Source organism: Streptomyces sp. YGL11-2 (genome assembly GCF_050054615.1).
Classification (GTDB): Bacteria; Actinomycetota; Actinomycetes; order Streptomycetales; family Streptomycetaceae; genus Streptomyces.
The window spans coordinates 154349-237740 of record NZ_JBNHIN010000011.1 but is presented as its reverse complement, the minus strand read 5'-3'; the positions used below and the strand labels follow the sequence as shown (position 1 = coordinate 237740).

Annotated in this window: 68 protein-coding genes, 3 pseudogenes and 2 riboswitches; of the genes and pseudogenes, 37 read left to right on the top strand and 34 right to left on the bottom strand. The window is 70.9% G+C overall.

The features are described from left to right. Positions 1–206 precede the first annotated feature (206 nt). From ACO1BR_RS15845 to ACO1BR_RS15835, 3 genes are all read right to left on the bottom strand, one after another. Positions 207–554 carry a hypothetical protein gene (locus ACO1BR_RS15845; protein WP_426795687.1) on the bottom strand — a complete coding sequence of 116 codons (348 nt, stop codon included), beginning with the start codon at positions 552–554 and terminating at the stop codon, positions 207–209. A gap of 305 nt (positions 555–859) precedes the next feature. Beyond that, positions 860–1027: a hypothetical protein gene (locus ACO1BR_RS15840; RefSeq protein ID WP_426795686.1), complete on the bottom strand. Its 168-nt coding sequence runs from the start codon at positions 1025–1027 to the stop codon at positions 860–862. 157 nt (positions 1028–1184) lie between these two features. Continuing rightward, positions 1185–1535: an ArsR/SmtB family transcription factor gene (locus tag ACO1BR_RS15835; RefSeq protein WP_426795685.1), complete on the bottom strand. Its 351-nt coding sequence runs from the start codon at positions 1533–1535 to the stop codon at positions 1185–1187. 287 nt (positions 1536–1822) lie between these two features. Between ACO1BR_RS15835 and ACO1BR_RS15830 the strand changes: the two genes are divergently transcribed. Together ACO1BR_RS15830 and ACO1BR_RS15825 are read left to right on the top strand one after the other, a co-directional pair. Further along, positions 1823–2164, top strand: coding sequence for a DUF6542 domain-containing protein (locus ACO1BR_RS15830; RefSeq protein WP_426795684.1), 342 nt, complete (start codon positions 1823–1825; stop codon positions 2162–2164). 3 nt (positions 2165–2167) lie between these two features. Next, positions 2168–3778 carry an LCP family protein gene (locus ACO1BR_RS15825; protein WP_426795683.1) on the top strand — a complete coding sequence of 537 codons (1611 nt, stop codon included), beginning with the start codon at positions 2168–2170 and terminating at the stop codon, positions 3776–3778. 520 nt (positions 3779–4298) lie between these two features. Here the strand turns inward: ACO1BR_RS15825 and ACO1BR_RS15820 are convergent. Together ACO1BR_RS15820 and ACO1BR_RS15815 are read right to left on the bottom strand one after the other, a co-directional pair. Continuing rightward, positions 4299–4811, bottom strand: coding sequence for an NUDIX domain-containing protein (locus tag ACO1BR_RS15820; RefSeq protein ID WP_426795682.1), 513 nt, complete (start codon positions 4809–4811; stop codon positions 4299–4301). Then, positions 4808–6070 carry an XRE family transcriptional regulator gene (locus ACO1BR_RS15815; RefSeq protein WP_426795681.1) on the bottom strand — a complete coding sequence of 421 codons (1263 nt, stop codon included), beginning with the start codon at positions 6068–6070 and terminating at the stop codon, positions 4808–4810. The genes ACO1BR_RS15820 and ACO1BR_RS15815 overlap by 4 nt, the downstream gene beginning before the upstream one ends. A 252-nt stretch (positions 6071–6322) precedes the next feature. On the opposite strand from ACO1BR_RS15815, the gene ACO1BR_RS15810 reads away from it, so the two are divergent. From ACO1BR_RS15810 to ACO1BR_RS15780, 7 genes and pseudogenes are all read left to right on the top strand, one after another. Further along, on the top strand, positions 6323–6547 hold the full coding sequence (locus tag ACO1BR_RS15810; protein WP_426795680.1) for a hypothetical protein: 225 nt from the start codon (positions 6323–6325) through the stop codon (positions 6545–6547). 129 nt (positions 6548–6676) lie between these two features. Next, positions 6677–7834 carry a cyclophane-forming radical SAM peptide maturase AmcB gene (amcB, locus tag ACO1BR_RS15805; protein WP_426795679.1) on the top strand — a complete coding sequence of 386 codons (1158 nt, stop codon included), beginning with the start codon at positions 6677–6679 and terminating at the stop codon, positions 7832–7834. Continuing rightward, positions 7831–8016 carry a multiple cyclophane-containing RiPP AmcA gene (gene amcA, locus ACO1BR_RS15800; protein WP_426795678.1) on the top strand — a complete coding sequence of 62 codons (186 nt, stop codon included), beginning with the start codon at positions 7831–7833 and terminating at the stop codon, positions 8014–8016. The genes amcB and amcA overlap by 4 nt, the downstream gene beginning before the upstream one ends. Positions 8017–8091: 75 nt before the next feature. Further along, positions 8092–8781, top strand: coding sequence for a pentapeptide repeat-containing protein (locus ACO1BR_RS15795; protein WP_426795677.1), 690 nt, complete (start codon positions 8092–8094; stop codon positions 8779–8781). A gap of 23 nt (positions 8782–8804) precedes the next feature. Further along, positions 8805–9539 (top strand): hypothetical protein, encoded by a 735-nt coding sequence (locus ACO1BR_RS15790; RefSeq protein ID WP_426795676.1) that lies wholly within the window; start codon positions 8805–8807, stop codon positions 9537–9539. A 90-nt stretch (positions 9540–9629) separates the two neighbouring features. Further along, a pseudogene (locus ACO1BR_RS15785) lies at positions 9630–9959 on the top strand (TetR-like C-terminal domain-containing protein); the annotation flags it as partial. Between the two features lie 61 nt (positions 9960–10020). Then, positions 10021–10821: an MgtC/SapB family protein gene (locus ACO1BR_RS15780; protein ID WP_426795703.1), complete on the top strand. Its 801-nt coding sequence runs from the start codon at positions 10021–10023 to the stop codon at positions 10819–10821. Positions 10822–10977: 156 nt separating this feature from the next. On the opposite strand, the gene ACO1BR_RS15775 is transcribed toward ACO1BR_RS15780, so the two are convergent. Next, on the bottom strand, positions 10978–12108 hold the full coding sequence (locus ACO1BR_RS15775; RefSeq protein WP_426795675.1) for a cation diffusion facilitator family transporter: 1131 nt from the start codon (positions 12106–12108) through the stop codon (positions 10978–10980). Positions 12109–12170: 62 nt separating this feature from the next. Here ACO1BR_RS15775 and ACO1BR_RS15770 point away from each other — a divergent pair, with 62 nt between their 5' ends. The 3 genes from ACO1BR_RS15770 (at position 12171) to ACO1BR_RS15760 (ending at position 15987) form a co-directional block, all read left to right on the top strand. Next, a complete protein-coding gene (locus tag ACO1BR_RS15770; protein ID WP_426795674.1) occupies positions 12171–12527 on the top strand; it encodes a metalloregulator ArsR/SmtB family transcription factor in 357 nt (118 codons plus the stop codon). Positions 12528–12964: 437 nt separating this feature from the next. Then, positions 12965–13741, top strand: coding sequence for a hypothetical protein (locus ACO1BR_RS15765; RefSeq protein ID WP_426795673.1), 777 nt, complete (start codon positions 12965–12967; stop codon positions 13739–13741). Positions 13742–13873: 132 nt separating this feature from the next. Continuing rightward, a riboswitch (M-box (ykoK) riboswitch) is annotated at positions 13874–14047 on the top strand. Positions 14048–14343: 296 nt separating this feature from the next. Beyond that, complete coding sequence (locus ACO1BR_RS15760) at positions 14344–15987, top strand: NRAMP family divalent metal transporter (protein ID WP_426795672.1); 1644 nt, start codon at positions 14344–14346, stop codon at positions 15985–15987. 186 nt (positions 15988–16173) lie between these two features. Here the strand turns inward: ACO1BR_RS15760 and ACO1BR_RS15755 are convergent, their stop codons facing one another. After that, complete coding sequence (locus ACO1BR_RS15755) at positions 16174–17001, bottom strand: class I SAM-dependent methyltransferase (protein WP_426795671.1); 828 nt, start codon at positions 16999–17001, stop codon at positions 16174–16176. Between the two features lie 73 nt (positions 17002–17074). Between ACO1BR_RS15755 and ACO1BR_RS15750 the strand changes: the two genes are divergently transcribed. Both ACO1BR_RS15750 and ACO1BR_RS15745 read left to right on the top strand, forming a co-directional pair. Then, positions 17075–17677, top strand: a complete 603-nt coding sequence (locus ACO1BR_RS15750; RefSeq protein WP_426795670.1) for a TetR/AcrR family transcriptional regulator — start codon at positions 17075–17077, stop codon at positions 17675–17677. Positions 17678–17731: 54 nt separating this feature from the next. Next, positions 17732–18612 (top strand): IS5 family transposase gene (locus ACO1BR_RS15745; protein ID WP_426795702.1). Its coding sequence is split into 2 segments (ribosomal slippage): positions 17732–18092 and positions 18092–18612, totalling 882 coding nucleotides; the frame shifts between segments, so codons are not numbered across the junction. 48 nt (positions 18613–18660) lie between these two features. Here ACO1BR_RS15745 and ACO1BR_RS15740 read toward each other — a convergent pair. Beyond that, positions 18661–19263: a DUF2867 domain-containing protein gene (locus ACO1BR_RS15740; protein ID WP_426795669.1), complete on the bottom strand. Its 603-nt coding sequence runs from the start codon at positions 19261–19263 to the stop codon at positions 18661–18663. 95 nt (positions 19264–19358) lie between these two features. Between ACO1BR_RS15740 and ACO1BR_RS15735 the strand changes: the two genes are divergently transcribed. Further along, positions 19359–19919, top strand: a complete 561-nt coding sequence (locus ACO1BR_RS15735; protein WP_426795668.1) for a TetR/AcrR family transcriptional regulator — start codon at positions 19359–19361, stop codon at positions 19917–19919. Positions 19920–20242: 323 nt separating this feature from the next. Here ACO1BR_RS15735 and ACO1BR_RS15730 read toward each other — a convergent pair whose 3' ends face one another. The 7 genes from ACO1BR_RS15730 to ACO1BR_RS15700 all read right to left on the bottom strand — a co-directional run bounded on the left by ACO1BR_RS15730 (position 20243) and on the right by ACO1BR_RS15700 (position 26804). Next, positions 20243–21871 carry an ISL3 family transposase gene (locus ACO1BR_RS15730; RefSeq protein ID WP_426795667.1) on the bottom strand — a complete coding sequence of 543 codons (1629 nt, stop codon included), beginning with the start codon at positions 21869–21871 and terminating at the stop codon, positions 20243–20245. Between the two features lie 206 nt (positions 21872–22077). Further along, positions 22078–22479: an ArsR/SmtB family transcription factor gene (locus ACO1BR_RS15725; protein WP_426795666.1), complete on the bottom strand. Its 402-nt coding sequence runs from the start codon at positions 22477–22479 to the stop codon at positions 22078–22080. Continuing rightward, on the bottom strand, positions 22463–22846 hold the full coding sequence (locus tag ACO1BR_RS15720; RefSeq protein WP_426795665.1) for a hypothetical protein: 384 nt from the start codon (positions 22844–22846) through the stop codon (positions 22463–22465). Before ACO1BR_RS15720 ends, ACO1BR_RS15725 begins: the two co-directional genes overlap by 17 nt. Positions 22847–22910: 64 nt before the next feature. Beyond that, on the bottom strand, positions 22911–23351 hold the full coding sequence (locus ACO1BR_RS15715) for a winged helix-turn-helix domain-containing protein (protein ID WP_426795664.1): 441 nt from the start codon (positions 23349–23351) through the stop codon (positions 22911–22913). A gap of 345 nt (positions 23352–23696) precedes the next feature. Next, positions 23697–23870: riboswitch (M-box (ykoK) riboswitch) on the bottom strand. 165 nt (positions 23871–24035) lie between these two features. Further along, complete coding sequence (locus ACO1BR_RS15710; RefSeq protein WP_426795663.1) at positions 24036–24536, bottom strand: hypothetical protein; 501 nt, start codon at positions 24534–24536, stop codon at positions 24036–24038. Between the two features lie 55 nt (positions 24537–24591). Further along, the gene (locus ACO1BR_RS15705; protein WP_426795662.1) at positions 24592–24882 is read right to left on the bottom strand and encodes a hypothetical protein; all 291 of its coding nucleotides are present in this window, start codon (positions 24880–24882) and stop codon (positions 24592–24594) included. Positions 24883–25559: 677 nt separating this feature from the next. After that, positions 25560–26804: a serine hydrolase domain-containing protein gene (locus ACO1BR_RS15700; RefSeq protein WP_426795661.1), complete on the bottom strand. Its 1245-nt coding sequence runs from the start codon at positions 26802–26804 to the stop codon at positions 25560–25562. A 578-nt stretch (positions 26805–27382) separates the two neighbouring features. Between ACO1BR_RS15700 and ACO1BR_RS15695 the strand changes: the two genes are divergently transcribed. Continuing rightward, complete coding sequence (locus ACO1BR_RS15695) at positions 27383–27541, top strand: hypothetical protein (RefSeq protein WP_426795660.1); 159 nt, start codon at positions 27383–27385, stop codon at positions 27539–27541. 284 nt (positions 27542–27825) lie between these two features. Continuing rightward, entirely contained in the window at positions 27826–29793 is a 1968-nt protein-coding gene (gene recQ / locus ACO1BR_RS15690; RefSeq protein ID WP_426795701.1) for a DNA helicase RecQ, read from the top strand. Between the two features lie 25 nt (positions 29794–29818). Here the strand turns inward: recQ and ACO1BR_RS15685 are convergent, their stop codons facing one another. Together ACO1BR_RS15685 and ACO1BR_RS15680 are read right to left on the bottom strand one after the other, a co-directional pair. Next, a complete protein-coding gene (locus tag ACO1BR_RS15685) occupies positions 29819–31111 on the bottom strand; it encodes a HAMP domain-containing sensor histidine kinase (RefSeq protein ID WP_426795659.1) in 1293 nt (430 codons plus the stop codon). Then, positions 31108–31854, bottom strand: a complete 747-nt coding sequence (locus tag ACO1BR_RS15680; RefSeq protein WP_426795658.1) for a hypothetical protein — start codon at positions 31852–31854, stop codon at positions 31108–31110. Before ACO1BR_RS15680 ends, ACO1BR_RS15685 begins: the two co-directional genes overlap by 4 nt. 345 nt (positions 31855–32199) lie before the next feature. Here ACO1BR_RS15680 and ACO1BR_RS15675 point away from each other — a divergent pair, with 345 nt between their 5' ends. Together ACO1BR_RS15675 and ACO1BR_RS15670 are read left to right on the top strand one after the other, a co-directional pair. Then, the gene (locus ACO1BR_RS15675) at positions 32200–32514 is read left to right on the top strand and encodes a hypothetical protein (protein WP_426795657.1); all 315 of its coding nucleotides are present in this window, start codon (positions 32200–32202) and stop codon (positions 32512–32514) included. Between the two features lie 181 nt (positions 32515–32695). After that, a complete protein-coding gene (locus tag ACO1BR_RS15670) occupies positions 32696–33433 on the top strand; it encodes an ArsR/SmtB family transcription factor (protein ID WP_426795656.1) in 738 nt (245 codons plus the stop codon). A gap of 218 nt (positions 33434–33651) precedes the next feature. Here the strand turns inward: ACO1BR_RS15670 and ACO1BR_RS15665 are convergent, their stop codons facing one another. Both ACO1BR_RS15665 and ACO1BR_RS15660 read right to left on the bottom strand, forming a co-directional pair. Next, positions 33652–35130 carry a glycosyltransferase family 39 protein gene (locus ACO1BR_RS15665; protein ID WP_426795655.1) on the bottom strand — a complete coding sequence of 493 codons (1479 nt, stop codon included), beginning with the start codon at positions 35128–35130 and terminating at the stop codon, positions 33652–33654. 293 nt (positions 35131–35423) lie between these two features. Then, positions 35424–38519, bottom strand: a complete 3096-nt coding sequence (locus ACO1BR_RS15660; RefSeq protein ID WP_426795654.1) for a D-alanyl-D-alanine carboxypeptidase — start codon at positions 38517–38519, stop codon at positions 35424–35426. A gap of 262 nt (positions 38520–38781) precedes the next feature. Here ACO1BR_RS15660 and ACO1BR_RS15655 point away from each other — a divergent pair, with 262 nt between their 5' ends. The 3 genes from ACO1BR_RS15655 (at position 38782) to ACO1BR_RS15645 (ending at position 41293) form a co-directional block, all read left to right on the top strand. After that, the gene (locus tag ACO1BR_RS15655) at positions 38782–39555 is read left to right on the top strand and encodes a GOLPH3/VPS74 family protein (protein WP_426795653.1); all 774 of its coding nucleotides are present in this window, start codon (positions 38782–38784) and stop codon (positions 39553–39555) included. Between the two features lie 452 nt (positions 39556–40007). Further along, positions 40008–40874, top strand: coding sequence for a helix-turn-helix domain-containing protein (locus ACO1BR_RS15650; protein WP_426795652.1), 867 nt, complete (start codon positions 40008–40010; stop codon positions 40872–40874). Between the two features lie 209 nt (positions 40875–41083). Continuing rightward, positions 41084–41293, top strand: coding sequence for a DUF397 domain-containing protein (locus tag ACO1BR_RS15645; RefSeq protein WP_426795651.1), 210 nt, complete (start codon positions 41084–41086; stop codon positions 41291–41293). A 125-nt stretch (positions 41294–41418) separates the two neighbouring features. On the opposite strand, the gene ACO1BR_RS15640 is transcribed toward ACO1BR_RS15645, so the two are convergent. Continuing rightward, positions 41419–42255 (bottom strand): hypothetical protein, encoded by an 837-nt coding sequence (locus ACO1BR_RS15640; protein ID WP_426795650.1) that lies wholly within the window; start codon positions 42253–42255, stop codon positions 41419–41421. Between the two features lie 251 nt (positions 42256–42506). On the opposite strand from ACO1BR_RS15640, the gene ACO1BR_RS15635 reads away from it, so the two are divergent. The 3 genes from ACO1BR_RS15635 (at position 42507) to ACO1BR_RS15625 (ending at position 46703) form a co-directional block, all read left to right on the top strand. After that, positions 42507–43727, top strand: a complete 1221-nt coding sequence (locus ACO1BR_RS15635; RefSeq protein WP_426795649.1) for a PLP-dependent aminotransferase family protein — start codon at positions 42507–42509, stop codon at positions 43725–43727. A 324-nt stretch (positions 43728–44051) separates the two neighbouring features. After that, positions 44052–44837, top strand: a complete 786-nt coding sequence (locus tag ACO1BR_RS15630) for an SDR family oxidoreductase (RefSeq protein ID WP_426795648.1) — start codon at positions 44052–44054, stop codon at positions 44835–44837. Between the two features lie 375 nt (positions 44838–45212). Then, positions 45213–46703, top strand: coding sequence for a sodium:solute symporter family protein (locus tag ACO1BR_RS15625; protein ID WP_426795647.1), 1491 nt, complete (start codon positions 45213–45215; stop codon positions 46701–46703). Between the two features lie 192 nt (positions 46704–46895). On the opposite strand, the gene ACO1BR_RS15620 is transcribed toward ACO1BR_RS15625, so the two are convergent. Both ACO1BR_RS15620 and ACO1BR_RS15615 read right to left on the bottom strand, forming a co-directional pair. Further along, positions 46896–48017 carry an ADP-ribosylglycohydrolase family protein gene (locus tag ACO1BR_RS15620; RefSeq protein WP_426795646.1) on the bottom strand — a complete coding sequence of 374 codons (1122 nt, stop codon included), beginning with the start codon at positions 48015–48017 and terminating at the stop codon, positions 46896–46898. 1205 nt (positions 48018–49222) lie between these two features. Beyond that, positions 49223–49577, bottom strand: a pseudogene (locus ACO1BR_RS15615) (VOC family protein). A gap of 359 nt (positions 49578–49936) precedes the next feature. On the opposite strand from ACO1BR_RS15615, the gene ACO1BR_RS15610 reads away from it, so the two are divergent. Continuing rightward, complete coding sequence (locus tag ACO1BR_RS15610; RefSeq protein WP_043264818.1) at positions 49937–50191, top strand: hypothetical protein; 255 nt, start codon at positions 49937–49939, stop codon at positions 50189–50191. Positions 50192–50668: 477 nt separating this feature from the next. Here ACO1BR_RS15610 and ACO1BR_RS15605 read toward each other — a convergent pair whose 3' ends face one another. From ACO1BR_RS15605 to ACO1BR_RS15590, 4 genes are all read right to left on the bottom strand, one after another. Further along, entirely contained in the window at positions 50669–54259 is a 3591-nt protein-coding gene (locus ACO1BR_RS15605) for a tetratricopeptide repeat protein (RefSeq protein WP_426795645.1), read from the bottom strand. A 335-nt stretch (positions 54260–54594) separates the two neighbouring features. Further along, the gene (locus ACO1BR_RS15600; protein WP_426795700.1) at positions 54595–57135 is read right to left on the bottom strand and encodes a bifunctional FO biosynthesis protein CofGH; all 2541 of its coding nucleotides are present in this window, start codon (positions 57133–57135) and stop codon (positions 54595–54597) included. A gap of 390 nt (positions 57136–57525) precedes the next feature. Continuing rightward, on the bottom strand, positions 57526–57927 hold the full coding sequence (locus ACO1BR_RS15595) for a VOC family protein (protein ID WP_426795644.1): 402 nt from the start codon (positions 57925–57927) through the stop codon (positions 57526–57528). Between the two features lie 288 nt (positions 57928–58215). After that, positions 58216–59040, bottom strand: a complete 825-nt coding sequence (locus ACO1BR_RS15590) for a TIGR03619 family F420-dependent LLM class oxidoreductase (RefSeq protein WP_426795643.1) — start codon at positions 59038–59040, stop codon at positions 58216–58218. A gap of 169 nt (positions 59041–59209) precedes the next feature. Here ACO1BR_RS15590 and ACO1BR_RS15585 point away from each other — a divergent pair, with 169 nt between their 5' ends. Together ACO1BR_RS15585 and ACO1BR_RS15580 are read left to right on the top strand one after the other, a co-directional pair. Next, a complete protein-coding gene (locus ACO1BR_RS15585; protein WP_426795642.1) occupies positions 59210–60745 on the top strand; it encodes a CehA/McbA family metallohydrolase in 1536 nt (511 codons plus the stop codon). Between the two features lie 344 nt (positions 60746–61089). Continuing rightward, a complete protein-coding gene (locus ACO1BR_RS15580) occupies positions 61090–61995 on the top strand; it encodes a zinc-binding dehydrogenase (RefSeq protein WP_426795641.1) in 906 nt (301 codons plus the stop codon). 148 nt (positions 61996–62143) lie between these two features. Here the strand turns inward: ACO1BR_RS15580 and ACO1BR_RS15575 are convergent, their stop codons facing one another. The 6 genes from ACO1BR_RS15575 to ACO1BR_RS15550 form a co-directional block, all read right to left on the bottom strand. After that, the gene (locus ACO1BR_RS15575) at positions 62144–63604 is read right to left on the bottom strand and encodes an aldehyde dehydrogenase family protein (RefSeq protein ID WP_426795699.1); all 1461 of its coding nucleotides are present in this window, start codon (positions 63602–63604) and stop codon (positions 62144–62146) included. An 86-nt stretch (positions 63605–63690) separates the two neighbouring features. Continuing rightward, complete coding sequence (locus ACO1BR_RS15570; RefSeq protein WP_426795640.1) at positions 63691–65430, bottom strand: N-acyl-D-amino-acid deacylase family protein; 1740 nt, start codon at positions 65428–65430, stop codon at positions 63691–63693. Positions 65431–65727: 297 nt separating this feature from the next. Beyond that, the gene (locus ACO1BR_RS15565) at positions 65728–66855 is read right to left on the bottom strand and encodes an LLM class flavin-dependent oxidoreductase (RefSeq protein ID WP_426795639.1); all 1128 of its coding nucleotides are present in this window, start codon (positions 66853–66855) and stop codon (positions 65728–65730) included. A gap of 217 nt (positions 66856–67072) precedes the next feature. Further along, entirely contained in the window at positions 67073–67909 is an 837-nt protein-coding gene (locus ACO1BR_RS15560; protein WP_426795638.1) for an SDR family NAD(P)-dependent oxidoreductase, read from the bottom strand. Positions 67910–67959: 50 nt separating this feature from the next. Then, positions 67960–68910, bottom strand: coding sequence for a TIGR03619 family F420-dependent LLM class oxidoreductase (locus ACO1BR_RS15555; RefSeq protein ID WP_426795637.1), 951 nt, complete (start codon positions 68908–68910; stop codon positions 67960–67962). 115 nt (positions 68911–69025) lie between these two features. Further along, entirely contained in the window at positions 69026–70312 is a 1287-nt protein-coding gene (locus ACO1BR_RS15550; protein WP_426795636.1) for an amidohydrolase family protein, read from the bottom strand. 626 nt (positions 70313–70938) lie between these two features. Here ACO1BR_RS15550 and ACO1BR_RS15545 point away from each other — a divergent pair. The 5 genes from ACO1BR_RS15545 to ACO1BR_RS15525 all read left to right on the top strand — a co-directional run bounded on the left by ACO1BR_RS15545 (position 70939) and on the right by ACO1BR_RS15525 (position 77799). Continuing rightward, on the top strand, positions 70939–73878 hold the full coding sequence (locus ACO1BR_RS15545) for a BTAD domain-containing putative transcriptional regulator (protein ID WP_426795635.1): 2940 nt from the start codon (positions 70939–70941) through the stop codon (positions 73876–73878). Between the two features lie 215 nt (positions 73879–74093). Further along, on the top strand, positions 74094–74261 hold the full coding sequence (locus tag ACO1BR_RS15540; protein WP_426795634.1) for a hypothetical protein: 168 nt from the start codon (positions 74094–74096) through the stop codon (positions 74259–74261). 253 nt (positions 74262–74514) lie between these two features. Further along, on the top strand, positions 74515–74736 hold the full coding sequence (locus ACO1BR_RS15535; RefSeq protein WP_426795633.1) for a hypothetical protein: 222 nt from the start codon (positions 74515–74517) through the stop codon (positions 74734–74736). A gap of 188 nt (positions 74737–74924) precedes the next feature. After that, positions 74925–76514 carry a class I adenylate-forming enzyme family protein gene (locus ACO1BR_RS15530; protein WP_426795632.1) on the top strand — a complete coding sequence of 530 codons (1590 nt, stop codon included), beginning with the start codon at positions 74925–74927 and terminating at the stop codon, positions 76512–76514. Between the two features lie 322 nt (positions 76515–76836). Then, a complete protein-coding gene (locus ACO1BR_RS15525) occupies positions 76837–77799 on the top strand; it encodes a TIGR03619 family F420-dependent LLM class oxidoreductase (protein ID WP_426795631.1) in 963 nt (320 codons plus the stop codon). Between the two features lie 123 nt (positions 77800–77922). Here the strand turns inward: ACO1BR_RS15525 and ACO1BR_RS15520 are convergent, their stop codons facing one another. Further along, positions 77923–79542, bottom strand: coding sequence for a FadD3 family acyl-CoA ligase (locus ACO1BR_RS15520; protein WP_426795630.1), 1620 nt, complete (start codon positions 79540–79542; stop codon positions 77923–77925). Positions 79543–79661: 119 nt separating this feature from the next. Between ACO1BR_RS15520 and ACO1BR_RS15515 the strand changes: the two genes are divergently transcribed. The 3 genes from ACO1BR_RS15515 (at position 79662) to ACO1BR_RS15505 (ending at position 82159) form a co-directional block, all read left to right on the top strand. Further along, the gene (locus tag ACO1BR_RS15515) at positions 79662–80813 is read left to right on the top strand and encodes a lipid-transfer protein (protein WP_426795629.1); all 1152 of its coding nucleotides are present in this window, start codon (positions 79662–79664) and stop codon (positions 80811–80813) included. Between the two features lie 84 nt (positions 80814–80897). Then, on the top strand, positions 80898–81380 hold the full coding sequence (locus ACO1BR_RS15510) for a Zn-ribbon domain-containing OB-fold protein (RefSeq protein WP_426795698.1): 483 nt from the start codon (positions 80898–80900) through the stop codon (positions 81378–81380). Beyond that, complete coding sequence (locus tag ACO1BR_RS15505) at positions 81377–82159, top strand: enoyl-CoA hydratase/isomerase family protein (RefSeq protein ID WP_426795628.1); 783 nt, start codon at positions 81377–81379, stop codon at positions 82157–82159. The genes ACO1BR_RS15510 and ACO1BR_RS15505 overlap by 4 nt, the downstream gene beginning before the upstream one ends. 32 nt (positions 82160–82191) lie before the next feature. Here ACO1BR_RS15505 and ACO1BR_RS15500 read toward each other — a convergent pair whose 3' ends face one another. Then, positions 82192–82770: a hypothetical protein gene (locus ACO1BR_RS15500; protein WP_426795627.1), complete on the bottom strand. Its 579-nt coding sequence runs from the start codon at positions 82768–82770 to the stop codon at positions 82192–82194. A gap of 213 nt (positions 82771–82983) precedes the next feature. Between ACO1BR_RS15500 and ACO1BR_RS15495 the strand changes: the two are divergent. Continuing rightward, positions 82984–83392 (top strand): annotated as a pseudogene (locus ACO1BR_RS15495) (hypothetical protein); the annotation flags it as partial.

The window sequence follows — 83392 nt, the reverse complement described above, 5'->3', positions numbered from 1 at the left end:
GTCGCCGGTCGACCGGCGACGGGCCGGGCAGCAAACACCAACGAGCTACACCCAAGGAAAAAAGCGGTGTTGACCTGCCTCACGACCAACTGCGCGGATCGCCTGGCCGGTCTGGGTGGGGCGTGGCGCCAGCTTCTCCGATGGGGCCGCGTCCTGGCCGTCTGGCTCTGGAAGCCTGCCGCCGCCGCTGCCTTGCCTCCTGCTCGCTACTTGCTGCACCGCGCGTAGACGGTGCCGGTCACGTGCGGGATTGGCGCTCCGTTGCCCAATCCGGCGTCGGTGATCGTCACCTTCCAGGAGTTGGACGTGTCCGGGTACGACTCGGTGATGCTGCCGTTGGCGTCCTGGTCCCGGGAGGTGAAGCCGCCGCCGGCCACCGTCATCCCCTTCGGGCACGTCGCCGTTGCTGTGAAACTGCCCTTCCCCTTGGCCACCAGCGGCGTGGTCGCCGTGGCCGGGTCCGAACGCTCCTGCGCACACGCTGTCACCGCGACCGCTGTCACCAACGCCGTCGCCGCGAGGCCCAGCGCCCTCTTGACCACTGCTGCACGCATCAGTCCAACCCCCACCCTTGATCGGGAACCGGGCACCCGCCTTTCAGGATGCCCCTCCCATCTCTGCGCAGCGCGACCCCCCCTTATGCCAATGATCCTGAAAAGCAGATAAAAGCTATTATCTGACCCGGTTGTTCCGGTGAATGCTGGCAATGGCGGTAGCTGCGGGCCCTTTCGTCGGCAAGCGACGACCACACTCGGCCCGCGAGGAACGCCCCAGTGCTGTCCAAACTGAGGAACATTCCGCAGCCCAGAGTTCGCGGACAGCTGTCCGAACTGGGCAACAAACTCTGCTGGTTCTCACGTCAAAGCCAAACGCCCGTCGAGAGCTTGGCCTCGGTGTCGCTGTGCAGCTCCTCGGCCATCTCCGAGTCACTGCCGCCCGCATAGGTGAAGGGCGCCTTCGCCTTGCACGGGAAGTCGAGGCCGCCGCCGGCCGCGGCGTCGCCCCAAGCTTGTCCAGGGCCTGGCAACCGGTCACGGTGACCTCGTCATGCCGCTCGGAGCGCTCCGGCTTGCAGGTATGCCCTCGCCTAGGTCGCTCTCGTCAAGCAGCCGCTTGCGCAACGCGCCGAGGACAGTTGGTCGTCCTTGCCCTCACGGTGTGCGGGTGCGGACGCGGAGGATGTCCTAGGCGAGGTCGGCGGACTCCGGCTCCGTGTTCTCGTCCGCGACCGTCATCGCCATCATCGTCCCGAGCGCGGCCTTCACCCGTGGGTCGGTGACCGCGTAGATCTGGCGCTGGCCCTCGCTGCGGGCCCGGACCGCGCCGGCGAGCTTGAGGCGGGCCAGGTGCTGGCTGACGGCCTGGGGCCGGGCGCCGACCCGGAGGGCGAGCCGTGTGACATCGCTCTCGTTCTGGGCGAGCGTCCACACGATGCGCAGCCGCAGCGGGGAGGCGAGCAGCCCGAACATCAGGGCCGCCGAATGGAACGCCTGCTCCGGGGGATCCTCGGCTCTGCCCTCTTCGGGTACCCCCATCGACGTGGCCCCTCCCTTCGTGGATCATGGTCGCCTCATACTGTTCGGCGTGCGGCTGTCCCGTCGCACGCCTGTGCAGACTATCCACTTGCTGCGTTGCGCAACTATGCACCCCCGGAGTGTCCATGGCAGGCCAGGACCCGGCCATATCCCCACCCCGTGCACGTGATGCACGCCGAATACCGGCTCAGCGGGGCCGGGGCGCGGCGGGTGCGCGGAGCCGCAGAGGCGGCGGTACGCGGAAGCATTCGCCGCGGCAGGCTCGTAAGGCGGCTCTGGTCGGGCTGGTGTTGCCGGTGCTCGGCGCGCTCGTGGACGAGCTGATCGGCTCCTCGTTGGGGACGGTCTTCGTGCTCACCGCGGCCGTCGGTGCAGCTGTGGCGGCTTGGTGGTGCACGCGGGCGGGGGCTTGGTGGGTTGTGTATGCGCCGCCCGTGGTTGCGGAGTTGATCACGGTGGTTGCGGAGGAGATGGCGGGGAAGACCGGCGCCACCGGCGACCAGGGGCTCACCTCCGGGGTGGTGCACTGGGCGATCGACGCCTTCCCGGCGATGGCGGTGGCCGAGGCCGCGGTGATCGTGGTGCTCGCGGTGCGATGGTTTCGACTCAGGGGAAGCAGGAGGAAGTAAGCGGTGGGTGACAAGCATGCGGGCGCCGCAGGGCGCGGTCAGGGCCGAGCGGCGAACCGCCAGGGCGGCCGGCGCACCAAGGGCGGCACGCGCACGCCCCGCGGGACGGTCGTGGCGCGGACGCTGGCCGGCGTCGTCTCCGTTGCGGTGCTGGCGACCAGCGGCGTCTCCTGGGCCGCCTACCACTGGCTCTCCGGCAGTCTCAACATCTCTCACGCGCTCGACCCGCTGCTCGGACGCGGGCCGAAACACCTCGACGGCTCCGTCAACTTGCTGCTGATCGGCCTCGATTCGCGCAAGGACATGAACGGCAAGGACCTGCCGGACTGGGTGGTGAAGGACGAACTCCACGCCGGAAGCGCCGAGAAGAACGGCTTTTACAACACCAACACCCTGATCCTGATGCACATACCCGCCGACGGCGGCAAGGTGCAGGCGTTCTCCATCCCCCGCGACTCCTACGTCGAGACCCACAACGCCGATGACTCGGTCCAGGGCCACTACAAGATCAAGGAGGCGTACGGCAACGCCTATGAGGGGCGCCGGGAAAAGCTGGTTGCCCAGGGCGAGAAGGGCGCCAAGCTGGAGGCGGACAGTCGGGAGGCGGGGCGTGCGGCGACCCTCGCCACCCTCCAGAACCTCCTCGGTGTGCCGATCGACCACTTCGCCGAGGTCAACCTGATCGGCTTCTACGACATCGCCGACCAGCTCAAGCCGATCGAGGTCTGTCTCAAGCACCCGGTGAAGGACAAGAACTCGGGTGCCGACTTCCCCGCCGGACGGCAGGAACTCAACGCCAAGCAGGCACTGGCTTTCGTCCGCCAGCGGCACGGTCTTCCCAACGAGGACATCGACCGCACCCACCGTCAGCAGGCGTACCTCTCCTCGATCACCCACAAGCTCAAGACCCAGGGCGTTTTCGAGGACCTGGGCAAGATGCAGGGCCTGTTCGGCGTGATGAAGAAGGACCTGGTCATCGACAGCCAGCTCAATCCGATCGACTTCAGCCAGCAGGCCACCAACCTCACCGGTGGGAACGTCGTCTTCCACACCCTGCCCGTCGGCCCTCCCGCCACGCGCAACCACGAGGACGTGATGCTGGCGGACCCGGAGAAGATGCGGCGGCTGGTCCAGGACGCGTTCCACGAAGGCCCGGCGGCCTCGCCCGGCGCGGGCGGCGGCACGTCGGATTCCAAGTCCTCGGGCTCCGCGAAGGCCGCACCCGGCACCGTCGACGTCCTCAACGGCTCCGGCAAGACAGGTGCCGCCGCCGAGGAGCTCAAGGCCCTCAAGGAGCTGGGCTACACGGCGGGCACCTCGTCCAACACCGTGCCGCAGCCGCACGCCACGGTCACCTACGGGCAGGGCGGTCAGGCCGCCGCCCAGCAGATCGCCGTCAAGCTCGGGGCGACCGCGGCGCCGGCGGCCAGCTCCAACGTCCCGGCCGGACACGTCCGGGTCACGCTCGGCCAGGACTTCACCAGCCCGACGTCCCCCTCCCCCGCCCAGAGCCCGAGTACCAGCAGCCCGGAGTCGAGTCCGTCGTCGGACGCATCGGACGGCGACTACGAGAGCAGCGCGGTGAAGGCGGGCGGCGTCCCCTGCGTCAACTGACAACGGACGGGGCGATGCCGAGACAGACGGGGCGATGTCGAGCTCGATGGCGTTCTCGGCGTAGTCCACCGCGTCACAGGCGGGCGGGTCGGCCAGGTCCCGCAGCGCGAGCGCCTGGTTGAGTCCGAAGAAACGGCGCAGGCGCGACTCGTTCTCGGCGAAGGCGGCGTGGGGCCCGTCCCCCGCCGCCCGGCCGAGGGCGTCCGCGAGCACGTCGCGCCGACGAGAGCGAGGCTGGTGTCTGCCCTGTGCGCGGCAAACCGCAGCAGCCGACGTCGCCGAGGAGCGTCACCTGTGCTCCCTGTGCCCGGGTCTGCGCCGCCCAAGCCCGTTCACCGTGGTCACACAGGCGGCGCGTCCGACTCCGGTCGATCCGGGTACCCCGCGTCCGCCTCGGCCCAGCGGCTGAGCCCGGACAACGACGCTGAGCTGCAGCCGCCTGCTCCCAGCGCCTCGACAGGCGCACGAAGTGGGCGGCGACTGCTCGGCTCACCCCCACACGGGCACGAGGGTCAGGCGGCTACCAGATTGGCTTGGTGTCGTGCAGGTACCTTGGACGTCCGTTCGCCAGAGCCTGCAGCGCGGCCTGGAATCGGTTGCGCAGCCGTGACCGTAGGAGTTCACCGGCCCGTTCCGGGGCGAGGAATGCCACTTCGGAGAGCTCGTCGTCATGCGGTCGTATGCCGGCCGCTTGGTCCTCGCTGAGGGTGCCGGCATCGAAGATGAAGGAGATCTGGTCGTCCCAAGGCCCGTGGGGGGCGACCCAGTCGATGACCAGTACCTCGTGGAGTGTCACGGCGAGGCCGAGTTCTTCCTTCAGCTCGCGTGTGGCAGCCTCGTGCGGCGGTTCGTTGGCCTCGACCATCCCGCCCGGCAGGTCCCACCCGGGCTTGTATGTCGGTTTGACCAGCAACACGCGGCCTGTTGGATCACGCAGGAGGACATCGGCGGCGACGCGCTTACGCGGCTGCGTCGCGTTGCCCTCGGCGAGGTAGGCGTGCCAAGCAGCCGGATCGGCGGGTGTGGGCCTCATGTCGGCGTACCTCCTCGGGACGACGTGATGATGTCGGCGAGCAGCAGCATTCTGGACCTGATGGCGTCGTCGAAGCGTTCCAGGTAGTCCCGCACCGGCGCGTACGCGCGGTGGGGCTCCAGCAGCGTGCGGAGGTCGTGGAGCTGATGGATCACACGTACTGATCCGAGCGTTGGGCTGGTAGTGAGGAGTTCGTGGCCGACTTGGACGGCGGCGTCGAGGTCACTGCGCTGTGCATGGATGCCGACGAGGGTGATCCGGCTGAAGGCCAGCGAGCGGGCCCGGCCGTCCTCGCGTAGCGCGATGGCGCGTTCAGCATGGTGTAGGGCCGCCTCGTGCTGCTGGAGATCCCGCATGGTCAGGGCCGACTCGCTCGCAAGCGATGCCGAGTCGAAGGGGCTGAGCCAGGGATGGAGGGCATCCGAGGCGGTTTCGAGGTCGTCGTGTGCCGCGTCGAGAGCACGGCGAGCTGGTGCTTGATGACCGCTCGCTGCCAGGGCCCGGGCCTGCATGGCGTGGAGCCGGGCGGTGAGCGAGGCGATCCGAGGTCCCTTCTCCACGAGGGACAAACCCAGTTGTGCCCAATGTGCTGCGGCCGTCGGGTCGCCGGTGTGGAGGGCGAGGTGGCTTCTGCTCGCGGCGATGTTGGCGGCCAGGGGTAAGTCGCCCGAGGTGCGCGCCAGGGGAAGGGCTCGGGCGAGGTGTTGGACTCCCAGATCGTCTCGGCCGGAGTCGTGGGCCATCCATCCCGCCATCTCCGTCAGAACTGCCGCGGTCGCGAAGACCTGAAGTCCGCTGGTTGTGTCGACCAAGCGTGGCGCTACCTTGTCGCCAAGGTGCCGCACGACTGCTCCGTACAGCCAGCCTCCTCCGGTTTGGCGGTCGGCGCTACGGAAGGCATACATGGCCGCCAGATCGTCGCCGTCGATGTGAAGTGGCCCGCCCTGGCTCGGCGGTTGGGTGGACTGCGGTTCCCAAGATCGGCGGGCGAGCCCCAAGAGGTGACCGGGGATGTGGAATGCGTCGGCGATCTGCTCGAACAGCACGAGCTTTTCCACGCGCGTCCGGCCGTTCATGTAGTCGTAGAGACGCCCTTGGCTGATCTCTGCCGCGGCGGCGATGCGGCGTGTGCTGACTCCTCGGTGATTGAGCAGCCGGAAAAGGGCTCCCATGTCCCGTTCCTGGCAGGCCGCGAGGAACCGCTCGTCGCTGAGCAGTCCAGCGGTGATCTGACGCGGGTCCTGCGACTGGCGGCCCATCGATGGCTCCCCCCGGCGACGTGACTCGATGTTACGACCATCGATCAACGGGTGACTCCAACTTGGGGTCACCTTCTGGGGTCTCTTCCGTACCCCGCAAGGCAGTTGACTGCCATCAGCCGCCCGGAGCCCGCAGGCCACGGCCGAAAGGGCTCCCCCCTGCACGCGGGCTCCGGGCAGCCAATCCCAGGTCAGCGGCACCGCCCTCTTCCACCCTGGGGCGATGCCGCCTCTGAGCCGAAGGAGATTCCGATGAATCGAGCGCGCCACCCGACCCACCGCAAGGACAACACGGCGACGTTCCATCTGCCCCGGCTGAACTCCGATCACGTCGGGACGTTTCTCGGCGCCGTGTGGGTGCTCGGCAACATCGTCACCGTCGGACTGCTCGGAGCCAGCGCAGTGGAGCAGCCTGAGCATGCCGCGAGACCGAACGTGCCTGTCACGGCCGCGGACGCCGACCAATCGGTGGAGTAGGGCACTGGCCGCCCCACAGCAGGCATCGTCCGGCCTCGCGAGCGGGTGGTTCCGCCCCTTCGCGAAGCGCGGACCGCTCCCAGTGCCCCGGCATCGCAACCCGTCCAGAGACGACAAGGAGTCACTGAGATGTTGCACCAGCTCCACCGGCCGGCTCGATACGCGGCACGCATCGCAGCACGACCCTCGACACTCGTTCTCCAGCCCACCAAGTTCTGCAACCTCGACTGCGCCTACTGCTACCTCCCCCACCGTGCCCGGCAGAACCACATGTCGGTCGAGGTCGCCGACGCAGTGGCGCACTCTGCCGCCGAACTGGTCGAGCAGGATGACAGTCAGCCCTTGGGCATCGTCTGGCACGCCGGCGAGCCCATGGCACTCGGAGTGCGCCGCTTCACCAGCCTGCTTGCCCCCTTCGAGCCGCTGCGCGAGGCAGGACGGCTCCGCCACTACATGCAGACCAACGCGACACTCGTCACCGACGACTGGTGCGACCTGCTGACCGAGAAAGACATCCGGATCGGAGTGAGCATCGACGGTCCGGCCGCACTGAACACCCAGCGCAACGACCGCCGAGGCCGACCTGCCTTCGATCGGATCATGAAGGGCATCGACCGGTTACGCGCCCGGAGCATCCCCTTCTCCACCATCGCGGTCGTCAGCCGGGACAGCATCGCCCAGCCCGAAGTACTCCTCGACTTCCTGGCCGGCCTCGGCTGCGAATCCATCGGCCTCAACATCGAGGAAGTCGAGGGCGTCAACACGAAGCGGCAGCCGCCCACCCGCGAGCAGGCCACCGAATTCTGGCAGCGCACCATTGCCTGGAGCCGCCGCCACCCCGATGGCTCGGCGATCCGGGAGCTGGACCGCCTTGGCGACTACCTGCACCTGGTACGCACCGGCCAGCGCGACCGCTGGGAGAAACGCCGTATCGACCCCATCCCGACGATCTCGGTGAGCGGGGAGGTCGTCCTGCTCTCACCCGAGCTGGCCGACATCACCGCCCCGGCATACAACGACTTCCGGGCCGGAAACGTGCTGGAGCAGTCCATCCCCGCCATGCTGGACCGGGCGCACCGTCTTCGGTACGTAAGGGAGTTCCTGGTCGGCCTGGACAAGTGCGAGGCCAGCTGCGCGTTCTTCGACTTCTGCCGAGGAGCGCAGGCAGGCAATCGCTACTTCGAAAACGGCAGCCTGGCCACGGCCGAGACGAACTACTGCCGCGTCTCCCAGCAAGCCCTGGTCATGGCACTGTCCGACACCGCGAGGAAGGAACACGCCGCATGACACTCCTGGAACAGCTCGCCTCCACCGACGCCCCCGTCGTCGCCGACCTCATAGCCCCCCGCGTGCAGGGTGAGCCGGCCCGCGCTGACTGGAACAACAAGCCGACTTGGGACAACTGGAGCAATACCACCGGCAATCCGTGGAACAACCAGCCCACCTGGGACAACTGGAACAAGAAGTAACCGCAGATGCCGCACCGGGGCGCGTCGCCAACGGACGCGCCCCGGCCAGCGCCCTCCCGAGCAGAACGGAGAACCATGGAAACCCGCACCTTCGGCCGCATCGCCGTCACGCTCCCTGGCCTCAATGAGCCGGGCCTCTACCTGTCCAACGTCACCTCACTCGAAGGCGGCAGGGGCACCGTCCAGGACTTCCACTACGCCGACGCAGACCTGCGCGAACTCGACCTGTCCAACGCCCAGCTGCTCTCCGGCCGGATCTCGGGCCTGCGCGCCCAGCGGACTCGCCTTCACGACGTACGCGTCGCCTCCGTCGAATTCGACAGCAGCGACTTCGGCCCGATGCAGTGGGCCGACGGCAAACTGTCCCGCGCGGTCTTCCGCAACTGCAAGCTCATGGGTGCAGCCCTCAGTGGCCTGGTTCTGGACAACGTCCTGTTCGACAACTGCAAGCTCGACTACGCGACCTTCAACGACATTCGGGCAGCCGGCCCCCTGGTCTTCTCCCAGTGCGTGCTGTCAGAAGCCACCTTCACCAACTGCGACCTGAGCCGCGCCGTCTTCGCCGACTGCCCCCTCCGGCTCACCGAGTTCGCACGCGGCAAGTACCAGGACTGCGACCTGCGCGGCAACGACCTCTCCGCAATCCGAGGCGTCGCAGAGCTACGCAAGGTCATCATCGACCGGGCCCAGCAGACCCAACTCGCGGAAGCCCTCACCGCCGAGCTCGGCGTCACCTACGGCGAAGACCTGGATGACCGCCGGTAAGACAGGACCGAGGAGGAGCCGTCGTGAACCTGCACATCGCCTTCTGGGAGTACCTGGACCTCCACGAACGCTGCGAGGTCGGCAGCACGCGCATAGCCACACGAGAAGCGCCGTACGAAAACGGGGCGGTCGTCCCTGCCGGCGACTGGCGGCCACTCACTCCCGGCCTAGCGCAGCGCCTGAAGCCAACCGCATCGACACCGGACAGCAGCCTGGTCGAGCTGGTAACCCTCCCTACCGACGCGCTGCCGCAAGCCGCCAGCGACGCCGCCATATCAGCCGCAGCAGTCCGCCCTGGCTACTCTCCGGGCCGCAGTGACAGCCAGTACCTGGGCCATTTGACCTGCCCACCCGAGACGCTCACCACCACGGTCAATCCGTCGAACCGACGGCGCATCGGCCTGCACATCGACAACTGGGACCGCCTGCCGCGCGGGACCAGACACCAGTCCCGCCGCCGCCTCTGCCTCAACCTCGGGCCCGGCCACCGCTACCTGCTGCTTGCGGACCGCGACGCACAAGGCATCAGCCAGGCAATCCATCCAGACGACGAGCACCATTACCCCCATACCGACGACGTACGACGCTACGTCGCCGAAGGCCGCCCCCTGCGATGCATCCGCATCCACCTGGCCCCTGGCCAGGGCTACATCGCACCCACTGAGCTCATACCCCACGACGGATCAACCGAAGGCCAGCCCCTGCCCTCGAAGGCCGCCTTCTGGCTCGGGCACTGGCCTCGCGCCACCTACACCTGAACCGAGTGCGCACCTGGGCCGTGACCGATCAATTGCACCCAATCATGAGCGGTAGCCCCCGCCTGTCCCGCCGCACGCCCCCTACGAGAACGACTCCTGGCTGTGGCTGAGGACGCCGCACGCCCCACCCGCGATCCACGGGCCCGGCGTCTGGTCCGGCTCCTCGCCGTCGAACAGGGCCACTTCCCCGCCCTGGCCGCACGCTACGAAAGCGATCTCGCCCCGCGCCGCGCCTGCGCAGTCGACCTCAGCAGCCGGGCGCAACATACCGGCGAGATTCGCCCCGATGTCGACCCACAGTGCTCCTCCCCGCGACGCCAACGCCACCCCCCTGCGCAACCACGACGCCGTGGACGGACACCCCTGCGGTCTGCGGAAACGAGCCCGGGGTGCATCCGCCGGTTCAGCACTCGGCTGTGAGTCGCCGATACAGGAGCCGACACGGGAAAGGGATCAAGGACAAGGGGAACGGATCATGGCCATCGTCAACGAGTGGCAGATGGTGGACAACATCGCCGCCGGGCTCGGCTTCGGCGCCGCCATCGGCCTGGAGCGGCAGTGGCGGGCCCGGATGGCCGGGCTGCGGACGAACGCGCTGGTGGCCGCCGGGTCCGCGCTCTTCGTCCTGCTGTCCAACTACGGCTTTACGCAGGCCACCAGCACCATCGGATACGACGGCTCGCGCGTCGCGGCCCAGATCGTCTCCGGCATCGGCTTCCTCGGCGCCGGTGTCATCATCCGCGACGGGCTGAGCGTGCGCGGACTCAACACCGCGGCCACGCTGTGGTGTTCGGCTGCTGTCGGCGCTCTGGCCGGTACGGGGCTGTACGTCCTGGCGGGGCTCGGCACGGCCGCGGTGGTGGGCGCCAACCTGCTGCTGCGGCCGCTGGGCCGGCGCCTGGACCGGGAGCCGCGCGGCGGCGCCGAGGTCGCCACCGACTACTACTTCGAGGCGGTGTGCACCGAAGCGGAGGAGGCACACATCAGGGCCCTGATCGTCCAGGCCGTCGCCCAGCCTGGCTTCCGGCTGCGCTCGGTGTTCAGCCGCGACGCGGAGGAAGGGAAGGTCACCGTCGCCGCGGAACTCACCACCGAGCGTCGTGACGACTCCCTTCTCGAAGCGGCCGTCAGCCGACTGTCGTTGGAGCCCGCGGTCTCCGCAGTGAGCTGGACGGTGATCGGCCACCCGGACGAGGGCGATTACCCTGCGGACGAGGCGTCCCACCGCCGGTTCCGGGACTTCTTCACCGGGTGGGGGCACGGGAGAGCACCACGGCGGTAGCCGGGTATTGCCGAGGGGGCTCGTTTCCGCAGGTCGCTCGTCGTGAACGGCGGCATCACGTTCGGTTCCGACCACACGGGCCAGGAGGCTGGCGGTCACGTGGCGGCTGCCCCGTCAGCCGTCGCAGCCGACTTCGCCACCGCCGTGACCTCCCTTTCAGTGGCCGGCGTGGTGGCTGAGGGTGGCGTGTGGGTCGGTGCCGTTCGGCGGGTGGTCGGTGTGGACGGTGGCGGCGGTCAGGCGTGGGACGGCGTGGATGAGGGCGTGCTCGGCGGCGACGGCGACTTCATGGGCCTGGACGACGGTCAGGTGGGGATCGACGACGATGTCGGCCTCGGCGCGCAGGGCATGGCCGATCCACCGCATGCGGACCTGCCCGGTGCCCAGGACGCCGTTGATGTCGCGGAGCGTGGTCTCGGCGGTGTCGACGAGGTTGGGGTCGACGGAGTCCATCAGGCGACGGTAGACCTCGCGGGCGGCGCCTTTGAGCACCATGAGGATCGCGACGGTGATCAGGAGGCCGACCGCAGGGTCCGCCCAGCGCCAACCGAGGGCGACACCGCCGGCTCCCAGGAGCACGGCCAGGGAGGTGAAGCCGTCGGTGCGGGCGTGCAGGCCGTCGGCGACCAGCGCGGCGGAGCCGATCTTGCGGCCCGTGCGGATGCGGTAGCCGGCCACCCACTCGTTGCCGATGAAGCCGGCCAGGGCGGCGAGGGCCACCGCCCATAGATGGGTGACGTCCTGCGGGTGGAGCAGCCGGTTTATGGCCTCGTAGGCGGCGAGTGCGGAGGATGCGGCGATGGTCAGGACGATGGCGATGCCGGCCAGGTCCTCGGCTCGGCCGTAGCCGTAGGTGTAGCGGCGGTTCGCCGCCCGGCGGCCCACGACGAACGCGATGCCGAGCGGGACGGCGGTCAGTGCGTCGGCGGCGTTGTGGATGGTGTCGCCCAGCAGTGCCACCGACCCGGATATCGCCACGATCATCGCTTGGATGACCGTGGTCAGCCCGAGGATGCCCAAGGAGAGCCACAGGGTGCGCATGCCCTCGCGGGAGGTCTCCATGGCCGAGTCGACCTTGTCCATCGCCTCGTGGCTGTGCGGCGTGACTACGTGCGCAAGCTGGTGTCGGAGACTGGCCCACCGGCCGTCTCCGTGCGCGTGGTCGTGGTCGTGGTCGTGCCGGTGGTCACCGTGATCGTGGCGGACGGCGGCGGGGTGCGGGTGGTCGTGCACACCGTGGCCGTGGTGGTGACCAGGCGACTCGTGGGTGTGGGGGTGCTCGCTCACGCTTACGCCTTTCGCCGGTGGCGGACTGGACGGCGGGACTGCTGTCACACCATTATGTGCACATGAACGCACGCATGCATCTATCAGGTGCGCACGCCTCGCAACAGCCAGACGACGGCGAGCGCCTGGCGGTGGCCGTGGACGTGCTCGGCCTGCTCGCCGACCGCACCCGCCTGGCCCTGCTGCGACGGCTCGGCGAAGGTGAAGCCGACGTCACGACGCTGACCGCGGCGACCGCGGCGGCGCGGACCTCGGTCAGCCAGCACCTGGCACGGCTGCGACTGGCCGGGCTGGTAGCCACCCGCAAGGAGGGGCGCCGCGTGGTGTACGCCCTGCGACACGGGCACCTGCGCCGCTTGGTCGACGAGGCGCTGAACGTCGCGGACCACCAGATCGGCCACCTGCCGCCCCACGACTGAGCTCCTGTCGCAACGGCGCCCGCAGCCATGATTCACGGGCCCACGACACCCCGACGCCGCCAGGACTCGTGAACGTTTCCACGTCCGTGGATCGCTGCCTGCTGTCCGAACGGCGTCATGAACGAAGTCAGCCGTCGCAAGGTCGCCGACGCGTCAACGACTACTGAAGGGGCAGCGCCGAGCGAGAGGGGCTTCACTTATGGCCGCCTCCGTTCAGTGATGCGGTTCCTTGGAACCGGTCCCTGCGCAGGGGTTCTTCGGCGCCGGCTTTGACTTGCGCGGAGGACGCAGCCCGGCGTTATGCCCCTTGCCTGTTCACGCAAGGGGGACGTGCGTTCGATAGGCTTTTTGCTGTGGGGAATTCCCTTCGCGCGTGACCGCCGACACGTCCGGTTCCCGAACCGAGCGGTCACAGGCACGGACAGGAGGCGTGCGGTATGAACCGTCGGCTGCACGGCCCCGTCGCTGAAGCGGTGACCGTTACCTTCGCTGTTCTGGTCCTGCTGGAGACCTTGGCGCTGACCCTCGGCCCCTCCGGCGTCCGGCCGGTGCTCCTGGGCGTCCTGGCCGGCACCGCCATCACCGTCCTGCTCTTGATACGGCTCCGCCGTGCGGATGCCCGGTCCCGGCCGCCGCAGCCGCCCAGCGCGGAGGGCTGGCTCAGCAGCCGCGCACTGGAAAACTTCCCCATGGACGCCGTCCGTCCACTTCTGAACCGGCCGAACGCACCGGACCTCCGCCGCCTCTACGCCGCCTGGACTCTTGCCCTCCTCGGCTACGAGGCCCGTGTCATCGCCCGCCACCTTCACCTGCCCACCGCCATCGTCCGGCTCCTGACCGACGCGACACCCCGGCGAGACCGCACCCATCCGACCTTGGCACCACACGGCGGTATTCCCGCGGATGACCCTCGCCTGCCACCCGTACGCCGCGCCGTACGCCAGGCCGCTCACCGACTCGCCGAAGACGCTCCCGCCCTCACCTCCGCCGGCGCCGAGACGCTGCGCGCCGGGCTCGCGGCCCGCGCGGACGCGCTGCGCCAGGCCGTGCTCGCCGCGCACCGCGCCGGCATGCGGCACCAGGACATCGCCCACGACGCCCATCTGGACTTGGCCACCATCGACACATGGACAGTCTGGACAACCGTCGACCCGAGCACTGCGGCGGTGCACCACAGGAAGCGGCACGGAGCGGGTGGCAGACGTCCCGGGTGAAGCCGGAGGGTGCTCGGCATGAGCGCCGGAACAGCCCCGCGGAAGGTGTCGTACCGGGGAACGGCAAGTCAAGAACGAGTCAAGCAGTTGCGGCGATGCGCAAGTATGAGCCAGACTCGTGGAGGTTTGAAGAAGGCACCTCGTTCGGTGAGGCGTCTGCACGGACATAGGCCACTGACCCGACGACGTCGAGAGACGCCCAGGTTCAGGACAGATCTCCCCGACTTAAGGGGTGATCCCAAGTGGCTTCCCCCGCAAGGGGATTACGCCGTGCAGTGCCAAAGCTCTGACGAGTTGGGGTGAACCAGTCATACGGACTGGTCCGCTCCTTGCCGTGTCCGCTCGGCGCCCGCGTGCGCCACGGCCGCAAGGAGGCGAGAGACATGGATAGCAGTTGCAGTAGTCCGGGCCACAGTAGGCCCCGCATCCGTATGTCTTCTCCGACCTCCGGTACGCGGTAACCACCTCCTCTGCGCGCTCCCCCACCCTGCCTAGGCACCCGTACGGCCACCGGCCGTCCCGGGACGCTGCGCTGCGCGCTCGCAGGGGAGATCGCTGCTGCGTACCCCAACCTCCCCCGCCGGGGGACCCGGGAGGCTTCCATGACCAACCTCACCACCACCCCATCGATTCCCGCGCAGCGCACCGCTGTGCTGGACGACGCGCACGTGGGCGACATCCGTGGTGCGCTGGGCACCATCAAGCAGGACGACACCGGCGAGCGCCGGGGCCTGTCCGCGAAGTTCAAGACGCTGCTGGCGATAGTCGGGCCCGGCCTGATCGTGATGGTCGGCGACAACGACGCCGGCGCCTTCGCCACCTACGGCCAGGCCGGGCAGAACTACAGCACCCAGCTGCTGTGGACCCTGCTGCTGCTGATCCCCGTCCTGTACGTCAACCAGGAGATGGTGCTGCGCCTCGGCGCCGTCACCGGCGTCGGCCACGCCCGCCTCATCCTGGAGCGGTTCGGGAAGTTCTGGGGCGCGTTCTCCGTCATCGACCTGTTCCTGCTCAACGCACTGACCCTGGTCACCGAGTTCATCGGCATCACGATGGCCGCCGACTATCTGGGCCTGCCGAAGGCCGCCTCGGTGATCCTGGCCGCCGCCATCATCATCGCCTCCGCGTTCACCGGCTCCTTCCGCCGCTTCGAGCGGATCGCCGTCGCCCTGTGCGCCGCCTCGCTGCTCCTGGTCCCGCTCTACTTCATGCTCCACCCCAAGACCTCGCAGATGGCACACGACTTCGTGGTCCCGGTCATCCCCGGCGGATCCGGTGAGCTGGCCACGGTCATGCTGCTGATCATCGGCATCGTGGGCACCACCGTCGCCCCGTGGCAGCTGTTCTTCCAGCAGTCCTACGTCATCGACAAGCGCATCACCCCGCGCTTCATGAAGTACGAGAAGGCCGACCTGTGGATCGGTATCGCCATCGTGGTGATCGGCGGGGCCGCGATGATGGGCCTGGTCGCCGCCGCGTTCGCCGGCACCAAGGGCTTCGGGAACTTCACCGACACGGCGGGCCTGATCACCGGCATCGAGGCCAAGGCCGGCAAGGTCGCCGGCGTCCTCTTCGCCATCGCCCTGCTGGACGCCTCGATCATCGGCGCGTTCGCGGTGTCGCTGTCCACCGCGTACGCGATCGGTGACGTGTTCGGGATGAAGCACTCCCTGCACCGCGGGATCAAGGGCGCCAAGGGCTTCTACGCCGTCTACGCCGGCCTGGTCGCCGCCGCGGCAACCATCGTGCTGATCCCCGGCTCCCCGCTCGGCCTGCTCACCCAGGGCGTCCAGACCCTCGCCGGGGTCCTGCTGCCCTCCGCCTCCGTCTTCCTGCTGCTGCTCTGCAACGACAAGCAGGTCCTCGGCCCCTGGGTCAACGGCCCCAAGACCAACGCCTTCACCGCCGCGGTCGTCGGCGTCCTGGTCTCGCTGTCCATCATCCTGACCGCCTCGGTGCTCTTCCCTGACATCAGCTCCAACATGATCCTCGACATCATGGCCGGCTGCGGTGTCGCCGGAGTACTGGCCGCCGGCTACGCCTTCACCCGCCGACGCACCGCCACCAAGGAAGACCCCATCGACCGCACCGGCCGCGACAACTGGCGGATGCTGCCGCTGGAGACGCTGACCCGGCCGGTCATGTCCACCGGCCGCAAGATCGGCATGGGCGCCCTGCGCACCTACCTGCTCATCGCGATGGTCCTGGTCGTCATCAAGATCGTCCAGGTCGCCCTCGGCAACTGACCACTCTCCACCCCGGGTGGCGGCGGGACCTCCCCGCCCGCCGCCACCCCCACCCCATCGACCCCCTCACGGAGAAGGGAGGGCACCATGCGCCTTCTCCCGCACCTGACCAAACTCCGCCGACGCCCGGCAGACCGTCGAACGGCCGCACGGATTCGTGGGTCGGCGGCGACTTGGCCGATGGACTCAGGATGTGCCGACGCGTACGGCGGTCGCTGCCAGGGTGGTGTAGTTCATCGTGAAGCGTCCACCCAGAGAGTCGATGGCGCCCCCAACCGCGTCCAGTATCTCGGCCAGCTGATCGGGACGGAGTTGGGTGAGGCCGCCGGTGGTGGGTAGCAGGTCCAGCCATTGGTCGCGCGTGTAGGACTGCTCCCAGTCGAATCGCCACTGTTCGGGAGCGTTGAACTGTTCGGTCTCGCGGATTTTGTCGGCGCACTTCGCGTATGCCGCCTGGTAGAGGTCGAGCGGACGTCGGGCCGGTTGGCCGTTGAACGGGGAGTCGGGCGCCGCCCGCCGGTAGGCAGCGGCGAACGGTTCGGCCACCTCGGTTGGCGGCTCGTACACGTGCCCGAAGATCGCCAGCCGTCCCCCTGGACGTAGCACACGTGCCGCCTTCACGACGCCGGCGACCGGTTCCACCCAGTGCCACGACTGGGCGGCGATGACCGCGTCGAATGTCCGGCCGGCCGACTGCCAGGCTTCGAAGGTCGCCACCTCGACCTGCAGGCCACGGGCTCGCGCGAAGTCGGCCATCCGCGCATCGGGCTCGATGCCGAGCACGGTGCAGCCGGCGGCCTGGAACTGGCGGGCTGCGATGCCGGTGCCGCAGCCGACGTCGAGCACCTCAGGGCCGGGGCTTCCGGTGACGATCCGCGTCACCAACGTATCGGGGTAGCCGGGCCGAGCCTGGTCGTAGCGTTGCGCGTCCACGCCGAATGACTCGGCCATCCGCCGGGCCTCATGCGGCTCCGCCGGGGATGATTCTGGTTGCTCTCGCGGTAAAATGGGCATGCGCCCACCTTAGTGGGCGCATGCCCACTGGGCAACGGTTGCCGGCGGTGGTGACGCACGAGAGGATCTGTGAATGCCGACTGGGGTGCACCTTCACGACGCGCGGCAGCAGCTGTTCGACGCTGCGGAACGCGTGCTTCTGCGGGACGGGCCGAACGGGCTGACCAGTCGGGCCGTTACCGACGAGGCGGGCTGCGCCAAAGGCGTCCTGCACCGGCACTTCAGCGACTTCGACGCCTTCCTCACCGACCTCGTGCTCGACCGGGCCGCGCAGCTTGAGACGCAGGCGAGTGCGCTGCGCGAGTCCGCCGGCACCGGCACAGTGGCCGACAACCTCACCAGCGCACTGACCACCCTGTTCGGACCGATTCCGGTGGCAATCATCCCGCTCATCACCTTCCGGGATGAGCTGCGCGCACGGCTGCGGCAGGCCAGGCCCGGAGGCGGCATCGCGATCCTCGCCCAGGCCGCGACCGCGATCTCCGCTTATCTGGCCGACGAGCGTGAACTGGGCCGCATCGCGGCCGACGCCGACATCGACTCACTCACCCTCTCTCTGGTCGGTGGCGGGCATCTCCTGTTCGCAGACCGCGACCCCGGCCCGCCGGCCTTGGCAGCCGTCAACAAGCTCGTGACAGCGGTTATTGCCGGTGCCGTGCAACGACGACCGGCCTAGGTCCTGTCCGGCGGATCATGTGACCTGTCTCAGGTTCGAGTGGTTGGCATGTCCATGAGGCGGGGAGATCTCACGAACGAGGAATGGGTGCGACTGAAGCCGCATCTGCCGAAGTCCGGGCAGCGGGGCGGGCGCTGGGAGAGTCATCGCAGGGTGATCAACGGGATTCTCTTCCGGCAGCGCACCGGGGTGCCGTGGCGGGATCTGCCTGCGCGTTTCGGCAAGTGGAAGACCGTGTACGAGCGGCACAGACGCTGGTCTGCGGACGGCACGTGGGACAAGATCTTCGCAGCCGTCCTGGCCGACGCCGACGCGGAAGGCCGCATCGACTGGTCCATGGTGTCCGTGGACTCCACCACCTGCCGGGCCCACCAGCACGCCGCCGGGGCTCGCACGAGACTCCCGCGGGTGCCGGGAAAAGGTGCACGCCCCGGCAGCACCGCCCTGACGAGGGACTCGGACGCTCCCGGGGCGGCCTCACCTGCAAGATCCATCTGGCTGGGGAAGGCGGGCGCCGCCCCTTGGCCCTGCTGATCACTCCGGGCCAGTGGGGCGACGCCCCGCAGCTCATCCCCGTCATGGAACGTATCCGCGTTGGCCGCTTCGGCGGCGGGCGTCCCCGCACTCAGCCGGACCATCTCGGCGGCGACAAGGCGTATTCCTCTCGCCGCAACCGCCGCTACCTGCGGAGACGGCAGATCAAGCACACCATTCCTGAGCCCGGTAATCAGCGGGCCAACCGCAAGCGCCGCGGCAGTCGCGGCGGGCGGCCCACTGGCTTCGACAAGACGATCTACAAGCGCAGGAACGAAGTTGAGCGAACGATCAATGCACTCAAGGGCTTCCGTGCTGTAGCCACCCGCTTCGACAAGAGGGCGTACATCTTCCATGGCGCCGTCACCGTCGCAGGAATCCGGCTCTGGCTGCGTTCGTGAACCAACTGCGGGAGATGCGGCGCGCGTTGTCTGAGGAGACGGAGCCGGTCAGCGCACGCTCCGCCCGGCGGCGTTCGCCTGCCACTCGCGGCCGATGGAGCGCATCAGCGCCGGGTACACCCCGATGTACCGGAAGGGCTTGATGGCGGCCATGTAGAGGGTGCCGAACAGCCCGTTCGGCTTCACCAGGACGGCCATCTGGCCGCGGTAGCCGCCGGACCCGTCCGGGACCCAGCCGATGTGCATCACCGCGTGCACGGTCTTGTTGCCCATCTCGGCGGCCCATTCGTCGCCCCTCTGATAGAGGGAGGTGAACGGGGACAAGCCGAGGTCGGGACCCTGGGGGCCCTCGCGAAGGTCCGCCGGCAACCGGTCGCGCAGGGAAGGCAGCCGGATGCTGATACCGGTACCGGACTTGTCCCAGCCGAGCAGCGCTCCGAGCTTCCAGCGGACGGCGAAGAGCACGCGGGAGATGGGACCTTCTCCGTTCACCCCGCTCCTGATTCCTTCGGCGATCTGGCGCACCAGCCACACAAGGTCGTCGGGTCCGCCAGGGGTGGGCAGTACCCACACGTCCTCGACCGTGAAGTCGTCGGCGATCTCGTGGATCCGCCAGGGGCGGTCGGTGTGGGCGGTTCGGGGAAGTCTCATGAGCAGGCCCCTATCTATACGGTGGCGTATATATCGAGCGTAGAACCATCTATGCGCCCCCGTATACTCGGCGGCGACGTGAGGAGGCACACACCATGGGCGCGACCCGCACGCCACGCGGCAAGTGGATCGAGGAAGGCTTGCGGGCACTGGTCGCAGGCGGCCCCGAAGCCGTCCGGATCGAGGCACTGGCGCAGGCACTCGGCGTCAGCAAGGGTGGCTTCTACGGGTACTTCCGCAACCGGGGCGCGCTGCTCACCGAAATGCTCGACACCTGGGAGTACGAGGTCACCGAGAGCGTGATCGAGCAGGTTGAGAGCGGCGGGGGAGACGCCAGGGCCAGACTGGAGCGGCTGTTCGCCATCGTCGCCGCCGCCACCGATGGGCCGGTGCGGGGCACCACCGCCGATATAGCGATCCGCGACTGGGCCCGCCGCGACGCGGCCGTCGCCGAACGCCTGCGCCGCGTCGACAACCGCCGTATGGACTACCTGCGTTCCCTGTTCTCCTCCTTCTGCCCCGACGAGGACGAGGTCGAGGTCCGCTGCCTGCTCGCCGTCTCGGTGCGCATCGGCAACCACTTCAACGCCGCCGACGACGGCAGGCGCAGCCGCGCAGAAGTGATGGAGCTGATCAGGCAACGGCTGCTGGAGTAGCCGCCCCCGCCATCGTCACCCGCACGTGGCGTCACTCTCACGTGGCCCAACGTGCGCCTGGTCACGGCTAGGGCCTGTCCGGCGCAGGCCGTACGAGGTGGGCATCACTGGAAATCGAAGATGCGCATGCCAGCCCCCGCGACCGCGGCATGACCCGTCGGACACGCCCTAGGGACCCCTGAGTGTCGGCAAAGGCACGTACACCGACCGCGGTCCGGCCACCCACCTTCAGGGCCTGGCCGGCCTCCTGGCCCAAGCCGCCGAGGGCCAAGAGCAGCCATCCCCGCTCTCAGCGCGCGGAACTTCGCTGCAGCCTCCCGCCATCATGTGGCGAGGGCGCTGACGTCATTTCTTGAAGTGAACGAAGCCGCGAGGAGGACCCGCTTGCGGAGCAAGGGGAGTCCGGCCCGGTTGAACATCTGCCGCTTCAGCGTTTTCAGTCTGTTGACGTGTCCCTCGACCACGCCGGAACTGTAGTCCGAGGTCAGCCCAGCCAGCACGGCGTCGAAGTCCTGACGCAGGAATCCGGCGAAGCTCTTCACCGGGGCGGGCGCGGTCTGCTCGGCCTGACGTATCCAGTCGTGCAGGAGGAAGCCGCGGCGGTGACGCAGCAGGTCGGTGAACGTACGGGCAAAGTCGCAGGCTGCCGCGATGTCCGGGCAGGCGAGCCGTACCTCGTCCAGTCCGGCGGCATCGCGAGGTGACAGGCTCTCGCGGGTCTGCATGATCCAGCCGGTGATCCGGCGCGGCCTGGGTAACTCGGCGGGGGCCGGGGGTGCGGTGCCGGCGCGGACGGTGCGGAGGTAGCGGGTGACGGTGGAGTACCCGCCCTGGTGGCCCTGCTCACGCAGCTGCTCGAACAGGGCCGTGCCGCTGGTGTTTCCGCGGGCGAACTCGGCCTGGAGGAAGGGCTTGAAACGGTCGAGCGGAACGCTGCGGCGGTCGCGGGCCGAGGCGAGCAGCGTGTCGAGGTCGGTGTCGCGGTAGTGGCGCACGGTCTTGCGGTCCAGGCTGAGGTGCCGGGCGATCTCACTGACCGGGTAGCCGGTCGCGACCATGCGGTTGATCTCCACGTGCCGGTTCAGGACCCGCTGGACGATCAGGGTCGGCGGCAGGGCATCGAGCAACGGCATCTGGACGGGCCGGTCCTGGCCGCGCTCGGCATGCTTCTTCAGGCAGCTGCGGTGCTGCTGGCAGACCTTCTCGACGGCTCGGGACAGGCCCTGGAGCAGGTGAAAGCGGTCCGCAACTTGCGTGGCGTCCGGGCAGGCGGCGGTGGCGGCTCGGCTGTAACTGCTGTCGCGGTCACGGCAAATGATCTCGGCGCCGGGGTGGTCGGCCAGCCACGCCGTGAGGGTCTCGGACGAGCGATCGGGCAGAAGGTCGATCACTGCGGATGTATCGACATCGACGAGGATGGTGCCGTAGGTACGGCCCTTGCGGAACGCGAAGTCGTCCACGCCCAGCACCCTCGGACTGGACGGGGCTCTGGTGGCCGGCGGATCGGGCAGAGCCATCAGCAGGCTGATCAACGTGACCCGGCTGACCGCCACCGCGAGGACTGCCGCGATCCGGGCCCCGGCCCGGCCAGCCAGGGCCAACGCGAGCGCCAGCAACAGGCGGTGCAGCGACGGGGTACGGCGCTGGTAGCGGATGGTCAGACCGTCGACCTGCTCGACGAACGTGCGGCGCGAGCAGGCGCGTTGGTCGCAGAACAGGCGGCGCACCGTCAGGTCGATGACCACCGGCCGCCCGGCGATGGCGGTATCGGCGAGATGCCGTTGGTATCGGCTGTGCACACGGCGTGCGGAAGTCCCGCAGCCCGGGCAGTCCACCGCTCGGCCTTCCGGAGTACACGCGGTGACATGCACCGTGCCACCCTCCACGAACACCCGCTCCACCCGCACCGACTTCAGGTGCGGGAACACGATGCCCAGAAGCTCGTCACACATACATGACGATGCCAGAAAAATGACACTCCGTCACTCGTCACGAAAATCTTGCCTGAACCAACTTCAAGGAGCCCTATCACCAAGCCCACTGACCACACCCCGGTGCGCCCGGCTACACATCCTGTATCGGAACCGGGGACGATCCAGCGAGGCGGTGGGCGACGCGGGCGCCCCTGCCCGCGTCGCCGACCGCCTCGCTGCTGTGTTTACGTGTGCTGTTGTTCCGCCTTGTGCTCACTCAGGCTGTCCGGCCGTGTCGGCGCCGGGTGGGCCGCCAGGTGCCGGGCGGCGGTGAGCAGGGCCGGGAGGTGGGGGTTGGCGGTGCGGTAGAGCAGGCGGTGGCCGCTGCGGCGTACCGTGACCAGGCCCGCGGCCCGCAGGCGCGCGAGGTGCTGGGTGACGGCCGCGTAAGGGGCGCCGACGTGCTGCGTCAGCTCCCCGACCGAGAGCTCCCGGTCGTCAGCCAGAGCCTGCAGCAGCCGCAGCCGGATGGGGCCGGCCACTGCCTTCAACATCCCTGTGACGGCGGCGATTTCAGCGTCCTTGAACGGCACGGTTGTCGTGCACGGCGGGAAGAGGACGACGTCGGGCTCAGTGAGCGCATGCACCGGGCAGTCCCCCTTCCGCGGCGTAGGCGAGGGCGCGGGGTTCGTCGTGCCGGTGCCAGTGCAGGTCGCGGACGGACGGCACGCCGGCGAGCATGTCGACCAGCCGGTCCAGCAGGCCGGTCTCCGGGCCGTCCAGGGTGACCATCATTTGCACGTTGGTGGTGAACGCGTCGTACGGACCGGTGTGCATGGCCTCAATGCGGGCGCCGGGTCGGCTGAGGGCCAGCACGCACAGCGCACGCACCTTGGTCTCCGCTCCCCGGTCGCAGTGGACGTGGAAGGTGACCAGTTCGCGGGACCGGGACGCCGTCGTCTCGGTGTCGGGGTGCCTGGTCTGCTTGCGGCGGGAACGGGGCAGGAATTTCATGACGGTATCCCTTGGAAGCTCGGCGTCAGGAAGACCAACGAGCCGGTCGTCGATCGTCCCTTCATCAGGGGCGGGGCTTGGTCGTGGCCGATGGCTCGAAGGCGTAGCCGATCTGCCGTACGGTGCGGATCAGTGCACGGTGTCCGGGGCCGAGCTTTTGGCGCAGGCGGGCGATGTGTACGTCGACCGTGCGCATGTCCCCCATGGGGGTCTGCTGCCACACCAGTGCCATCAGCTGCTCGCGGGTGTGGACCCGGCGCTGGTTGGCGACCAGATGGGCGAGCAGCTCGAACTCCATGCATGTGAGATTCAGTTGGCGTCCGGCAACGGATACCCGGCGGGAGTCGCAGTCGACGACAAGGCCGCGGACGCGGTGGACCGGCGCCCGGGGCAGATCCGCTGCCTCATGCGGGGACGACAGTGGATGCGGAACGGCGTGGAGCCAGCGCACGCTGGCAGGCCGGCCCAGTAGGGTGCGGCGGACCGATCGGTGGCGGAGGTTCATGGCTGCTTCCCTCGGATCGGGGTACTGGCGGCGAAGGGCATGGCGAAACCCGCCATATGCCTTGTCTGGGAGAGGTGTTGACGGCGCACGGAAGCCGCCCGCCCTGCGAGCGCGCAGCCCGGCCGCCCGGGTCGGCGGAAGCCGCACGGGTGTCTGGCAAAGAGGGGTCGCGAACGCGTCGGGAGAGGTGGTTACCGCGTACCGGAGGTCGAGAAAGACATACGGATCAGGGGCCTACTGTGGCCCGGACTACTGCAACTGCAATCCATGACTCTCGCCTCCTCCCGGCCGGGGCGCGCGATGGCGCCATACGACTCGGCAAGGAGCGGACCCGCCCCGGGGACAGGCTCACCCCAACTCGTCAGAGCTTTGGCACTGCACGGCGTAATCCCCGTACCGGGGAAGCCACTTGGGATCACCCCTTAAGTCGGGGAGACCTGTCCTGACCCTGGGCGTCTCTCGACGTCGTGGGGTCAGTGGCCTATGTCCGTACAGACGCCTCACCGAACGAGGTGCCTTCTTCAAACCTCCACAAGTGTGCCTGACACTTGCACATCAACGCAACCAACTGACGAAGCCTTGACAGCCCGCCTCGCCGTGGCACATGCCGAAGAGACACTGCCACGGTCGTTGGGGTTTTGGCGAACAGCCAGGGAAACAGCGGGGGGCCGGAGCGGCGCGTGATCAGCCGGCCGAGGTGGGTTCCGCCGTCTCGCTACCCGAGGACGTCTCCTCGACCGGTATCGGTTCCAGACCGATCTTCTCGGCGATCCGGGTCAGCAGAGCGTCCTGTGCGGCGAGATGCGCCTGCACCTGTGCCACCTCGTGCAGGGCAGCGCTCGCGTCGTGGAAGGTCGCCGCGGAACGCCTGTCCGACGCGGCGGCCTGCACGTTCTGGCCGACCATGATGACGGACAACAGCACCAGCTGCAGGAACGTCTGCGCCACCCAGGACACGATGGCCGACGCCCCGCCCTTGATCGCATCCGGGAGACTGATCAGGTCGAACAGCGCAAACGCGTAGGCACACCACATGCTGCCGACCGCCCGCGTGATCACAATCGCAACCCTGGTGTTGAACCGGGTCACCGCATTGCCCTTCGAGAGCTGATCAGTGACTTTCACCGGCCCCTGAGCATGCCGCGAGGCAATGTGCGGGTGAGGCAGGTGCTCGTAGATCGTCATGTCCTGGCTTCCTATAAAGGGGCACTGCCCCGGTCGATGTTCGGCGGCCATGAGATCAGCGGCCGAAGCGGGCCGCAAGGGCAAGAGGTCTAACGACACCCTTCAGCGCCAACTCGGTGTCCCGCCCCAGCACACCGGCGACGCCGAGTATGCCCAGAGCCCGACCGAGGGGCCAGGATGTGACAGCAGCGGGCATCGGTGCCGTCTGCGTGGCTTCGCTGCCGAACCAGGCCCCGACTCCCGCCGAAAACAGCAGCGCCCGACGCACGACGAAACGCACACCGTCGCTCCGGCCGGGTTCAGGCTTCAGCCAGGCGGCGTTGTCCGCTCCATAGAGCTCGGCCACGGCGATATCCCTTCGTCTCGCGCCACACCCGCGCAGCGTCCGCCGCCACCGGAGCCCTCAAGCGGCGGACAATGTCGGGTCGGGTGCCGCTGGGAGCCGTTTGGCAGCCGACCCGCACCCCAAGCCCACCCAGGACCACGCGAGACCCGCCGAGCCCAACGACCTGACCTGCGGAAACATCAAACAGGCAGGTGCCGCTCCTGACCGAACCTCATTCGGGACGAAGAGGTCATGGGTTCAAATCCCGCCGTGTCGAAGGCTTTCCGTGCGTGAGCAATGCGTGAGCGGACGGCGGAACATGAGGCGCCGAAAGCTGGAACCAGCGTCAGGCCGGGCGGCGCTGACCTGCAAGAACAGCACCACCCGGCAGGCGCCAGCACCACCGATCAGGTATTCGACCCCACTCCTAAAGCGGGTGTCGGCAGTTCGAATCTGCCCGGGGGCACCAGCAAAGAGGCCACCTAGGAACGTTCCTGGGTGGCCTTTGACATCCAGGTCTGACGTCAACGGGCGCGGTCGCCAAGGAACACGCCAACAACCTGCTGCTCATCCCGCGGCGCGGTGCGGGCGGTCGGCCGACCCCGGCGCGCCGCGTTCGCGGACGAGAGCGAGAGCAAGTGTCCTTACCGGTGGCGGTACCGGTAAGGCCGCCTGGTGTCGGGCCGGCTCTTGGGGGGTCAGTTCTTGGTCGGGACGATGGTGCCGAAGGAGGCGGCGGCTATCCGCTGTATGTAACGCGCCTCGCCGCCGTTGAGGTTGGTGGGGTTGACCGAGTAGACGATCTTGCGGGAGAGGTCGCGGGTAGCGAACACACCGCTGGTGTAGCCCGGGCGGGAGCCGGTCTTGCCCCAGACCACGACGCCGTTGGTCGCCTTGACCCGCATCAGGCCCATGGTCATGCAGGCCCGGCCGGCGTCGGCCTCGGTGCGGCACTGGCTGCTGTGGAAGCTGGGGACGTCGGGGACCGCGAACAGCTCGGCCTGCTGGGCCCGTGGGAGGAATCGGCCGCGGAGGAGGGCGGTCAGGAAGCGGTCCAGGTCGGCGGGGGTGGAGATCATGCCGCCCTCGGCCCAGGGCCAGGGGCTCTGCTCGGTGACGTCCACCGGGTGCGTGGTGCCGTCGGCGGACGTGACCGTCAGGTAGCCGTGCGAGTGCGGGCCCGGCAGGCGCGGGTCGTCGGCGTCGGGGACGTAGGTGTCGTGCAGACCGAGGAGCCCGGTGATCCGGGACCGCACCTCATGGGCGAAGGTGTGGCCGGTGATCTTCTCGATCAGCACGCCGGCGACGTAGTAGTTCATGCCGTTGTACTGCTGCGCGGTGCCCGGCGCGAACTGCATCGGCTGACCTGCCATCAGGTCGATCACCTGCTGCGGGGTGAAGCTCTTCAGGCGGTTGGCGGCGAACCACTCCGGGCTGCCGTCGCCGAATTCCGGGCCGGCGGCGCCGCGCGGCAGACCGCTGGTGTGGTTGAGCAACTGGCCGACCGTGACAGGCGGGAGGCCCGCGGGCAGGACGCCCGGGAGGTAGTGCTGGACGGGCTCGTCCAGCTTTATCCGGTGCTCGGCGGCGAGTTGGAGGACGATGGTGGCGGTGAAGACCTTGGAGATGCTGCCGATCCGGATGTGCGCCTGGGGTGGGACGCCCTGACCGGTCTCCAGGTCGCCCACGCCCGAGGTGCCCGACCAGTGGCCCGCGCTACCGGTGATCCGTACCAGCGCGCCGGTGACGTCCGCGTTCGGCAGGCCGCTGATGGCCGCCTTCAGCGCGGCCGGGTCCAGCTTGGGCAGCGTTGCGGTGGCGGCGGGGGCCGGGCGCAGGCCGGCGGCGAGGGCGGGCGCGGCCGCACCCGTGACCAGGGCCGTCAGCAGGGTGCCGGAGGCGGCCAGGGTCGTCCAACGGGCGCGGCGGGCAGGGCTGTTCACGATAGGGCTCTCCATGGTGGTGGCGACGGGACCGGCGATCGACCGGCCCGAGCACGAGTCTCTTCCGCGCCGGCAGCCCGGCCCATCAGGGAACGTCCCTGAGAAAACCCTGAGCGAACCCCTATGGCCGAATCCGAGGCGGAATGCCGAGGATCCGCGGACGCCGCACAATCGCCGCACAGTCACCGCACAGTCACCGCAGATGTGGCACACCCGCCGGGGCGAGCGGACGGCGGGGAGAACGCGGGCGGCACGTCCGGGGGGCTCTTCGGGCGGATGCGGGGCGAGCGCGGTCCGGGAAGCGCAGGGGCGGGTCGGAGGCGTTGGCCACGGCGTCGTCCGGGGTGGCGCGGGCGTACGGAGCCGCGGACGGCGGACCGCCCTGGCGAGCCGCTCGTCTCGTCGCCGGGTGGGGCCGGGCACCCCGGGCCGGGAGCCGGGCCACGGAGAGCGGAGGGCGGGTCCGGATCGCGGGACGGTCGGTCGGGGCGGTGTAGCCGGGCGGGCGGCACACGGCAGATGACCCAACTGGCGAAATCCGGCCACGCCCGCGCGAGGCGATCTATACCATTCACCCCATGAACCCCTCTATCGCTCCCGACGAGGCGAACGAGCGGATACGCGCATTCATGGCCGCCCGCCCCGGCGGTGCGCTGTCGCCCGAGGAGCAGGCCGAGTACGAGCAGCTGCTGGCCGTGTGGGCGGAAGCCGTGCACACGCGGTCGGCATCGGCGTGACCCCGTGAGACGCGGCGTGAGACGCGGGAGGCGCGCCACCGGCAGGGGCCACCCGGGAGTGATCCCGGGTGGCCCCTGGTCTCGTCTGCCGTTGTCTGCTGTTGCCTGGTGTCGTCTGCCCTTGTCTGTTGTTGTCTGCTGCTGCTCGGCGATGCCTGGTGGTGTCCGGGCGGCCGCGGTCGGTCCGGCGGGACGGGTGGAGTTATCCACAGGGTGGGCGGCGGGGGTGGCGGGGCTCGTAGGCTTTCGGGGTGGGTTCGGCGGATGCGGGAGTGGTCGTGAGCGTGGACGTGGATGTGGATGTGGACGGTGTCCAGGGGACGGGCGGGGTGGCCGGCGAGGCGGTGCAGGTGCTGCGCCGGGTGTTCGGGTACGACGCCTTCCGCGGGAGTCAGCAGGAGATCATCGAGCACGTCGTAGGGGGCGGCGACGCGGTGGTGCTGATGCCCACCGGGGGCGGGAAGTCGCTGTGCTACCAGATCCCGTCGCTGGTGCGGCCGGGCGTCGGGGTCGTGATCTCGCCATTGATCGCGTTGATGCAGGACCAGGTCGATGCGCTGCGGGCGCTCGGGGTGCGGGCCGGGTTCCTCAACTCGACGCAGGATCTGGAGGAGCGGCGGCTGGTGGAGGCCGAGTTCCTGGCCGGTGAGCTGGATCTGCTGTATCTGGCGCCGGAGCGGCTGCGGGTCGAGCAGACCGTGCAGCTGCTGGACCGCGGGAAGATCTCGCTCTTCGCGATCGACGAGGCGCACTGTGTCGCGCAGTGGGGCCACGACTTCCGGCCGGACTATCTGGCGCTGTCGATGCTGCACGACCGCTGGCCGGACGTGCCGCGGATCGCGCTGACCGCGACGGCCACCGAGGCCACCCACGGCGAGATCACCTCACGGCTGCGGATGGCGGACGCGCGGCACTTCGTGGCCAGCTTCGACCGGCCGAACATCCAGTACCGGATCGCGGCCAAGAGCGAGCCGAAGAAGCAGCTGCTGGAGCTGGTGCGCGGGGAGCACCCCGGGGACGCCGGCATCGTCTACTGCCTCTCGCGGGCCTCGGTGGAGAAGACCGCGCAGTTCCTGGTGGACAACGGGGTCGCCGCGGTGCCGTATCACGCCGGGCTCGACGCCCGTACGCGTGCGGAGAACCAGGCGCGGTTCCTGCGGGAGGACGGGCTGGTCGTGGTCGCCACCGTCGCGTTCGGGATGGGGATCGACAAGCCCGATGTGCGGTTCGTGGCGCATCTGGACCTGCCGAAGTCGGTGGAGGGGTACTACCAGGAGACCGGGCGCGCGGGGCGGGACGGTCAGCCGTCGACGGCCTGGCTGGCTTACGGGCTCCAGGACGTGGTCCAGCAGCGGAAGATGATCGACGGGTCGGAGGGGGACGACGCGCACCGGCGCCGGCTGTCCGCCCATCTGGACGCGATGCTGGCGATGTGCGAGACGGTGGCGTGCCGACGGGTGCGGCTGCTGGCGTATTTCGGCCAGGAGAGCGGACCGTGCGGCAACTGCGACACCTGCCTGGCTCCGCCGCAGACCTGGGACGGGACGGTGCCCGCGCAGAAGCTGCTCTCGACGGTGGTGCGGCTGCAGCGCGAGCGGGGGCAGAAGTTCGGCGCGGGGCAGATCATCGACATCCTGATGGGGCGCAAGACCGCCAAGGTGATCCAGTTCGACCATGACGGGCTGAGCGTCTTCGGGATCGGCGAGGATCTGCGGGAGGCCGAATGGCGGGGCGTGGTGCGGCAGTTGCTGGCGCAGGGCCTGCTGGCCGTCGAGGGGGACTACGGCACGCTGGTGCTCACCGAGGCGAGCGGCGAGGTGCTGCGCGGGCAGCGCGAGGTCCCGATGCGGCGGGAGCCGGAGAAGCCGGGGAAGGCCGCACGGGCGGCGAAGGCCAAGGCCAAGCGGGCGCCGGTAGATCTGCCGGAGGCGGCGCTGCCGGTCTTCGAGGCGCTGCGCGGCTGGCGGGGCCGTACGGCCAAGGAGCAGGGCGTACCGGCGTATGTGATCTTCCATGACGCCACGCTGCGGGAGATCGCCACGGTCCATCCGGCCACGACGGCCGAGCTGGGCACGGTGAGCGGCGTCGGCGAGAGCAAGCTCGCGAAGTACGGGCAGCAGATCCTGGACGTGCTGGCGGGGCGGGACGCGGGAGAAGCAGCCGCCGAGCAAGACCCCGCGGAGGCGCCGGCGGAGGCGCCGGCCGCGGACGAGGACGTGGTGCCCGAGCCGCCGGACGACATCGACTGGTGAGGAAGGGCAGGGGGGTTCGGTGGACTCAGGGGGTGGCGGTGGTCCGGTCCGGGGGGTGAGGCGGGAAGCTGAGGAGGGCGCGGGCGCCGCCGTCGGGGGCGTTGGTGAAGTAGAGGCCGATGCCGAGGACGGCGGCCTGGCCCACGGCGATGGTCAGGCCCAGACCGTGGCCTCTGCCGCGGCCCGGGGCATCGGTGCGGAAGCGCTGCGGGCCGTGGTGCAGCAGGTCCGCGGGATAGCCGGGGCCGTGGTCGCGCACCTCGATGGTGGGGATGCCGCCGGGCAGGGCGTCCACGGTCACCGCGACCGGGGGCCGGCCGTGCCGGTGCGCGTTGATGACGAGGTTGGCGAGGATGCGGTCCAGGCGGCGCCGGTCCGTTTCGACGACGGTGTCGGCGAGGATCCGTACGTCGGTGCCGAAGCCGGTGGCGCGTACGGAGCGGGTGACGAGCGGGCCGAGTGCGCAGGCGGCGAGGTCGGCGTGTTCGGCGCCGGAGTCGAGCCGGGAGATCTCCAACAGGTCCTCGGTGAGCCGGTGCAGGGCGTGCAGCCGGTCGTTGATCATCTCCTTGGGGCGGCCCTCCGGGAGGAGCGCGGCGGAGGCGAGGATGCCGGTGAGCGGGGTGCGCAGTTCGTGGGCGACGTCGGCGGTGAAGCGCTGCTCGGCCTGGAGGCGGCCCTGGAGGGAGCCGGCCACGGAGTCCAGGGCCGCCGCCACCGCCGCCACCTCGTCATACGCCGACGGGCCGCCGCGCGGCCACTGACCTGCGACGTCGCCGACCCGCGCGTCCAGGTCACCGGCGGTGATGCGGCGCGCGACGGCCGCGGTGGTGGTCAGCCGGCGGCTGATGCGCCGGGCGAGGAAGAGGCCGGCGAGGGCGACGGCGGTGGCGGCGAGCACGGCCGAGCCGAGGATGGCGGTGTCGAACTTCTCCAGGGTGCGCCGGGTGTTCCCGTAGGGCGACCAGACGGCCATGATCTGGTTGCCGGCGGGCGCCGCGGCCCACATCACCGGCTGTCCGCGATAGCTGCCGACCATGCTGCCGCGTCGGCCGCGGTGCACCAACTTCTTTAGCTCTTCCGGGAGTTCCGGCGGGTCCAGGACGGAGTTGATGCCCTCGCGGGAGGTGCCGTACTCGAAGAGGTCCAGCGCGGTGTCGAGGTCCGCGCGGGTCTCCTTGCGGACCTGGCCGACGGTCTGCCGGGCCACCGCGTTGTGCACGAGCACGCCGAGGACCGCGGCGACCGCGCAGCACACCGCCGTCACGGTCAGCGCGATCTTCCAGCGGAGGGAGACGGCGGGGCGGGGCCGCCTCATGGCGGGGTCCCGGGCGGACCGGGGACGGCCCACGAGGCGCGCCGGCTGATGCTCGTCGGGGACGGGGGCGGGCCTGTGGGGGCGGGCGAGGGAGTGCCGGGCGAGGGTCCGCCGGGCGAGGGCTTCGGCTTGTGGGCGAGGTCGAGGGTGAGGTCCCACAGGCCCATGGAGTGGCCGTCCCAGACGTAGTCGGTGACGCTGACGTAGCGTGGGTCCTTGGTGGGTTCGCGGACCGCGAGATGGCCGGCCGCCAGTTCGACGCCGGCGAGGACGCCGCGCAGCGCGAGGATCCGGGTGACGACCGCGTTCCGGACGGTGTAGACGCGCAGGTCGCTGGTGCGGCGGTCGACATCGACGACGGCGATCAGGTCGGGCTTGCCGTCGTCGGTGAGGTCGTGCAGTTCGGGGCGGCGTACGGAGCGGGGCGCGGGCGCGCGGTCGCCGTCGGAGGTGTAGTCGGCGTCGAGGACGGCGAGCGGGTCGGCGTGTTTCATGTCGCCGCCGGGGATGTGCGGGACGCCGGGGAGGGGTTTGAGGGCGGCGGGGTTGTCGCTCTCGCGCAGGGGTGCGGGGGTGTACCGCGGCCAGAGTTCCTGGGGGGCGTGCACGCTGCGCGCCGGACCGTCGTTCTTCAGGCCCTCGGGGCTCGCACAGCCGGCGAGGGGGACGAGGGCCAGGGCCAGGGCGGCCACGGCGGTGCGGGTGGTCGGCGTCGGGCCCGTGGGGCGTCGTCGGTGCCGCATGCCGTTGTCACCGCCTTCGCCCGCCGTGTGCCGTTCGCCGGCGGACGAAGCGCGCCCACCGCACCCGCACCAATACCCGCAAAGGTCACTATTACGGGCATAGCTTGACCAAGCTACCCAAGGTGGCGCGGTGAGGAATCTTCAGGACGGCCGTTCCGGCAGCTGCCGGACAGCCGTTCCGGCCGTCCTCCCGGCGGGCGCCGCCGACCGCTCCGTTTCACGACTGACCGGAGATGGTGCGGGTGACTGTTACACAACGTATGGATCGTCGTTATGGACGCTCCGTAGCGTGCTCCCCGTACCGCACCCCAGGACGGCACCGGCCGTCCACGACGAGGAGTAGCCATGCGGGCTCAGCGCCGCTCCGTGATCCGTACCGCCACCGTCGCGACCGGCGCGCTGGCCGCCCTGCTGCTTCCCGCGGGCGCCGCCTTCGCCGAGTCCAGCGTGCCCGCGGGCAGCCGGACGGCGATCCTGCTCCCCGACGAGGGGCTGGCCGGCATCGCGGAGAAGGCCGGGCAGCTGCCGAAGGCCGGCCTCATCGGCGGCGCGGGCGTGCTGGGCGCGGCGGGCGTCGCCTTCGCGGTGCGCCGGCGCAGCAACCACGACACCCCGCAGCCGGCGCACGCCACCGGCGGCGCGCAGCGCACCGCCCGCTAGGACGGCGCACCTCCCGCTGGGACTGCACACCTCCAGCCAGGACGGCAGGGGCTCCCGCCAGAGGGCGCGCCTGACGCGCCTGGGCCGCCCGGCCCCGGGCACCCCCGTCCGTCATCGGGCATCCGGCATCCGGCGACGACGTATCGGTAGCGGCCGAAATGTCGCGGCGGAGAATGGACGCATGACGTCCCCGACACCTCCGCCGTCTCCCGACCACAGCTCCGAGCTGGCTCGGCTGGCGGCGCTGCTGGCGGACCGCACCCGCGCCGCGTTCTGCCTGGCGCTGCTCGACGGACGGGCCTGGACCGCCGGTGAACTCGCCGCGTACGCGCAGGTCGCGCCGTCGACCGCGAGCGAACATCTGACCCGGCTGACCGACGGCGGGCTGCTCGTCGAGCGGCGGCAGGGCCGGCACCGCTACGTGCAGCTCGCCGGCCCCGGCGTCGCCGAGCTGCTGGAATCGCTCACCGCCCGGCTCGGCCCGCCCGCCGCCGCACCGCGCGGCCTGCGGGCGGTCAGCACGTCCACCGCGCTCGCCCGCGGCCGTACCTGCTACGACCACCTCACCGGCCGGCTCGGCGTCGCCATCACCGATGCGATGACCGGGCGCGGACTGCTCGACCAGGACGGCGGCTTCGCGTTCACCGACGACGGCCGGGCGTGGTTCGCCGACGCGCTGGGGATTCCGCCCGCGGTGCTGCGCGGCGGACGCCGCCCGCAGGCCCGCGGCTGCCTGGACTGGACCGAACGCCGGCAGCACCTCGCGGGCACCGCCGGCGCCCGGCTCTGCGAGCGGCTGCTGGAGCAGCGCTGGATCCGCCGGATCGGCAGCGGACGCGCGGTACGCCTCACGCCGGACGGCGCGCGGACGCTCAAGGAGTTGCTGGGGATCGACGGGGCGGCGGCGGGGCTGGCGTAACGGGGGCCGCGCGCCGCGTCGAGCCGGGGCCACGCGCCGCGTCGTCGGGCCGAGGCCGCGTGGCCACCGCCATGACGCGGGGAGGGGACGGTACGAACGCGGTCACGCCCGGGTGGGCCGGGCGGCGGTCCAGGAGCCGACCGACGCGGTACCGCGCGCGGCGGGGCCCGGGGCCGCATCGGGACCGGGCCGGGTCGAGGCGGCGCCCGGACAACGGTCTATCCGCGGGCCGCCGGGGGCTGCCGGACCGCGCCCGCCCCGTCGCGGCAGCCGCCCCCGTCGCCGGCCCGCGCATAGACCGTTATCCGGGCGCCGCGCACCTCCGTGCTCCCGCACACCACGAACTCCCCGCGCAGCGTGGCCCGTTTGGCGATCTCCTGGTCGTTGTCGTCGACCGGCTGCCCGCCCGGGTCGCCCGCCACGACGATCCGGCGGCTGGCCAGCATCCGGTCGCGGATCTGGTCGCCGGAGAGCTCCGTCCCGTAGAGGGTGTGGGACGCCACCGGGCTCTTGGCCAGCGCGAGATCGTCCAGACCGCGGAAGTCGTGCGGCCGGGGCGCCATCCAGACGCGGCGGCGGGACGGCATGAAGAGGAGCCCGTCGCCCGGCTCGGACACCTCGCGCACCGCCTGGGCGACGGCGGTGGCGTCGTCGACCCGGCTGTCCGGGCTGCGCAGATGGACGTCCACGGGCAGCAGCGCGGCCAGCGCCAGCGACAGGGCCAGCACCCGCCGCAGCAACCGGCCGCGGGTCTGGCCCAGTTCGCCCGCCGGCCGCAGCAGCCGGGCCAGCGCGGCGCCCGCGACCAGCGCGAAGCCCGCCACGTAGTAGAGGACGTAGCGGTCCACGTAGGCGGGTTCGACGTGGGAGAGGAGGAGCAGGAGGAGGGTGGGCAGGATCAGCAGCGGGATACCGACGGCGCGCAGCCCGACCGGACCACGGGAGCGTATGGGGACGCGGGCGCAGCCGAAGCCGAGGACCGCGAGAACCGCGAACGTCAGGAGTTGCAGCGGGTCCGGCCACATGAGCCAGCTGATCTGGGCCGACTGCCGGGTGCTGAAGACCGCGAGCGGGGCGAGTCCGGCGGCGACGGTGAGCGCCGACAGCGCCCAGGCGCGCAGCGCGCGGCGGGGCAGCCGGCCCAGTATGACGGCGGCACCGTGCGCGGGCAGCGCCAGCGCCGCGAACTCGTGCAGCAGGCAGGCGAACAGCATCAGCGCGGTATAGCCCCACCACAACTGGCGGCGCGGGCGGGCGGCGGCGAGCACCAGCAGATACGTGGCCCAGACGACCGCCGCACAGATCGTCGCGTAGGAGCGCCCCTCCTGCGCGTACTGCTGCACGACCGGGATCAGCGCGAAGGCGAGCCCCGCGAACAGTCCCGCCCGCCGCCCGACCAGGCGCTCCCCCAGCAGCGCGATCCCCGCCGCGGCGACCGTCATCGCCACGACCGACGGCAGCCGCAGGCCGATCACCGCGCCGAGGGTGCTGCCGAGGGTGGCGTCGTAGACGACGAACCAGACGTGCATCAGCGCGTAGTACAGGCCGTGCACGACATCGACGTGGAGCAGCGTCAGCCACAGATCGGACAGGCTGCGGTGCGCCATGTCGTAAGTGACCGCCTCGTCGCGCCAGATGGCGTCCTGCCGGCGGATCCCCCACGCCCCCAGGAACAGCATCAGCCCCGCGGGCGCCACCACCACCGCGCTGCGCGCCGCCCAGGCCGCGGTGGCGGATGCGGCGGATGCGGAAGCGGACGCCTGGTACGTCTTGTGGGCTTGCGCTGCGTCGATGACGGGCTCCGGTCACGAGGGGACGGAGGGGCGGTACGGGCGGAACGGTACGGGGGCGGTACGGGCGGAACGGTACGGGGGCGGTACGGGCGGTACGGGCGGAACGGGCGGAACGGTACAGGCGGGTGCGGAGGTGGTCCGGCGACCGGGAGCCGGGAGCCGGGCGACCGCCGTAACGGCCGACCGGCTCCCGCGCCTCACCCCAGCCGGGTCAGCTTCGCCCCGAACGTGGGCTCGGCCAGGTCCGATTGCAGTGCCACCGGGACCTTCTGCTGGCTCGCTCCGTTGCCGACCGTCAGCTCGCCGACGACCGTGCCGGCCTTCGCCGTGTGCGGTACGGCCTTGCCACCGTCGCCGATCGAGAACGTCGCCTTCATACCGGGCCAGCCGACCGCCGTCAGGTCCTTGGTGGCGACCACCGGCGTCTGGCCGTCGAGCCCGTCGTCCACGTAGCCGACGACCTGCCCCTTCTTCACCACGGTGGCGGAGGACAGCGCGTCCTTGGCCGCGCCGATCACCTTCTGGCTGTTCTCCAGGGCCAGTTGGAGGTGGGCGTTGGGGTCGGTGCCGCGGGCGTGCTGGTCCATCGTCACACCGAGCAGCAGCTGGTCCTTGCCGCCGATGGTGCGGTACGCGGCCCACATGAAGGTGCCGCCGGCCGGCGAGCTGGAACCGGTCTTGATGCCGCGGACCACGCCCGGCATCGTCGTCAGCAGGCTGTTGTTGTTGTAGATCTTGTCCGGCAGACCGTCGATCTTGACGTTCTCGGTGGTGACGACCGCGCGGAAGGCGTCGTTCTTCATCACCGCCTCGGCGAGCTTGAGCTGGTCGACGGCGGTGCTGACGGTCGTCTTGTCGAGACCGCTGGGGTCGGTGTACGTGGTCTGGGTCATGCCCAGGTCCTTGGCGGCGGCGTTCATCTTCTTCGTGAACGCGTCCTCGGACTGGGAGTCCCAACGGGCCAGCTGGCGCGCGACGTTGTTGCCCGACGGAATCATCAGCATCTGGAGCATCTGGTACTCGTTGAACGTCTGCCCCGCCTTGAGCGGCACCCGCGACTCGTCCTGCTTGTGCGAGTCGGCCTCCCCCTGCGGGTCGATGGTGATCGTCTCACCCTTCTCCCCCTTCTTCAGCGGGTGGTCGCGCAGGATCACGTAAGCGGTCATCACCTTGGCGACGCTCGCCGTCGGCACCGGCTTGGCCTGGCCGGACGTGCCCAGGCTGCCCACGCCGACGACCTCGGCCGCGGCCTGGCCCTGGTCGGGCCACGGCATCGAGAGCTTGCCGCCCTGGAACGTGAACGCGGTCGACGAACCGACCGCCAGCGTCGGGCCGGGCAGCGGACGCACCGACTGGACGATCACGAAGATGATCCCCAGCAGCACGACCAGCGGGGTCCAGATCTTGAACCGCCGGACGATGGTGCGCAGCGGAGTCTCGGGCGGCGGCGGGGTGTTGGTGAGCTTCGCCAGCAGGTCCAGCGGCGGCAGCGGCTCCTGCCGGGTCCGCTCGGACTCCGACTCGGCGGCGGACTCGCCAGCGGACTCGGCAGCAGACTCCGTCGCGGAACCGGCCTTGGAGCCGGACGCGGTGGCGGAATCCGCGGCCGGCGGCGCGACGGCCGGCTTCCCGGCGGGCTTGGCCGGCACGGCGGCCGGCAGCGCCCCGGGCGCCGTGCCCGGCGCCTTCTCGGGGGCCTTCTCGGGGGCCTTCTCAGCAGCCTTCGCCGGCGCGCCGCCCGTCGACGTACCGCCGTCGGCCTTGCCCTTGCCCGCGTCGGCCGTCGCGTCAGCCGCGTCAGCCGCGTCAGCCGTCTCGCCCTTGTCGGTCTTCTCGCTCTTGTCGACGGTCTCGGCCGGCTTGCCGGCCGTACGGGCCGGGGTCTTGGGCGCGGTCTTCCCGATCGACCGCTCCGCCGCGCCGCCGTCCGTCGACTTCAGCGCCACGAACTGGCTGGTCCGCTCGGCGTCCCGCTCGTCCTCGGCCCCGGCCTTGCCGCCGTCCCCGGCCTTCGCGTCGCCCTTCGCCTTGGTATCGGCGTTCGCCTTGGTGTCGCCGTTCGTCTTGGCGTCGGCGGGCGCCTTCTCCTCGCCGTTCGCCTTCGCGTCGGCCTCGGCGGCCTTCTTCGCGGCACCCTTGTCGATCTTGAAGGTGGTGGTCGGGCTGTCGACGGGACGTTCCTCCGCCGCACTCTCGCCCTTCGCCTCCCCCTCCTTCAACTTCGCGATAGCAAACACGCGTGTGGCGTCATCGACCGGCGCCTCGTCGGCGTCCCCGGCCTCGCCCTTCTTCAGACCCGCCGTCTTGAAGACGGCGGTGGCCTGGTCGACGGCGGGGGAATCCGACGCGGCGGCAGCCCCGGCACCGGACCCGGCCGCCGACCCACCCTCGGACGCGGCCCCCTTCCCGCCCCCGGACGCCTTCCCCTTCACACCCGCACCGGACTTCGCCCCGGACTTCGCGTCCGCCCCGGCATCCGGCTCAGCTTCCGGCTCGACATCCACCGCCGGCTTCGCGTCCGACTTCGCGGCGGCCTTGCCACCCGCCTTGCCACCCGCCTTGCCGTCCGCCTTGCCGTCCACGTTCGCGCCGGCCCCGGCCGCCGACTTCGCGGCCGACTCGGTGGCCTTCGCCGGCCCGGCACCCGCGGCATCATCCACGTCCGCGGCACCGTCCGCGGCATCGGTCGCGTCCGCGGCGGTGTCCGTGGTCGTGTCCGTGGCCTCTACATCGTCCGTACGTGCGACCCAGGCGGCCACAGCGGCCCGCAGACGGTCGTCGCCGCCCGCGGCCCCGGCGTCGCCCTCCGCGGCCTCCTGAGGCGCCTCAGGCTCCTTCGCGGACTCCGGCGTACGCCCCGCGCCCGCACCCGAGCCCTTCGCGCCCGCCGCCGCCTTGGAACCCTTGGAGTCCCTGGAACCCTTGGAGTCCTTGGAGTCCTTGGAGCCCTTGGAACCCTTCGAGCCCGCCGAGTCCTTCGAGCCCTTCCCGGCCCCCGACCCCGACTCGGACCCCGAGCCCGACACCGACGCCGACTTCGACTCCGGCTTCGACGACGCCGACTCCGCGTCCGACCCGTCCGAAGCATCCACCGCATCCGCATCCGCAACCGCATCCGCGTCCGCCGCCGGCTCCGCGTCCGTATCCCCGTCCGCCCCGGCCGGCTTCACCGTCCCGTCCCGGCCCTTGCGGCGAACGGACAGCCGCGGATCGCGTTCGGTGCGCGCCGTCTCCCCCGACGACTGCTCCTTGTCCGACTTCTTGTCCGACTTGTCGGGGGACTCGCCCGCCACCGATGTCTCCTTCACTACGTCGCACTGCCCTGCCTGGCGCCAACTGGTACCAACCGGCACCAGTGTTCCCAAGTGTCCTGTGTCCCAACGGCGTCATCCCACCGCCACGCGAACCGGTACACGCCGCACCCCGCGGAAGATGTTGCCGACGTGCTAGACGAGAACGACATACCTACCGGTTCCCTACCGAACCCCCCACGCACCCTCGACAGATGAATGTGAGAGGGGTCACCCTGTCATTCATCCACGCGGGGAGGCATGGATGGGCAGGAGCCGCAGAACAATTCCGGAGGAGCTTCTGCTGCTGGCTTTGGACCCGGCCACGGGCACCACAGCACAGCCGCAGTCGCTCGACCTCGGCCTGGCCGGGGCCCAGCTAGTAGAGCTGGCTCTGGCAGGACGGATAGCCCCAGACGGGGATCGTATCGCCGTGGTGATGGCACGGCCGACAGGAGATCCGACTCTGGACTCCGCGCTCGAACTGCTGCGCCGACGCGGCAGTCCGGTGCGCGCGGTCCACTGGATCGGCGGGCCCCGGCTGGGGCTGCGCCAGACGTATCTCACGCATCTGGAACGGTGCGGCATGGTGCATGCCGTGGCGGGTCAGATGTGCGGGGTGCTGCCGACGACGCGCTACCAAGCGACCGAGACGGCCATCAGCCGGGAGATCAGGACCCGGCTGGACAACGCGATCCGCACCGGCGTACCACCGGACCCGCGGACCGCGGCGCTCGCCGCGCTGGCCCACGCGGTCGGTCTCGGCAAGCACCTCTATCCAGGGAACGAGGGGCGGTCATCGCGCTCCCGTCTCCGGGATCTGATCCGTCACGACCCGATGGGCGGACTGGTCGCGCACGCCGTCATGGATGTGCAGAACGGCGCGGCGGCGCAGCCCCGGCGGGCCGCGGGCGCGGGACCGGGCAGCGGCCCGGGTGCCCGGCAGCCGGCGGCCCGGGCCGCGACCGAGACGGCCGGTGTGCCGGTGCAGTCGCGGCGGCACGGCCACGGCAGCATGGCCCGGGTAGGCGCCCGCTGATGCCGTCGGCGCCGTAGGGCGCGCAGGACGCCCCCGAGCGCACGCCCGGTGGGTGCGCGCCGTACGGCACGCGCCCGGTGACCGCGTACGAGGCCGTACGCCACGGCCGTACGCGCAACGCCGGACCGCGGCGTGGACCGCCGGGTACCACCGCGCACCGTCGCGTCGTCGCAGCACCGTGGTCGCACCCTCGCGGCCGCGTCATCGCACCATCGCGCCCCGGTGCAGCACCCGCACCATCGGGCAGCACCGGCACGACCGTCCCCGGCCTGTTCGGGAGCCGCGGCAAGAGAGCGGGGTGGTGGGCCGAGCCGTTCGGACGACGGCCGGTCCGCCACCCCGTGCGCATGTCCGCTCGCCTTCTGTGGTCAATTGACTGCGCGGCGTCCACATGAAGTGGCAGTCTGCTCAAGAGGAAATGACAGCAGTACGGACCCGGAGGTGCACGTCCCGTGGCGTCCAACGTCAATCCCACCGTCAGGCGACGCCGCTTGGGCCAGGAGCTGCGCAGGCTCCGGGAGGCCAAGGGCCTGACGGCGGAGGAGGTGGCCGAGCGGCTGCTGGTCTCCCAGTCGAAGATCAGCCGGCTGGAGAACGGCCGCCGCAGCATCAGCCAGCGCGATGTCCGCGATCTGTGCGGGGTCTACGAGGTCGAGGACCACCGGATAGTCGATTCGCTGATGCAGATGGCGAAGGACTCCCGGCAGCAGGGCTGGTGGCACGCGTTCGGCGACATCCCGTACAGCGTCTACATCGGCCTGGAGACCGAGGCGGCGTCGCTTCGGACGTACGAGTCGCTGCTGGTGCCCGGACTGCTCCAGACACCCGGCTATGCCGAGGCGGTCATTCCCGGCGCGGTCCCGGAGCTGGCGCCGGACGACCTGGAGAAGCGCATCCAGGTGCGGATGCGGCGTCAGGAGCGGGTCAACGACACGGACCGCCCGCTGCGGCTGTGGGTGGTGCTGGACGAGAGCGCGCTGCGGCGGGTGGTCGGCAGCCACCTGGTCATGCGCGAGCAGCTGGAGCAGCTCGTCGAGGTGAGCAGGCTTCCGCATGTGACGGTGCAGGTGCTGCCGTACGAAACCGGTGCGCACGCCGGGATGTCGGGGACGTTCTCGATCCTGGAATTCGACGACGCCGCCGATTCGAGCGTGGTCTACATCGAGGGTGTCACCAGCGATCTCTATCTGGAGAAAACCAACGATGTGCACAAATACACCATCATGTACGAGCATCTGCGGGCGCAGGCGTTGAGTGCGGAAGCCAGCCGGGAGTTCATCGCGGAGGCGGCGAAAAGGCATGCGGATGCGATGAGTTGAGGATGAGGGAGCAGGTCCGGACAGCCCCGGGAACGCGGAATGTCGTATTCCGCTGAAAGGGGCCGCACGGTACACCTGGGCTGCCATCCGTGGAAAGCGATCACGGAGTATGCCATTCGGACGGGTGAACGGCCTCTGCGGCTCGTGATGTTGGCGCGTAGCGTCGGTCTCACCGAATCCGCGGTAACTCAGAGTAAGTTGGAGTGAAAATGGCCGTTCAGCCCAATTCCGCGTTCTCCTGGACCAAGTCCTCGTACTCCGGCGGCAACGGCGCCTGCGTGGAGATCGCCGTACCGACCACCGTGGCGATCGCGGTGCGTGACTCCAAGGACCCCGAGGGTCCGCGCCTCACGTTCGACAACGCCTCCTGGAGCAGCTTCGTGTCGGACGTCGCCGGTCACGCGTTCGACCTGTCCTGATCTGAGCCGTCACCGACCACAGTCCGTGTGACCCCACCGCAGACACGAGCCCTCTCGACTGGATCGCCGTCCCGGCCGAGGGGGTTCGGCCCTGTCCACCCACGGAACGCGAACTCCACTGCCGGTCAGCGGAGTTCGGCCACATAGCGGTCCGTTCCCGGGACGGTCGGGATGAAGGGCGCCACCAGCTCGACGCGGCCGAGGCCGGACGCGGCGACCTCGGCGTCCAGGCCGGCGAAGTGCTCCGCCCACACGTCGCGCGGGTCCTCCTGGAGGAACCACAACAGGGTCAGCCGGGTGCCGACGCCCTCGACCTGCCGGACGTACGCCATCCGGTCCGCAGGCAGCGGGGTCGGCCGGAAGACGGTGACCAGCGCCGACGGCGAGCCCGCCAGGCGGCGCGGAAGGCGGCGGGAGCGCAGCCACTCCAGGAGTTCGGCGCGCCGCTCCGGACCGTCCGCGTCGATCACCTCCAACACCAGCCCGGCGTAAGGGTGGTCCAGCGCATGGAAGTCGCGGGGACCCGCCGCGCCGTCCCGGTAGACCGTCGCCTCGTGATCCTGGAAGGCGGTGAAGACGTGCGTGCGGTCCTGGTAGACGCGGCCGTCGCGGTTGAGGCGCCGGTTGATGCCGACGGTCCACTTCATGTGCGCGTCGTAGCGGCCTTCGGTGAGCCAGTACGTGGAGAGGTAGCAGCCGGTGGTGACCGGCCGGGCGACCGCGGACTCCTCGGGGTAGCGCAGGAGTTGCAGCTCGCGGGTGGCGACCCAGCGGCGGCCGGCGAAGATCCAGGGCATCGCCATCGCGCCGGCGATGTAGTGGTCGTCCTCGTACCAGCGGTTGTAGGCGTGTTCGTGGCCGGGATGGGGTTCGACCATGGTGATCAGGGCGTGGCCGGGGTGGATGCCGTACGGGCCGGTGGCGGCCAGGGCGGCGTAGGCGGCGAGGTCGTCGGGCGTCATGGCACAGGTGTAGCTGACATAGCGTCAGAAGGGGAGAGAAGCGGCGGGACGGGAGGGTTCCGGTGGCGGGAGGGTTCCGGTGGCGGGACGCGACAGACGCGCGGTCGACGGCAGGCGCGCGGGTGAGGGCGGACGAGCGGGCGAGGGCCCAGCATGCGGGCAGCACTGCACAGCGACCGGAAACCGGCATAGTCTTCGTGCCATCTGCAGCTAACGACGGTTAACGCAGATCACGAGCGATTGGAGCTGCCATGCCGGACTCGCCCCTGGACCGCACCGCCCCCGTTCCCGAGCTGGCCGCGCGCGCGGCGCGGACCGGCAGCTCGCCCGTACGCGACATCCTGGCACTCACCTCCCGCGCCGAGGTCATCTCGTTCGCCGGCGGACTGCCCGCACCCGAACTCTTCGACGCCGAGGGGATAGCCACCGCCTTCCAGCAGGTCCTGGCCGAGGCGCCGCGGCGCGCCCTCCAGTACTCGCCCAGCGAAGGCGACCCCGACCTGCGGGCGGCCGTCGCGGCGCGCAGCACCAGCCGCGGACTGCCCACCGACCCCGATGACCTGCTGATCACCACCGGCTCCCAGCAGGGGCTGACGCTGCTGGCCACGGCCCTGCTGGAGCCGGGCGACGTGGTGCTGGTCGAGGACCCCTGCTATCTGGCGGCACTCCAGATCTTCTCGCTCGCGGGCGCCCGGGTGGTGCCGGTGCCGACCGACGACGAGGGCATCGACCCGGCCGCGCTGGACGAGATCGCCGCCCGCGAGAAACCCCGACTGCTCTATATCGTCCCGACGTTCCAGAACCCGACCGGCCGCACCCTGTCCGCCGATCGCCGGGCCGCGGTCGCCGAGGTCGCCGCCCGGCGCGGACTGTGGATCGCCGAGGACGACCCGTACGGGGAGCTGCGCTTCGAGGGCGAGCCGCAGCCGTGGATCGCATCCTTCCCCGGCGCCGAGGACCGCACCGCGCTGCTGGGCTCGTTCTCCAAGGTGATGGCACCGGGACTGCGGCTGGGCACGCTGCGGGCGCCGGCCGTGCTGCGCCGCGCCTGCGTGATCGCCAAGCAGGCCGCCGACCTGCACACCTCGACCGTCGACCAGGCCGCCGCGGCACGGTACTTGGCCATCGCCGACCTGGACGCCCACCTGGTGCGGGTCCGCGGCGCCTACCGCGAGCGGCGCAACGCGCTGGTGGACGGCCTGGCCGGGGCGCTCCCCGAGGGCTCGCGGTGGAACCGTCCGGCCGGCGGGATGTTCGTGTGGGCGACGTTGCCGGCGGGGTACGACGCGACAGCGCTGCTGCCGAAGGTGGTACGGCACGACGTGGCGTACGTTCCGGGGGCGCCGTTCTTCGCGGGCCGGCCGGACCCCGCGGCGATGCGGTTGTCGTTCGTGACGCACCCGCCGGAGGAGATCGCGGAGGGGCTGGTCCGGCTGCGGAAGGCACTGGCAGAGGCGCACGCGGAGGGGTGACCGGGGGCGTGGCTGGGAGGACCGGGGAGGCGTGACCGGGGAGGCGGCCCGCGCGCGGGGCGCCGGGGCGCGGGAGCTGGGGGTCGCGGGAGCTGCGGATCGCGGGACCTGCGGGCGCGGCCGGACCACACGGACCGCACGTGCCGGTGAAGAACCCTGGCCTTCGCCGCGCTCCGGCCCTACCCTGGCGCCCCACAACCATTACTGACGGTGCGTCAGATTCGATCCATGCGGGCCACGCCCCATGCGGGTCATGTCCCATGCGGGTCATGTCCCATGTCGGGTCATGTCGGGTCATGGCGGCCGGGACCGGCGGGAGGCCGCATGCTGCTGCGCGACAGGACGGTCATCATCTCCGGCGTCGGCACCGGACTCGGCCACCAGGTCGCGGCGGCCTGCGCACGCGACGGGGCGCGCGTCGTCCTGGGCGCACGCACGGAGGAGAACCTCGCCTCCTCGGCGGCGCGGATCGACCCTTCGGGTGAGCGGACGGCCTGGCGGGCCACGGACATCGCCGACGAGACACAGTGCACGGCACTGGCCGAACTGGCCGTGGAGCGGTTCGGCGGAATCGACGCGGTGATCCATGTCGCCGCGCTGGACGCGTACTTCGGCGGACTGCGGGACGCCGACTTCGACGCCTGGCGGCAGGTCGTGGACGTCAACCTCTTCGGAACGCTGCGGATGACCCGCGCCTGCCTGCCCTCGATGACGGCGCGCGGCGGGGGCTCGGTGGTGATGATCGGCACCCAGTCGTCGGTCGCCGCGCCCTCACAGGTGCAGCAGGCGGCCTATGCGGCGTCCAAGGGCGGGCTGGTCTCGGCGATGTACTCGCTGGCGCGTGAGCTGGGACCGGACCGGATACGGGTCAACACCGTGCAGCCCGGCTGGATGTGGGGCCCGCCGGTGGAGGCGTACGTACGGTTCACGGCGCAGACCGAGGGCGTACCGGAGTCCGAGGTGCTGGAGCGGCTCGCCGGGCGGATGGCGTTGCCGGAACTGGCCACGGACACGGACGTGGCGGAGGCGGCGGTCTTCCTGGCCTCGGACCGGGCGCGGGCCATCACGGGGCAGTCGCTGCTGGTGAACGCCGGGGAGCTGATGCGGTAGCACCGCGAGCGCCGCGCCATCGGCAGCGGCCGGAGCGACCCCATCCCGCCACGAGCGCCACGCGGCCGTACGGGCACCCGCCCGTACGGCCGTTCCGCGTGCCGGGGGAGGAAGAGGGAGGGAAGGAGGGAGAGGGAGAGGGAGAGGGAGAGGGGAAAGGAAGGGGGTGGAGCGGCGCCGCATTCACTCCGTACGTTCGCTTTGCTGACCACTGTTCATACCCATGACCGCCAACACCCTTGACCCGCACGCTCGTCGAACGGTTCAATCCCCGGAGTTCCCTGCTTCCGAGCGGGTACTCGGCACCGCAGGACCGCGTCATGGCGAAGCGATTCCACATCCGGAGCGTTCACAGGGCGGACCCCTGGAGGGGGCATGAACAGTCTCGACCGGGCCGTTCTCATCGGCTACTTCGGCGTGATGATCGCGATCGGCGCGTGGTCGCACCGGCGGGTGGACGACGTCGGCGACTTCTTCACCGCCGGCGGCAAGATGCCGTGGTGGCTCTCCGGCATCTCGCACCACATGTCCGGCTACAGCGCGGTGATGTTCACCGGCTACGCGGGCATCGCCTACCAGTACGGCATCGCCTCCTACGTGACCTGGGCCTTCCCCATCGCCGTCGGAATCGCCATCGGGGCCCGGCTGTTCGCGGGACGGCTCAACCGGCTGCGGTCCCGCCTCGGGGTCGCCTCGCCGCTGGAGTACCTCAAGAACCGCTACAACCTGCCGACGCAGCAGGCGCTCGCCTGGTCGGGCGTACTGCTGAAGGTCGTGGACGTGGGCGCCAAGTGGGCGGCTATCGCCACCCTGCTGTCCGTGTTCACCGGTCTCTCCCTCAACCAGGGCATCCTCCTCACCGGCGTGATCACCGGCGTCTACTGCACGGTCGGCGGGCTGTGGGCGGACGCCCTGACCGAACTGGGGCAGTTCGTCATCCAACTGGTGGCCGGGATCGCGATGCTGGTGACAGTACTCGGCGAACTGGGCGGCGCCGGCGGGCTGTGGACGGTCTGGGACCGGTTGCCGGACGGGCACACCCGGCCGACCGCCGGCCCGTACACCCTGGCCTTCCTGCTCGCCTACCTCTTCATCAAGACCTTCGAATACAGCGGCGGGATGTGGAACCAGGCGCAGCGCTACATGGCCACCCGCGACGCCCGTGAAGCCCGCCACTCGGCGCTGCTGTCGGCGGCGCTGTGGCTGGTCTGGCCGGTGGTCCTCTTCTTCCCGATGTGGGCCGCGCCGCTGCTCGTCACCGCGCGGAAGCCGGACGCCTCGGACTCGTACGCGCTGCTGACCGAACGGCTGCTGCCACACGGCCTGTTGGGGCTGGTCGTCGTCGGGTTCTTCTCCCACACGATGGCGATGTGCTCCTCGGACGCCAACGCCGTCTCCGCGGTCTTCACCCGGGACATCGCGCCGGCGTTGTCGGCACGGGCCCGGGACTGGTCCCACCGGACGGGGCTGGTGGCCGCCCGACTGTCGACGGTGGGCTTCCTCGCGCTGTCGATGGCGATCGCGACCCAGGTCAACTCGCCCACGTTCAAGGACATCATCACCGTCGTCATCAAGTGGGTCGCCGGGCTGGTCGGGCCGATCTCGATCCCGTTCCTGCTGGGCACGCTGCCGGCCTTCCGCCGGTCGGGGCCGACGGCGGCGCTGGTGTCCTGGGCGGCCGGGCTGTTCGCGTTCTGGCTGACCAACTACGGCATCGGCGGCGTCCAGTTGCAGGTGCAGATCGTGGCACCGGTGGCCACATCGCTGCTGCTGTTCGCGGCGATCGGCCTGATCAGGCCGGAGGCCACCCCGGAGCGGGATGCGGTACTGGCGCGGATCAATGAGGGGGGAGCGGGGGGCTTTTAGGGGTGGCGGGTGAGGTGGGGGGCGGTGGAATGTTATGTGGAGGTTTGGCGGGTTGGTCCGGCGGCGCTGTCCACAGCGGCGGTCCATTCTGGGGCGGCCTTGGACAGCCTTGGAGCGACCCAGGGCACCCCTGGGCAGACTCAGCAGCCCTGGAGGGCAGCCCTGGGGGGAGACTCGGGCCGGCGTTGCGGGTCAGGCGCGCGGGTAGCGGGCGAGCCAGCCCGGTGACGAGCCCGCCGGGCCGTGCAGCGCGGGGCCCTGGGTCATCTCCAGGGCGAAGTCGTCGGCGAGCTGCAAGATCGTGTCCCGGCCCTCCAGTTCGACCAGCCACACGGGCGGCAGGGCGGTCTCGCCGTGCAGGGTGCCCAGCAGGTTGCCGCAGATGGCGCCGGTCGAATCGCTGTCGCCACCGTGGTTGACGGCGAGCAGCAGCCCGTGCCGGACGTCCTCGGCGACCAGCGCGCAGTACACCCCGATGGCCAGCGCCTCCTCGGCGGTCCAGCCCTCACCCAGCGACTCCACCCGGGCGGCCGTCGGCATGCCCTGCCGTACGGCGCCGAGCGCACGCTTGAGGGCGTCGGTGGTCTCCTCGTGGTCGGGCCGGGTGGCCAGATGCGCCAGTGCCTTCTGGACGGCGCCGTCCAGATCCTCTCCGCGGGCCAGGGAATGGCTGATCACGGCGAACGCGCCGGCCGCCAGATAGCCGGTGGGGTGGCCGTGGGTCTGCGCCGCGCACTCGACCGCGAGCTGGAAGACCAACTGCGGCTCCCAGCCGACCAGCAGGCCGAACGGCGCGGAGCGCATCACCGCGCCGCACCCCTTGGAATCCGGGTTCTTCGGCTTGTCGAGGGTGCCCATGACGTCGTCACCGAGGCCGCTGAGGCAGGCCCGGCCGGGGGCCCGGCGGGAGTAGAGCCACTCCTCGCGGGCCAGCCAGCCGTCTTCCTCCTTGCGCTCGTCGGGGCCCCAGTCGTGCTGGGTGGCGGCCCAGCGGAGGTAAGCGCGGTGGACGTCGGTGGGCGGGTGCCAGGCCCCGGTGTCGCGGCGGACCTGCGCGCGTATCAGGCCGTCCACGGTGAACAGGGTCATCTGGGTGTCGTCGGTGACCGCACCGCGCCGCCCGAAGGCGGGCACGAAGTCGGTCACGCCCTCCTGGCCGTGCGTCTCGCGGATCGCGTCGAGCGAATCGCCTTCGATGCCCGCGCCAAGCGCATCGCCGATGGCACCGCCCAGCAAACAGCCGCGCACCCGGCTACGGAAGTCCTGCTGTTCGGCGCGGCCCCAGATAGCGGTGTTGCCTGCCGCTGCGCTCATGCCGAAACCTCGCTCCGCGCGGCCTCGCATACGCGCGGCGCGCACCTTTCCAGGGCTCGCTCACTGCGCTCGCTCACTGCGCCCTCCCGACGCTCACAAGGTCCCGGGGCCTTGCCGGCGCCCCTGGCGCAGCACTGTAATCGACCGGGAATGATCGAATGCGGGCCAGGTTCGCATTGTGAGCAGTCACTCCCCGAGCGGTTTCCGACCTGCCCTTTTCGCATTTCGCACACCACTCCTTTCACCTCCTCCACAGCCTTCACAGCCTTCACATCGTTCGCACTTACGCGACCCTCACTGCCCTCACAGTCTTCGCGGTCTTGCCAGCCTTCCCAGTCTTCGCGGTCTTGCCAGTCTTCGCGGTCTTCGCGGTCTTCCCAGCCTTCGCGATTCGTCAGGAGGATCCGCATGACTCCGTCCCAGACCCCGTCCCAGACCCCGTCCCAGACCCCACCACTGCGCCCGACCGCGACACCGGGTACGGACCCGGCCACGCGGAGCTTTCAGCGACGATCCCTTGGATCCGGCCGCGCCGCCGTTCCCCACCGAACGGAGGTCGCGTCCCGTGGCGGCCTCGAACGCCGCCGTGGCCACGCCAGTGCAGCCCGACGCCTTCCGCAGGGCACGCGAGACCGCTGGCGAGTTCTACCTCCCCCGGCCGGTGACCTGCTTGATTCCCCACCTGGTCACGCACGCCCGGGCTACGCGTCTCTAGTGAGAGCGGCATGGCACTGTGGGACGTCCAAAAGGTCCGTGGCCATGTCTGGTCCAGCACTACGGTCGGCTACCTCTCGACCGTCCAGGCGGACCCGGAGCCGGCCAGCCTGCAGCACGCCCGCCGGGCGGTCCGCTGGAAGACCTGGACAAGACCTGCGCGGCGCTGGACTGCACTGTCACTGGGCTCACGCAGGCCCAGCCGGAGTCGTATCTCGCCTCCTGCGAGCAGGGCGAACGACAAGTGGCCGGTGCTCAGCACCATCACGGCCCCGCTGTCCGGCCAGTACCGGGAAACACCCGTGGACTGCGCCGGCTGCCGCCCAACTGGGCGTCAGACAAGATGCATTGGCGCCAGCTGGCATTCCGCCTAGCCGCCCCTCCGAGCTGCCCGTTCCCCGCTGGCGCCCCTGGTCGCCAGGGCCGCGATCCACTACGTCCGAGCCGCCCACCCCGAGCGCTTCACCATCGACCCGACCCAGGCGTGAGCCCTACTGACGCCGCTGGCCAAGGACGCAGAACTCGTTGCCTTCGGGGTCTGCCAGTACAACCCACGATTGCTCACCCTGGCCGATATCAACACGCTGTGCGCCATGAGCCACCAGACGAGCCACTTCGGCGTCCTGGTCGTCAGGTCTGAAGTCGAGATGCAGCCGGCTCTTGGCTTTCTTGCTCTCTTCAAGCCGGACGAAGTCCAACCCCGGCAGGCGGTCCGGCTCCGGGCGGATCTCGAACTCCGCATCAGATGGAGTGGACCACAACCCAACCAAGGGCCGTAGCCCACCACTGCCCCAGAGCTACCGGATCTTTCGAGTGAACAACTACCTGTTCCCATTCCAAGGCCATCTGCCGAGCCCAGACCTGCCAGGGCTTCGAACAACAGGCACTCAGACCTCCCTCATCGGACTGAACCCGAGCGCCGTTCCCCTCACGAAGCCACCGCCACCCGCAGGTTCGGCACACACCAGCGTTGAGATTCCGCGAACCCGCCGGTGCCGGGATACGACGCCTGCTGCGCCTTCCGCGGATCCTGAAGGGGTGCCGATCCGCCAACTGGGCTGAATCCGCTGAGGGCTCCCCCCCCCCCGGCCCCCACCCCGCCCCTCCCCACCCACCCCTCACCTCTCGTCCACCACACACCAACCCCTCGTCCCTCGCCCCTCCGTTCGATGATGGCGGTGCCCTCCGTTGGGCATGCTCTCCCCATGTCCGAGTACGAGTGGGATCGCACCACCATGGCCGTCGTCGCCTCTGCGCTCTCCGGCGACAGCGACGGTGCGGTGGAACTCCTCCGGCCTCTTCCGCAACGCGACGTCTGCCATGTCGCGGTGCGGCTGGCCGCCATGGCAGCCGACGCCCTGATCGTCGCTGCCCAGGATGCCGGTGGCGACCGCGAGGAAGCACTGTCGCAGTGGCAGCAGTGCATCCTGCAGCACGAGGCGGAGTACGAAGGAGAGTGACCCACCCGAAGGGACACTCCGGGATGGCGGACCGAGCCGGTCCGACCTGACCGACGGACGGTCCGCACCACACTCGCTCCGGTCGACCAGAGCCGGGTCACCCCGGTCGCCCACACCCCGCACCGACCTGATCAGTCGCGATCTGACCAGTCCCACCCGTCAGGAATGCGCCAACCTGGTCCGCCGGAACGGCACGATCTCGGCCAATCATGGCCACGCCAACTCGACGAGTCGGGGTACGTCAACCAACCGCTCGCGACAGCCCCGGCACCAGCCCTGTTCTGCCCCTGCCCCCGTCCCTCCTTCAGGTACGCGATTGCCCCATCCAGTGCCGAACCGACAGGTGCTGCTCCAACCGGGGCTGACCCGTCAGCGGCTGACCCAACAGGGGCGCGACGCCCGGCCTGTCAGGCTCGCGACGCGCTTCCCCGAGGGCTGCCTCATCCTCTCCCTCTCGATCGGTCGCAGCCACATCACTCACTCCGGCCGGGATCGGGAATCGGGATCGGAAGCAGGAACGGGAACTGGGACCGGACCCGGTGCGGCGGTGGTCGCCCGCATCCGGCGTATCAGCCCGTCCCGTATCGCCTCCAACCGGTCGGTGTCCACGCCTTCCAGCTCCATGAGATCGCGCACCCCCATTTCGGTCTCCGCTATGGCCTCCCAGAGCCCCTCACCCGCCAGCAACTCCGCCGAAACGGCCTCTGCGCCTGCCCAGTCGCCCAACGCACACCGGCTGACGACGGCCACCGCCGCTGTCCCCATCAGCCCGTTCCCACCTACCTCAGCCCGCGGCACCTCCGCCCGTAGTTGCTCCCAGACGGACGCGGCTGCCTCCACCCCGCCCTCCCGTCCGACGAGCAGCGCCTCCTCGTAGCGGACGAGCAGTCCGACGACCGCGAGGTCTGCGGCGTCCCCCGCTGCCGCCGCTGGGGTCGGCGCTGGGGTCGGCACAGGGTCTCCTGGCGCTCCGGACGCCTCGGATATCGCGGGTGTTGAGCGCGAACCTGCCGCTGTACGTCGCTCCTCGTCGGCCAACACGCGGGCTGCCTCGACCGCCTCCCGCGCCTCATCGAGGCGCCCCGCCCGGCGCAGGCACCCCGCTCTGAGCACCAACAACACAGCAGCGACAGGCTCAGGGACGTCAGTTGAGGTGGGAGCAGGGAAAGGGCTGGAAGGGGAAGGGTCGGAGGCAGCCGGGTTCGTCCTCGCACTCGTGCCCGGAGTCTGCTCCGCGTCCGGTGCAAGGGGACCCACACCCGCACCCGAAATCTGGTCCGCGCCCGGTGCACGGCGCCCCGTATCCACACCAAGCGTCACCGGCTCCTCGTCCGTGGGTGCTTGCCCCGTTCCGTGGAGGACCTGGTCGATATCGGCCAGGGCTCGGCGCTCATCGCCCCACAGGACATGGGCTTTGGCTCGCTGGGCGACCGTAGGGGCGGGGTCGGCGCCAAGCGCCATGGCCCGGTCGAAGTCCGCGAGTGCCTGGGCGTACTGGCCCAGCCGGCGGCGCACTTCACCACGCGCTGCCCATACCCGGGCATCGTCCGAACGGATCTCCAGCGAACGGTCCAGGGCGGCCAGTGCCTCCTCATGGCGTCCCAGGAGGTGCAGGATGCCGCCTCGTGCCATGTGGGCCCAGGCATACGCCGGGTCGATGGCGAGGGCCCGGTCGACGTCCGCCAGTGCTTCCCCACAACGGCCCACGCCGAGGAGGGTGTTGCAGCGTTCGGCCCAGATCCACGGGTCGTTCGGCTGGAGTTCGGCGGCGCGGCCGAGGGCGGCGAGGGCGTCGTCGTAGCGGCCCATGGCGCGCAGGGTGATGCCGCGCCGGGCGTACGCCCAGACATAGCCCGGATTGACGGCAAGGGCACGGTCGAACTCGGCCAGGGCCTGCTCGTGCTGCCCCATGGCGCGGTAGACGGCTCCTCGTTCGGCCATCGCCCAGGAGTACTGCGCGTTGATCTCGATGGCGTGCGCCAGACCGGCGAGTGCTTCCTCATGGCGGCCGAGGCGGCGGAGGCAGACGGCGCGACTGGCGATGGTGAACGCGTGCCGCGGTTCGATCTCCAGGGCTCGGTCGAAGTGGGGCATGGCCGCTTCGAAGCGGCCCATGAGGCGGTGTGCCTCGCCGAGTTGGGAGAGCGCCTCCAGGGAATCCGGGGCGATTTCCAGTGCGCGGGTGTAGTCCTCGGCGGCCCGCTCGAAGGAGCGCAGATAGCGGTGGGTCAGGCCACGCCCGATCAGCGCGGGGACGCTGTCGGGCGTCAGCTGCAGGCAGCGGTCGAAGTCGGTGAACGCCTGCTCCCAGGATTCGGCCTGCCGGTGCTCGCGCCCCCTGATCCGATGGATACGGGCCTGCTCGCCCGCTTCTGTCCCAGGGCGTGCGAGCAGCGCGGTCAGGACGTCGGCCAGTCGCCCACCATCGTCGCCGTCACCGTCTGAGGCACCGATCGCGGTGAACAGCCGGGTGCCCCACTCCTCCACCTCCGTTGCGCCGGCGTCCTCGCCCGCCTGCCGGATGTTCTCCGCCACGCGGCGAACCACGGCCGGCGCGTACTCGGCAGCGTCCAGCACATCGTCCAGCGCCTCGGGCAGGGCGGTCCTCGGATCCGCGCACAGGGAGTGGTACATCTCCCTCAGTCGCCACTCCCGTTGCCGTTCGTCGCCCCAGAGATCGACGGGGGTGGTGACAGCGGCGGCGCGGGTGATCGGGGGTGTGCCGGCGGGAGCACGCGGGCCCGCGTCGTCCCGGACCGCCCGTTCCGTACGCCGGCGTCGGGCCGCCTCGGCGAGATTGCGGTGGCGGGCCGTCCAGGTCTGTGGCGATCTGCGGCGCTGGAGACGCAGCATCGCCGTGCGCACCACGTCGTGGTACTGCCAGTGCCCGGCGCGGTCGGCCACGAAGGGCAGCCCGCACAGCCAGCCGAACTGTTCGGCGGCGGGTGCGTCCACCGCGGTCCGGAAGATGTCCTCGTCCAGGTGGCGCGGCAGGGCGGCTGCCAGTGCCGCTTCCCGGCGGACCGGGTCCGACTCCCACTTCAGGAAGCGTTCGACGGCCGTGTCACTGGGGTCGTCGACGGCCTCGGCGGCCTGCGGGCGGTGCTCGGCGAGGGTGGAGACCAGCACGGGCAGCCCCCCGGACAGCCGCAGGATCATCTCGATCACGCGCTCGTCCACGATGCCCCGGGTCGCCAGGAACTGCCGCGCCTCGACTGTGGTGAACGCGTCCAGCGGGAGGTCCGCCACGCAGTCCAGACAGTCGGCCCAGCAGCGACGGTCCAGCGTGGTCTGCCCGGCGAGGGTCACCACGACATTGGGCGCCAGCGGGCCGTACCGGTCGCTGACCAGGACGTCGCGCAGCCAGGTGTCGAGCAGCGGGCCGGTCCGTTCGTAGGTGTCGAAGAAGAGGGCCAGCCAGGGCACTTCGTCGGCGACCGCGCTCATCTCGCGGACGAACACCGGCGTCAGGACCTGGAGCGGCGACAGCACCAGCCGTACGTCGTCGTGGTTGCGCAGCCGGGCGCCGATCAGTCCGCGCAACCGCTCCGCGCCGCGTGCCACCTGGCCGGGGTCCAGCGCCCCCGTGACGGCGCCGACGCCGGGCAGCAGACCGAGACCGGCCAGTCCGGCCTGCGCGGCGATCATGCTGCCGGGCGACGGGGCTGCGCCTTGCGGGTCCCCCGGGTCGGCCGGTCCGTCCGCGGCAGCCGCCGCCGACTCGGCTTCGTGGCGACGCTCCCGGTAGGTGGCGATGAGCTTGTCGAAGCCCTTCAACGGTCTTCCCTGGGAGGCGAGTTGGTCACTGACCGCCGCCATCGCCTCGGGCGCGCCGTGCACCGCCTCGTCGACGTACCCGGTCAGCGCGCCGTGTTCACGCGCGATCTCCTCCAGCTGCCGGACCAGGGACGTCTTTCCGACGCCCGCCTGGCCGTGCACATGGAACAGGAACTGGTGCGCCGGGTCCTCCACGACGCGTTGGAAGTTGTCGCGGAAGGCGGCGAGTTCACCGCGCCGCCCGACGAAGCCCTCCCTGCGCCGGAGCCTGATCAGCTCCTGCCGCGACATTCTGCTGCGGTACACCGTTTCCACCCCCGTGCGTCGGCGTTCTGCCGGCCGGCTCCTCCGGCCTGTTTCGGCAGATTAACCGCCGGCGAAGCCACGCATCCGGGCCTGTGGATAACCTCCCGCAACTCGCCGCCGCGGACGGTGGATTACGCAGCACGGCGCACTGGCCTGTGGACAGCCGTCGGGACGCCCCGGACCCGGGCCCGGGACAGCTGCCGTCAACCGCCTCCTGGCCGGCGGGCCGCCCGCACGTCGCGGGCCACCCGCCTCCAGCTCGTCCGCCTCTCCCCGTTCCTGCGCCCCCTACGCCCCCTACGGCTCCTCGGGCTCCTTGCCTACTCCACCACCGGGAGCAGTTCCGGCAGGTGGCCGTCCGAGGCGAGGGCGGCGGCCTGGCGTTCGGCGGAGACGTGGGCGTAGGTCGTGGTGCGGGGGCGGGCCGGGCGGCCGGCCAGTTCGGCGATGGCCACCAGGTCCTGGATGGAGCGGTACGAGCCGTAACTCGATCCGGCCATACGGGAGATGGTTTCCTCCATCAGGGTGCCGCCGAGGTCGTTGGCTCCGGAACGGAGCATTTCGGCGGCACCCTCGGTGCCCAGCTTGACCCAGCTGGTCTGGATGTTGGTGATGTGCGGGTGGAGGAGGATCCGGGCCATGGCCGTCACCGCGCGGTTGTCGCGCGTGGTGGGGCCGGGGCGGGCGATACCGGCGAGGTAGACGGGGGCGTTGGTGTGGATGAAGGGGAGGGTGACGAACTCCGTGAAGCCGCCGGTCTCCTGCTGCATCCGGGCCAGCAGACGGAGGTGGCCGAGCCAGTGGCGGGGCTGGTCCACGTGGCCGTACATCATCGTCGAGGACGAGCGGATGCCCAGCTCGTGGGCGGTCTTGATGACCTCGACCCAGGTGGCGGTGGGGAGTTTGCCCTTGGTGAGGACCCAGCGGACCTCGTCGTCCAGGATTTCGGCGGCGGTGCCGGGGATGGTGTCCAGGCCGGCGGCCTTGGCCTCGCTCAGCCACTCCCGGATGGACAAGCCGGTGCGCGTGGCGCCGTTGACGACCTCCATCGGTGAGAACGCGTGCACGTGCATGCCGGGGACGCGTTCCTTGACGGCGCGGGCGATGTCGAAGTACGCCGTGCCGGGCAGGTCGGGGTGGATCCCGCCCTGCATGCAGACCTCCACCGCGCCCACGTCCCACGCCTGTTGGGCGCGGTCGGCGACCTGGGAGAGGGAGAGGGTGTAGGCGTCGGCGTCCGTGCGGCGCTGGGCAAAGGCGCAGAAGCGGCAGCCAGTGTAGCAGACGTTGGTGAAGTTGATGTTCCTGGTGACGATGTAGGTGACGGCGTCGCCCACGGTGGCGCGGCGCAGGTCGTCGGCGATACGGCACAGCGCGTCCAGGGCGGGGCCGTCGGCGTGCAGGAGGGCGAGTGCCTCGGCGTCGGTGAGCTTCGTCGGGTCGTCGGCGGCCTGGGAGAGGGCCTGGCGGACGTCCGCGTCGAGGCGGGAGGGCACCATTCCGGGGGCGGCGGCCTCCCGCAGCGCCTCCCAGTCGCCGTACACCTCGTCGAAGTCGTCCCGGCGGTCGGCCGTCCGCCCCTCGGTGTCGATGGTGCGGTGCAGGTCCGTGCGCCCCGAGGACACGAACCCCTCGTCGGGCTCCTGCCAGGGATGGCCCTCCACCACCGCGTCCTCGCGGGCCAGGCCCGTCTCCGGGTCGGCCAGGGCGCGGACGTGCGGCAGCAGGCGGGGGTCGAGCCAGGGCTCGCCGCGCTGGACGAACTCCGGGTAGACGGCGAGGCGTTCGCGCAGCCGGAAGCCGGCGGTGGCGGACTGCTCGGCCAAGGTGTCGATCTGGGGCCAGGGGCGCTCGGGGTTGACGTGGTCGGGGGTGAGCGGGGAGACGCCGCCCCAGTCGTCGATACCGGCCCCGATGAGCCGCACGTATTCGTCGTCGACCAGGTTGGGCGGCGCCTGGAGGCAGGCCGAGGGGCCCATGATGTGCCGGGCGACGGCCACGGTGGCGACCAGTTCGTCCAGTTCGGCGTCGGGCATTCCGCGCATCGCCGTGTCCGGCTTGGCGCGGAAGTTCTGCATGATCAGTTCCTGGATGCCGTGGTACGCGCGGGAGATGCGGCGCAGCGCGAACAGCGATTCGGCGCGCTCCTCGTAGGTCTCCCCGATACCGATCAGCAGGCCGCTGGTGAACGGCACTGAGCTGCGCCCGGCGTCCTCCAGGACGCGCAGCCGCACGGCGGGCTCCTTGTCGGGGGAACCGTGGTGCGGACCGCCGGGCTCGCTCCACAGGCGCTCGGCGGTGGTCTCCAGCATCATGCCCATCGAGGGGGCGACGGGCTTGAGGCGCTGGAAGTCCGTCCAGGACATCACGCCGGGGTTGAGGTGCGGCAGCAGCCCGGTCTCCTCCAGGATGCGGATCGCTATGGCCCGTACGTAGGCGATGGTGTCGTCGTACCCCTCGGCCTCCAGCCATTCGCGCGCCTCGGGCCAGCGCTCCTCGGGCTTGTCCCCGAGGGTGATCAGCGCTTCCTTGCAGCCCAGTTCGGCGCCGCGGCGGGCGATGGCCAGCACCTCGTCGGGCGACATGAACATGCCGTGACCGGCCCGGCGGAGCTTGCCGGGGACGGTGGCGAAGGTGCAGTAGTGGCACTTGTCGCGGCATAGCCGGGTCAGCGGGATGAAGACGCTCTTGGAGTACGTGATGACACCGGGGCGGCCGGCGGCCTCCAGGCCGGCGTCGCGCACCCGGGCCGCCGAGGCGCACAGGTCCGCCAGGTCGTCGCCGCGTGCCTGGAGGAGCACAGCCGCTTCGGTGACGTCCAGTGCCACACCGTCCCGGGCGCGCTTGAGCGCACGGCGCATGGCGTTGGCCGTCGGCCGCGCCTGATGGTCGGGCCGCGCGGCCGGTTCGGCTTCGGTGCCTCGGTCGGATGCCTGGTCAGGTCCCTGGGCGCTGGAAGTCATGTCCCTGAGCATACGAGCGACCACCGACATCGCGGCCGCCGGATATGAGGGGATCGGTGTGCCACTGGTCACTCCAAACGGAGGTTGTCTCCGGACGAAATGGGGCAGCCGACGTCCTAGGGGAACGCGGGCTGGGCTGGGACCCGGTGGCCCGGCGCGAGCCGGGGCACCCGGGACGTACCTGGCGGGATCAGAGATCGATCAGAAGTCGATCAGCGGTCGGCCAGAACTCGGCCAGGGGGCTGCCAGAGGTCGGCCGGAACTCGGCCAAAGGCCGGCCAGAGAGGATCAGAGGCTGTTCAGGAGCTCGTCGGAGTAGGTCCGGGTCAGGAACTCCATGTTGTGACCGTCGGGGTCGTTGATGTACACGCCTCGGCCGCCGTCATGGTGGTTGATCTCCTGCGGCTTGGTGTGGAGGGGGTCGGCCCAGTACGCCAGCTCGCGCTCCTGTATGCGCGCCATGATTCCGTCGAACTCGTCCTCCGTCACCAGGAACGCATAGTGGGTGGGGACGAACTCCCTGCCACCGGCGACATGCTCGGCGTAATCGAGGGCCACCCCGTTGTCCAGCTTGAGGGCGGCGAACGGGCCGAACGCCTTGGGTTCGGGAGCGTTCAGAAGTCCGGCGAGGAAGCGGGCCGAGGCGAAGCGGTCGGTGCTGTGCACGATCGTGTGGTCGAGGCGAGGCATGGGGACTCCTTGATCTGCGTGGACTTCGTTGATCTGTATGGACTTCGATCTTCGAGTGTGAACTTCTGCGATCTTCGAGTGCCTTCACCTACGACGCTACGCCCGGCGGGAGCGGTCCGGATCGGTCTGCGGTACCGGCCCGCAGGGCAGTGCCGTACACCGATGGTCCTAGGGCTCCGCCGCGCCTCCGGGAGGGCCGCCCCATCCGCCGCGGCCCCCTCGCCGGTACCCCGCGCCCCTCTCACGGGTACGGCGGGCACCCCCGCTTCGAGACTGTGGGGCGGGGTCTCACAGGTACTGCGCGAAGTCGTCCAGCGTCCGCAGCACCTCGGCATCGCCGGCCGGCGGGAGCTGGAGCACGACTTCCCGCAGGCCGAGTTCCTGATAGTGCGCCAGCTTCCCGGGGGTGGGGCGGACCGCGTACGGGACCACCACCGGCTCGCCCGGGCGCCCGGCGTCCTCCCAGACACGCCGCAGCGCCGGAACGGCCTCACCCAGCCCCCGCCCCCCGATGGGCAGCCAGCCGTCCCCGTATTCCGCGATGTGCCCGAACAGCTTGGGGCCGGCCGCGCCGCCCAGCAGGGTGCGCGGCGCACCGTTCGCCGGCTTGGGGTAGGCGAAGGACGCCCGTACGGAGCCGAACTCTCCCTTGTAGGCGGTCGGTTCGTCGGCCCACAGGGCGCGCATCAGGGCCACCCGGTCACGGGTCAACTCGCGCCGGGTCGACCACTCCACCCCGTGGTCGGCGGCCTCCTCGACGTTCCAGCCGTAGCCGATACCGAAGGTGAAGCGGCCTCCGGAGAGGTGGTCCAGGGTCGCGATCTGCTTGGCGAGCGCGACCGGATCGTGCTGGGTGACGAGTGTGATGCCGGTACCCAGACCGAGCCGCTCGGTGACGGCGGCGGCCTGACCGAGGGCGATGAACGGGTCGAGGGTGCGGCCGTACTCGCGCGGCAGCGGCTCCCCCATGGGCGCGGGGGTTTCCCGGGCCGCCGGGATGTGGGTGTGCTCAGGGAGATACAGGCCCCCGAAACCGCGCTGTTCCAGCTCGCAGGCCAGCCGGTCCGGCCGGATCGTCTCGTCGGTCAGGAAGATCGTGGTCGCGATCCGCATGCTGGGCGCACCTCCGCGTCAGGCGTGTGGGTGACCGCATGTTGCCTCACTGTCCGCGAGTTATCCACAGGGCTTTCCCCGCGTGTCACACGCGCGTACAACAGTTTTCACAGGACGAAACGAAAGGGCCGCGACGACACGGCACACCAACGACCGCACGGGGGCGAGGATGGAACGACGCGACGTACTGAGACTTACGGCAGCCGCCGGCGCGGCGGGCGCGATGACGCTCGGCCCGGTGAGCTTCGCCGAGGCCGCACCGGCCGCCGGGCAATCCGCAGGCGCCGGGCGATCCGGAGACGGGCCGGCCATGCAGACCCGCACGGTCTCCGGGCATCTGCCGACCGGCGCACCCGACTTCGTCTACCTACCGGTCGAAGTGCCGCACGGTGTCAGGGAGATCGCCGTCTCCTACCGCTACGACAAACCCACCGTCCCCGACGGCACCGCCGGCAACGCCTGCGACATCGGCATCTTCGACGAGCGCGGCACAGAGCTGGGCGGCGCCGGCTTCCGCGGCTGGTCGGGCGGGGCGCGTACGGAGTTCTTCCTGCGCGCCGACGACGCCACCCCCGGCTACCTCCCCGGCCCGGTCAACCCCGGCACCTGGCATATCGCCCTTAGCCCGTACACGGTCGCACCGCAGGGTCTCGCCTACGAAGTCACCATCACCCTGCGCCACGGCCCCCAGGGGAAGACCCCGCCCCCGGTCTATCCGCCCGAGCGCGCCCGGGGCCGCGGTCGCGCCTGGTATCGGGGAGACAACCATCTGCACTCGGTCTACTCCGACGGCAAGCGCACGCCCGCCCGGATCGCGGAGCTGGCCCGCGCCGCCGGGCTGGACTTCATCACCACCTCCGAGCACAACACCACTGCCAGCCACCGCGCCTGGGAAGGACTGTGGGGCGATGACCTGCTGATCCTGACCGGTGAGGAGGTCACCACCCGCAATGGGCACGTGGTGGCGATGGGCACCGGTCCCGGCGCCTTCATCGACTGGCGCTACCGGGCCCGGGACAACGCGTTCGGCAAGTACGCCCGCGCCATCCGCCGGGCCGGCGGCCTGGTCATCCCGGCGCATCCGCACGCCACCTGCATCGGCTGCAACTGGAAGTTCGGCCTGAACGAGGCCGACGCGGTCGAGGTGTGGAACGGCCCCTACGGCCCCGACGACGAGATCACCCTCGCCGAATGGGACAACACCCTGATCGCGCACGCCCGTGGCCGTGCCGACTGGCTGCCGGCCGTGGGGCACAGCGACGCCCACCGCGATCCGGACGTCGTCGGCCTCCCGCAGACCGTCGTCCTGGCCGACGACCTCTCGCGCCGCGCCCTCCAGGACGGCATCCGGGCGGGCCGCGTCTGGATCGCCGAATCCGCCCGGATCGACCTGTCGTTCGGCGTCACCGGTGAGCGCGGCGAACACGCCGGGATAGGCGAACGCCTGACAGTGCCCCGTACGACAAAGGTCACCGCCCAGCTGAAGATCTCCGGCGCGCCGGGCTGCACGGTCTCCTTCGTCACGGACCAGGGGAGGCTGTATTCCACCCCGCTGCCGCCCTCCGGAAACGGCACCGTCAGCTGGCAGAGCACACCCGACTACGCCGCCTACATACGTGCCGAGGTCCGCCACCCGTCCACGACGGCGGAACTGCCGGGGCCGATGGCCGCCCTGACGAACCCCGTGTTTCTCGGGCGGAGTTGACGGACGGGGGCGGAGCGGACGACGGCTGGGCGGACGGGGGACGGGCTGACGGAGGACGGGGGACGGGTCCCGACGAACGGGATTCGACGGTGAGGCAGGGCTCGACGGACAGGATTCGACAGACGGGGCTCGACGGACGGGGCTCGACGACGGGGCTCGATGGCGCAACCTCGGACCCGGTCTCGGTCTGCACCCGGTCTCAGTCATGCCGCCGGTCTCGGCCCCGGCCCCCGGTCTCGGCCCGGACCTGGTATCAGCCCTGTAGCCGGTTCGGCCCGGCCTCGGAATAAGCGGAGGCGCCCACCGGTTATCCCTTCGACGTTGCTGATTGAGGAGGACTCCTGATGCGTGCACTCGTTGTCGATCACTCCGTGCCCGGCCGACTCGCGCTGGCCGCCGTCGCCGATCCCGTCCCCGGGCACGATGAGGTGCTGGTCAAGGTCGCCGCGATATCGCTCAATTACGGCGAGCTGCCCCGCTCCGACGAGGCCGCCGAGGGAGCGGTCCGCGGCTGGGACGCCGCCGGTGTGGTCGTCCGGGCCGCCGCCGACGGCCGCGGCCCCCAGCCCGGCGACCGCGTCGTCACCCGGGGCCGGGACGCCGGCTGGGCCGAGCTGCGCGCCGTGCCCGTCGACGAACTCGCTGTGCTCCCCGACACGGTGGACTTCCCCACGGCCGCCGCGCTCCCCGTCGCGGGCCTGACGGCACTGCGCGCGCTGCGTACGGCAGGCATACGGCCCGGACAGCGGGTCGCCACCACCGGGGCGTCCGGCGGTGTGGGGCGCTTCGCCGTGCAGCTGGCTCATCTGGCGGGAGCCGAGGTCTACGCGTTCGTCGGCAGCCCCGCGCGCGGTGCGGGCCTGGCGGCGCTGGGCGCGGACCATGTGCTGACCGGCCCGGCCGAGCTCGGCACCCCGGTGGATGCCGTACTGGACAACGTCGGCGGCTCGCTGTTGGCCGAGTTGCTGGGACACGTCGCCCCGGAGGGCACTGTGATCTCCATCGGCGCCGCCTCGGGCGAGCCGACCCCGATCCAGCCGTATCAACTGGTCGTCAACCGGCTGACCTTGATCGGCATGCAGGTGGGCGGCGACACCCGGGCCGATCTGGCGTACCTCGTCCAGCTGCTAGCGGAGGGCCGCCTCCAGGCGAGCGTGGACCGGGTGGAGAGCTGGGAGAAGGCCGGGGAGACCGCGCTCGCCCTGGTCAACCGCGAGATCCGCGGTAAGGCCGTACTGACGGTCGACTGAGGCAGAGGGGGGGCGGGAGGAGGGAGGGGCGGGGTGGGGGCGGGGGGGAGCCCCCCCAAGGCCCACCCCCAACAGTCCGCCCCCGCCCCGCCCCCCAGCAGTCCACGCCCGTCCCGTCCCCTCCCCTGCCCGCCCCAGCAGTCGCCCCTCACCCCGCCCACACGATCGACTGGAGTTCGCTGTACGCATGCAGCGCGTACGAGCCGACGTCGCGCCCGACTCCGCTGCGCTTGAAGCCTCCGAACGGCGCTTCCATGTTCCGGCCGACCGTGTTGATGCCGACCCCGCCGGCCCGCAGCCGCCCGGCCACCCGGAAAGCGCGCGCCACGTCGCCGGACCAGACGTAGTCCAGCAGCCCGTAGTCGCTGTCGTTGGCCAGTGCGATGCCCTCCTCCTCGTCGTCGAAGGGGACGACCACCACCACCGGCCCGAAGATCTCCTCTCTGACCGCCCGCATCTCGTTCGTGCAGTCGGCGAAGAGCGTCGGGGCCACATAGAAGCCGCGTTCCCGGGCCGGCCGTTCGCCCCCGGTGACCAGCCGGGCGCCCTCCTTCACCGCCAGTTCGGCATACGCCTCGACGCGGTCGCGGTGCGCGGCGGAGATCACCGGGCCGACGATCGTGGCCGGATCCCGCGGGTCGCCGACCGTCAGCCGCTCCGCGTACCGGGCCAGCCCCGCCACCAGGCGCTCGTAGATCCCGCGCTGGGCCAGCACCCGGGTCGGCGCGGTGCAGATCTGCCCGCTGTAGAAGGAGAAGGTGGTGCCGATGCCGGACACCGCCGAGGCCAGGTCGGCGTCGTCGAAGACGAGCGCCGCGCCCTTGCCGCCCAGTTCCATCAGCTGCCGCTTCATCCCGCGACCGCACTCCTCGGCGATCCTCTGCCCGACGGCGGTGGAGCCGGTGAAGCTGACCATGTCCACCCCGTCCGCGGCCACCGCCGCCTCGCCGACCTCCGGCCGGGCCCCGCTGACGACGTTGACCACCCCCGGCGGCGCCCCGGCCTCGGCCAGCGCCTCCGCCATCCGGTACACCGACAGCGGGTCCTGCGGGGCCGGCTTGACCACGACCGTGTTGCCCGTCGCCAGCGCCGGCGCGACCTTGCCCGCCGGGTTCGCCCAGGGGTTGTTGTACGAGGTGATGCAGGTGACCACGCCCACCGGCCGGCGCACCGCGACCGCCCCGAAGACGCCTGCCGCCCCCATCGGTCCGGCCTCGTTGACCTGCGGTGGCAGCGCGGTCTCCACCGGTTCCAGGGCGCCGCGCGCATAGCGCTCGAAGCGGGCCACGGACACCCCGACCTGAAGGGCGCGCGCGGTTCCGGTCGTCGCCCCACTCTCCGCCTGCGCCAGCTCCGCGTACCGGGCGAACTCGCGGCGCATCACCCGCGCGGCCCGCTCCAGTACGGCCGCGCGCTCCACGGGCGCGGTCCGCGACCAGCCGTCGAAGGCGTCCCGGGCCGCGCCCACCGCCGCCTCGACCTGCGACCGGCTCGCCTCCGGGGCGTACCCGACGACCTCCTCCGTCGCGGGGTTGACCACCTCGTAGTGCCCGGCCTCCGGCGCGACCCACTCCCCGCCGATGAACAGCCGCTGCTCTCCGAGGGGCAGCCGCTGTCCCTCGTCGCCGGCCGCCCCACTGGAGCCGCCCGAACCACCCGAGCCACCCGAGCCGCCGCCCGCAGGTATTCCCCTGCTCACCGGGTGCTCACCGTCCTCGTGTCCCGCCCCGACCGCAGTACGGTCCCCGGCACCGCGCCGGTCACCACGTCGTCCCGGATCGTCTCGACCCCGTTGACCCGTACGCTCACGATCCCGATCGCCTTCGAGTCCAGCCGCGGGCTGTCGCCGGGCAGGTCGTGCACCAGCGTCGCGGTGCCCGCGTCGATCCGCTCCGGGTCGAAGAGAACCAGGTCGGCGTGGTAGCCCTCGGCGACCCGCCCGCGCTCGCGGAGCCCGAACAGCCGGGCCGGATCGTCCGTGAGCATCTGCACGGCCCGCTCCAGCGCGACGAGCTTCCGCCCGCGCAGGCAGTCCCCGAGGAAGCGGGTGGTGTAGGGCGCACCGCACATCCGGTCCAGGTGCGCGCCGGCGTCCGAGCCGCCCAGCAGCACGTCGTCGTGCTGCCAGGTCTCCCGGCGCAGCGCCCAGCTGTCCGGGTCGTTGTCGGTCGGCATCGGCCAGAGCACCGTGCGCAGGTCGTCGTTGGCGCAGATCTCCACCAGGCAGTGGAAGGGTTCCTGGCCGCGTTCGGCGGCGATGTCCCGCACCACCCGGCCGGTCAGCCCCTTGTTGGCCGGCGAGTAGGTGTCGCCGACGACATAGCGCTCGAAGTTCGTCAGCCGCCGGAAGACCCCGGCTTCCTTGCTACCCGCGCGCCGCAGCAGCTCCGCCCGTATGCCGGACTCGCGCAGCCGGGCGATCCGTTCGGGCACCGGCAGGCTGAGGACGTCGCCCCAGCCCGGTATGAGGTTCAGCGCGCAGAAGGTGCCCAGCGACATGTTCATCGGGGTAAGGATCGGCATGGTCAGCGCCACGATCCGGCCGCCGGCCCGGCGGGCCCGCTCGCTGGCGAACAGCTGGCGCGGCACCCGCTCCGGTACGGCGGCGTCGATGGTGAGCACGTTCCAGTTGAGCGGCCGGCCTGCCACCGCGGACATCTCCACCAGCAGATCGATCTCGGTGTCGTCGAACCGGTCGAGGCAGCCGGCGACGATGGCCTCCAGTTGGGTGCCCTCGTGCTCGGCCACCGCCCTGGAGAGCGCGAGCAGTTCGCCGGGGCGGGCGTGCCGGGAGGCGACCGGTTTCCCGTCGCCGTCGGAGTGGGTGGACGACTGGGTGGTGGACAGCCCCCACGCCCCGGCATCCATCGCGTCGTGGAACAGCCGTACCATCTCGTCCAGTTGGGCGGGCGTCGGCTGCCCGCCGATCGCGTCCGCACCCATCACGTGCCGCCGCAGCGCGCAGTGCCCGACCATGAAGCCCGCGTTGACGGCGATCCGCCCCTCCAGCGCGTCCAGGTACTCCCCGAACGTGTGCCAGTTCCACGGTGCGCCTTCCTCCAGGGCGACCAGCGACATCCCCTCGACCTTGCTCATCATCCGCCGGGTGTAGTCGGCGTCTTCGGGCCGGTCGGGGTGGAGCGGGGCGAGGGTGAAGCCGCAGTTGCCTCCGGCGACGGTGGTCACGCCGTGGTTGAGGGACGGGGTGGCGTACGGGTCCCAGAACAGCTGGGCGTCGTAGTGCGTGTGCGGGTCGACGAACCCGGGGGCGAGGACGAGTCCGCGGGCGTCCTCGCTCGTCCGGGCCGCCTCGGTGACGGTCCCCGGCCGGGCGATCACCGCGATCCGCCCGTCCCGTATGCCGACGTCGGCCGCGGAGGCCGGCGTGCCCGTGCCGTCCACGACGGTCGCGGCCTTGATGAGGTGGTCGAGCATGGGGGTTGCGTCCTTTCCGGTGCGGTGACGGGCGGGAGGGACAGGTCGAAGGGACAGACGGGAGGGACGGGAGGGAGGGACGGGCGGGGGGACAGACCGGAGGGACGTGTCCAACGGGCAGGACCGACAGACAGGTCCGGGGGGCAGGCGGGAAGCACAGATCGGAGTGACGGGTCGCAAGGACAGGTCCGAGGGACGGGTCGGAGGAACAGGCGGGTCCGGTGCGGGAGGGTTGGGAGGGTTGGGAGGGACGACGGCTGACGGTGGCCCGCAGGCGGACGGTCAACCGCCGGCCGGTCAACCGCCGGCCGTCTGCCGAAATCGCGTCGTGCGGTGCACCGGATCCGTATCGATCTTCGGAATGACGTGCTCCCCGATCAGCTTGATCGTGGTGAGCGTGTCCTCGCGGCTCACCCCGATCGGCAGCCCGAAGGAGAGCTGGTCGGCGCCCGCCTGCTCCCAGCGCTTGCACTGCCGCAGCACCTCGTCCGGGTCGCCGCAGATCATCAGCTCCTCCGCGATCAGCAGCTCGATGATCTCCTCGGTGTAGTCGGGCAGCAGCTCGGGCCACTCGGGAACGCCCTCCGGCCGCGGGAAGGTGTCGTGGTAGCGGAAGAGCAGCGACTGGAGGTAGTTGAGACCGCCGCCGACGGCGATCTCCACCGCCTTTCGGTGCGTCTCGGCGCAGATGGCCGTCGAGGTCACCATCACGTTGTCGTTGACGAAGTCGCCGACCGGCTCGGCGTCCTTGACCGCGTTCTTGTACGACTCGACGACCCACTCCATGTCGGCGACCTTCTGCACACTGAAGCCCAGCACGCCGAGCCCCTTCCTGCCGGCCATCGCGTACGAGGACGGCGACCCGGCCGCGTACCACATCGCCGGGTGGGACTTCCCGTACGGCTTGGGGAGGATCTTGCGCGGCGGCAGCTCCCAGTGCTTGCCCCTGAACCCCACGTACTCGTCCTGGAGCCACATCTTGGGGAACTCCGCGATGGTCTCCTCCCAGATCTCCTTGGTGTGGTTCATGTCGGTCACCCCCGGCAGGAACCCGAGGATCTCGTGGCTGCCGGCGCCGCGCCCCGAGCCGAACTCGAAGCGCCCACTGGAAAGGTGGTCGAGCATCGCGACCTTCTCCGCGACCTTCACCGGGTGGTTGACCGGCGCGAGCGGGTTGAAGATGCCGGAGCCGAGGTGGATGCGTTCGGTGGCGTGGGCAAGGTAGCCGAGGTAGACGTCGTTGGCGGAGAGGTGCGAGTACTCCTCCAGGAAGTGGTGCTCGGAGGCCCAGGCGTACTTGAAGCCCGACGCGTCCGCCTGGATGACGTACTCGGTCTCCTCCATCAGCGCGTGGTGCTCGGCCTCCGGATCCGCCTTCGCTCGCGCGGCGGGCACGTAGCCCTGCACAAAGAGCCCGAATTCCAAGGGGGTTCACCGTCCCTTAGCACTTTCTGACATACCGTCAGATTCGATGCGGTCGACTGTTCCATCGAGGCCGGGACCCGTCAATACCCGCAGCCGGCATAACTGACGCTCCATCAGGAATGCGTGCGGCATCGAGCAGACGTGAGGCTTCAGGCGGGCATGAGGCGGAGCGCCTCCCGGCTCCGCCCGGGAACCTCCCGCCCCGGGCGGCCGGTCCTCAGAACAGGCCGACGCCCGCCAGCCATCCGCCGTCGATCACGAACGGCTGCCCCGTGATGTACGAGGAGTCCTCCGCGGACAGGAAGAGCGCCAGCCGGGCCACCTCCTCCGGCCGCCCGATCCGCCCCAGCGGCACCAGCTTCCGGTACAGCTCGTCCACGGCGCGCGTGGACCCGGCCGGATCCACGTCCATATCCACATCCGTAACCACGTCCGGATCCACGTCCGGATCCAGCGCCGCCGGATCCAGCGCCGCCGGATTCGCCATCGGCGTGTCCACCGCCCCCGGGCACACCGCGTTGACCCGGATCCCCTTGGCAGCCAGCTCCAGCGCGGCGACCCGGGTCAGGCCCACCACGGCGTGCTTGGTGGCGGCGTACGCGCCGACGCATGCCATCCCCGTGAGCCCCGTGCACGAGGAGGTGTTGACGATCGTCCCGCCGCCGGCCGCCGCGATCTCCGGCGCCACCGCCCGTATCCCCAGGAAGCACCCCACCTGGTTGATCTGCACCACCTGCTGGAACTCCGCCGGCGGCGTATCCACCAGGGTGTTGAACCGCAGGATCCCGGCATTGTTGACCAGTCCGTCGATCTTCCCGAACGCCCCCTTTGCGGCCTCCACCGCGCCTGCCCAGTCGTCCTCCCGCGCCACGTCCAGGTGCACGAACCGGGCCCGCCCCTCCCCCAGTTCCCCCGCCAGCGCCCGGCCCGGCGCGTCCAGCACATCGCCGATCACCACCCGCGCCCCCTCCGCCACGAAGAGCCGCGCCTCCTGCTCACCCTGTCCGCGCGCGCCACCCGTGATGACGATGACCCGGTCGTCGAGCCTGCCCATGCCTGTACTCCTCGTGGTGTGCGTACGGACAACGGCCCCTGCGTGCCCGCTCAGTCGTTCAGCAACGGGGCCACCTCCGCCCCGAACGCCGCCATCTGCGCCACGAGTTCCGCCCGGCCGCGGCTCCGGAACCGCACCTGGACCTGCCGCACCCCCATCGCGGCGTACTCCCGCAGCGACTCCGCGATCCGCTCCGGCGCCCCGGTCAGCGTCCACCGCCCGACGTCCCACCCCGGCTCCCCCACATACACCGGCTCCGCGATCGCCCCGATCTCCACCGGCTCCCCGATCCCCGCCTCCTCCCGCAGGCGCCGCAACCTCCCTATCTGGCCCGGAAGTTGGTCGCGCCGGTCGCCCTGCGGCAGCCACCCGTCCCCCCGCACCGCCGCCCGCCGTACGGCCGCGGGCGACGAGCCGCCCACCCAGACCGGCGGACGCGGGGTCTGCACCGGTCGCGGCGCCTGCCCCAGCCCCTCGAACGCGAACCGCTCCCCCGCGAACTCGGGGAACTCACCCTCCCCCAGCGCCGCCTTCAACGCGTCGATCGACTCGTCGAGCACCGCCCCGCGCCGCGCGAACGGCACGCCCAGCGCCTCGAACTCCTCGCGCACATGCCCGGCGCCGACACCCAGGATCAGCCGCCCGCCCGACAGCCGGTCCAGCGTCGCGTACTGCTTCGCGCTGATCAGCGGATGCCGGAACCCGACCACCGCGACATGGCTCAGCAGCCGCACCCGCTCGGTGGCGGCCGCCAGATACGCCAGCGTCGCCACCGGGTCGTACCACGTCGTCCCCATCGCCCCGGCCAGCCGCCGGGGAATCGCCACGTGCTCGCAGCACGCCACATACGCGAACCCGGCCCGGTCCGCCGCCCGCGCCACCGCCACCAGGCCCTCGGGCCCGGCCCCCGCCTCCCACGCCTCCGCGTAGAGCGTGCTCTGCGACTGCACCGGAAGCTGCATCCCGTACGCGAGCCGCCCCTGCGGCAGAACCTGCACCATGCCCGGACCCCTCATCTGATGGTTCGTCATCTACGATCGGAGTGCGGTCATGGTGAGGTCTGACGGTTCATCAGGCAAGGGGCGGGGCGCGGGGGCACCACTCCACCGCCCGGCGTCAGCGCGTGGGCGCCGAAGGACCCCAGAGCCCCTCCCCCGTGAGCCCCAGCAGTTCGATCGCGTTGCCGCGCACGATCCGTTCGACCATGTCCGCCGACAGATGACCCATCTGGGATTCGGCGACCTCGCGGGACTTGGGCCACGTGGAGTCCGAGTGCGGGTAGTCGGTCTCGTAGAGGACGTTGCCGGCGCCGATGGAGTCGAGGTTCCGGAGGCCGAAGGCGTCGTCGAAGAAGCAGCCGTGGACATGGTCGGCGAAGAGTTCGGACGGCGGGCGGAGGACCTTGTCGGCGACGCCGCCCCAGGCGCGGTTCTCCTCCCAGACGACGTCGGCGCGCTCCAGGATGTACGGGATCCAGCCGATCTGACCCTCCGCGTACATGATCCTCAGGCGCGGGAAGCGGTCGAACGCGCCGCTCATCAGCCAGTCGGTCATCGAGAAGCAGCAGTTGGCGAAGGTGATCGTGGAGCCGACGGCGGGCGGGGCGTCGGGGGACGTGGACGGCATCTTCGAGGAGGAGCCGATATGCATGGCGACGACCGTGCCGGTCTCGTCGCAGGCGCGCAGGAACGGGTCCCAGTAGTCGGTGTGGATGCTGGGCAGGCCCAGGTGGGGCGGGATCTCGCTGAAGCAGACGGCACGGACGCCCCGGGCCGCGTTGCGGCGGACCTCCTCGGCGGCCAACTCCGCGTCCCAGAGGGGGACGAGGGTCAGCGGGATCATCCGGCCGCGGGCCTGCGGGCCGCACCACTCCTCCACCATCCAGTCGTTGTACGCGCGCACCCCCAGCAGGCCCAGTTCGCGGTCCTTGGCCTCGGTGAAGGTCTGACCGCAGAAGCGGGGGAAGGTGGGGAAGCAGAGCGCGGACTGGACGTGGTTGGCGTCCATGTCGGCGAGCCGCTGGGGGACACTGAAGGAGCCGGGGCGCATCTGCTCGTAGGTGATGCCCTCCAGCCTGATCTCGTCTCGGGGGTGGCCGACGGCGGTGTCGAGGCGGGTAAGCGGCCGGTGCAGATCCTCGTAGACCCACCAGTCGGCTATCGGGCCGTCGTCTCCGGGGGCGCCCATCTTCGGGGCGAATCTGCCGCCGACGAAGGTCATCTCCTTCACGGGCGCGCGGACGATGCGCGGTCCGACGTCGTGGTACTTCGACGGGAGCCGGTCCCGCCAGACGTTCGGGGGCTCCACGGTGTGGTCGTCCACCGAGATGATCCGAGGGAAGGACCCCTTGGCTTCCTTGGGTTCCTTGACTTCCTTGGCTTCCTTGGGCTCCTTGGTCTCCATGGGCGGTACGGTAGCGCCGATCTGACGATCCGTCAGCAAGTGTGGGGCCGCAGCGGGCGGGGGCGGGGGCGTGCCGCCTGGGCCTCCCGTCGAAGCCTTCCGGTGGACCCGGGCGGCGAAGCCTGCCGGTGGAGGCCGCTGGTGAATCCGGGCAGCGGAATGCATCCGCGCGGAAACGAACCGGCCAAGTACGGGGCGCGTGTACGTAGATGCATTCCGGACTCCCCACCCATCCCAGCGGTTCCGCCCGGAAAACAAACCAGCCAGTCAGGGATGCCGTCCGGCAACCCGGGTAGAGGCGGCCGAGTACGTACGGCCGAGGGGGAGATCAACGGAATCGGGACGGAGTCAAGGCGGAATCAAGGGGACGTCCGTGTGCACACCAATGGGCACACCAATGGAGTGACCACGGAAAGGGCAGGGGAAGGACCGGGGCAGGGCCTTGGAAGCCGGCGTTCCGCGCGCCCGCGCGGGGCGGCGCAACCCCCTCCACCGGAGGGCGAGAAGGTCTTGTGCACGCTCCGGACCCCTACTGACGGAAATGGTCGCGACAAGGCAGACTGACCGTTGCACACGGTGCAGGGTTGCGCACGGCGCGGATGGACGGGACAGGGCAGGGGGACACCATGGACGACGGTCCGGGGCAGGTACGGGAGCGGCTCCGCTTCACCGTGCTCGGTCCCGTACGGGCCTGGCGCGGCGGAACGCCGCTGGCAGCGGGTTCCCCGCAGCAGCGTGCACTGCTCGCCGCACTGCTGCTGCGCGGCGGCCGTACCGCCACCGCGCCCGAGCTCGTCGACGCCCTGTGGGGCGACGAACCGCCGCACGCCGCGCTCGCCGCGCTGCGCACGTACGCGTCCCGCATCCGCAAGGCCCTGGGCGACGACGCCGACGCGCTGGTCAGTGAGTCCGGCGGCTATGCGCTGCGGCCCGTCGACGGACTGCCCCTGGACCTCGACCACGACATCGCCGAGCAGTACGCCGCGGACGCGGAGAAGGCCAAGGCCGCCGGCGACCGCGGGCGGGCCCGTGAACTCCTCGACGCCGCCCTGGACTTGTGGGACGGCGAACCGCTGGCCGGGCTGTCCGGCCCGTACGCCGAGACCCAGCGCACCCGCCTCCAGGAATGGCGGCTCTCGCTCACCGAGACCCGCCTCGACCTCGACCTGGAGGCCGGCTGCCACGCCGAGGCGGTCTCCGAACTCACCGCCCTGACCTCCGCCCACCCGCTGCGCGAGCGCCTGCGGGAGCTGCTGATGCTGGCCCTCTACCGCAGCGGCCGCCAGGCGGAGGCGCTCGCGGTCTACGCCGACACCCGGCGGCTGCTCGCGGACGAACTGGGCGTCGACCCCTGCGCGTCGCTGTCCGACCTCCACCAGCGGATCCTGCGGGCGGACACGGAACTGGACGCGCCGGCGGCCGGTGACCACTCCGGCTCACCCGAGGCGACGTTCGTCCGACCCCGCCAGCTCCCGGCCACCGTCGCGGACTTCACCGGCCGCGCCGCCTTCGTCAAGGAGCTCAGCGACCAGCTGGCGACGGCGGAGGGCAGCGTGATGGCGGTCTCGGCGGTCGCCGGCATCGGCGGAGTCGGCAAGACCACCCTCGCCGTGCATGTCGCGCACGCCGCCCGGGAGCACTTCCCGGACGGGCAGCTCTACATCGACCTCCAGGGGGCGGGGCGCAGTCCGGCCGAGCCGGAGGCGGTCCTCGGCGCCTTCCTGCGCGCCCTGGGGACGCCCGATTCCGCCATTCCGGACGGCCTGGAGGAGCGGGCCGCCCTGTACCGCTCCGCCCTCGCAGGCCGGCGCGTTCTGGCGCTGCTGGACAACGCCCGGGATGCCGCCCAGGTCCGTCCCCTGCTGCCCGGTACGGAGGGCTGCGCGGCCCTGCTCACCAGCCGCACCCGGATGATCGACCTGGCCTCCGCCCATCTGCTCGACCTCGACGTGATGAGCCCGGAGGAGGCCCTCACCCTTTTCACCCGGATCGTCGGCGACGAGCGGGTGAACTCTGAGCGGCAGGCCGCCATGGCAGTCGTCGGCGCCTGCGGCTTCCTCCCGCTGGCCATCCGCATCGCCGCCTCCCGGCTGGCCGCACGCCGGACCTGGACGGTCTCCACCCTGGCCAGCAAGCTCGCCGACGAGCGCCGCCGCCTGGACGAACTCCGCGCCGGCGACCTAGCCGTGAAGGCCACCTTCGAACTGGGCTACAAGCAGCTGGAGCCCGCCCAGGCCCGCGCCTTCCGGTTGCTCGGGCTGGCGGACGGCCCGGACATCTCGCTGACGGCCGCGGCGGCCACACTGGACCTGGACACCGACACCACCGAGGAACTGCTCGAATCCCTCGTGGACACCTCCCTCCTGGAGTCCGCGGCACCGGGCCGATACCGATTCCACGATCTGGTGCGCCTGTATGCCCGTTCGTGCGCGGAGCGGGACGAACAGCCGCCCGCGGAACGGGACGCGGCGCTCTCTCGCCTGCTGGATTTCTATCTGGCGACGGCCGCCCGGATGTACGCCCTGGAGCGCCCCGGGGACCGGCTTGTCGACCACATGGAGCCGACCCGGCACGCCGGACTCGTCTTCACCGACCGTACGACGGCACTGAGCTGGCTGTTCAGCGAGGCCGGTTGTGTTCTGGCCTGCGCACAGCAGTCGACGGATCCCGCGTCGCTGCGCCGGGCGGTGGATCTGCTGCTGCTGACGCGGGATCTGGCCGAGTCCGGTGCCGACGCACTGCACTACGAGCAGACCAGTGCAGCCCTTCTCGCAGCTGCCCGCGATGCCAAGGACCAGCACGCCGAGGCGCGTATCCACACCGCGCTGACCAACGTCCATACCCTGGCAGGCCGCCTCGACGATGCGGAGGAGCACGCCAAGTCCGCGATGCTGCTCGGGCTGGCCGCCGAGGACCCCTTCTCCTCCTCCTACGCGCCGAACGACCGCGGGATCATCGCCACCACCCAGCAGCGTTACGACGATGCCGAGGCGTATCTGGCCCAGGCGCTCTCGGCCTTCCGCGACGATTCCAACGAGCAGTCTGAGGCAAGCGCACTGTGCAATCTCTCCCGCGTCCATCTGAACACGGGACGGATCGACAGCGCGATCCGGCTGGCCGAGGAGGGCATCGCCATCTACCGCCAGCTCGGGGCGCAGCGGCGCCTGGCAAACGGCATGTACGCGCTGGGGCTGGCATTTGCCCGGGCCCAGCGCCTGGATGAGGCGAAAGAACAACTCACCAAGGCGCTGGCGATATTCCAGGACAGCAGGCAGCGGTTCTGGGCGGGCATGACGCACTTCAGGCTGGCGGAGATCTCCCTCAGTGACGCCTGCCCCACTCAGGCGGCCGCCAGCGCGGAGCAGGCCCTTACCGCACTGCGCGGCGTGGGCGGGGAGTGGTGGCGGGCGAACGTCCTGACGCTACTGGGCCGCATCCTCAACGAATTGGGTCACATCAGGCGCGCTCGGGCCTGCTGGCAGGACGCTCTCGTCATCTACGAACGGCTGGGTGTGCCGGCCACTGCCGAGGTCCGGGCTCTGCTGAGCCCGTCCGCAGTGGCATAAGCACAGGCCAGGAACATTGCGAGAGACGTTTATCGTTCGTTCATCGCCGCGCGTCACGCTCTACTCATCGAACCGCCGCCTCGGGGGGCAAGCGGCTCGGTGCCCAGGCCGCAGAGTTATCGTGAGCGGCCATGTCACGCCTGTCCGGCGGCCAACGGGGGAGTCGCCGGCCGGGCGGGACGAAGCATCAAGCGCCCACACAGGAGTTGATCAACGTGACCACCGAGAACAAGGCTCCGGAGCCGACCGAGCGTGATGTCATCAAACCGATGGACAATCACACGCCCATCGCGGCTCCCATGCTCGGCAAGAAGAAGGTAGTCAGGAAGCCAGGGGAGATCCTGCCCCAGGACAACCACACGCCCATCATCGAACCCAGGTAGCGATTGGGTACGGCAAAACTCAGCGGGGGACACGGGGGGGAGCACCAGCCGGGGGGATCCGGGGGATCGCAGGGGCCGTTTTCCATGGTGTGGAGGGGAAACCATGGAAAACGGCCCCTGCAGCGTTTTCCGCCTCGGCACCAAATCCTGTGACATTTGGCCACTTTTTCCCACAAAGATCGAACACCTGAGCACGTTAGAGACTAATTTGTTTTCGGGAACAGCAACATCCCCCCATTACCGAGGAGTTGGAATGACCCGTACCAAGAAAGCACTTGCCGTCGCGGCCATCGCGGTAGGCGCACTCGGCGGCGCCACGGTGCCCGCCATGGCCGACAACCACTCGCCGATAGCGCAGGATTCCATCGCCGCCCTGGACAACCACCTTCCCGCGGCGCCGCAGGACAGCCACGCTCCGCTGATACCGCAGGGCATGCACTCGGCCCTGTCGCCGATGGACAGCCACACCCCCTGACCGGGCACAGCACAGATCTCGGGCCGCGGCCCACGCAACGGGGCCGGGCCGATACCCGGCCCCGTTGTTTCCCGAGACAGCGGCCACCCCTCCCCCCTCTCCTCCCACAGCAATGACTACCTGACGGCCCATCAGATACTGCTAGAGTCAACGGCACTCCGACACCGCCCCACCCCAGGAGGCGCGCCGTGTTCGACCCCGCTCGTATCCACACGCTCTGGGAACTGGTCGACTATCGTGCGCGGGCCTCCGGGGGCGCGCCGATGTTCTTCGACGGGGACGGGCGGACCGCGACCTTCGGCGAGGTGCGGGACGAGGCACTGCGCGTGGCCGCCGGGTTCCGGGAGTTGGGGATCGGGGCCGGGACGCGGGTGATGTGGCAGTTGCCTACGCGAATCGACACGGTCGTCGCCTCGCTCGCGCTGGCCCGGCTGGGGGCCGTGCAGACGCCGGTGATCCCGCAGCACCGGGAGCGCGAGGTTGGGTTCGTCCTGGCCGGATCTGCGGCGGAGTTCGTGCTCGTACCGGGGGTGTGGCGGGGGTTCGACCACGACGCGATGGTGCGCGGACTGGCCGGGGACGGGGTGCGGGTCGTCTCGGTGGCGGGTGGGCTGCCCGCCGGGGATCCGGGCACGCTGCCGGAGTTTCAGGAGCTTCGGGAGTCCCCGCATGGAGCGGACGTGCGCACGCGCTGGGTCTACTACACCTCCGGGACGACCGCCGCGCCCAAGGGAGTTGAGCACACCGACGCTTCGCTGATCGCCGGCGGCGTCGGGCTGGCGACCGCGTTGGGGATGTCGGCGGACGACATCGGCTCGATCGCCTTCCCCTACGCACACATCGCCGGCCCGGACTACGTCATCGCGATGCTGGTCAGCGGGTTCCCTGCGGTGGTGCTCGACACGTTCGAGGCGGGGCGGGCGGCCGAGGTCTACCGGCGGCACGGGGTGACCATGGCGGGTGGGAGTACCGCGTTCTACCAGGCGTTCCACGACGCGTCGCGGCGCCGGCGGGCGGCGGACCCGGACGCCACCGGGCCGCTGATTCCGTCGCTGCGGCTGCTCTCCGGCGGCGGGGCTCCGCTGCCGCCGGAGCTGTACCGGGAGGTCGGACGGGAGCTGGGCTGCGCGATCGTGCACGGGTACGGGATGACGGAGTGCCCGATGATCGCGATGGGGACGCCGTACGACAGCGACGAGCAGCTGGCGCACACGGTGGGCCGGCCGGTGGCGGGCGCGCGGGTGCGGATCGTACGGGCGGACGGGAGCGAGGCCGCGACCGGCGAGGCGGGCGAGGTGACGGTCGCCGGGACGGTGGTGTGCCGGCGGTACACCGATCCGGCGCCGACCGCGGAGGCGTTCGACGCGCAGGGCCGCTTCCACACCGGTGACCTGGGGTATCTGCGCGCGGACGGGCACCTGGTGCTGACCGGGCGGCTCAAGGACATCATCATCAGGAAGGGCGAGAACATCTCCGCGCAGGAGATCGAGGACCTGGTGCACACGCATCCGGCGGTCGCGGAGGCGGCGGTGATCGGGCTGCCGGACCGGGAGCGCGGGGAGCGGGTGTGCGCGGTGGTCACGCTCGCCGAAGCGGCGGACGGGCAAGGCGCGCCGGGGCTCACTCTCGCGGGGCTGACCGCGCATCTGCGGGCGGCCGGGCTCATGACGCAGAAGCTGCCGGAACAGCTGGAGATCACCGAGGAGCTGCCGCGCGGCGGACCGCTGGGCAAAGTGCTCAAGGCGCGGCTGCGGGAGCGGTACGGGGCACCGGCATAGCGCCCACCCGGGCGGGCGTCGGCATCGGCGTAGCGCCAGTACGCGCCGGACGGAGCCGCCCTCGGTGTCGCGTACGGGCTGCTCGCGGCCTCGGCCGACGGCGGACCCGGGCGCGGCACCATCTTCGGGCGCCCCGTTCCGGTCGCACCCGACGCGCCGCTGCTGGACCGGGTGGTGGCGCTCAGCGGGCGGCGCCCTGACTGGACGGCCCCCGCGCCGTCCTGAGGGAGGGTCCCTTCCCCTCCCGGCGCTTGACTCTCACACCGGTGTGAGGGCTTAGAAGTGGGGCGTCGAACCGAAGATCCGGGAACGGGAGGCCCCCATGGGCGAAGCCGCCGAACACCACTCCACTCCGTACGCCGGACGGCAGGAGCGGATGGGGATGGGGATGGGGATGCGGGAGCGGATGGGGATGCGTCTGCACGTCGTGCTGCCGTCCGAGTCCGCGGCGATGGCGGTGCGGGACCTGGCCGGGCTCGCGCGGCAGGCCGAGGAACTGGGGTACGCGGGCGTCTGGCTGCCCGATCACCTGCTGCCGCCGGGGCCGTACGGGACGCCCCCGCAAGCGTACGGCGGGGTGTACGAGCCGCTGGCGGCGCTGGCGTACCTCGCGGCGGTGACCGAGCGGATCACCCTCGGGACATCGGTGCTGATCGCGCCGCTGCGCGAACCGCTGCTGCTCGCCCGGCAGTCGGCGACGCTGGCCCGGCTGAGCGGGGGCCGGTTCGTGCTGGGCGTCGGCGTCGGCTGGCAGCGTTACGAGTTCGCGGCGGCCGGGGTCGGCTTCGGCACCCGGGGCGCGCGGACGGACCGCGCACTGCGGCTGGTGCGGCACCTGCACACGGGGGCGGGCGGGCCGTACGACGACGGGCGGGTGTCCTTCGACGGGCGTGCGGTGTTCGAGCCCGTACCGGAGGAGCCGGTGCCGTTTCTGATCGGCGGGAACTCGGACGCGGCGCTGCGGCGCGCGGCGGAGTTCGGCGGCTACTGGCAGGGGGTGGGGCTGACCCCGGGCGAATTCGCCGAGCGGCGGCGGTGGTTCGCGCGGGGGCCGGCGACCGGCCGGTCCGCAGCGGGCGCGCCCCGTGTCGCGGCCGGGAGCCGTATCGCCTGGGACGGACCGGACCGTACGCTCGCGGAGGTCACCTCCGAGGTCGCGGAGTGGGAGGCGGCCGGGGCCGAGGACCTCGGTGTGTGGTTCGGCGCGGTGGACGGCGGCTTCGCGGACCGGATGCGGGCCCTGGCGGAGGCGACCGGGGTGGCGGGCGGCCGGATCGGGCAGTGACCGGCCGCGGCCCGGAGGCGGAAGCGGCCCGCCGGCAGAGCCCGCACACGGAAGCCGCCCGCCGACAGACCCGCATGCGGAAGCGGCTCACGGGCGCGTCCCCCGGGACCGGCGGGCGCGGCCCTAACTCCTCTCCCGCAGCCGCGTCTTGACGACCTTGCCGCTCGCGTTGCGGGGCAGTTCGGCGACGAAGTCCACCTCCCTCGGCACCTTGTAGTTGGCCATCTCGCGGCGCGACCAGGCGATCAGGTCGTCGGCGGTGAGCGAGGAGCCGGGGCGGCGGACCGCGTACGCCTTGCCGACCTCGCCGAGGCGGGGGTCGGGTATGCCGACGACGGCGACCTCGGCGATGTCCGGGTGGCGGGCGAGGAGTTGCTCTATCTCGGCCGGGTAGGCGTTGAAGCCGCCGACGATGAACAGGTCCTTGATGCGGTCGGTGATCCGCAGGTTGCCGTCCGCGTCGAGGACCCCGACGTCGCCGGTGCGCAGCCAGCCGTCGGGGGTGATCGCGTGGGCGGTGGCGACGGGGTCCTCGAAGTAGCCGGACATGACGTGGTAGCCGCGGACGAGGACCTCGCCGGGGCGGCCGGGGGCCGTCGCGCGTCCCGCGGCGTCGACGACCCGGACCTCGGTGTCCGGCAGGGCGCGGCCGGACGTGGCGGCGATGACCTCGGGCGGGTCGCCGCGGCGGCACATCGTGACCACGCCCGAACTCTCCGACAGGCCGTAGGCGGTCAGCACGGTGGCGATCTTCAGCTCGCTGCGCAGCCGTTCGACCAGCTCCAGGGGGACGACGGCGGCCCCGGTGACGACGAGGCGCAACGCGGACAGGTCGTGCAGCGCCCGGTCCGGGTGGTCCAGGAGCCGCTGGTGGAGGGTGGGCGGGCCGGGGAGGACGGAGATCCGCTCGGCGGCGATGTTGGCGAGCGCGGTCTCCGCGCTGAAGACCGGCTGCGGGACCATCGTCGCGCCGCGCAGCAGGCAGGCGATGATGCCGGCCTTGTAGCCGAAGGTGTGGAAGAACGGGTTGACGATGAGGTAGCGGTCGCCCTCCTGGAGGCCGGCCAGTTCGCTCCAGACGTCGTAGGCGCGCAGGGTCTGGGCGTGGGTGATCACGGCGCCCTTGGGGTGGCCGGTGGTCCCGGACGTGAAGACGATGTCCGAGGGGGCGTCGGGGCGGATCGCGTCGGCCCTGGCGCGGACCGTGCCGGCGGGCACCGCCCGGCCGCCGGCCAGGAAGTCGCGCCAGGTGGTGAAGTCGGCGGGGGCGTCGTCCGCGAGGACCACGACCCGTTCGAGCCGCGGCAGTCCGGGCAGCGGGCCGGACCCGGAGCCCTCCCGGGCGGCGCGGCGGAGCGAGGCGACGTACGAGGTGCCGAGGAAGGCGCCCGTGAGGAAGAGGATCCTGGCGCGGGTGCGGCGCAGGACGTAGGCGGCCTCGGTGCCCTTGAAGCGGGTGTTGACGGGGACCAGGACGGCTCCGGCGGTCACCGCCCCGAGGGCGGAGACGATCCAGTCGAGGGTGTTGGGCGCCCATATGGCGACCCGGTCGCCGGGTGCGACGCCGGCCGCGATGCAGGCCGCCGCGGCCCGCTCCACCCGCTCGCCCAACTCGGCGTACGAGACCCGGGTGCGGCCCTCGACGACGGCCTCCCGGGGGCCGTACCGCTCGGCGGCGGTGCGCACCAGCCGGGCGAGGGAGCCGTACTCCAGGTCCGCTCGTGCATCCAGGTCCTCGCGCATCGCGCTCCCTCCCTGCAAAGAGCCGTAACGCACTAGCTGACTGTCCGTCAGATTAGCGGTAGCCTCCTCCGCTGTCAGCACGGACGACCGACCGCGGACGACCGACCACGGAGGTGGCGATGGGGGCGACCCTCAAGGACGCTACGGCGATAGTCGGTATCGGACAGACTCCCTTCGCCAAACAACTCCCCACATCCGAAAAGACCTTGGCCTGCCGAGCCATCACCGCGGCCCTGGACGACGCCGGCATCGCCCCCTCGGAGGTCGACGCCTTCGCCTCCTACACCATGGAGGAGACCGACGAGGTCGAGATCGCCAAGTCCATCGGCGCCGGCGACGTCACCCACTTCTCCAAGGTCGGCTACGGAGGCGGCGGTTCCTGCGCGACGGTGGCGCACCTGGCCGCCGCCATCGCCACCGGGCAGGCGTCCGTCGGCGTCGCCTGGCGGTCCCGCAAGCGAGGCTCCGGACCACGCCCCTGGAAGAACACCCGCGTCCAGCTGCCCACCCCCGGGCAGTGGACCCGCCCCTTCGGACTGCTCCGCCCCGCCGACGAGATCGGCATGCTGGCCCGGCGCTACATGCACGAATACGGCGCCACCCGCGACCACTTCTTCAACGTCGCCCTCGCCTGCCGCAACCGCGCCAACCAGAACCCGGCCGCGATCATGTACGACCGCCCGCTGACCCGGGAGATGTACATGACCGCCCGCTGGATCAGCGAACCGCTCTGCCTCTTCGACAACTGCCTGGAGACGGACGGGGCACTGGCCTGCGTCGTGGTCGCAGCCGAGCGGGCCCGCGACTGCCGCCGCCCGCCCGTCTACGTCCACGCCGCCGCACAGGGACTGCCCGCCCAGCACCACGGCATGGTCAACTACTGGAACGACGACCCGCTCACCGGCCCTGCCTGGACCGCCGCCCGGCACCTCTGGAAAGGTGCCGACCTCGGCCCGCAGGACGTCGACGTGGCACAGATCTATGACGCGTTCACCCCCCTGATCCCCCTCTCGCTGGAGGGATACGGCTTCTGCGGACGCGGCGAGGGCGCGGCCTTCACCGAGGGCGGCGCCCTGGAGACCGGCGGCCGGCTCCCCCTCAACACCGGCGGCGGCGGCCTCTCCGAGGCGTACGTCCACGGCTTCAACCTCATCACCGAAGGCGTCCGGCAGCTGCGCGGCACCAGCACCGCACAGGTCCCGGGCGCCGCCACCTGCCTGGTCACCGCGGGCGAGGGCGTCCCCACCTCCGCCCTGCTGCTGAGGAGTTGACACCCGATGAACGCACCCGAGCCGGCGCCCACCCACGCATCCGTCACGTCACCCACCACTCCGTCCGTCACCGTCCGTGATCTCATGACCACAAGCGTGCCACCGGCCACTGACAATCACCCGGACCCCGCCGCCGACCTGCTGCTTCCCGTCCCCGACGACGACGGCGCACCGTTCTGGGACCACGCCGCACGCGGCGAACTCCGCGTCCAGACCTGCTCCGACTGCGACGAACCGCGCTTCCCGCCCCGCCCCTGCTGCCCGCACTGCCAGTCCTTCGCCGCCCACTGGCAGCGGATGAGCGGACGCGGCCGGATCTGGTCGTTCGTGGTGCCGCACCCGCCGCTGCTGCCCGCGTACGCCGCCCAGGCGCCGTACAACGCGATCATCGTGGAGCTGGCCGAGGCGCCGCACATCCGCCTCGTCGGCAACCTCGTCGCGACGCCCGACGGCGCCCTCAACTCCGTGGACCCCGCCCGGCTGCGCATCGGCGCCGCGGTGAAGGTCGCCTTCCACACCCTGCCCGGCGGGGTCACGGTGCCCCGCTGGCTCCTGGAACGGCCGTGACGACCCCCACGGTCCGCACCGAGACCGACGGCGGGGTCGCCCTGGTCACCCTGGATCGGCCCGCGCGGCACAACGCCGTCGACCTCGCCACCGCCGACCGACTCGCCGCCCTCTGGCGGGAGTTCCGCCACGACGACACCGTACGGGCGGCGGTGGTCACCGGCGCCGGCGGCCGGGCCTTCTGCACCGGCATCGACCGCGCCGCGGACGTACCCCAGCCCACCTCCCCGTTCTCCCTCGACGACCCGATGATCCGCATCGGCCCCAAGGCCAACGACCTGTGGAAACCGGTCGTCGCCGCGGTCGACGGGATGGCCTGCGGCGGCGCCTTCTACCTCCTGGGCGAGGCGGAGTTCATCGTCGCCTCCGAGAACTCCACCTTCTTCGACCCGCACACCACCTACGGGATGGTCAGCGCCTACGAGGCCATCTACATGGCCCAGCGGATGCCCTTCGGGGAGATCGCCCGGCTGTCCCTGATGGGCACGGCGGAACGGCTGGGCGCCCGGCGCGCGTACGAGATCGGGCTGGTCTCCGAACTGACCCCGCCCGGCGGCGCGGTGGCGGCGGCGCTGCGCCGCGCCGCGGTGCTCGCCGCGCAGCCCACCGACGCCGTCCAGGGCACCGTACGGGCTCTGTGGGCGGCCAAGGAGGCGGCCCGCGCGCAGGCGCTGGCGCACGCCCCGCAGCTGATCGCGCTGGGCAGTCTGCCACCGGACCGCCAGGCGGAACTCTTCGCCGGCCGCGCGCGCAACCCGCAGCCGCCGCCCGTCAGATGACGGCCGCCCCGCCGCTCACATCTTGGTCTGGGCTACATCTTGGTCTTGTGCGCCCGGGTGATCTGGCAGGTGAACCAGAACTGCTGGTAGTTGTTGGCGGGCAGGGAGTACTGGGCGGTGTAGGTCTCGGTCGCGCCCGGGGCCACCACGACGCTGCGCTGGTGCAGCCCGTAGGCGGTGCCGTCCGCCGGCTTCGCCTTCATCCAGTTCACGGCCATGTCGTAGGAGAACGTGCTCGTCCTGGACGGGTTGGTGATCGAGACCGAGTAGGTGAACTGGTGCAGCGAGTTCGAGTAGTCGCAGCCGCTGCCGCGCACGTCGCTGCGGCCGTCCGGGTCGAAGGTCTCCTCGGTCGGCGTCGGCGAGTAGGTGTAGGACGGCGTGTAGGACGAGGACGACGGCGTCGGGCTGTACGGGTTGTAGCCGGTGGAGGACGACGGCGTCGCGAAGTTCGTCGGGAAGGGGTCCACCTTGGGTCGGCCGAACGCGCAGCCGCTGACCGTGGCGAGCGCCGACACCGCCAGCCCGGCCGCGACCGCCGCCCTGATCCCCCTGCGGGTGCCCCCTCCGCCGACCGTGGCGGCCGTACCCGTGCGTGCGCACTGCTGCATGACGTCTGCCCATCCCCCGTAGAACCATCCGATACGACGCCACCCCAAGGGTTGACGCGTGCACGGCACCCTAGCAAGAGCCGCCGACGGCCCGCGCGGGGCCCATTTGTGCGAACCGGCGCAGGTGGCCCTGCTTGTCTAGCGGGGGCACACGGGCAGGCGTAGCGTCGGTCACGGAGGACGAGCAGGACGAGCCGAAGCGAGGCGACGCCGGTGGTGCGCAACGTTCTCGGATGCCTGATCGCCCTCATCGGAGCGACGGCCGCCGTCTGGAGCCCCTTCCGTCCCTGGTACGACGGCCGTCACGGCAGTGACGTGCGGATCGAGGACCTCTTCAACGGCATCACGGACAACAGCGCCACGCTGTTCGGGTCGCTGGTGCTCCCCATGGTGTTCGCCGGGCTGCTGACCCTGGTCGGCGTGGTGCTGCGTTCGCGACTGGTCATCACCGTCGCGGGCCTGGTCGTGCTGGGCTTCACGATCCTGTGGATGGTCCGCCAGGGGCAGACCGCGGGCGAGCTGTCCGCCGGCACCCACGGGCTGGGCGTCGGCGCGGCCAACGCCCTTGGAGGCGGCGCGCTGCTGATCCTGGGCGCCCTGGTCATGCGCGGGCGCCCGCGCC

What these genes read in the sequence shown, in the direction of transcription:
- ACO1BR_RS15845 (WP_426795687.1), bottom strand. Translation starts at nt 554, where the DNA reads ATGCGTGCAGCAGTGGTCAAGAGGGCGCTGGGCCTCGCGGCGACGGCG.
- ACO1BR_RS15835 (WP_426795685.1), bottom strand. Translation starts at nt 1,535, where the DNA reads ATGGGGGTACCCGAAGAGGGCAGAGCCGAGGATCCCCCGGAGCAGGCG.
- ACO1BR_RS15820 (WP_426795682.1), bottom strand. Translation starts at nt 4,811, where the DNA reads ATGAGGCCCACACCCGCCGATCCGGCTGCTTGGCACGCCTACCTCGCC.
- ACO1BR_RS15815 (WP_426795681.1), bottom strand. Translation starts at nt 6,070, where the DNA reads ATGGGCCGCCAGTCGCAGGACCCGCGTCAGATCACCGCTGGACTGCTC.
- ACO1BR_RS15810 (WP_426795680.1), top strand. Translation starts at nt 6,323, where the DNA reads ATGAATCGAGCGCGCCACCCGACCCACCGCAAGGACAACACGGCGACG.
- amcB (WP_426795679.1), top strand. Translation starts at nt 6,677, where the DNA reads ATGTTGCACCAGCTCCACCGGCCGGCTCGATACGCGGCACGCATCGCA.
- amcA (WP_426795678.1), top strand. Translation starts at nt 7,831, where the DNA reads ATGACACTCCTGGAACAGCTCGCCTCCACCGACGCCCCCGTCGTCGCC.
- ACO1BR_RS15795 (WP_426795677.1), top strand. Translation starts at nt 8,092, where the DNA reads ATGGAAACCCGCACCTTCGGCCGCATCGCCGTCACGCTCCCTGGCCTC.
- ACO1BR_RS15770 (WP_426795674.1), top strand. Translation starts at nt 12,171, where the DNA reads ATGAACGCACGCATGCATCTATCAGGTGCGCACGCCTCGCAACAGCCA.
- ACO1BR_RS15765 (WP_426795673.1), top strand. Translation starts at nt 12,965, where the DNA reads ATGAACCGTCGGCTGCACGGCCCCGTCGCTGAAGCGGTGACCGTTACC.
- ACO1BR_RS15760 (WP_426795672.1), top strand. Translation starts at nt 14,344, where the DNA reads ATGACCAACCTCACCACCACCCCATCGATTCCCGCGCAGCGCACCGCT.
- ACO1BR_RS15755 (WP_426795671.1), bottom strand. Translation starts at nt 17,001, where the DNA reads ATGCCCATTTTACCGCGAGAGCAACCAGAATCATCCCCGGCGGAGCCG.
- ACO1BR_RS15750 (WP_426795670.1), top strand. Translation starts at nt 17,075, where the DNA reads ATGCCGACTGGGGTGCACCTTCACGACGCGCGGCAGCAGCTGTTCGAC.
- ACO1BR_RS15740 (WP_426795669.1), bottom strand. Translation starts at nt 19,263, where the DNA reads ATGAGACTTCCCCGAACCGCCCACACCGACCGCCCCTGGCGGATCCAC.
- ACO1BR_RS15735 (WP_426795668.1), top strand. Translation starts at nt 19,359, where the DNA reads ATGGGCGCGACCCGCACGCCACGCGGCAAGTGGATCGAGGAAGGCTTG.
- ACO1BR_RS15730 (WP_426795667.1), bottom strand. Translation starts at nt 21,871, where the DNA reads ATGTGTGACGAGCTTCTGGGCATCGTGTTCCCGCACCTGAAGTCGGTG.
- ACO1BR_RS15720 (WP_426795665.1), bottom strand. Translation starts at nt 22,846, where the DNA reads ATGAAATTCCTGCCCCGTTCCCGCCGCAAGCAGACCAGGCACCCCGAC.
- ACO1BR_RS15715 (WP_426795664.1), bottom strand. Translation starts at nt 23,351, where the DNA reads ATGAACCTCCGCCACCGATCGGTCCGCCGCACCCTACTGGGCCGGCCT.
- ACO1BR_RS15710 (WP_426795663.1), bottom strand. Translation starts at nt 24,536, where the DNA reads ATGACGATCTACGAGCACCTGCCTCACCCGCACATTGCCTCGCGGCAT.
- ACO1BR_RS15695 (WP_426795660.1), top strand. Translation starts at nt 27,383, where the DNA reads ATGAACCCCTCTATCGCTCCCGACGAGGCGAACGAGCGGATACGCGCA.
- ACO1BR_RS15685 (WP_426795659.1), bottom strand. Translation starts at nt 31,111, where the DNA reads ATGAGGCGGCCCCGCCCCGCCGTCTCCCTCCGCTGGAAGATCGCGCTG.
- ACO1BR_RS15680 (WP_426795658.1), bottom strand. Translation starts at nt 31,854, where the DNA reads ATGCGGCACCGACGACGCCCCACGGGCCCGACGCCGACCACCCGCACC.
- ACO1BR_RS15675 (WP_426795657.1), top strand. Translation starts at nt 32,200, where the DNA reads ATGCGGGCTCAGCGCCGCTCCGTGATCCGTACCGCCACCGTCGCGACC.
- ACO1BR_RS15670 (WP_426795656.1), top strand. Translation starts at nt 32,696, where the DNA reads ATGACGTCCCCGACACCTCCGCCGTCTCCCGACCACAGCTCCGAGCTG.
- ACO1BR_RS15655 (WP_426795653.1), top strand. Translation starts at nt 38,782, where the DNA reads ATGGGCAGGAGCCGCAGAACAATTCCGGAGGAGCTTCTGCTGCTGGCT.
- ACO1BR_RS15645 (WP_426795651.1), top strand. Translation starts at nt 41,084, where the DNA reads ATGGCCGTTCAGCCCAATTCCGCGTTCTCCTGGACCAAGTCCTCGTAC.
- ACO1BR_RS15640 (WP_426795650.1), bottom strand. Translation starts at nt 42,255, where the DNA reads ATGACGCCCGACGACCTCGCCGCCTACGCCGCCCTGGCCGCCACCGGC.
- ACO1BR_RS15635 (WP_426795649.1), top strand. Translation starts at nt 42,507, where the DNA reads ATGCCGGACTCGCCCCTGGACCGCACCGCCCCCGTTCCCGAGCTGGCC.
- ACO1BR_RS15630 (WP_426795648.1), top strand. Translation starts at nt 44,052, where the DNA reads ATGCTGCTGCGCGACAGGACGGTCATCATCTCCGGCGTCGGCACCGGA.
- ACO1BR_RS15625 (WP_426795647.1), top strand. Translation starts at nt 45,213, where the DNA reads ATGAACAGTCTCGACCGGGCCGTTCTCATCGGCTACTTCGGCGTGATG.
- ACO1BR_RS15620 (WP_426795646.1), bottom strand. Translation starts at nt 48,017, where the DNA reads ATGAGCGCAGCGGCAGGCAACACCGCTATCTGGGGCCGCGCCGAACAG.
- ACO1BR_RS15610 (WP_043264818.1), top strand. Translation starts at nt 49,937, where the DNA reads ATGTCCGAGTACGAGTGGGATCGCACCACCATGGCCGTCGTCGCCTCT.
- ACO1BR_RS15605 (WP_426795645.1), bottom strand. Translation starts at nt 54,259, where the DNA reads ATGTCGCGGCAGGAGCTGATCAGGCTCCGGCGCAGGGAGGGCTTCGTC.
- ACO1BR_RS15600 (WP_426795700.1), bottom strand. Translation starts at nt 57,135, where the DNA reads ATGCGCCGTGCGCTCAAGCGCGCCCGGGACGGTGTGGCACTGGACGTC.
- ACO1BR_RS15595 (WP_426795644.1), bottom strand. Translation starts at nt 57,927, where the DNA reads ATGCCTCGCCTCGACCACACGATCGTGCACAGCACCGACCGCTTCGCC.
- ACO1BR_RS15590 (WP_426795643.1), bottom strand. Translation starts at nt 59,040, where the DNA reads ATGCGGATCGCGACCACGATCTTCCTGACCGACGAGACGATCCGGCCG.
- ACO1BR_RS15585 (WP_426795642.1), top strand. Translation starts at nt 59,210, where the DNA reads ATGGAACGACGCGACGTACTGAGACTTACGGCAGCCGCCGGCGCGGCG.
- ACO1BR_RS15580 (WP_426795641.1), top strand. Translation starts at nt 61,090, where the DNA reads ATGCGTGCACTCGTTGTCGATCACTCCGTGCCCGGCCGACTCGCGCTG.
- ACO1BR_RS15570 (WP_426795640.1), bottom strand. Translation starts at nt 65,430, where the DNA reads ATGCTCGACCACCTCATCAAGGCCGCGACCGTCGTGGACGGCACGGGC.
- ACO1BR_RS15560 (WP_426795638.1), bottom strand. Translation starts at nt 67,909, where the DNA reads ATGGGCAGGCTCGACGACCGGGTCATCGTCATCACGGGTGGCGCGCGC.
- ACO1BR_RS15555 (WP_426795637.1), bottom strand. Translation starts at nt 68,910, where the DNA reads ATGGTGCAGGTTCTGCCGCAGGGGCGGCTCGCGTACGGGATGCAGCTT.
- ACO1BR_RS15550 (WP_426795636.1), bottom strand. Translation starts at nt 70,312, where the DNA reads ATGGAGACCAAGGAGCCCAAGGAAGCCAAGGAAGTCAAGGAACCCAAG.
- ACO1BR_RS15545 (WP_426795635.1), top strand. Translation starts at nt 70,939, where the DNA reads ATGGACGACGGTCCGGGGCAGGTACGGGAGCGGCTCCGCTTCACCGTG.
- ACO1BR_RS15535 (WP_426795633.1), top strand. Translation starts at nt 74,515, where the DNA reads ATGACCCGTACCAAGAAAGCACTTGCCGTCGCGGCCATCGCGGTAGGC.
- ACO1BR_RS15525 (WP_426795631.1), top strand. Translation starts at nt 76,837, where the DNA reads ATGGGCGAAGCCGCCGAACACCACTCCACTCCGTACGCCGGACGGCAG.
- ACO1BR_RS15520 (WP_426795630.1), bottom strand. Translation starts at nt 79,542, where the DNA reads ATGCGCGAGGACCTGGATGCACGAGCGGACCTGGAGTACGGCTCCCTC.
- ACO1BR_RS15515 (WP_426795629.1), top strand. Translation starts at nt 79,662, where the DNA reads ATGGGGGCGACCCTCAAGGACGCTACGGCGATAGTCGGTATCGGACAG.
- ACO1BR_RS15510 (WP_426795698.1), top strand. Translation starts at nt 80,898, where the DNA reads ATGACCACAAGCGTGCCACCGGCCACTGACAATCACCCGGACCCCGCC.
- ACO1BR_RS15500 (WP_426795627.1), bottom strand. Translation starts at nt 82,770, where the DNA reads ATGCAGCAGTGCGCACGCACGGGTACGGCCGCCACGGTCGGCGGAGGG.